Genomic DNA, 115,343 nt, shown 5'->3' with positions numbered 1-115,343 from the left:
CGGTATAACCATCCGCTTCAGGGGTTTTGATTTGCGCAACACGGTTGTCCGACACGTCCAGCACGGTGACGGGGATCGAATCGCCGTCATCCGTGAAGATACGCATCATGCCAACCTTGCGACCGAGGAGGCCAAGGCTCATTTTTTCTCCATTCCCACCTACGATTGGGCGGGGCTGATGTTTAACTACTAACAAACGCGTCAATTCTCAAAGGACGAATTGACACCGAAGCCCACAAGTATAGCCCGAAAAAAACCTTGACGCAACAGGTTTTTGTGGGGTATGTCGTGCACAAAGGCAGGAAACACTTGTATGATTTGTAAGTTGCTCTAAAGAATTGGGACACGCATGGGACGAGGCTGGGTGCGGGCGCTGGGCGCGCTCTTGTTGCTGGGTTGGCTGGGCATGGCGCCGGCCGCGAGCCCGCGCTGGGAGGCCCTGACCGGGCCGCGCTTCGCCCACCTCGGCCCCGAGCGCGGTTGGCCGAACCCGATCATCATGTGTCTGGCCCAGGATGGCGCCGGCTTCGTCTGGGCCGGCACCCAGGGCGGGCTGGCGCGCTGGGACGGCTACCGGGTGCGCAGTTACCTGCATGATCCGGCCGATCCGCACTCGCTGCCCGGCAATTTCATCCAGGTGCTGCACACCGATCCCCAGGGCCGGCTGTGGATCGGCACCACCTCGGGCGGGCTGGCCCGCTATCTGCCCGAGGAAGACCGCTTCCTGCGCTATCCGGCCGGCCCGGCCGGGCTCAGCCACACGGGGATCACGGCCCTGGCCAGCGACCACCAGGGCGGCCTGTGGGTCGGCAGCGCGGCCGGACTTGACTATTTAGCGGCGGACGGGCGCGTCACCCCCGTGCCCGATTTGCCGGCCGGCGGCGTGCGCGCGCTGGCGGTCGACGCCCAGGGCCGGCTGTGGATCGGCGGCGCTAGCGGTCTGCTGCTGCGCAACCCCGACGGCCAGCTGCGCGCCCTGCCCCTGGTCGACACGAACGGGCGCGCGCAGCCGCCCGACGCGGTGATGAGCCTGCTGATCGACAGCGCCGGCCGGGTCGGCTTCGGCACGCGCAAGAGCGGGCTCGGGGTGGTCAATCTGGAGCGCGGCACGGCCGAGCTGTTCACGCGCGGCGCCGGCGCCCAGCTGGCGCGCGCGATGGTGCTGTCGCTGAGCGAGGCCAGCCCGGGCCGCTGGTGGGCCGCCACCTATGGCGCCGGGGTGGCCGAGTTCGAGCCGGCCAGCGGCGCCCTGCGCCTGCTGCGCCACAATGCCCTGATCGGCCCCAGCCTCGGGCACGACCGCGCGGCCGCCGTGCTGCGCGACCGCAGCGGCCTGCTGTGGGTCGCCAATGAACGCGGGCTCGACCGCCACGATCCGGACACGCGCGCTCTGTATACCGTGTTCGGCGGGGTCGACGCGCCCGAGGCCAATGTCACCGCCACGCTCGAACACAGCGACGGCAGCCTGTGGGTGGCGCTGGCCGACAGCGGCATCGACGTGATCAGCGCGGACGGCCAGCGGCGCGCCATCCTGCGCACCGGCGACGGCCCCGGCCAATTGCCGCCGCGCGTGATCTTCGACCTGGCCGAAGGGCCCGACGGCGCCGTCTGGCTCGGCACCCAGCTCGGCCTGTACCGGGTCGGGCGCGATGGCCGCGGCCTGCGCGCGGTGCCGCTGCAGGCGGCCAATCCGATGCCGCGCATCAGCCGCCTGGTGGCCGACCGCCAGCAGCTGTGGATCGGCAGCTTCGATGGCGTGCTGGGCCTGGACTTCGCCAGCGGGCGCCTGCGCAGCTTCGGCCCCGGCCCGGCCGGCCTGACCGACGGCCGCGTCGAAGCCCTGCTGCTGGCGCCCGGCGGCACGCTGTGGGCCGGCACCCGCAACGGCCTGAACCGGATCGAGCTGGCCAGCGGCGCGGTGCGCCAGTATCCGTATCAGCCGGGCCAGAGCAAGGGCCTGGGCGGCGGCCTGGTGGCCAGCCTGGCGCGCGACCACCAGGGCCGCCTGTGGATCTCGACCTATGGGGCCGGCCTGGCCGTGCTCGATCCGCGCAGCGACACGATCCGCCGGCTCGGCCCGGCCGAGGGCCTGCCGGTCCCCGACATCAATGGCCTGACCGTCGACGCCAGCGGCCAGATCTGGGCCGCCCACAGCCAGGGCCTGAGCCGCATCGATCCGGACAAGCTCAGCGTACGCAATATCGGCCAGAAGGACGGCCTGACGCTGGAACGCTTCGACCGCGCCAATGTCAGCCGCGACGGCGAGCTGTGGTTCGGCGGCCAGGGCGGGTTGCTGGCCTTCCGGCCCGAGCAGCTGCGCCCGCGCCACTGGCAGCCGCCGCTGGTGCTGACCCAGGTGCGGCGCGCCGGCCAGCAGCTGGCGCCGGCCGGCCTGCTGGCGCGCGGTCTACTGAGCGTAGCGCCCGGTACGCGCGATCTGCAGATCGAATTTGCCGCGCTCGACTATGCGGCGCCCGAGGCCCTGCGCTATGCCTGGCGCCTGACCGGCTACCAGGACGCCTGGACCGAGGTCGATCCGAGCGAGCGCCATGCCGTCTTCACCAGCCTGCCGGCCGGCGACTACCAGCTGCAGATCCGCGCGCGCGGACGCGACGGCCAGTGGCTGGACCAGACCCTGAACCTGGCGCTGCGCGCCGAGCGCGCCTGGTACCAGCAATGGTGGGCCTATGCGCTGGCCCTGCTGCTGGCCGGCGCCCTGCTGGCCCTGGCCTGGCACGGGCGCATGCGCATCCATGCGCGCGAGCGGGCCCGCCTCGAGGCCCTGGTGCGCGAACGCACGCGCCACCTCGAGCGCCTGAATGCGATCGTCAAGTCGATCAATGAGCAGCCCGATTTCGACAGCCTGCTGCAGGCCATGCTGGAGCAGGCGCGCGGCCTGGCCGGGGTCGAGCGCACGCTGGTGCTGGTGCGCGATCCGGCCCAGGAGCAATACAGCCTGCACGCCGGCTGGTCGCGCCAGGGCCCGGCCCCGCACTGGCTACCGCTGTCGGCCGCCGAGACCGAGGCGCGGCTGGCCACCAGCGCCAGCGTGCTGGCGGCCGACACCCTGTTCCAGGAACACGGACGCTGGCAGCGCCTGACCCTGCGCATCCGCAGCGCCAACCGGGTGGCCGGCTATCTGGTGTTCGAGAACGACGGCCAGCAGGCCTTCGCGCGCGCCGACCTCGCCCTGATGAGCGACCTGAAGGAGCACTTCGTCTCGGCCTTCCAGAAGATGCAGGCGGCGCGCGAGCTCGAGCGCGCGCGCGTCCAGGCCGAGGCGGCCACGCGCGCCAAGAGCGCCTTCCTGGCCAATATCAGCCACGAGATCCGCACCCCGATGAATGCCATCATCGGCTTTGCCGGCCTCGGCATCCACCTGGCGCAGTCGCCCCAGACGCTCGACTATTTCAGCAAGATCGGCAATGCCGGACGCAGCCTGCTGGCGATCATCAATGACCTGCTCGACTTCTCCAAGATCGAGTCAGGCAAGCTGACCCTCGAGGCGCAGCCGTTCGCGCCGCGCGAGCTGGCCGCCCAGCTCGGCGACCTGTTCGGCGCGGCAGCCACCGACAAGGGCCTCGAGCTGATCCTGAACGTCGCCCCCGACGTGCCGCGCCGCGTGGTCGGCGATCCGCTGCGCCTGTCGCAGATTCTGATCAACCTGGTCGGCAATGCCATCAAATTCACGGCCAGCGGCTATGTGATGCTGAGCGTGCAATGCCAGAGCGCGGCCGAGAATCAGGTGCACCTGAGCTTCACGGTCGACGATTCCGGCATCGGCATCAGCCCCGAGCAACAGGCGCGCCTGTTCCAGGCCTTCTCCCAGGCCGACGATTCGACCACCCGCCTGTACGGCGGCACCGGGCTCGGGCTGGCGATTTCGCAGCAGCTGGTGCAGCGCATGGGCGGCCAGATCACGCTCGACAGCGCGCCCGGGCGCGGCAGCCGCTTCCACTTCACGCTGACCCTGCCGGTGGCCAATGGCGAAGGGATCGGGCGCGCGCCCGAGGCCCTGCTCGGCCGCCAGCTGCTGGTGGTCGACGACAGTCCGGAGGCGCGCCAGGTGCTGGGCCAGCAACTGAGCGGCTTCGGTTTCGCCGTGCGTCTGGCCGCGTCCGGCCAGGAGGCGCTGGACGCGCTGGCCGCCGCCCCGGCCGATCTGGTGCTGCTCGACTGGAAAATGCCGGGGCTCGACGGCGTGGCCACGGCCCAGGCCCTGCGCGCGCGCGGCAGCGCCGAGCCGCCGGTGATCATGGTCAGCGCCTATGCGCGCGAAGGCATCGTCCAGGCGGCGCTGGCGGCCGGTGTGCAGCGCTTCCTCGACAAGCCGGTCCATCCGGAGCTGCTGCTGTCGACCGTGGTGGCGGCGCTGCGCGGCGAGGCCGCCAGTCCGGTGCCGACCACGCCGGCCCCGGCCGCGCTGTCCTCGGTGCTGGCCGGGCGCCGCGTGCTGGTGGTCGACGACAACCGCATCAATCTCGAAGTGGCCTGCGCCGTGCTGCGCCAGGCCGGCGTGGCCTGCCTGACGGCCGACAGCGGCGCCGAAGCGCTCCAGCATCTGCAGAGCGAGAGCGTGGACGCGGTGCTGATGGACATCCAGATGGCCGGCATGGACGGCTACCAGACCACGGCCGCGATCCGCGCCAATCCGGCGCTGGCGCGCCTGCCGGTGATCGCCATGACGGCCCACGCGATCGCCGGCTACCGCGAACGCTGCCTGGCCCAGGGCATGAACGACTTCGTCACCAAGCCGCTCGAACCGGCGCTGCTGTTCCGCACCCTGGCCAGCTGTCTGGGCCTGCAGTGGGAGGACGCCCCGGCCGCGCCGGCGCCGGCCGCACCCGCGACCAGCCTGCCCGCGCTGCCCGGCATCGATGTGGCCGCCGCCCTGGCCGTGCTGGACGGCCGCGAAGCCCTGCTGCGCAAGCTGCTCGGCCTGTTCGCCACCCAGTTCGGACCGACCCCGGAGCGCATCCGCGCCGCCCTGCTCGACGATGATCTGGGACGCGCGCGCGACCTCACGCACACGCTCAAGGGTTCATCCGGGAATCTGGCGGCCCAGCGCGTGCACGCGGCCGCGATCGCGCTCGAGCACGCCCTGGCCGGCACGGCGCGCGCGCCGATGCTGGCCGCGCTTGGCGAACTCGAAGCGGCGCTCGACGAAGTGCTGGACGGGATCGCCGCGCTCAGCGCAGTTCCGGCATCGTGATGCTGGCGGCCGGCGCGCCGCAGCCAAGCGCGGCCAGCACGATCTGGCCGCGTCCGTCGAGCCCGAGCGCGTCTTCGATATTCGCTTCGTTGATGCCGGCCGTGATGAAGGCCGGCAGCCCGGCTTCGGCCGCCAGCAGGGCGAAGCTCTGGCCGAGGTGGCCAGCGTCGAGCTGCAGCACGCGGTAGGCCTTCGGGTGGTTGCGGTACTTCCAGAAGCTGCGCGCCACCCGCCCGACCAGGAACACCAGCAGCGGCGCCTGGGCAAACCAGTCCTGGCCAGCCACGGCCGTGAGGGCAAACGCGGCCGGATCGGCCGGCGCCCCCAGCGCGGCCAACGTATGGCGCACCGGATGGTAGTGGTAGAAGCCGGGCGCCAGACCATCCACGCGCAGGGCCAGCAGATAGGCTTCGATCGGATGCAGGCCGCCGCCCGAGGGGCTGGTCTTTTTCAGCACGGCGGCCGTGGCGCCGAGCGGGTGCACGCGCTGGGCGCCGAAACTGCGCTGCAGCAGGCGCGCCACGGTGGCCAGATCGAGCCGCGCCTGCGGATCGAAATTGCGCCCCGTGTAGCGCGCGCCGAGCACCCCGTCGAGCGGCCCGGGCAGCGGCGCCGGCAGCGCCAGCTGGGGCGCCTGCGGATACTCGCTGCAGGCCGGGGGCGGACTGCCGAAGCGTTCGACCAGATGGGCAAAGGTGGGAAAGCGCTTGCCGTTCTCGCCCTCGCGGTCGCGCCAGCGGCTGTCCTGATGCAGCAGGGCCGCCAGCGGCCGCCAATGGGCCGCGCGCACGGCCTCGTCGCGCGCGCGCCAGGCGGCGTGCGCGGGCGCGTCGCTGATCAGCAGGCCCTGCTCCAGCAGTGCGTCGAGACAGGCGGCGCCATGCTGGGCCGCCAGCGCCGCATGCTCCTGCCACAGGCTGGGCCCGAGCGTGCGCAGCACGGCGCACGCGGCCTCGTCCACCGGACAGGGCGCCTCCAGGTGGGGCGCGTGGGCCAGGGTCTGCACGCTGGCGGCCAGCGCGCTGCCGCCACGCAGAAGGCTGGCCAGGGCAAAGCGCAGGTCCTCGCGCGGTTCAAGAAACAGGATGGCGCAGCGGCGTAGCAACATGGCTTAAACAAGATTGCAAGAAATTGAACAATACCCTAGGATGGGCATTCCGTTTAACTTTTTAGAAAGTTTTCATCTTGGCTACTCCGCACAATCTGCCCGCAATCGAGACCCTGCTCGACAAGCTCGCCACCGACGACGCCTTCCGCGACCAGCTGAGCGCCGATCCGCTCGGCACCCTGGCCAGCATCGGCCTGACCCCGGACCCGTCCGAGGTGCCGGCCACGCCGACCCTGCCGCCCAAGCATGTGGTGGCGGCCAACCGCGCGACCCTGCACGCGGCGCTGACGGCTGGTAACGAAGACTTCATCTACTTCTTCCTCGACCAGCCGGTCTGATCACAGCTTAAGGCTGCACCAGCTTGCGCGCTGCCTCGCGGTAGCGCGCGGCTTTCGGATTGGCGGCATTCCATTGCGGCGCCTGAGTCTGGTTGGCCAGGGTCAGCATGCCCAGCGCCACCATGCGGCTGACCCGCGCCATGTTTTCGTAATCGATCTTCTGCCAGTCGTCGGCCGGACCGTGATAGTCCGGGAACTCATAGGCGACGCTCAGCGTGTGAGCCGGCACCCCGACATCGGCCAGGGCCTGATTGTCGGAAAACGCGAAATAGCGGTCGCTATTGACCGGATGCTTGAACACCTCGATCCCGGTGGCCTTGCCGGCTTCCTGCAGGATCGGGCCGAGGTCGGAGAAGTCAAAGCCGGTCATCGCCACCCGGTTCACCTGCGGACCTTCGCTGTCGTCCGTGCGGCCCAGCTGTTCGAGATTGATGTCGGCCACCGTGCGCGCCAGCGGCAGCACCGGATGGCGGCCATAGTACTGCGAGCCCTTGAGGCCCAGCTCCTCGCCGAACACGGCCATGAAGGCGATACTGCGGCGCGGCCGCTGCGGCAGGCTGGCCAGGGCGCCGGCCACTTCCATCATGGCGGCGGTGCCGCTGGCGTCGTCGTTGGCGCCGCGGTGCAGCTTGCCATTGACCAGGCCCAGATGGTCATAGTGGGCGGTCAGCATCACATAGGTGTCGCGCAGCTGCGGGTCGCTGCCGCGCAGCACCCCGATCACATTGCGCAGCTTGACGGGTTTCAGCTCGGGGCCGGGGATGCGCACACTCATGCGCACCGGGCCGCTGGCGGCGGCAATCGCGTCGATCACGGCGCGCGCATGCAGCACCACGGTCGGCACCGGACCGCCATTGGCGTGGCGCTCCTCGGGATCGACCAGCACCGCGGCCTGGCCGCCGTCGCCATTCGGATTCTTGCGGTCGAAGGCCAGGCGCAGCAGCGGACGGGCGGTGCGCATGGCCGTGCCGAGCGCGCGCCGGGCCGCCGTGCGGGCGGCGTCGGACAGGTCGGCCGGCAGGTCGACCACGACCACCTTGCCATCCAGGCTGCCGGGCGCGATCTGGGCGTCGGGCGTGCTGATGCGCACCACGTCGGCGCCGTCCGTACTGAATGCGGCCGCCCCTTCCAGGCTGACGGCCGCCGCCGGCACCTGCAGGGTCTGGCCGCCGACCGTGAAGCTGAGCGTGAAGTCCTTCATGTCGCGCTTGCCGTAACCCCAGGTCGCGGTCTGGAAGTAGCCGTCGTCGCCGACCGGCTCCAGGCCGAAGCGGCGGAACTGGGCGGCGATGTATTCGGCCGCCAGCTCCTGCCCGCGCGAGGGCGTGGCGCGCCCTTCGAGCAGATCGGAGGCGAGGAAGGACAGGTGGCCGCGCAGCGCGTCCGGGGTCAGGCGCTTGAGCATGGCGTCCTGTTCCGGGGTCGGGCCGGCCGCCTGGGCCAGGCTGGCCGCGGCGGCCAGCAGCAATGCATATACGATGCGCATGGGGTCTCCAGATGTGAATAAGCTGGCAAGCATCACATGCGCCGCCAGCCGCGTCAATGGCCATGAATTCATGTAAGATAGGTTTCACTTTTGACCAGAATCCGCCGCGGCCATGCTGACTATCTATCACGTCCCTGTCTGTCCGTTCTGCCAGCGCCTCGAGATTGTGCTGACCCTCAAGGGCCTGCACGACCAGGTCCATTTCGACATCGTCGACATCACCCAGCCGCGCCCCCTGTGGCTGCTCGAAAAGACGCATGGCACGACCGCCATGCCGGTGCTCGAAACCAGCGACGGCCGCATCATCAAGGAAAGCCTGGTCATCATGCAATACCTCGAGGACCTGCTGCCGGCGCGTCCGGTGCGGCGCGCCGATCCGTATGAGCGCGCGCTCGAGAACATGCTGGTGCGGATGGAAGGCGAATTCACCGAGGCCGGCTTCAAATACCTGCTCAACCAGGACCCGGCCCAGCGCCAGGCCTGCCACGACCGCATGCTCATGCAGTTCGCGCGCATCAACGAATTCCTGATGACCCATGCGCCCGAGCGCACTTTCCTGTTCGACGAATTCGGCTGGGCCGAGGCGGTGTTCACGCCGCTGCTGATGCGCTTCTGGTTCCTCGAGTACTACGAGGACTTCGTGCTGCCCGACGCGCCCGCCTACGCGCGCGTGGCCGCCTGGCGCGCCGCCTGCGTCAGCCATCCGGCCGTCCAGCAGGTCACGCGCGAACAGATCATCAAGTCCTACTACGACGCCTCCAAGGGCTATGGCAATGGCAAGATGGTGCCGGGGCGCAGCGTCTCGACCTTCACCTTCGCGCCCGACTGGCGCGCGCGCCCGATGCCGCCGCGCGACAAGTACGGCCACAACGCCAGCGACGCCGAACTCGGCCTGCTGTAAGCGCGCGCCCGGCTGCGACAAACTCAGGACAGACAGGCGCGCCGCGCCTGTCTACACTGGCGCTATTTCCTTGCGAGAGAGATGCCATGTTGATCCGTTCCCTGCTGCTGGCGGCCGGCGCCCTGTGCGCCACGGCCCAGGCCAGCGACCTGTCGCTCGGTGTCGATGTCCTGCACGGCCGCACCGATTCCCATTACAGCCTGCGCAGCCAGGTCCTGCCGGTCACCCTCAATGGCCAGGAGCGCGCCAGCGGCGAGGGGCTGGCGATCCAGGCCGGTCTGGCGCTGGCGCCGCACTGGCAGCTGGTCGGCGCGCTCGAAGATCTGGGGCGCGCGCGCAGCATCAAGCGCGCCTGCGGCATGATCGGCTGCCGCGATGTCGCGCTCGACAACCACGTGCGCGCGCTGCGTCTGGGCGTCGAAGCCAGCCTGCCGCTGAGCGGCAATCTGTCCGTGCATGGCCAGGCCGGCGCGGCCTGGATGCGCGTGCATCAGCAGCGCTGGGACAATAGCGGCATCGCCGTCGACCGCCCGCCCGAGATCGTACCCGTCACCCACAGCGGGGTCGGCGCCGCCTGGCAGCTGGGCCTGGGCTATGCGTTCAGCCCGCAGCTGAGCGCCCGGGTCGGCTATGGCGGCCTGAGCCGCGTGGGCGGGGTCGACTGGCAGGGCTGGCGCCTCGGCCTGCACGGCCGCTTCTGACTCAGGCGGCGTGCGCGCGCACGAAGGCCGCGAACTGGTCCGGCGGCAGCGGGCGCGCGTAAAAATACCCCTGCGCCTCGTCGCAGCCGAGTGCGCGCAGGCGCTCGGCGATGGCGCCGCTTTCCACCCCTTCGGCAATCGTGCGCAGCCCGAGGCTGCGCGCCATGTCGATCACGGCGCGCACGATCGCCACCGCATCAGCGCTGACGGCCAGATCGGCCACGAAGCTCTTGTCGATCTTCAGCCGGTCGACCGCGAAGCGGCGCAGATACTGCAGGCTCGAGTAGCCGGTGCCGAAGTCGTCCACGGCCAGGGTCAGGCCGAGCGCCTTCAGCTGGCGCACGGTGTCGAGCACATGGTCGGTGTCGCGGATCAGGATCGACTCGGTCAGCTCGAGTTCGAGCAGGGCCGGATCGAGGCCGCTGCGCGCCAGCGCGCCTTTGATCATCTCGACCAGGCCAGGCCGCGCAAACTGCACGGCCGACAAATTGACGGCAATGCGCAGCGCGCCCAGCCCGGCGCGCTGCCAGGCCATCGCCTGCTGGCACACCTGCTCGACCAGCCAGGCGCCAATCGGCACGATCAGGGCCGTATCCTCGGCCACCGGAATGAAGCGCAGCGGCGGCACCAGTTCGCCATTCGGCAGGCGCCAGCGGATCAGGGCTTCGGCCGCTTCCAGGCGTCCGCTGGCCAGATCGAACTGCGGCTGATAGTGGATCTCGAAGTCGCCGCGCGTGAGCGCATCGCGCAGGCCATTGCTGATGGCCAGCTGCTCGCTGGCCTCGCTGTTCATCTGCTCGTCGTAGAAGCGGTAGGTATTGCGCCCGGCCGCCTTGGCGCGGTACATGGCCATGTCGGCGCGCTTGAGCAGGGTGTCGAAATCGCGCCCGTCCTCGGGATACACAGCGATGCCCATCGAGGCCGACACCACGGCCCGTTCGCCGCCCAGATCATACGGTTCGGACAGCACCTCGAGCAGGCGCCCCAGCACCGGCATGGCCTGCTCGGGCGCGAGCAGATCGGGCAGGATCACAGCGAACTCGTCACCGCCCATGCGGCTCAGGGTGTCGACGCTGCGCACATGCTGCTGGAAGCGGCGCGCGGCCAGGCGCAGCAATTGGTCGCCGCGCTCGTGGCCGAGCGAATCATTGACCGTCTTGAAGTGGTCGAGGTCGACATAGGCCAGCACCACATGCCCGCGCGTGCGCGCCGCCCGCCCGATCGCCAGCTCGGCGCGGTCGCGCAGCAGCAGGCGGTTCGGCAGTTCGGTCAGCGCATCGTGATAGGCCAGGTAGGCGGCGCGGTTCTCGGCCTGCTTGCGCTCCGAGACTTCGACCTGCAGGCGCTGGTAGGGCGCGCGCACGGTGGTGACGAACACGGCGCGGTAGATGAAGAAGTAGGCGAGCGCCTTGTACAGGTGGCCCACCAGGCTGAACAGGTCGTTGACATGCGAGTACAGCATCAGGCTGAGCTCGGACAGGATGATCATCAGCGTGGCCGAGAACAGCAGGGCTGGCATGTCATGGCCGCTGTCGCCGCTGCGCGCCTGGCGCAGATAAGCCATGGCCGCGGCCGCCATCAGCATGACCGCCCCGCCCTCGAGCAGCAGCTTGATTGCGGTCTGGCCCTGGCCGTCGATGAACATCACCGGCCACCAGTGCGGCGCCAGCAGTACCGACAGGGTGCCGCCCACGACCAGCAGCAGGACCGCACCCAGCGCCAGATAGCGCCCGGCCCGGTGCGGATACGGCTGCCACGGGCGCAGCGCCACCAGCAGCAGGGTGGCGGCGGCGCTGTAGCGCGCCATCAGCCAGAAGTTGATCGCCTTGTTCGGCGAGGCCGGCGTCACCCAGTCGGGCATGCCGCGGTAGGACAGCATATGGCCGGTGTCGAACAGGCCGGCCGCCAGAAAGCCGCAGGCCAGCAGCAGCACATTACCGGCATGGGTCGCCCCGTACGAATGCCAGGACACGGCGAAGATCAGCAGAGCGATGATGACGGCGACCAGCTCGCACAGGGTGTGCACCGAGACCGGGAACAAGAAGGGGCTATCGTGCGGGGAGCCATCGTCTGGCATCAGCCAGACCACCAGAAACACCAGGGTGAGCAGGCCCAGCAGGCGCCAAGGAATTGCTGTGTCTCGCATCGCTCAGGTTATTGTTGTCAAATAATAACGGCGATTGTGGAATTGCAATTCGCGAAAGTCAATTGTCCCTTAGGCAAATAGGGAAATTCAGGCGAAAAAAAACCGGGCGCGGGCCCGGTTTTCTTGCCGAAGGCGGCGCAGGCCGCCCTTGTGTTTACTGCAGTTTGATTTCGACGTCGACGCCAGCCGGCAGATCCAGCTTCATCAGGGCGTCCACGGTCTTGTCGGTCGGATCGACGATGTCCATCAGACGCTGGTGGGTGCGGATCTCGAACTGGTCGCGCGAGGTCTTGTTGACGTGCGGGGAACGCAGCACGTCGAAACGCTGAATACGGGTCGGCAGGGGCACGGGGCCTTTGACCACAGCGCCGGTGCGCTTGGCGGTGTCGACGATTTCCAGAGCGGACTGGTCGATCAGTTTGTAGTCGAAAGCCTTCAGGCGAATGCGGATTTTTTGATTCGGGGTGGACATGGTCATTTCCTTTTCAAAGAACGATCCGCCGCTCGGAAAGAGACGGCGGCATGAAAGTGTGCAGCGCGGACGCCGGGCACACAAAGGACGATATTCTAGCACGCTTTTTTTCCAAAAAAAACCCTTTCCTTTGCTTGCATCCGCAGCTATATTGCCCTGCACTCAACTTTTAGGAGACACCATGACCCGTACCGCACTGATCGCCGCCCTCAGCCTGGCCGCGCTCACGGCCCACGCCGCCGAACTGAGCGTGAACATGAACATCGTCAACGAAGCCGGCGTCGTCAAAGCGGCCGGCACCGTGCTGGTCAGCGAGAACGCGCACGGCCTGGTGTTCACGCCCAATCTGAGCGGTCTGCCGGCCGGTCTGCATGGTTTCCACGTGCATGAAAACCCGAGCTGCGACGCCGCCGACAAGGACGGCAAGAAGACCGCCGCGCTCGGCGCCGGCGGCCACCTCGATCCGGCCGCCAGCAAGAAGCATGGCCTGCCCTGGGGCGACGGCCACCTGGGCGACCTGCCCGCCCTGTACGTCGACGCGAACGGCAATGCCAGCCAGCCGGTGCTGGCGCCGCGCCTGAAGCTGGCCGATCTCAAGGGCCGCAGCCTGATGATCCATGCGGGCGGCGACAACCATGCCGATCATCCGGCCATGCTCGGCGGCGGCGGCGCCCGCATCGTCTGCGGCGTGTTCTAACCCGCCCGCTCAGCGCAGGCGGGCGCTCAAGGTCGAGCGTCCGCCCGTGGCGGCAAACCAGGGCAGGCAGCGCCCGGCCGCGAAGCCGTCGGCGCAGTCCTGCACCTCACGCGCCTCGGCGCGCCGCGCCAGCCAGTCGTACAGGCTGAGCGCGCGCTGATCGAGCAGCTGCTCGGACACGATCAGGGTCGCCATCCGGAATGCCGTCTGCGCCTTGCCGACGGCCGGATCGCGCGCCCCGTAGCGCGCCACCAGATCATTGATGCGCACCGGCGTCACGGCCGCGTCGGGCAGGAAGTCGCCCGGCTGCAGCGCCTGGGTCGGATTCTTGAGCGCAAAGAATTCACCGACTTCGGCCGCGCTTAGCAGGCCCATCATGTACAACTCCATCGTATTGAAGCGCGTGCCCTGCAGCGGATCGGCCGTGCCGACCTGCCAGCCGCCGGCCGCGCGCGTGAACGCATACAGGTACTCGCCGCCCTGATTGCCCGGCGGCAGACTGAAGCCCATCACATTCGCCGCCAGCGAGCCGGCCGGATAGTGGGGGCGCGCCTGGGCCAGCTCCGGGCTGTCCATGTACTGGATCCACTGGTGGCCGGTCTCGTGCAGCACGGCTTTTCCGCCGCCGTCGAAACCGGCCGAGAGCGGAAAGCGCGACCAGCCCTGCAGGCGGCCGGCGCTGCCGAAGCTCGCGCTCTCGTCCATCATGCCGAAGCCGATGCCCTTGGTCGTATTCTTGATGATGCTGTGGCTGCGGTTGCCGCGCGGCCCGGCGATCAGCACCACGTTCAGGAAGTCATACTGGTCCGGATAGCTGGCATAGAAGCGCCGCGCCAGCGGCCGCACATCGCTGTCGCGCAGCGTGCCCGGGCTGACGGCCAGATTGACCACGTAGTCAGTCTCCTGCATGTCCTCGGCCAGCTTACGCACCGGCACCAGGCCGATCGCCGGCGACCAGATCTCGGCGAACACATTGAAGCGCAACGCCGAGCTGCCCAGGCGCAGCTGGCCGACCGGCGGATGCTGGACCCATTTGGCGCTGTACTGGCGCAGCACCACGGCCGGGCTCAGGCGCACACTCCAGATGCCGTCGCCAGCCACGGCATCGCCTTCGCGGCCATCGTCGCGCAGGGCGAAGTCGCCGGACAGGGTTTCGAGCACCACGTCACCGCTGACGCCGGCCAGCGCCGCTTCGAACAGCACCGGGCTGGCCTGGTCTTCGGGCACCACCGTCGGGCTCCAGCGCGACCAGCTGACGTCCGGCGTGCCCGGCGCCGGCGTGGGTGCCGGGCTCGGCGTGGGGCTCGGCACCGGCGTCGGCGCGGGCGTCGCGGCAGGGCCGCCGCCGCCGCTACAGGCGCACAGCAGCAGGGACAGGCAGGCAATCGGCAGATGGCGCATCGGAGGCTCTCGCGTCAGGAAAAACAGGCATGCTCGCCAATGCCGCCCAGAGCGTCATCTGAAATCTTTCTTAACGTACAAATTCCACCCCACCTTTCCCCCAAGATAAATCGGGGTCAGACCCCATTTATCTGGCGGGCAAGCCCGCGGGCGGCGGAACTTGATCGCTGGATAAATGGGGTCTGACCCCGATTTGTTTAGGGGGAAAGGAGGGGTGGCGCGGGGCAAAAAAAATGCCGGCCCGCAGGCCGGCATTTTTTGTACTGCAGATCCGCGCTTAGGCGATGATCTTGGCCACCACGCCGGCGCCGACGGTACGGCCGCCTTCGCGGATAGCGAAGCGCAGACCTTCTTCCATCGCGATCGGGGTGATCAGCTTCACGGTGATCGAGACGTTATCGCCCGGCATCACCATTTCTTTGTCGGCCGGCAGCTCGATCGAGCCGGTCACGTCCGTCGTACGGAAGTAGAACTGCGGACGGTAGTTGTTGAAGAACGGGGTGTGACGGCCACCTTCGTCTTTCGACAGCACGTAGATTTCGCCGGTGAAGTGCGAGAACGGCTTGATCGAACCCGGCTTGGCCAGCACCTGGCCACGCTCGACGTCTTCACGCTTGGTGCCGCGCAGCAGCAGGCCGACGTTGTCGCCAGCTTGACCCTGGTCCAGCAGCTTGCGGAACATTTCGACGCCGGTCACGGTCGTCTTCACGGTGTCCTTGATACCGACGATTTCGATCTCTTCGCCGACCTTGATGATGCCGCGCTCAACACGACCGGTCACCACGGTACCGCGGCCCGAGATCGAGAACACGTCTTCCACCGGCATCAGGAAGGCGCCGTCCACGGCACGTTCCGGCGTCGGGATGTAGCTGTCCAGGGCTTCGGCCAGCTTCAGGATGCAGTCTTCGCCCAGTTCGCCAGCGGCGCCGTCCAGCGCCATACGAGCCGAACCCTTGATGATGGGCAGATCGTCGCCCGGGAATTCGTACTTCGACAGCAGCTCGCGCACTTCCATTTCGACCAGCTCGAGCAGCTCGGCGTCGTCGACCAGGTCGCACTTGTTCAGGAACACGATGATGTAGGGCACGCCCACCTGACGGGCCAGCAGGATGTGCTCGCGGGTCTGCGGCATCGGGCCGTCAGCGGCCGACACCACCAGGATCGCGCCGTCCATCTGGGCAGCGCCGGTGATCATGTTCTTGATGTAGTCGGCGTGGCCCGGGCAGTCCACGTGGGCGTAGTGGCGGTTGGCCGTCTCGTACTCGACGTGGGCGGTGTTGATGGTAATACCGCGGGCTTTTTCTTCCGGTGCGGCGTCGATCTGGTCGTAGGCCTTGGCTTCACCGCCGAATTTCTTCGACAGCACGGTAGCGATGGCGGCGGTCAGGGTGGTTTTGCCGTGGTCGACGTGGCCGATGGTACCGACGTTCACGTGCGGTTTAGTCCGCTCGAATTTTTCTTTTGCCATTTTAAATCTTCCTTTATCAGTTCAAAAGGCGCCCGGCTTGTGGCCGGGCACCGGTGTTTGCATGAATTACTTGGCTTTGGCCGTCACGATGGCGTCAATCACGTGTTTCGGTGCTTCCGAATAGTGCTTGAATTCCATCGTGTAGGTGGCGCGGCCCTGGGTGGCCGAACGCAGCGTGGTCGAGTAGCCGAACATTTCCGACAGCGGCACTTCAGCGCGGATGATCTTGCCGCCGCCGCCCGGGATTTCGTCCATGCCCTGGACCATGCCGCGGCGGGACGACAGGTCGCCCATCACGTTACCGGCGTAGTCTTCCGGGGTTTCCACTTCCACCGCCATCATCGGCTCGAGGATGACCGGGTTGGCGCGTTTGCAGCCATCCTTGAATGCCATCGAGCCGGCCATGCGGAACGCGTTTTCGTTCGAGTCCACGTCGTGGTAGGAACCGAAGGTCAGGGTGACTTTCACGTCCACCACCGGGTAGCCCGCCAGCACGCCCGAGGACAGGGTATCGCGGATACCTTTTTCCACCGCCGGGATGTACTCGCGCGGCACCACGCCGCCCTTGATGGCGTCGACGAACTCGAAGCCTTTGCCCGGCTCCTGCGGTTCGATGGTGATCACGGCGTGACCGTACTGACCGCGGCCGCCCGACTGCTTGACGAACTTGCCTTCGACGTCGGTGACGGTCTTGCGGATCGTTTCACGGTAGGCCACCTGGGGCTTGCCGACGGTCGCTTCGACGCCGAATTCGCGCTTCATGCGGTCGACGATAATTTCCAGGTGCAGCTCGCCCATACCACCGATGATGGTCTGGCCCGACTCTTCGTCGGTCTTCACGCGGAACGACGGGTCTTCCTGTGCCAGACGGTTCAGGGCCAGGCCCATTTTTTCCTGGTCGCCCTTGGTCTTCGGCTCGACGGCCTGCTGAATCACGGGTTCCGGGAACTCCATCTTTTCCAGGATGATCGGCGAGGACGGATCGCACAGGGTTTCACCGGTGGTCGCTTCCTTCAGGCCGACGGCAGCGGCGATGTCGCCGGCGCGCACTTCCTTGATCTCTTCGCGCTGGTTGGCGTGCATCTGCAGAATACGGCCGACGCGCTCTTTCTTGTTCTTGATCGGGTTGAACACGGTGTCGCCCGAGTTAATCACGCCCGAGTAGACGCGGAAGAAGATCAGCTGGCCGACGAACGGGTCGGTCATGATCTTGAAGGCCAGCGCCGAGAACTTCTCGTCGTCCGAAGCTTTACGCTCGGCCGGCTGGTCGTCCTCGTCGGTGCCTTTCACCGGCGGAATGTCGATCGGCGACGGCAGGTATTCGATCACGGCGTCGAGCATGGCCTGCACGCCCTTGTTCTTGAATGCGGTACCGCACATCATCGGCACGATCTCCGAGGCGATGGTGCGCTCGCGCAGGGCCTTCTTCAGATCGGCTTCCGGCAGATCGCCTTCTTCCAGATACTTGTTCATCAGCTCTTCCGACGACTCGGCGGCGGCCTCGACCATCTTCTCGCGCCATTCTTTGGCGGACTCGAGCAGTTCAGCCGGGATATCCTTGTAGTCGAATTTCATGCCCTGCGAGGCGTCGTCCCAGTAGATGGCCTGCATCTTGACCAGGTCGACCACGCCGACGAAGTTGTCTTCGGCGCCGATCGGGATCTGGATGGGGATCGGGTTGGCCTTCAGGCGGGCACGCATCTGCTCATAGACCTTGAAGAAGTTGGCGCCGGTACGGTCCATCTTGTTCACGAAGGCCAGACGCGGCACCTTGTACTTGTTGGCCTGACGCCACACGGTTTCCGACTGCGGCTGCACGCCACCCACGGCGCAGTAGACCATGCAGGCGCCGTCGAGCACGCGCATCGAACGCTCCACCTCGATGGTGAAGTCGACGTGGCCCGGGGTGTCGATGATGTTCAGACGGTGGGCCGGGAAGTTGTTGGCCATGCCTTTCCAGAAGCAGGTGGTGGCAGCCGAGGTGATGGTGATACCACGCTCTTGTTCCTGCTCCATCCAGTCCATGGTGGCGGCGCCGTCGTGCACTTCACCGATTTTGTGGTTCACGCCGGTGTAGTACAGGATGCGCTCGGTGGTCGTCGTTTTACCGGCGTCAATGTGAGCGGAGATACCGATATTGCGGTAGCGCTCAATGGGGGTAGTGCGTGCCATGATTTTTCCTAAACTTTGAATGGTCAAAAACCGGACGCCATTCTAACGAAAGAATGTGTCCGGCTTCTTACGGTTGCCCGCGCAGGGCGGGCTGACCTGCGATTAGAAGCGGAAGTGCGAGAACGCGCGGTTCGCTTCAGCCATGCGGTGGACTTCGTCGCGCTTCTTCATGGCGCCGCCACGGCCTTCGGCCGCTTCCATCAGCTCGCCGCCGAGGCGCAGATCCATCGATTTTTCGCTGCGCTTGTTGGCAGCTTCGCGCAGCCAGCGCATCGACAGTGCGGTACGACGCACCGGACGCACTTCGACCGGCACCTGGTAATTGGCGCCGCCCACGCGACGCGATTTGACTTCGACCAGGGGTTTGCAGTTGTTCAGCGCAGCGGTGAACACTTCGATCGGGTCTTTGCCGGACTTGGCTTTGATGTGCTCGAAAGCACCGTAAATGATCTGTTCAGCGACCGATTTCTTACCGGACAGCATCAGAACGTTCACGAATTTGGCGACATCGGTGCTACCGAATTTCGGATCGGGCAGGATCTCGCGCTTGGGGACTTCACGACGACGTGGCATGTTAATTCCTTTCTTCAGTTGAGCGTGTCTTCATCGCGCTCGCGGACGGCCATCAGGACCGGCCACTTACTCAGTTATCACAACTGCTTCAACTCAGTGAGTAAAAATTACTTCTTGGCTTGCTTCGCACGCTTGGCGCCGTACTTCGAACGGGCCTGCTTACGGTCTTTCACGCCTTGGGTATCGAGGGCGCCGCGCACCATGTGGTAACGCACACCCGGCAAGTCTTTCACACGGCCGCCGCGGATCAGGACGACGCTGTGCTCTTGCAGGTTGTGGCCTTCACCGCCGATGTACGAAATGACTTCGAAACCGTTGGTCAGACGCACTTTGGCGACTTTACGAAGTGCCGAGTTCGGCTTCTTCGGGGTGGTGGTGTACACACGGGTACACACGCCACGCTTTTGCGGGCTGTTTTCCAGCGCCGGCGACTTGCTCTTCACAACCGCAGCAACGCGCGGCTTGCGAATCAGTTGATTGATGGTTGGCATCGTTATAAATCCAACAAGAGTTAATAACCCGATCCGTGGGAACCGGGGGCGGTAAACCAGTCTCAGGGCGTCGGTGCGCATGCACGGGACAATTCCGAGAACCGGCGAGTATAGCCCTGATTGGCGTCAAGGTCAATCGCTTTCGGCATGCCACGGAGCGGGGGCGCCGCTGGCTCAGCCCTGGCTGGGCGCGGCTTTCGGCATTTTCGGCGGCGGCGCCACATTGAAGTAGCTCAGGTATTCGTCGATGTGGCCGGCATAGAACTGCAGGCCGAGCTGGTCCGCCGTGGTGATCGGATTGCTCAGGTCATAGGTCGGCAGCGCCGTCCACACGGGCGGATAGGCGAAGCTGCCGTCGCTGTTCTGGGTCCATTGGTAATAGCCGGCCGCCACACTGAAGGCCGGATAGGCCAGGGCGTCGCTGATGCGGGTGTAGAAACCCGGCGTGGCCAGCACGATGGCGGCCGCGACCGCGTCATTGAAGGGGCTGCCGATCGGCGCCTCCATCACGCCGTAGATGGAATCGTAGGTTGTCGAGTCCAGGTTGGCGCTGATGGTGTTGCCCAGCAGATTCCAGGCGTACGGCACGATGTCAGCCTGGTTCCAATGGTCAACATTCCAGTTGGCATAGGCGGGAGTCTGGGTCCCGCCCGGCGTGGCCGGGAAGCGCTCGCGGAAGCTGGCAGCGAAGCCGAGGTTGCCCGGCGTGGCCCCGGCCGTCGGCAGCACCTTGATCTGGCTGGCCTGCCACGGGCTGCCGGCCGCGCTCAGGGCCGTCCAGATCTGCAGGGCCAGCGTCGGCGACAAAGCGCCGGCCAGGCTGTGCCCGGTGAAGATCAGGCTGGCCCCGCTCGGGTCGCGCGACTGCAGGTAAGCCAGCAGGCTCTGGCTGCCCGAACTCATCTGCATCAGATTGCTGATGCCCAGGGCCGTCGCGGCCGACACATGGGGCACCTCGGGCAGCGGCGGCAGGTGGGCGCTGCGCACGAAGGGCACCGGCACCGGGAACGGCGCCATGTACTCGGGCGCGACGTCGCCGTCCTCGTCGATCCAGTCATATACGGAATCGGGATTGGTGGCCGCGATCGCCACCACATAGGTGTTCAGCGAGGGGCTGTAGGCGACATACATGGCATTGGCGGCGTAGCCGCTGCTCTGATTGGCGGCGAGGCAGACTCTGGGACCCCAGCTGACATTGAAGTCATCGGCCACCAGCTGGCTGCGGGTGTTGGCAAAAAAACCCGGCCAGCTGCTGCCGTTCGGGGCGGTGCCGCCGCTCAGGGCGACGCTGAGCAGATCGGTGAGCGCCTGCGCGCTGCCGCTGGCGTCGGCGATGTCATTCGCCGCCCAGCTCATCAGAAAAGTCGATTGGAAAAGATCGTAAGCCATGGCCATGCTCCAGGTGAAAGGGGCATTCAGCCTAGCAATCTGTCCATACACTAATTGTCGTCAATCTTCCCGCTGGTCTCCCCGCCGTCGCCGTGCTTGGCTGTCGTCCCACAAACACAACTGCCGGCCAAAGGTCCCCGCGCCAAGCTGCCGATATACAATACGCGATTTTCCGTCCCGCCCGACCGCCATGCGTTTCCTGCTGCGCCCGGCCAACCTGGCCATTCTGCTGTCCTACCTGCTGCTGTCCCTGGTGCCCTTCGTGCCCATGGTGTTTCTGGGCAAACCGATGGACCGTCCAGCCCAGGTGCTGGGCATCGAACTGCTGGCCTGGATCGCGGTCTGGGCCGTGTTCAAGCGCCCGGCCTGGTTCCACTGGCTGCTGATCCCGGCCTTTATCGCGCTGCCGACCGAAATCTACCTGTTCGTCTTCTACGGCCAGGGCATCTCGACCCACCACCTGGGCATCATCGCCGAGACCAACCCGAAGGAGGCGATGGAGTTCCTCGGCAGTAAGGTGTGGCTGCTGATCGCCGTGATGATCGGCGTCGTCGCCTGGTGGTGGCTGACCTTGCGCCTAGCGCGCCGCACCCGCGAGCTCGACTGGAACGACGCCTCGCGCTGGGTCGCGCTGGGGCTGCTGGCGGCCGGCGCCGCCGTGCTCGCCTACAGCTGGGAGTTCGGGGCCGATCCGAAACCGCGCCCGAGCGCCAGCGTGAGCGCCAGTGCCAGCGCCAGCGAGGACGACGAGGACGCCAGCCTGCCCAAGGACGAGGCCGAAATCGAGGGTGCCCACAAGACCAGCCTGAGCTGGAAGCCCCTGCCCTACCGCTGGCGCCTGCCGTTCGACTTCGACGCCTATGCCCAGAGCTGGCCGTTCGGCCTGGTCGCGCGCGGGGTCGACTTCTACAATGAGCGCAAATACCTGGCCGAACTGGGCGCGCGCAGCGCCGCCTTCCGCTTCGGCGCCCACCCGGGCGCGGCCGGCGACGCGCCCCAGGTGGTGCTGCTGGTGATCGGCGAATCCTCGCGCTACGACCGCTGGAGCCTGAACGGCTACAGCCGCGACACCAATCCGCTGCTGCGCCAGGAGAGCAATCTGGTCAGCTTCCCCGACCTGATCACGCCGGTGTCGGCCACGCGCCTGTCGGTGCCGGTCATCATTTCGCGCAAGCCGGCCCACCAGAGCCTGAAGGACGGCTTCTCGGAAAAATCCGTGCTGACGGCCTACAAGGAAGCCGGCTTCAAGACCTTCTGGCTGTCCAACCAGATCTCCTTCGGCCAGTTCGACACCCCGGTGTCGGTGTTCGCGCGCGAAGCCGACGTGGTGCAGTTCCTGAATCTGGGCGGCTTCACCAATGCCAGCAATTTCGACAGCGTGCTGTTCGAGCCCCTGCGCATCGCCCTCAAGGACCCGGCGCCGAAAAAGCTGGTGGTGCTGCACACGCTCGGCAACCACTGGAACTACAGCCACCGCTATCCGAAGGAATTCGACAAGTGGCAGCCCTCGCTGTACGGGGTCGACAAGCCGGTCTACACGGACACCAAGATCAAGCCGCAGCTCAATAACAGCTACGACAATTCGATCCGCTACACCGACTGGTTCCTCAGCCAGGTGATCGGCCAGCTCAAGAGCGCGCCGGTCAGCAGCGTGCTGCTGTTCGTGGCCGACCACGGCCAGACCCTGTACGACAACAGCTGCAATCTGGCCTTCCACGGCCACAATACCCAGTACGAGTTCCACATCCCCGGCTTCGTCTGGTACTCGGACGCCTACCAGAGCCGCTACCCGGACAAGATCGAACAGCTGCAACGCCACCAGAAGGCGCGCCTGGCCACCGAGAACGTGTTCCACACCCTGCTCGACCTGGCCGACATCCGCTACCCGGGTGAACGGCTCGACTGGTCGATCGTCAGCCCCGCCTTCAAGCCGCACAAACGGGTAGTCGACAGCTACGGCTGGACGAATTACGATAACGCGGTATTCAAGGGCGACTGCCGGGAAGTGATCGACAAAGACAAGCCCGCCAAACAAGACTAAGGCCAGCGCCCCCGGCGCGCGCGGGCACGGGAGGGGTGGATGGCGACAAGCGCGCGCCTGACGGCGATCGACACGCTGCGCGGGCTGGTGATCGTATTGATGGTGCTCGACCATGTGCGCGACTACTTCACGCCCAGCGCGATCGACCCGACCGACCTGGCCCACACCAGCCCTGCCCTGTTCTGGACCCGCTGGATCACCCACCTGTGCGCACCCACCTTCGTGCTGCTGGCCGGCTGCGCCGCCTGGCTGCGCGGGCAGCGCTGCGGCAGCATCGAGCTGGCGCGCTATCTGGCCACGCGCGGCTTCCTGCTGCTGCTGCTGGAGGCCACCTGGATCAGCTTCTGCTGGCAGTTCGCCTACCAGGTGATCATCCTGCAGGTGCTGTTCGCGCTCGGCGCCGGCATGATCTTCCTGTCCGTGCTGCTGCAGCTGCCGCGCTGGCTGATCGGCGCCATCGGCGCCCTGCTGATCCTGCCCCACAATCTGTTCGACGCCTGGACCACGCCCGACCTGTTCTGGCGCGCCTGGCACCTGGGCGGCTACTACCCGCTCGGGGCCCACTTCGGCATCGTGTTCGTGTATCCGCTGATGCCCTGGCTGGGCCTGATCGCGCTCGGCTACACGCTCGGCCCGGTGTTCGCCTGGACGGCGGCGCGCCGCCAGCGCCTGCTGCTCGGGCTGGCGACCGGCCTGCTGGCCGTGTTCCTGGCGCTGCGCCTGACCCATGTCTATGGCGACCCGCAGCGCTACGCCCCCACCGGCCTGGGCCCGATGTACGACCTGATGGCCTTCGTGAATCTGCAGAAGTACCCGCCCTCGCTGCTCTACCTGTGCCTGACGCTGGCCATCGCGCTGGCCCTGCTGGCCTGGTTCGAACGGCTGCCGCCCCTGCCCGTGCTGACCCTGTTCGGCCGCCATCCGCTGCTGCTGTATGCCAGCCATATCGCCCTGGTGCACCTGCTGGCGAATGCCTACTTCGCGCTGCGCTACGGCGCCCAGCCGGTGTTCGATGCCGACAGCGGCCAGCTGCATCTGCCGCCGGGCTACACGGCGGCCCTGTGGCCGGCCTACCTGGCCTGGCCAGCCGTGCTGGCCCTGCTGTACGGCGCGCTGCGCCTGCTGCAGGCCTGGCGCGGGCGCCGTCCGGACGTCCGCTGAGCGGACACGGACGCTGTCCGCGCGGACAGGAGCGGACAGTCCCCAGTCTTGAAAAATCAAGCACTTAGCGCTGGCACGGCGTTTGCATAAACGTCCACGTTTTCTTTTCACGTGGACCACCATGATCCGTGACACCTCGCATCAAGACACCGTGCTGGCGGCCGATCCGCGCGCCGCACGCCGCAAGCGCCTGCTGCTGATCGGCGCCGCCCTGGCCGGGGCCGCCGGCCTGGCCTTCCTGCTCAGCGGCTGGCGCGCCGGCGAACTGTCGGTCGCCAGCAGCCGCCTGCGCATCGCCGAAGTCGGGCGCGGCACCCTGGTGCGCGACGCCCAGGTCAATGGCCGCATCGTGGCCGCCGTCAGCCCGACCCTGTATGCGACCGCCCCGTCCACCGTGACGCTGAAGGTGGCGGCCGGCGACACCGTCAAGAAGGGCGACCTGCTGGCCGTGCTCGACGCGCCCGACCTGAGCGAAGCGCTGAAACGCGAGCAGGCCACCACCAACCAGCTCGAAGCCGAAGTGGCGCGCCAGCAGATCCTGGCGCGCAAGCAGAAGCTGCTGGCCCAGAAGGAGGCCGACACCGCCGAAATCGAGCGCACCTCGGCCCAGCGCACGCTCGAGCGCTACGAGGCCGTGGCCAACGAGGGCATCATCGCCAAGATCGACTACCAGAAGGCCAAGGACGCGCTCAAGTCGGCCGAGATCCGCGCCGCCCACGCGCGCAATGCGGCCAGCCTGGAAAGCGACGACGTGGCGCTCGAACTGAAGACCAAGCAGGAGGCGCTGGCGCGCCAGCGCATCGCCCTGGCAAATGCCCAGCGGCGCGTCGACGAACTGTCGGTGCGCGCCCCGGTGGACGGCTTCATCGGCACGCTGTCGGTGCAGAACCGCTCGGTGGTGCCGGCCAATACGGCCCTGATGACGGTGGTCGATCTGTCGCGCCTCGAAGTCGAACTCGAAGTGCCCGAATCGTATGTGGCCGACATGGGCCTGGGCATGAACGTCGAAGTCGAAATCGGCGGCATCAAGGCCATGGCCAAGCTGTCCGCGCTGCCGCCCGAAGTGGTGAAGAACCAGGTGCTGGCACGCGCCCGCTTCAGCGGCGCGCAGCCGGCCGGCCTGCGCCAGAGCCAGCGCGTGTCGGCGCGCCTGCTGATTGAAGAAAAACCGAATGTGGTGATGGTCGCGCGCGGTCCCTTCGTGGAAGCCGACGGCGGGCGCTTCGCCTACATCGTGAAGGACGGGGTGGCGGTGAAGACCCCGGTCAAGCTGGGCGCCACCAGCATCACCGCAGTGGAAATCCTGTCCGGCGCCAAGCCGGGCGACAAGATCGTCATCGCCGGCACCGACGCCTTCGAGCGGGCCGAGCGCATCTCCCTCATCAAATGAAAGGAATCCCCATGCTGCGCATGACCAACCTGTCCAAAGTCTACCGCACCCACCTGATCGAAACCCACGCGCTGCGCGGCTTTCACATCACCGTGAACCCGGGCGAATTCGTGACCGTGACCGGGCCTTCGGGCTCGGGCAAGACCAGCTTCCTGAATATCGCCGGCCTGCTGGAAGACTTCAACGACGGCGAATACATTCTCGACGGCGTCAACGTCAAGGGTATGGACGACAATGCCCGCTCGCGCCTGCGCAACGAGAAGCTCGGCTTCATCTTCCAGGGCTTCAACCTGATCCCCGACCTAAACCTGTTCGACAACGTCGACGTGCCGCTGCGCTACCGCGGCTTCAATGCGGCCGAACGCAAGGAGCGCATCGAGCAGGCCCTGGCCAAGGTCGGCCTGGCCTCGCGCATGCGCCACTATCCGTCTGAACTGTCGGGCGGCCAGCAGCAGCGCGTGGCGATCGCGCGCGCCCTGGCCGGCAGCCCCAAGCTGCTGCTGGCCGACGAACCGACCGGGAATCTCGATTCGCAGATGGCGCGCGGCGTGATGGAACTGCTGGAGGAGATCAATGCCGAGGGCACCACCATCCTGATGGTGACGCACGACCCCGAGCTGGCCGCGCGCTCGCAGCGCAATGTCCACATCATCGACGGCCAGGTGTCCGACCTGGTGCGCAAGACGCCCACCCTGGTGGCCTGAGGAGAGCCCATGTTCCAGTATTACTTCCTGCTTGGCCTGCGCTCGCTGCGGCGCAATCCGGCCCTGACCGCGCTGATGGTGCTGACCCTGGCCGTCGGCGTGGCCGCCAGCGTGTCGACGCTGACCATCCTGCACATCATGAGCGGCAATCCGATTCCGCATAAAAGCGAGCGCCTGTTCTCGCCCTTGATCGACAACGGCCAGCCCGAAGGCTATGCGCCCGGCGATCCGCCCCAGGACGACCAGCTGTCGTTCCACGATGCGAGCAATCTGCTGGCCTCGAAAATGGGCGAGCGGCGCACGGCGATTTTCGGCGTCAGCAAGCCGATCGTCCCGCAGCGCACCGACCTGAACCCCTTCGGCGCCTCCGGCATCGCCGCCACCGCCGATTTCTTCAGCATGTTCGATGCGCCCTTCCAGTACGGCCAGGGCTGGGGCGAGGCCGAGGACAAGGCCGGCGCCGACGTCATCGTGCTCAATCGCGGCCTGTCCGAGAAGCTGTTCGGCAGCGCCAATCCGGTCGGCCAGAAGGTCAATCTGATGAACCAGGATTTCGTCGTGGTCGGCGTGCTCGATCACTTCCTGCCGGTGCCGCGCTACTACCGCATCATCGGCGGCCCCGGCGCCTTCGGCGGCGAGGACGAATTCGTGATTCCGTTCCAGAGCGCGATCCGGCACCAGGCCCGCCCCTCGGGCAGCCTGAGCTGCTCGGGGCGCGTGCAGCCCGGCTACCAGGGCCTGCTCGATTCCGAATGCACGTGGATCGCCTTCTGGTTCGAAATGAAGTCGGCCGGCGCCCGCGCCGAGCTGCAGAACTGGCTCGACGCCTATGCCGACAGCCAGCGCAAACTGGGCCGCATGAAGCGCGCCGCGCCCAACCAGCTGTTCGACGTGATGCAGTGGATGGAGCACCTGAAAGTGGCCGGCAATGACAGCCGCCTGGCGGCCCTGCTGGCCTTCGGCTTCCTGCTGCTCTGCCTGGTCAACGCGATCGGCCTGATGCTGGCCAAGTTCTCCGTGCGCGCGCCCGAAGTCGGGGTCCGGCGCGCCCTCGGCGCGGCGCGCGCCGACATCTTCCGCCAGTTCCTGGTCGAGACGGCCGTGGTCGGCCTGGCCGGCGGCCTGCTCGGCCTGGCCCTGGCTTTCGGCGCGCTGGCCCTGATCGGCCAGGCCTCGCGCGAGCTGGCCGTGGTGGCGCGCATGGACTGGCAGATGCTGATCCTGACCTTTGTGATGGCGATCGCGGCGGCCATGCTGGCCGGCCTGCTGCCGACCTGGCGCGCCTGCCAGGTCACGCCCGCCCTGCAACTCAAATCCCAGTGAGGTCCCGCATGGATATCAAACCGATTTTCTCCGCCCTGCTGCGCAACAAGACGGGCGCCATTCTGGTGGCCCTGCAGGTGGCCATCAGCCTGGCCATCCTGTCCAACGCCGTGCACATCATCAGTCTGCGCCAGGCGATGGCGGCGCGCCCGAGCGGCATCGCCAACGAAGGCCAGGTGTTTTCGATCTTCCAGCGCACCTTGCGCGAACAGGGCCACGAGGAGCAGCTGGCCAACCAGCAGCGCGCGGCCGAGGCCCTGCGCGGCGTGCCGGGCGTGCGCTCGGTGGCCAGCGTCAGCCAGATTCCGATGTCCTTCAGCGGCTCCAACACCGGCGTCGCCGTGGAGCGCACCCAGACCCGCGAGACGGCCACCGTGGCCTACTACTACACGGCCGAATCGCTGATCGACACCTGGGGTCTGAAGCTGGTGGGCGGGCGCGACTTCCAGCCGTCCGAAGTGCAGATCGTCGACCGCAGCAAATCGGTCGACTGGCCCGAGGTGGCGATCATCACGCGCGCCCTGGCCGAGAAGCTGTGGCCAGGCCAGGACGCGGTCGGGCGCACCTTCTTCAACGGCACCGGCGACGAGGCGCGCCCGATGCGCGTGGTCGGCGTGATCGAGCGGCTGCAGTCGTATGCGGCCGAAACCAGCGAGCGCGGCGAGTTCTCGATGATCCTGCCGCAGCGCGCCACCGGCGCCGGCAACTTCAGCCTGTACACAGTGCGCGCCGACCAGGGCGACCTGGCCGCCGTCATGAAGAACGCCGAAGAAGCCCTGCGCAAGGCCAGCCATGATCCGAGCATCGTGCGCGCGCGCGCCATCAGCCAGGAGCGCAAGGACCGCTACCGCAGCGACATGGCGATGGCCTGGATGCTGGTGACCGTCTCGGCCCTGCTGCTGCTGATCACAGCCAGCGGCATCGTCGGCATGGCCAGCCTTTGGGTGACCCAGCGGCGCAAGCAGATCGGGGTGCGGCGCGCGCTGGGTGCGCGCAAGATCGACATCCTGCGCTACTTCATCACCGAGAACTTCCTGATCACCAGCCTGGGTGTGGCAGCCGGCGTGGTCGGCGCCATCGGCCTCAATTCGCTGCTGGTGGCCCAGCTCGAAATGACGCCGCTGCCGCTTACCTATCTGCTGTTTGGCGCGCTGCTGTTCTGGGGCCTGGGCGTGCTGGCCGTGTACGGGCCGGCCTGGCGTGCGGCCTCGATCTCGCCGGCGCTGGCGACCCGCAGCACTTGATAGCATGATGGTATGCTTGCAGCCATGCCAAGCATTCTGATCATCGACGACAATGCCGCCGTGGCGATGGCGCTGGACGTCCTGTTTTCGCTGCACGATATCGCCACCATCCACGCGGCCTCGCCCGAAGCCGGGCTGGCCGTGCTGCAGCGCCAGAGCGTGGACCTGGTCATCCAGGACATGAACTTCACGGCCGACACCACCTCGGGGGCGGAGGGCACGGCCCTGTTCCGCGCGATCCGCGCCGCCCATCCCGATCTGCCGGTGATCCTGCTGACCGCCTGGACCCACCTGGATGCGGCGGTCGAGCTGATCAAGCTGGGCGCGGCCGATTATCTGTCCAAGCCCTGGGACGACCGGCGCCTGCTGGCCACCGTGCGCAATCTGATCGAACTCGGTCAGGCCAACCGCGCGCTGGCCGCACGCAGCGCGCGCGAGCAGCAGGTGCGCCACGCGCTCGAACGCGAGTTCGACCTGTGCGGCCTGGTGTGGGCCGATCCGGCCAGCGAGCGCGTGCTGAACCTGGCCTGCCAGGTGGCGCGCGCCGACGTGCCGGTGCTGATCACCGGCCCGAACGGCACCGGCAAGGAGCGCATCGCCGCCATCATCCAGGCCAACTCCAACGTGCGCAGCGGCCCCTTCGTGGTGCTCAATTGCGGCGCCCTGCCGTCCGAGCTGATCGAGGCCGAACTGTTCGGCGCCGACGCCGGCGCCTACACCGGCGCGGCCAAGGCGCGCGAAGGCAAATTCGAAGCGGCCGACGGCGGCACCCTGTTCCTCGACGAGATCGGCAACCTGCCGCTGGCCGGCCAGATGAAGCTGTTGCGCGTGCTCGAAACCGGCCGCTTCGAGCGGCTCGGCTCGAACCGCGAACGGCAGGTGCGGGTGCGCGTGATCAGCGCCACCAATGCCGACCTGCCGGCCATGATCCGGGCCGGCAGCTTCCGCGAAGACCTGTACTACCGCCTGAACGTCATTGAGCTCAAGCTGCCGCCGCTGGCCGCGCGCCCGCTCGACATTCTGCCGCTGGCGGGCAGCTTTCTGCCGCCCGGTAAGCAGCTGTCGGCCGCGGCGCGCCACACCCTGCTGGCGCACGGCTGGCCGGGCAATGTGCGCGAGCTGAAAAACGTGATGGCGCGCGCCTGCCTGCTGGCGCGCGGCGACACCATCGACGCGGCCGATCTGGGCCTGCAGCCGGTGGCAGCGCCGAGCGGCGAGCGCGAGCTCGATCGCGGCGCCATCGAAGGCGCGCTGGCGCGCGCGCACGGCGTGGTGGCCCAGGCCGCGGCCGAACTCGGGCTGTCGCGCCAGGCCCTGTACCGGCGCATGGAGCGCCTCGGCATCCGCTGATGGCGCGCCGCCTGTCGCTGATCACGCGCTGGTCGGCCCTGCTGGCCACCCTGCTCACACTCGGCATCGCGGCCGCGCTCGCGCTCGACCACCTGTGGCCGGGCCACACGGCGGCCGTGTTCGTGCTGTGTCTGACGGGCGTGCTGCCGCTGGCGATTCTCACGCTGCGCAGCCAGTTCCGGCCGATGCTGTCGCTGTTTCGCGCGCTCGAAGGCACGGTCACCAGCTACAAGGACGGCGATTTTTCCTTCAGCCTGCACTGGCGCCAGAACGACGAACTGCGCGATCTCGTCGCCGCCCACAACGCGCTCGGACGGGTGCTGCGCGAGCAGCGCCTCGAGCTGGTCCAGCGCGAGCTGCTGCTCGACACGATGGTCCAGCACACGCCGGTGGCGATGCTGCTGGTGGCGAGTCCGCCCACGCGCGACCAGGCACCGGTGATCGTCTACGCCAACCTGGCCGCGCGCGAGCTGCTGCACAAGGGGCGCAAGCTCGAGGGCCACACGCTGGCGGCGATCCTGGCCCAGGCCACGCCGGCCCTGTCGGAGGCCATGGCGCGCGGCAGCGACGGCCTGTTCACCGCGCCCGGCGAAGGCGAGGAGGAGGACGTCTACCACCTGGCGCGGCGCAGCTTCAGCCTGAACGGGCGCCCGCACGAACTGCTGCTGATCCGCCAGCTGACCCAGGAGCTGCGCCGCCAGGAGGTGCAGACCTGGAAGAAGGTGATCCGCGTGATCAGCCACGAGCTGAATAACTCGCTCGCGCCCTTGACCTCGCTGGCTCACTCGGGGGCCGAGCTGGTGCGGCGCGGCCAGACCGAGCGCCTGCCGCAGATCCTCGCCACCATCGAAGAGCGCACGCGCCACCTCGAGCAGTTCATCCTCGGCTATGCGCGCTTTGCCAAGCTGCCCACGCCGCGCCCGCAGCCGACCGCCTGGGGCCCCTTCCTCGACGGCCTGGCCGCGCAGATGCCGTTCCAGGTCGAGGGCGAGCTGCCGGCCGGCGCGGCCGAATTCGACGCCGCCCAGCTGGCCCAGGCCCTGCTCAATCTGCTGAAGAACGCGCACGAATCGGGCTCGCGTCCCGAGGCCGTCAGCCTGCAGGTGCGGCGCCTGCACGATATGTGGCGCATCGACGTCAACGACCGCGGCCCCGGCATGAACGAGGCCGTGCTGACCAATGCACTGGTGCCCTTCTACTCGACCAAGCGCAGCGGCACCGGCCTCGGTCTGGCGCTGGCGCGCGAGATCGCCGAGGCCCATGGCGGGCGCATCATGCTGGCCAACCGCAGCGGCGGCGGCCTGAGCGTGAGCCTGCTGATTCCCTGAGCTGCTATCATCGGCGCATGCACGCACGCCGTTTTGACCAGCCGGGCTACCCGCCCGCCACCACCACCGAAGACCATGGGGTGCTGTATCTGCACCTGGGCACCTCCTGGATCCAGGGCGCGATGCGCCTGGCGCGCCCGGACGCGATCGAACTGGCCTACGTCCAGATGATGATGATGTGGATGCTGTTCCAGCCGGCCCCGCGCCGGATCGCCCAGCTGGGCCTGGGCAGCGGCGCACTGGCCAAGTTCTGCTACCACCAGTTCCCCCAGGCCGAAGTGCACGTGGCCGAACTCAATCCGAATGTGATCGCGATCTGCGAGTCGCACTTCGGCCTGCCGCCCAACGACGCCCGCCTGCACGTGCGCGAACGCGATGCGCGCGCCTTCGTGGAGGACCCGGCCCAGCACGGCCGCTTCGACATCCTGCAGGTCGACCTGTACGACGAACACGCGCGCGCGCCAGTGTTCGGCGACCAGGCCTTCTACCAGGCCTGTGCCGACTGCCTGACGGCGGACGGCATCATGACCACCAATGTGTTCGGCGAGATCGACGCCTACCAGCCGAATCTGGAAGCCATGTCGGCCGTGTTCGACGCCGTCGTCTGGCTGCCCGAAGTCGATGACGCCAACATCATCGTGATCGCCTTCAAGCGCGCGCCCCAGGTCGATTTCTCCGAGCTGTACCGGCGCGCCGCGCAGATCCGCAAGCGCTACAACCTGAAGGCCGAGAGCTGGGTCGACGGTTTCAAATCCTGGATGGAAGACCACGGCTGAATGGTCCCCTGCGATCGGCGCGATTGGACCTGTCGGGCAAGCCACCCGCGGCGCTACCATGCGCCCCATGAACACTTCGACCCGTACCCAGATCCGGCGCAGCCCCAGTCTCGCCGACCACGAACGCGCCACCCTGCATGAGATTCTCGACGCGGCCTGGCTGTGCCAGGTGGCCTTCCATGACGGCGCCAGCACCCATTGCATTCCGACCGCCTGCTGGCGCAGCGGCGAGCACCTGTACATCCATGGCTCGAACGGCTCGCGCCTGATCCGTGTGCTGCTCGGCGGCGCCCAGGCCTGCGTCAACGTCACCCACCTCGATGGCCTGGTGCTGGCGCGCGCGGCCTTCAACCACACGATGAACTACCGCAGCGCCGTGATCTACGGCCAGTTCGAACGCCATGCTGACACGGTCGGCGCGCTCGATCTGCTGATGGAGAAGCTGGCGCCCGGCCGCGCCGCGCAGGTGCGGCCCGGGAACGCGCAGGAAGTGGCGGCCACCACGGTGCTGCGCATCGCCCTCGACGAGGCGGTGTGCAAGGTGCGCCGCGGCGGACCGAAAGACGATGCCGAGGACCTTGCCCTGCCCGTCTGGGCCGGCCATATCCCGCTGACCCTGACGCGCGGCGCGGCCATCGCCGACGCTTAACGTCCGCGTTCGCGCCACCACAGGCCGCACAGGGCCAGCGCGGCCAGCACGGCAAACGGCCAGGCCGGCAAGGGCCGCTGGCCGGCGCTGGCCGCCTGCGGCGTGCGCGCCTGATAGGCCTGCGTGGCGGTGCGCCGTTCGGCCGCCTGCCACTGCGGCCAGTCGTCCGCGCCGAACACATACACGCGCTGCTGCAGCGCGCCGCTGCGCAGCTCCAGCCAGCCGGCGCTGCGCGGCCAGACGGCGATGCAGCGCGCATCGGCCAGTTCCGGGCGCGCCTGCCAGCTCAGGGTCTGCTGCAGCTGCGGCAGCGTCACCTCGCCCTGCACGCCGATGGCGCAGATTTCGCTGCGCTGCCCGGCCAGCGGCATGCTGGCCGGCGTCAGCCACTGCACCGGCGTCATGCGCTGCACACGCGCTGCATCGAGCACGCCCTGCCACCAGCGTCCCAGCTGCTGCGGCTCGCTGATCGCATGGCGGTGCCAGTCAGCCACGCCGAGCCAGACGATGCGGCCCTGCTGCCAGTCGCGTGCGACGATGCCCGGTTCCACCGCCTGCCACGGGCCGCCCGGCTGCGGCGCCAGCGCGGCCGCGCTCAGACTCAGGGCGGCGCCGCTCAGCGCAGTCTCGCCGGCCGCGCGCAGGCCCAGTTGCAGGCTGGCGCTCCACACGGCGGCGTCGCTGGCGTTGGCGCCCAGGATAATCAGGCTGGCGCCTTGCGCCACCTGGGCCAGCGTGGCCTGGCGCGTGGCGGCCGGCGCGTGCTCGAACCAGGCAGCGTCGAGCAGCAGCAGGTCGCGCGTCTGGCCCGCTTCCTTCGGCGTCTCGCTGCGGCGCAGGTCCTTGCCAAGCGTGACCTCCCAGTCGATATTCGCGCCGCTGTCGGTCAGCAGGCGGTTCAGCGCATTGGCGTCAAACGACGGCGCATACAGGCGGCCGCGCGCCTGCAGCGGTACGGCCGGCAGCACGCGCACCGGCAGCGGCCCCTCGGCCACGGTCTTGCCGGCCGCGTCCAGCAGGCGCAGGCGCAGCACCAGGTCCTCGGCCACCGGCGCCAGCCAGTCGAGCGCCAGCGTCGCTTCTTTCGAACGTGTTTCGCTCAGCAGCTGGCCGTTTTCCGCCAGCAGCTGCAGGCGCGCTTCGCCCACAGCCGGGCTGCGCGTCAGCGCCACCCGCAGGCTGCGCCCGAGCGTGATCTGGCGCGGAAAATCGAGCTGCAGGCTGGGCGTGGCCGGGGCCTGCCAGTCGAGCGGACGGGCCGGCAGGTCGCGCCAGACGGCGCCAGGCAGGCCGTCGCCATCAACGCGCAGACGCGCGGCCGCGGCCACCTCGGCGGCGCTACTGGCGGCTGTCACACGCAAGGCGCCGGCCTCGCTGGCCGGTTGGCTCAGGCGCGCCAGCAGGGCCGCCAGCGCGGCCCCGGCCAGCAGCACCAGCACGGCCTCAAGCCAGGCGCGCCGGCGCAGATACAGGGCGGCGCTGGCCAGCGCGGCCAGCAACAGGGCGATACTCATCGGGTTTTCTCCGGCGGGCGCGCGGCCTCGAAGGCGCGCGCAAACGGCGACACGGCCTGGCTGCGCGGCTGCAGCAGCACCGGCGCCTGGCCGATACCGCCACGCAGCCAGGCGCGCAGACCGGCACGGCAGGGCTGGCAGCCATCGGCCACATCCTGCACGGCCTGCTGGGCCGCGAGGCGCGCCTCGTCCTGGTCCAGATGGGCGCGGATCCAGTCGAGCGCGGCGCGCTGCCACAGGGCCGGCAAGGCGCCGTCGGCGCTCAGGGCCTGAATCAGTTCGGTCACCTCGGGCGGGGCGATCTCGCCGGCCGTGCCCTGGGCGCGCTGATAGCTGCGGGCGCCGTTCATTTCACCCGTCATGCGCTTTTCCTCCTTGATGGCGGGCGGCGCGAAGGCGGTCTTGTGCAGGTAGATGCGGTCGGCCTGCTGCAGCTCCTTGATCGCTTCCAGCGCCTTGTACTCGGGCGCCAGCGCCGTCTTCGGGCTGATCGCGCGCAGTTCGCGCTCGGCGTCCCACATCGCCGCCAGCGCGCGCCGCAGCACCTTCTTGGTGTTCTCGTCGAACAGGGTGGCATTCTCGGCCTCGTCGTGCGCGTGGCCGAACTGGTGCAGCATATCGCCGCCCTTGCCGTGATCGTCATCGTCGCCGCCGCCGAACAGGCTCGATTCCTCGCCGAGGAACTGGCCATAGCGGCGCTTGAGCAGGGCCTGGTCGGCCGCGATCTGCTCGCTGCGCGCGCGGATCACCGGGTAGCCGAGCTTGGGGTTGGCCTTGATATCAGCCAGCAGCTGCTCGGTGTCGATGATGATCTGGCGCTGGCTGCGCAGGTTCTCCGGCTTGGCCAGGGCCGGCAGGGCCGAGGATTCGTTCTCGGCCGCCTGCGGACCGGGCAGGCGCAAAGTGTAGGTGGGCGACTGCACCAGATGCGGCTTGGCGGCGTTGTCGCTGGCGCGCACAAAGAAGTACAGTTCGTCGCCGGGCTCCATGCCCAGTTCGGCCAGCGCCCACTGCTTGTCCCAGGCGCGCTGGCGCGGATTGGGGCCGGCCGGAATCGGCACTTCCTTGTCGGAGAAGCGGATGTTCTCGCCGCTGCCGCGCGCCAGCGTCAGGTGCAGGGTGGCGCGCATGATCTGATAGTCGTCGCGGATGCTGAAGGCGATGCGCGCCGCCTTGGCGTCGCGCGCCAGCAGCTGCACCATCTCGCCCGGCGCGCTCACCACGATCTCGGGCGCCAGGTCGGGCTGCACCTTGATCGTGTAGCGCTGCCCCTGCCAGCGCCAGAACACCGATTCGGTCGCCGTCCATTCGGCGCAGCCGCCGGCCGGGTCGAGCTGCTGGCCGTCGGACAGGGCGATGGTGCCGGGCGCGGCGCCGTTCAGACACCAGCGCACCAGGCTCTGTTCGGGAATCTGCAGGTCGCGCGGCTTGCCGTCCGAGGCGGCCACGCCGGTGTAGGCCGGCGGGCGCACGCTCACGGCCAAGGTGCCGGCCGGGGCGCGCGCCGTGACGGCGCCGGGAGCGCTGGCCACGGCGGCGGCGCGCGGCTGCTGCGCCAGCCAGACGGTCGCGGCCAGCAGCGCGCTGGCCAGCAGCCAGCCGAAGCCCAGGCCGACATGGCGGCGCGCGATCGTGCGCGTGGCCGCGTGGTCCAGGGCCGCATCCAGACGCGCCAGCAGGCGCGCCTGCTGCAGACGGGCGATCGGCGTGGCGGCCTGCTGCAGCAGCGCGCTCGAATCCTCCATCTGGGCCAGCTCGGCGTCGAGCCAGCGCGGCCAGTCGCGCTGCAGGCGCTGGCGCTGGCGCCAGGCATCGGCTGCCGCCAACAGCAGCCACAGCGCAGCGCCGGCCCAGGCGCGCACGGCCAGCCAGGGCAGCAGGCCGCCCAGCCACAGGGGCAGGCGGCGCAGCAGGACGGCGGCGCGCAGGCGGCGCACGGGATCAGGAGCGGCGGACATGGCTGAGCAGACGTTCAAGCAGGAAGACAATCAACAGGACCCAGGCCAGGCTGTCGCGCAGTGCGCCATTGGGCAGGGCGGCGGCCGGACTGGCGCTGGCGGCCAGGTTCTGGCTGGCCACAGTAAAGGGCTGAGGCGCCGGATGCAGCTGCTGCCAGCTTTCGTACAGGCGGCGCGCGCTGGCCGCGTCCTGCGGCGGTCCGGGCAGCAGCCAGCTGCGCCCGTGCGCGTTGTCGCCGATGCGCAGCCCGCCCTGCTGCAGCGCGAGCGGACCGGCCAGACGCGCATCGGTCCACCACCACAGCGGCGCACGCAGGCCGGCCGGCGGCGCCTCGGGCTGGTCCCAGACGATCAATTCAGTGGCGGCGCCGGGCGCGCTATCGAACACGATGGCCAGGCCGTTCGCGCGCGCGGCCGCAAAGAAGGGCTGCCAGGCCTCGGGCCGGCTGCTCTGGACGGCCACGTGGACCGGCGCCGGGACGCCCGCGGCCACGCGGCTGCGCACGGCCAGCGCATGGCGCAGGGCCGGCTGGTGGGCCGGCATGGCGACGTCGCCGAGCAGCAGCAGGCGCGCCTCGGGCCGCCATTCGGCCTCGTGCGCGGCCAGCCAGTCCAGGGCCGTGCGCGGCACCGTCACGCGCGCCGCCTGCTGCAGACCGGCGGCGCGGGCTTCGGCCTCGACCCAGGCCGGGTCGCTGCCCTGCACCACCAGCACGCTGTCGCCGCGCCATGGCAGCACCGGATCGGCCAGCCAGGCCACCAGGGCCGCCAGCAGCAGGCAGCGCAGCAGCAGCAGCAGTTTGTCGACCCATTGCCAGACACGCCGCTGCTGCGGCTGGGCGGCCGGCAGGAAGCGTGCCGTCGCCAGGGGCTTGGCCTTGACGCGCTCGCGCCGGGCGCGGTGCAGCAGGATCGGTACGGCCAGGCTCAGCAGCCCGAGCCACCACAGCGGCAGACTGCTGATCATGCGCGCCCCGCCCGTTTCAGCCAGTCGCGCAGCACAGTCGCCGGCGCCTGTTCGATCGCGGCCGCGTGGGCCGCCACATCATGCTGGCGCCACAGCGCGCGCACGCTCTCCACGTGGGCCGTGCGCGCCTGCTGGTAGGCCGCGCGCACGCTGTCGTCGAAGCGGTGGATCTGGGCCCCGCCCTCGGGGTCGCGATAGGCCTGGCCGGCGCCGAAGTCGGCCTCGATCTCGGCCTGGGTGAACAGGCTCAGGGCGCGCACATCGTGCCGCATATGGCGCAGGCGCACCAGGGCCTGGGTCAGGGCCGATGGCTGTTCGAGAAAATCGCTGACAGCGAAAATCATGCTGGGCGCGCGCGCGAAGTGCAGGCTGGCGCGCAGCGTCGCTTCGTCCGGCAGCGCGCCTTCGGGGCGCACCCGCGACAGGGCGGCCAATACGCGCTGCATCTGGCGCGGGCCGCGCGCGGCCGGCACGAACTGCACCCGCCCGGCGCCGCACACCACCAGCCCGAAGGCGTCGCCCTGGCGCTGGGCGATGGCCGCCACGCAGGCCAGCACGGTGCGCGCGAACCACAGCTTGTCGACCTGCTTGCTGTGGTGGCTGGCCTCGGCCATCGAGGCGCTGGCGTCGAGCCACAGCCAGACCGCCACATGGCTGTCGCGCTCGGCCTCGCGCACGTAGTAGCGGTCGGCGCGCGCCAGCAGCTTCCAGTCGACCCGGCGCCATTCGTCGCCGGGCGCATAGGCGCGGTACTCCGAAAATTCGACGCCGGCGCCGCGCTCGCGCCCGGCGTGAATGCCGTGCCCGAGCCCGGCCAGCACGTGGCGGATCACCAGGTCGAGATCGGACGTCTGCGCCAGCTGCGCGGGGGACACCAGCATGCTCAGTCGATCGTGATGGCGGCGCGCAGGGCGTCGAGAATATCGGCGATGGCCACGCCATCGGCTTCGGCTTCGAAATTGCGCAGCACGCGGTGGGCCAGCACCGGCAGCAGCATGGCGCCGATGTCCTCGCGCGTGACGGCCAGGCGGCCGTGCATCAGGGCGCGCGCCTTGGAGGCCAGCACCAGGGCCTGGCCGGCGCGCGGGCCGGCGCCCCAGCCGATGTGGCGCTTGACGGCTTCGACCTGGGTCTCGGACGGACGGGTGGCACGCACCAGGCGCGTCGCATAGCGCAGCAGGTGCTCGCCGATTTCGATGTCGCGCACCAGCTGCTGCAGGCGCAGCAGGGTGGCCACGTCCATCGCCGGCTCGGCGTCCTGCAGGCCGCCGTGGGTGGTCAGGCCGACCATCTGCAGCTCTTCGTCCTCGCTCGGATAAACGACGTCGATGCGCAGCAGGAAGCGGTCGAGCTGGGCCTCGGGCAGCGGATAGGTGCCGGCCTGCTCGATCGGGTTCTGGGTGGCCAGCACGAAGAAGGGACGCGGCAGCTTGTGGGTCTGGCCGGCGAAGGTGACGGCGCGCTCCTGCATCGCTTCGAGCAGGGCCGACTGGGTTTTCGGCGGGGCCCGGTTGATCTCGTCGGCCAGCAGCACCTGGGTGAACACCGGCCCTTTCTGGAAGCGGAATTCGCGCTTGTGGGTGGCCAGGTCTTCCTCGAGGATTTCGGTGCCGACGATATCCGAGGGCATCAGGTCGGGGGTGAACTGCACGCGCCGGAATTCCATGTCGGTGGCCTGGGCCAGCGACTTGACCAGCAGGGTCTTGCCCAGGCCCGGCACGCCCTCGACCAGGGCGTGGCCGCCGGCCAGCAGACAGATGATCAGGGACTCGACCACATCGCGCTGGCCGATGATGACCTTGGCCATATTGGCGCGCAGCGCGCCCACTTTGGCGGTCAGCGCCGCGATCTCGCTTTCGTTCCAGTCCACTTGCTCAGGCTCCCAATGCGTATTGAATGATATTGACCGCAAAGCGCGTGTTGTCGATCGCCAGCCAGCGCTTGTTGCGGAAGTCGTAGTCCCACTCGCAGCCGTAGTCCTTGTTGGAATACAGCAGGCGGATGCGGCCGCCGAATTCGACCGCCTTCAGATAGTCGTGCACCAGATCGTCGCCCCAGCCATTGAGTTCCACGCTGGTGTTGGGCGGCCCCTCGAAATGGAAGAAGCTCGAATACAGCGGGTGCGTATTCGGAATCTTATGCAGGGCCTTGGGGCCGAACATGCGCGCCACCTCGGCCTCGAAGGACTTGGCAAACAGGCCGTCGATATCGTGGTTGCAGTCGTCCACGAAGACGAAGCCGCCGCCGCGCACATAGCGCTCGAAATTGCGCCGCTCGGCCGGCGAGAACTGCACCAGCTTATGCCCCGCCATGTAGCAGAACGGGGCCTGCAGGATCTTCGGATCGGACAAGGGCAGCACCCGCTCGACCGGGTCCACGCGCAGGGTCGTGTACTCGACGAGCGAGTTGAGCACATTGCTCGGCATGCGGATGTCTACATCGAAGTCGCCCGAATCGTAGAGCAGACGCGTGAAGTAGAAATCATAGGTGGCCATTACACCGCATCGGACAGCGAGGAGAAATTGAAGTCGCGGATGCGCATCGGCGGCACCACGAAGCGCAGGCTCGACTCGTCGCCGCCCAGCACCACCGGGCGCCCCAGCTCCTCGATGTTGTTCAGCATCGTGACCGGGCTCTCGTTGAAGCGGAAGTTCTTCACCGGGTGCTTGATCTTGCCGTTCTCGATGTAGAAGGTGCCGTCGCGCGTCAGCCCGGTCAGCAGCACCGACTGGGCGTCGACCAGGCGGATATACCAGGTGCGCGTGACCAGCACGCCCTTCTTGGTGCCGGCGATCAGCTCCTCGAGCGACTTGTTACCGCCGGCCATGATGATATTCCCGGGCGCGCCCTTGGCCACCTTGCCCTGCTTCTGGGCCCAGTAGCGCGGGTAGTTGAGGTTGGCGACGACGCCGTTCTTGATGATGTCCTGCTTTTCGCGCGCCAGCAGCGAGCCGCGGTCCCAGGGCGACACCGGCACGTCCTTGTTCCACGGGTCGGCCCAGATATTGACCTGCTCGTCGAACAGCTTTTCGCCCAGGCGCGTGCCGCCGCCCTTCTTCGACAGGAAGCTGCGGCCTTCGTCGGCCTGGCGCGCATTGAAGCCATTGAACATGAAGTTCATCAGGCCGACCGAGGCGGCCGGCTCGAGGATGACCGTGTAGCGGCCCGGCTCGATGGCCTTGGCCTCGACCGAACGCAGGGCCTTTTCGATCGCCACCTGCGAGGCTTCGTGCGGGTCGAACAGCTTGATGTCATTCGCCGAACGGCCGACCCAGCCGGAACCGCGCCCGTCTTCCGTGCGGGTGGTCACGGTGAAGTCGAAATTCGTGTACTCGGTGTGGCCGAACAGGCCCTTCGAGGTGGCCACGGCTTCGAACGCGGTGTTATCGATGAAGAAGCCGGCCGCCGTCAGCCCGGCCTTCTTGCAGGCGTTGATGCTGGCCGCGGCCACGCTGGCGCGGTACTCGGGATCGATGGCCGCGGTCGAGGCGAGGAAGGTCGGGGCCGGCTTGAAGTCCTGCGGGCCCAGCACCGGCATGTGCTCGGGATTTTCGGGCGCCAGCCGCGCCACGTCCTCGGCGCGCCGCACCACCGTCTCGAGCGCCTTGTCGTCGAATTCATTGATCGAAGCGGTGCCGGTGCGCTTGCCGAACGAGACCTGCACGGTCAGCTGCATGTTTTCGTTGAGGCCGGCGGTCGAGACCGAATTGCGCGCATAGCGGATATTCCCCGTGCGCGAGCCCGACAGCGAGACCGTGCACTCGTCCGCCTTGGAGAAGGCCAGCACGCGATCGAGGATTTTCTTGGATTCTTCCTGGTTCAGCAGTTTCATCTTGGTTTCTCCTAGCCGATCTTGCGGCCGGTGTTGATCACGTTGACGCCATTGAAGCGCGTGGTGGCGGAGCCGTGCGAGACGGCGCTGACCTGCGAGGGCTGGCCCTTGCCGTCGAAGAAGGAGCCGCTCATGCGCCAGTCGCGCTCGTCGCAGATGGCGCTGCAGGCATTCCAGAACTCCTGGGTGTTCGACTGGTAGGCTACATCCTCGAGCATGCCGGCGATCTTGCCGTCCTTGATCTCGAAGAACAGCTGGCCGCCGAACTGGAAGTTGTAGCGCTGCTGGTCGATCGAGTAGGAACCGCGCCCGATGATGTAGATGCCCTTCTTCACGCCGGCCACCATCTGGTCGGGCGTGAGCCGCTCCTTGCCGGCCGCCAGCGAGACGTTCGGCATGCGCTGGAACTGCACGCTGCTCCACGAATCGGCATACGAGCAGCCGTGCGATTCCTTTTCGCCGATGATGTGGGCCTGGTCGCGCGTAGCCTGGTAGTTGACCAGGATGCCGTCCTTGATGATGTCCCAGCGCTTGGCCGGCACCCCTTCGTCGTCGTAGCCGACGGCCCCGAGTGAGCCCTTGATCTGCTTCTCGGCGAAGAAGTTGACGCGCTCGGCGCCGAAGCGGAAATTCTTGCTCTGCCACTTGTCGAGCGTGCAGAACGAGGTGCCGGCGTAATTGGCTTCGTAGCCGAGCACGCGATCGAGTTCGGTCGGGTGGCCGACCGATTCGTGGATCGTCAGGAACAGGTGCTCAGGCGCCAGCACCAGGTCGTACTTGCCCGGATCGACAGACTTGGCGGCCAGCTTCTCGCGCGCCTGGCGGCCCGCATTGCGGGCGTCCTCGATGATGTCGTAGGACTCGGTGTAGAGCGTGGTGACGCCGCCGGCCGCCTGGATCTTGTGCTCGGGCCGGGCGTCGAAGAATTCATAGCCGACCCCGCGCGGCGAGGCGAGGCCGTCGCGCGTGCGGAACTTGCCGCTGGCCTTGTCGACGGCGGTGGCCGTGAACGGCGCCCACAGGCGGTGGAAGTCCTGGTCGATGTAGGAACCGTCGGTCGAGGCGAAGTATTTTTGCTGGTTCACCTGGAACAGCTGGGAGGCCATGAAATTGGCGCCCGCCTTCATGCCGGCCGCGTTCGCAGCCAGCAGCATCTCGGCCTTCTCCTTGATCGGCACGGCGCGCCAGTCCTTGGTGTAGGGCGTGGCCCAGCGCACTTCGCCGACGCCCTTGACGGGCGCCAGCTGCACCGGCTCGCCGCCGAGCTTGGCATTGGCCTTGGCGATCGCCACCGCCTGGCGCGCCGCGTTGGCCACGCCGTCGGGCGACATGTCATTGGTCGAGGCGAAGCCGTAGGCGCCATTGGCCACCACGCGCACGCCCACGCCCGAGGACTCGGTGTTGACGATGTTCTCGACGTTCAGGTCACGGGTGATGACGAACTGGTTCAGGTAGCGGCCGATGCGCACGTCGCAATAGGCAGCGCCGGCAGCGGTGGCGGCATTCATGGCGATATCGGCCAGCGCCTTCTTGGCGCGTGTGTCGGCCGGTTTCAGCAGGTCCTCGGCGGCGATCGCCTGGCCGAAGACAGGGACCAGCAGCGAACCGGCCATGCCGGTGCTGATGCGTAGAAATTGGCGGCGTTCCATGTGTTCTCCAAAAAGCGGCGCGGGTCGCCCGACCCGTGCCACGGGGTGTGACTGGCGGCGGGGCCGGCGCCAACGCCGGGCGCGGGCCCCGGCGCCTCAGACGGCGGCGGACAGCGAGGTGAAATTGAAGTCGCGCACCTTCATCGGCGGAATCAGCATCGTGAACGGCACTTCATCGCCGCCGATCACCACCGGCTTGCCGATTTCTTCGATGTTGTTCAGCATCGTCACCGGGCTCTCGTTGAAGCGGAAGTTCTTGATCGGGTACTTGATCTTGCCGTCTTCGATGTAGAAGGTGCCGTCGCGCGTCAGGCCGGTCAGCAGCACCGACTGCGGATCGACCAGGCGGATATACCAGGTGCGCGTGACCAGGATGCCCTTCTTGGTGTTGGCGATCAGCTCGGCCGTGCTCTTGTTGGTGCCGGCCATGATGATATTGCCGGGTGCGCCGCGCGCCACCTTGCCCATCTTCTGGGCCCAGTAGCGCGAGTACTGGAGCGCGGCCACCTTGCCATCCTTGATGATGTCTTCGCGCTGGCGCGCCAGCAGCGAGTTGTTATCCCAGGGCATCACGGCGACGTCCTTGTCCCAGGGGTCGGCCCACAGATTGACCTGCTGGTCGAACAGCTTCTCGCCGAGGCGGTTGCCGCCGCCCTTCTTGGCCAGGAAGCTGCGCCCCTCGTCGGCCGAACGCGCGTCCCAGTTGCCCAGCATGAAGCCGATCAGCTCCGAGGTGGCGGCCGGTTCCAGAATCACCGTGTAGCGGCCCGGTTCGAGCGCCTTGGCGTCGACCGAACGCAGGGCTTTCTCGATCGCGATGTCGGTCGCTTCGCGCGCATTGAACTGGCCAGCGTCGGTGGCCGAGCGCTTGACCCAGCCCGAGCCGCGCCCGTCGTCGGTACGCACCGTCAGCGTGAAATCGAGGCCGGTAGCGGCCTGATGGCCGAACACGCCTTTCGAATTGGCGACCGTCTCGAAATTGGCCGAGTCGGTGAAGAAGCCGGCTGCGGTCAGCTTGTTCTTCTTGCAGGCCTCGATCGAGTAGGCGGCCACCTCGGCGCGGTAGTCGGGGTCGATGGCGGCCGTCTTGGCGGCGAAGGTGGCCGAGGCCTTGTAGTCCTGCTTGTCGACGGCGGCCATGAACTCGGGATTTTCGGGCGCCAGGCGGGCCAGTTCTTCGGCGCGGCGCACGACTTTCTCGAGCGACTTGTCGTCGAATTCATTGATGGTGGCGATGCCCGACTTCTTGCCGAAGGCGACAGACACGGCCAGCTGCACGTCTTCCACCAGGCCGGCCGTCGAAATGCTGTTGCGCGCATAGCGCACATTGCCGGTGCGGCGGCCATTGATCTGCACCGTGCATTCGTCCGCCTTGGAATAGGACAGGACTTTGTCGGTGATGCGTTTTGCTTCTTCAGCGCTCAGAATTTTCATGGTGGTATGCCTCAGCCGATCTTACGGGCGGTGTTGATCACATTGATGCCATTGAAGCGGGCGGTCGAGGAACCGTGCGAGACGATCGAGACCTGGCCCGGCTGGCCCTTGCCGTCGAAGAAGGAGCCGCCCATGCGCCAGTCGCGTTCGTCGCAGATGGCGCTGCAGGCATTCCAGAATTCCTGGGTGTTCGACTGGTAGGCCACGTCTTCGAGCATGCCGGCGATCTTGCCGTCCTTGATTTCGTAGAACAGCTGGCCGCCGAACTGGAAGTTGTAGCGCTGCTGGTCGATCGAGAAGGAGCCGTCGCCGACGATGTAGATGCCCTTCTTGACGTCCTTGATCATTTCTTCCGGGGTCAGCTTCTTCTGGCCCGCTTCGAGCGAGACGTTCGGCATGCGCTGGAACTGCACGCTGCTCCAGGAATCGGCATAGCAGCAGCCATGCGATTCTTTTTCGCCGATGATGTGGGCCTGGTCGCGGATCGCCTGGTAGTTGACCAGGATGCCCTTGCGGATGATGTCCCACTTCTTGGTCTTCACGCCTTCGTCGTCATAGCCGACATTGCCGAGCGAGCCCGGGGTGGTCTTGTCGGCCACGATGTTGACCAGGTCGGAGCCGTACTTGAAGGTCTTGCTCTGCCACTTGTCGAGGGTGGCGAAGGAAGTGCCGGCGTAGTTGGCTTCGTAGCCGAGCACGCGGTCCAGTTCGGTCGGGTGGCCGACCGATTCGTGGATCGTCAGCCACAGGTGCTCCGGGGTCAGCACGAGGTCGTACTTGCCCGGCTCGACCGACTTGGCGCTGAGCTTGGCCTTGGCCTGCTGGCCGGCCGCGCGCGCGTCCTCGAGCAGGTCATAGGACTTGGTGTACAGGGTGGCGACGCCGCCGGCCGCCTTGATCTTGTGCTCCGGGCGGGCGTCGAGGTATTCGTAGCCCATGCCGACCGGGGTCGACAGGCCGTTACGCGAGCGGAACTTGCCGCTGGCCTTGTCGACGGCCGTGGCGAAGAACGGGCACCACAGGCGCTGCACGTCCTGGTCGATATAGGAGCCGTCGGTCGAGGCGAAATATTTCTGCTGGTGGACCTGGAACAGCACCGACTGCATGAAGTTGGCGCCCGCTTCCATGCCGGCCTTGTTGGCGGCGATCAGCATGTCGGCCTTTTCCTTGATCGCCACATTGCGCCAGTCCTTCTGGACCGGGGTGGCCCAGTAGACTTCGCCGACGCCCTTGACCGGGGCCAGCTGGATCGGCTCGGACTGCATTTTGGCATTGGCCTTGGCGATCGCGACGGCCTGGCGCGCCGCATTGGCCACGCTGTCCGGGCTCATGTCGCTGGTGGCGGCAAAGCCATAGGCGCCGTTGGCGATCACGCGGATGCCGACGCCGGCCGATTCCGTGTTGACGACATTTTCCACATTCAGGTCACGCGTGGTGACGAACTGGTTCAGGTAGCGGCCGATGCGCACGTCGCAATAGGAAGCGCCGGCGCCGGTGGCGGCGCTGAGGGCGGTGTCGGCCAGGGTCTTCTTGAACTTGTTCGCGAGCGGGGCCTTGAGCTCTTCGGCGGCGACGGCGCGGCCCATCACCGGCACCAGCATGGTGCCCAGGGCGAGGCCGCTCAGATTCAGAAAGGTACGACGTTCCATGGAGGTCTCCGGAGAATGAATGCGGAAAAATTTCGCTGCAAAAACATAGCAGCAAAATGGCAAAAACTCTACGCAAAAACAGCGCCGTCCTGGAAGTCGTTGTTTTCCTGAATACGCATGTGTCCGCTCCAGGCCAGCAGCGGACACTTTATATGCATAAACCGGACACTCCGTCTTTACTGAACGGTGTCAGGTCCGGCAATCGGACATCGGGGAACTTTTCGCGTGGCGAAAAGTTCCCCGATGTCCGATTGCCGGACCTGACACCGTTCCTTATTGGACCTGACACCGTTCCTTATTGGTAGGCTTTCCAGAGGGATTCGGTGAAGGCGGCGGGCTTCATGAAGCCGTTGCCCCATTTGGCGTCGTAGTCGGCGGTCGGCTTGGCGGCCAGGACGGCGGCCAGCGGCTGGCCGCGCAGGGCTTTCACGCGGCCGAGGATGGTGGCCAGCATGTCGCGGTAGGCCGCCAGGTCGGCCTTGCTGGCCAGCGGGCCGTGGCCGGGGATGATGCGGGTCTGCTCGTCGCACTGGGCCAGCACGGCATCGACCGCGGCCAGCACGCCGTCCGGCCGGCCGCCGACACTGGTGTCGATGAAGGGATACAGGCCGTTGAAGAACAGGTCGCCCATGTGCACCACATTCGCGCGCTTGAACCAGACCACGCTGTCGCCGTCGGTATGGGCCGGGGCCACGTGGCGCACGGCCAGGGTGTCGCCATTGAGGTGGAAATCGAGGTCCTGGCTGAAGCTCAGCACCGGCGCGGCGGCCGCCGTGTCGGGCTTGGCCAGCAGGCGCTGGCGCACGTTCTCGTGGGCCACGATGGTGGCGCCGTCGCGCGCGAAATCGCTATTCCCGCCCGTGTGGTCGCCGTGCACGTGGGTGTTGAGGATGAAACGGATCGGCTTGTCGGACAGGGCGGCCACGGCGGCCTTGATCTTGGCCGACAGCGGCGCATACTGGTCGTCGATCAGGAACACGCCGTCGGGCCCGGCAAACACGCCGATATTGCCGCCGGCGCCGACCAGCATCCAGCTGTTGGCGGTGATCGGCACGGTCTTGATCTGGACCTTGGAAAAATCGGTCTGGGCCAGGGCCGGCAGGCAGGCCAGCGCCAGCACGGCGCTGAGAATGGGACGCGACATACTCTCCTCCTTGGATTAGCGGCAACGCGTCCCATGATGCCAAAAATTATCAGAATCCGCTGAGCACAATTTTGCCGATCGTGCGGCGCCCGGCCAGGGCCGCATGGGCCGCGCTCAGATTGGCCGCATTGATCGGCCCGCCCACCTCGGCGGCGGTCCCGCGCAGCACGCCCTGGTCGATCAGCTCGGACACAGTATTCAGCAGCGCATGCTGGGCCTGCATGTCGGCGGTCTGGAAATTCGGCCGCGTGAACATCAGCTCCATGTGCAGGCTGGCGGCCTTGCCGAACAGCAGATCGACGTCGAGCGGACGCTCGGCGCGCGTGATGCTGGCGATGCGGCCCTGCGGCGCGATCATCGTGGTCAGGGCTTCCCAGTGCTCGGCGATGTCGGCCGTGCACAGGATGAAGTCGACGCCGTCGATGCCGAGCGCGGCCAGCTGGCCGGCCATGTCGCGCGCATGGTTGATCACCTGGCGTGCGCCGAGACCGCGCACCCAGGCCGCCGATTCGGGGCGCGAGGCGGTGGCGATCACCTCGAGTCCGGCCACGTGCGCGCCGAGCTGGATCGCGATCGAGCCGACCCCGCCGGCGCCGCCGACGACCAGCAGGCGGCGGCCGCGGTCGCCCCCGTGGCGGTCGATGCCGAGGCGGTCGAACAGGGCCTCCCAGGCCGTGATGCTGGTCAGCGGCAGCGCCGCCGCCAGGGCGAAATCGAGGCTGGCCGGCTTGCGCCCGACGATGCGCTCATCGACCACATGCAGCTCGCTATTGGCGCCGGCGCGGCCGATCGCTCCGGCATAGAACACCGGGTCGCCGACCTTGAACAGGGTGACCTCGGCGCCGACCGCCTTGACCACGCCGGCCGCATCCCAGCCGAGCACACGCGCCTGCGGGCTCGGTTGGCGCGCCACCTTGTAGTCCACGGGATTAACGCCCACCGCATGGACCTGGACCAGCAGGTCGCGCGGGCCGGGTACGGGCTCGGGCAGGTCCACATCGCGCAGGGCGCTCTCGATCAGGGCAACAGCTTTCATCAGCACACTCCAGAACAGGGGAAGGAAGACGCCATTCTGCACCCGGCAGATTTGTTTGATAATTGGGATAATGATTGAATCACTATTCTGCGGAGCCGAATAATGCAGCTCGATCTCACCGATGTCGCCCTGTTCGTGCGCGTCTGCGCCACCCGCAAGCTGGGCCAGGCGGGGCGCGAATTCGGCCTGTCGCCGGCCGCCACCAGCGCCCGCATCGCCCAGCTCGAGCAGCACCTGGGCGCGCGCCTGCTGCACCGGACCACGCGCAGCGTGACCCTGACCCAGGATGGCGAAGCCTTCCTCGACAAGGCCACCCAGCTGCTCGATGCAGCCGCCCAGGCCGAAGCGGCGGTCGGGCGCGGCGCCGAGGCGCCCCAGGGCCTGCTGCGCGTGGCCGCCTCGGTCTCGTTCGGGCGCCAGCACATCGTGCCGGCGCTGGCCGATTTCCTCGCCCAGTACCCGGGGATCCGGCTCGACCTGCGCCTGTCCGACACGATCATCGACATGGCCGCCAACGGCATCGATGTGGCGGTGCGCATCGGCCCGCTACGCGATTCGGCCATGGTGGCGCGGGTGCTGGCCAAGAACCGCCTGCTGCTGGTGGCGGCGCCGGCCTATCTGGCGGCGCACGGCACCCCGGCCACGCCGCACGATCTGCTCGGCCACCAGTGTCTGGTGCTCGACAGCGCCCACCCGTGGCCGATGCGTCTGCGCGATGGCAGCGTGGTCAAGCTCGATGTGGGCGGGCGCTTTCGCAGCGATAATGGCGAGGCCCTGCGCGACGCCGCCGTGGCCGGCCTGGGCATCGCCCTGCAGTCGAGTTGGGCGGTCTACCAGCAGGTGCGCGGGGGCAGCCTGGTGCAGGTGCTGGCCGACTGGGAGGTGGCCTACGATTCCTACATCTCGGCGGTCTACCTGCACCGCAGCTTCCTGCCGCCCAAGACGCGCGCCTTCATCGACTATTTCGCCGCCCGCTTCGGCGAGCATCCCTACTGGGAGCAGGACGGCGCGCCGACCGTCCCTAGTCCTTCTTCTTCACCGGGCGCAGGTCGAGGTCGTGGAAGTCGTAACTGAAGTCAGTCTCGCTGCTGACGGCCTTCATGCGGATCCGTTCGACCGCGCCATCCGGATCGAGCGCGAAGCTGACGTAGGCGTCGGCATTGAAGTTACGCTCCTTCCAGCGCACGATGAAGCTGTCGTACTGGTAGTGTTCGAGCCGGCCCACCAGGTCCGGTGTGCGCGTGAAGCGCATCACCAGGCTGCCGCCTTCTTCGGCGATCACCACCTTGCCGTACCACGCATCCTCATAGGTGCCGGCGTAGGCCGCCAGCGCCAGCGAGGGACGTGACTGCGCGCCCTTGGCCTGCGCCGCCGCTGCCGCCAGCCGCTTTTCCTCCTTGGCGTGCTGCTCGGCCTCCTGCTGCGCCATCACGCCGATCCAGTCGTTCTGGGTGCCGCCCAGGTAGTGATCGAGCAGGCGGTATTGCAACGCATTGAGCACGCTGGCGTTTTCGGCATTGGTCAGAATCGCGAAGCCGAGCTTCGCCTCGGGCACCAGCACCACGCGCGTGTAGAAGCCCTGCAGCGCACCGCCGTGGTAGGCCAGCTTGCGGCCCTTGTAGTCGCGCAGCTGGAAGCCCAGCCCGTAACCGAGGAAGTTGGCGCGCGTGGCCGCCAGCGCCGCCGGCGGTTCGCTCGGGCGGATCGGCGTCACCAGCGTGAACAGCTCGCGCGCCTGGCGTGCGCTGTACAGGCGCGCCCCGCCCTCGCGCTGCCCTTCGTTGAGCAGCAGCTGCAGCCAGCGCGCCAGATCGCGCGCGCTGCTGTTGATGCCGACCGCGCCGACCGCATTCGGCACCGGCATCGGCTTGACCGGCACGTTCACGCCGTCGATCTTGCTGTGCGGGGCCGCCACATTGGCGCGCCCGGCCTGTTCGTCCAGGCTGACCGTGGTGCCATCCATGCCAAGCGGCTGCAGGATGCGCGCGCGCACGCTCTCGCCCCAGCTCTGGCCGGTCTTGCGGGCGATGATTTTGCCGGCCACGATGTACAGCAGATTGTCGTAGGCGTACTGGCTGCGGAAACTGGTGGCCGGGCGCACCTGGCGCAGGCGGGCGATGATCTCGTCGGTGCTGAAGGTGGTGGTCGGCCACCACATCAGATCACCGGCGCCCAGCCCCAGGCCGCTGCGGTGCACGAGCAGATCGCGGATCGTCATCTCGCGCGTCACATACGGGTCCCACATCTGGAAGTCGGGCAGGTGCTGGCTGACCGGATCGTCCCAGGCCAGCTTGCCCTCGTCGACCAGCATGGCCAGGGTCACGGCCGTAAACGCCTTGGAGTTGGAGGCGATTTCGAACTGGGTGTCGCCGTCGACCGGCTCGGGCGCGCCGCGCCGGCGCTGGCCAAAGCCGCTGGCACTCACCACCTGGCCGTCCTTGACGATGGCGATGGCGATGCCGGGGATATCGAAGCGCTGGCGCGCACGCTCGACGTCGGCCGCCAGATCGAAAGCGGGCGCGCTGGCCAGGGCGCTGGGCGGTTTGTCCTGGGCCGCGCCGCTGAGGGCGGCGCCGGCCAGGCACAGGGCGATGATCAGGGTCTTCATGGCTATTGGCCTTTCATGATTTTATCGGCGCTGGTCTGCGTCACCGGATGGTAGTGCGGGCGCGCCTCGGCATACACGGCGCGCGCCCAGGCGCGGTCGTCGGCGTCGCGCTGCAGGGCGCTGTACAGGGGCAGCACGAACTTCTGGCGCCCCACCGTCAACAGGAACGCGCGCAGCGGCGCGCGCACCTCGCGCACCCCGGCCTTGACGGCCGCGCGCAGGAAGCGGAAGGCGATCTCCTTGTTGCCGCTCTCGGCCAGGTGATAGCGCGCGTCGAGCGCACGCAGGGCGTCGGCGCTGGCCTGGCCGTCGACGTCATTCAGGAACTTCATCCATTCGAGCGCGCTCCAGCCGTCCGCCTGCAGGGCTGCGCCGCCCAGCCAGGCCTGGCGCTGCGCGTCGAGCGCATCGAGCCGAGCCGAATGGGCGCGCTGGGCCGTGGCCGGGATGCCGGGACCGTAGACCCAGGCCTCGATCTCGGCCTCGCTCAGGGCCTGCGGCAGGCGCGCGCGCAGAAAGCTGAGGAAGTCCTCGGTGCGCGCGCTCTGGAAGGCGCGGCTGTCGAACCACTCGCGCAGGAAGGCGTCGAAGCGCGCGCGCCCGACGCGCTGCTCGATGGTGCGCAGGAACCAGGCGCCCTTCGGATAGGCGAGCTCCTCGTCGGTGTAGGTGGCGGGGTCGGTGTCGGGATCGTGCGTGACCAGGGCCTGCTTGGCCGGCGCCAGCGCCGCCAGCGAGGCCAGCGCCTCTTCCTGCTCGAGCTGCAGGGTCATGGTGGCGAAGGCCTCGCCGTACAGGGCTTCCACCACGCGCACGGTCACGTACTCGGTCACACCTTCGTTCAGCCACCAGTGCTTCCAGCTGGCGTTGGTCACCAGATTGCCGCTCCAGCTGTGCGCCAGTTCGTGCGCAATCAGGTCGTTCAGACTGCGGTCGCCGGCGATCATGGTCGGCGTCACGAAGGTCAGGCGCGGGTTCTCCATCCCGCCGATCGGGAACGAGGGCGGCAGCACCAGCATGTCGTAACGCCCCCAGCGATAGGGGCCGTACAGGGCTTCGGCCGCGGCCACCATCTTTTCGGTGTCGGCCAGTTCGTAGGCGGCCGCCGCGATCCGCTGCGGCTCCGCATACACGGCCGTGCGCGGCCCCAGCTCGCGCACCTCGAGTTCGCCGATGGCCAGGGCCACCAGATAGGCCGGCACCGGCTGCGGCATGCGGAAGTCCCATTCGCCGTCGGTGCGCGCCTGCGGATCGTTCTCGGCGCTCATCACCACGCGCAGCCCGCGCGGCGCGCTGATATGGGCGCGGTAGGGGAAGCGCACGCTCGGCGTGTCCTGCACTGGCAGCCAGGAGCGCGCATTGATCGGCTCATTCTGGCTGAACAGGAAGGGCTGCTTGCCCGACAGGGTCTGCACCGGCTGCAGCCACTGCAGCGCGGCCGCCTGCGGCGAGGTGCGGTAGTGGATGCGCACGCGCGGCGCCTGCTCGCGCAGCCGGATCTGCAGCGGCGCACCCTTCTCGCCGGCGCTCGGGCCGAGCCGGAACGGCACGCGCCGCCAGCGCCCGTCGCGCCCCAGCGCCTCCACCTTGGCGATGCGCAGGGCGCGCGTGTCCAGATCGAGCTGGCGCGCGCCCGGATCGCGCCAGCGCAGCCCCAGTTCGGCCGTCCCGCTCAACACGCGCTGGCCGAAGTCGGCGCGCAGGCGCAGGTCCAGCTCCGTGGTCTGCACCTGCTCGGGGTGGGCATAGCTGAGCGGGTCGGCCGCCCGCGCAGGCAGGGCCAGCACGGCGGCCAGCAGGATGAGGGCATCAATACGCATCGGGGGCTCCGGACATCAAGGCGCCAGCAGCATAGCACCGCGCCGCCCAAAACGCGTAGAATTCAGAACATGCGACTGCGACTGGCCGGCGCCCTCTGCGCCCTGTGTGCCGCGCTGGCGGCCCATGCCGCGCCGGCGCTGGTCTTCCTCGCCCCGAATAATCATGAAATGCCGCTCGCCCAGTTCGAACGCGGCGAACTCCAGGCCGGCATCCTCAAGGACCTTGGCCAGGCCCTGGCCCAGCGCGTCGGGCGCGAGGCCCGCTTCCTCAGCATCCCGTCCAAACGCGTCGGCCTGGCGCTGGCGTCCGGCCAGGCCGATCTGGTCTGCTATGTGCGTCCATTCTGGATCAGCGGCGACTTTCACTGGTCGCGCCCCTTCCTGCCGAACCAAGGCCTGATCATCGCCCGCGCCGACGCGCCGCCGCTGCGCCAGATCGGCCAGCTGGCCGATGAACGGGTCGGCACCGTGATCGGCTATGTCTATCCGCAGCTCGAACTGGCGCTGGGCAGCCGCTTCGTGCGCGACGACGCGCCGAACATGAGCAGCTCCTTCGCCAAGCTGGCCGCCGGGCGCGTGCGCTACGCCGTGATCGAACAGATGGCGATCGACTGGCAGCGCCGCCAGCACCCCGGCCTGGCCCTCAAGACCGCCCTCGCCTTACCAGGCTTTCAGGCCCAGTGCGCGCTGGCGCGCAGCAGCAGCCTGACGCCGCACGCGCTCGACGCGGCCATCGCCGCGCTGGTGGCCAACGGCAGCATCGACGCCATCCTCGCACGCTACAAATAAAACAGGCGGGCGCGCGGCCAGCCTGATGCACCCGCCCGGCCTTACTGGGCCAGCACGCTGACGTCGTCGATCAGGAAGGAGGTCGCCACGCTCGATCCTTCCACCCCTTCAAAGTACAGGCGCAGGCTCTGGCCCTTGTAGGCGCTCAGGTCGAAGCTCTTCTGCACGTAGCTGCTGCCCTTGTTCAGGTTGGAATAGGTGCCCAGGGTCGCCAGCACGCTATTGCTGCTGTTGCGCAGCTGGACCTTGAGCGTGTCGTAGGCCGTCGTCGTCGTGGTCTCGGCCGAATCGACGCGCAGCCAGAAGCTCAGCGTGAGCTTGCTGGCCGTGGCCGGCAGGGTCAGGCTCTGGTACAGGGTGTCGGTGTGCGCGCTGCCATAGCCGTTCAGCCAGGCCTTCCAGCTGCCGCCATGGCCGGCATAGGTGGCGTCATTGGTGATCACACCGCTGCTGGCGGTCCAGCCACTGGTGCCGGACTCGAAGCCGCCATTGCTGACCAGTTGGCTGCTATTGCTGACACTGAAGCTGAGCGCCGTCGAACTGGCGCTGTTGTTGGCCGCGTCGTAGGCCTTGGCCACCAGCGTGTGGCTGCCATTGGCCAGCTGGGTCGAGTCGAGCGCCAGCGTCCACGGGCTGGCCGTGTCGGTGCCTTTCAGGACGCCGTCCACATAGAATTCGACTTTGCTGACGCCCACGTTGTCGCTGGCCGTCGCCGTCAACGTGATGCTGCCGCTGCTGCCGCTGACGCTCGCGCTGACCGTCGGCGGGGTCGTATCGGCCGCCACATTGTTCACGCTGAAGGCGACGCCGGCCGAACTGCCGACGTTATTCGCCGCGTCATAGGCCTTGGCCACCAGCGTGTGGCTGCCATTGGCCAGGGTGGTCGAATCCAGGCTCGCGCTGTAAGGCGCCAGATTGGTGCTGGCCTTGAGCGCACTATCGACATAGAACTCGACCAGGGTCACGCCCACATTGTCGCTCGCCGTCGCCGCCAGATTGATCGTGCCGCTGCTGCCGCTTTCGCTCGCGGCCACAGTCGGCGCCGTGGTGTCGGCGCTGGCCGTGCCCTGGCTGACCCAGATCGGCGCCGACCACAGGATATTGCCATCGTCCTGGGTGATCTTGGCGTAGTAGTAGTGCTCGCCCACGGTCGGCGTGATGCTGGCCGTGGCGCTCGCCATCAGCTGACTGGGCGTGCCATTGCGGCCCGGGACGCCCTCGTAGATCACGACGCTGGCCACGCTGCGCCCGCTGCTGTTCGCATAGTTGACGCTCAGGTTCAGCACCCCGCTATTGCTGAAGCGCTCGCCCATCAGATGGCCGTTCGCCGTCAGCACGATCTGGCTGTTCTTGTCCATCGTCGCAAATACGCGCCGCGCCTGGATCGCCGCGATCATCGCCGCCGGGCTCAGCGCCGTCCCGCTGGGGATCAAGACGCCGGTGCGGTTGGTGTAGGACGCGCCCCAGTTGGCGCAGTGGTTGTCCTGGTTGGTCGAGAAGGCCACGTGATAGCCCGCCTCGAGCGCCTTGGTGCACGCGCCCTCGTAGGTCGAGCGGCTGGTTTCGGTCTCGCTCGTATTGGTCGAGAAAGCCGAGGTATTGAGCACCTCGCACAGGGCCATGGCCGCGTCGCCATCGGCCGTGTAGCCGAACGGGACGCCGTTGACGAGGAACTGGCCGCTGCTGGACGGGTGGTTGAACTGTCCCACCCAGCCGTTCTGGCGCATCAGCGTGTACAGCGAGGCGTAGTCGTTCTTGGCCACGAACAGATCGGCCAGCAGCTGGTTGCTGCTGTTGTACTCCCAGCCGACCAGCTTGTCCGCATTGAAGATGTTCAGGTGGCCGCCATTGGTGATCACGCCCCACTCCATGCCATAGATGGCGAGGAAGCCGGGATTGGCCGCATTGAAGCTGGCCGCCGCCGTCAGGCCGCTCGCATACAGGCTGGTGGCCGTGGCCGGGCTGGCCGAGGTATTGGTCGCATCCGACCCGTCATACATGTGGTTGTGCTCGGACGCCATCAGGAAGTCCAGGCCCTTGCCCTTGGCATAGCCGTAGGCGTCGGCCGGCCCGTAGGCGCCGCTCTGCGGATTCTGCGCGCCGGTGCAGCTGGCCAGCACGCCGCCGCCGTCGCTGTGATTGGTCTGGCTGTGCAGATTGCCGAAGTAGACCGTGTAGGGCAGCGCTGCGGGCGCCGGCGCCGCACCCTGGCGCAGCCGCCCGCCTGCAGCCGGCGTGGCGCGCGCAGCGGTCGGCAGGCCCGCGAAGGCAGGCAGCGTTGGCGCCGCCACCTGGCCCACGCCGATCTCCCAGCTCTGCTCGACCTGTTCGGCCGCCAGCTCCGCGCTCTCGTCGCCCGCGCCGGCCAGCGCGGTGGCGCGCAGGCGCACCGTGTACAGGCCATCGGCCAGCGGCCCATTGGCCGTGCCGTCCCAGTCCACCACCACCTGGACTGGCGCGCGCAGCAGGCGCGTGCTGCCCGACCAGTTGCGCAGCACCTGGCCGCGCGCGTCGAGCAGATCGAGCTGCCAGCGCACGGTCTGCGCCTGCTCCGCATGCGGATACTCGAACGCCAGCGTGAAGCTGCGCGCTTCGCCGCGCGCACCGGCCGCGCTGAACGGCGCGTGCAGGGTCGCTTCGAATTCCTTGTGGTCGGCCTCACTGGCCCAGATGGCATGGCTGAAGCCCAGGGCCAGCAGCATGGCCAGGGCGTGTTTTCCCGTTTTCATAGTGATCTCTTGGATGGCACTGCGTCGATCCGAGCGGGTGTCGCAGCGGCCGCCCGGGGCCTGTCCCCGGCAGGGAACTGGGCGCAATATGCATGAGTGAAAAACGCCGGACAAATTCGATTTCGCTATGAAAATCGAAAGATTGTCGACTAAGTGGCCGACGCGGCGCGGTGTTCAATTTGAGTCGCGCGCCCGCCATAGCGCATGTTAAAAATGCGACAGGCACCTGTCTCAAAATAGACAGCGCCGGCCTGAAAATTTTTCAGTTCACGGCTGTTGTATTTGGGTCACCCAGACGGGCGCGCTCCACAGCATGCGCCCGTCGTCCTGGGTCACCCGCACGTAGTAGAAGTGCTCGCCGGGCGCCGGCGTCCAGGGCGATGCGTCGGCCAGCGGCCGCTCGCGCGTGCTGCCGGCCACGCCCGGCACACCCTCGACCAGGGTCAGCCCCGCGACAGTGCGCGCGCCGCTGTGCGCATACGCCACGCGCAGCGCCAGCGGTCCGGCATTGATGAAGTGCGCGCCCATCGTGTGCCCGTTCGCGTTGAGCAGCACACGCGCCTCGCGGTCCATGGTGGCGAACACGCGGCGCGCGCGCAGGGCCTCCAGCAGGCTGGCGCGCGTCAGCGTCGTCCCCGCTGCCAGCACGATGCCCGTGCGGTTACGGTCACTCATGCCCCAGTTCGCGCAGTGATTATCCTGATCGCTGCTGAAGGCCAGGTGGTAGCCCGCTTCGAGCAGGGCCTGGCAGGCCGCTTCGTAATTGCCGCGCCGCGTTTCGCCCTCGTCCTCGCGGTTCGAAAAGGCCATGCTGTTGACCACCTCGCACAGCACCATCACGGCGTCGCCATCGGTCGAATAGGCCAGGTCCACGCCATCGATCACGAACTGGCCGTGGCGCGCCGGATGATTGAACTGACCGATCCAGCCGGACGCGCGCATCTGCCGATACAGGGCCGCGTAGTCGCTGCGCGGCGTCTCCACCTCGCCGATCAGGCGGCCGTCACCAGTGTGCTCCCAGCCCAGCAGACGGTCCACATTGAACAGATTCAGATGGCCGCCGCCGTCGATCACGCCCCACTCCAGGCCATACAGGGCGACAAAGCCCGGATGCGCGGCCGAGAACGCGTCCGCCGTGCGCAGTCCGGCCTGAAAGCGCGCAATCGCCGCCGCCGGGTCCGCGTCCGGATTGCTGCCTGTGCTGCCATCGAACAGATGGTTGTGCTCCGAGACCATCAGCGCATCGAGCCCATGCGCCTGGGCATAGGCAAATGCGTCGTCCGGTCCGAAGGCACCGCCCTGCGGCGGCTGGGCGTGATCGCAGTCAGGCAGCGCGCCGCCGCCATCGCTGTCGCGCGACTGGCTGTGCAGGTTGGCATAGAAGGCCGACCACGGCGCCCAGTCCACGTCGGCAGCGGCGGCCAGGGCCAGCGGCGGCGCCGGCAGCGGGCCCACGTGCAGCGGCCAGGTCTGCTCCTCCATCTGACCGCCAAAGCGCGCGCGCAGCCGCGCCCGGTACGCGCCCGCCCGCAGCGGCGCGTGCGCGCCCAGCCACAGCGGCAGCGACAGCGCCCGGCCATCCCACTGGCGAGCCGCGCGCCAGTGCCAGCGCACGCGCCCGCGCGCATCGAGCAGATCGACGCGCCACTGCAAACGGGCCTGACCGCGCCAGCCGGGGCGCACAAAATCGAGCTGCAGCCGGCGCGCCCCGTTCGCCACAAACGGCACGAACAGCCTCGCCTCGAATTCGTGATGCTCATCGGCCCGGAGCGGCCCGGCCAGGGCAAGCAGCAACAGCCAGCAGATGTAGCGTCCCATGATCCCCTCCGCGCACGCCAGATGAGCCGATTGTGCGCGCCCGTCCCCGCATCCCTTATCATTAAATCAATGCTGCACCGACAAATTGGGGTCAGACCCCAATTAAGCGGTTCGAAAGATTTCCTACTGACAGGAGCTGCTTATGAGCATGCTGATCCGCCCGCTCGATGCCGACGACCACGCGGCCTGGTTGGATCTGTGGGAAGGCTATAACGCCTTCTACGGCCGCAGCGGGGCAAGCGCCCTGCCCGCGCCGATCACGGCGGCGCTGTGGGCGCGCCTGTTCGATCCGGCCGAGCCCATGCACGCGCTGGTGGCCGCGCGCGACGGGCGGCTGCTCGGCCTCGCGCACTACCTGTTCCACCGGTCGACCACGCGCCTGCAGCCGGTTTGCTATCTGCAGGATCTGTTCACGGCGCCGGCCGCGCGCGGCCAGGGCTGCGGGCGCGCGCTGATCGACGCCGTGCGCGAGGCTGCGCGCGCGGCTGGCAGCAGCCGCCTCTACTGGCAGACCCAGGCCACCAATGCGCCCGCCCGCGCGCTCTACGACCAGGTGGCCGAGCACAAGGGCTTCATCGTGTACGCGCAGGAACTCTAGCCGGCAAAAACTGCCCCCCGGAAAAATGGGGTCTGACCCCGATTTATCTGCGCGGAAAAATGGGGTCTGACCCCGATTTGTTTGGTGGGCAAAAAAAGGGCGGACGGCCTGCGCTTGGCGCGGGCGCGTCCGCCTCAAACGGAAATCAGGCGGCGGCCAGGACGGCGTCGGCCGGGCCGGCTACGTACCACACTTGCGGGTGGCCCAGGCGCTGCAGACAGGCGGCGGCGCGCGCACCGCGCACGCCACTGCGGCAGAAGAACACCAGCGGGGCTGCGCTGTCCTGCAGCCACTGCGGGGCATGCGCGGTCAGCTCGGTCAGCGGCACGCTGCGCACGGCGGCCGGCGCGGCCGCACTGGCGGCCTGCTCGAACACTTCGCGCACATCGATCAGCTGGGCCTGCGGATGGGCAGCCAGGAAGGCGGCCAGCTCGGCGGGGCTGAGCGCTTGCGCATCGTTGCTGGCGGCGGCCGGCGCGCGCACCAGACTTGGCTCGGCAGCCAGCAGTGGCGCCAGCGCGCCGCCGCGCGCGTATTCGGCGGCCGGGCTGCTGCACAGTTCGTGGGCGGGGTCCTCGGCGCGGCACAAGACGGTGTCGCGGTGGACCAGGCGCGCCAGCCGCGCGACCGCGCTGGCGCAGCAGGCCTCGGCGTTCAGCTGGCCGGGCAGCGCGGCCGCACCGGTGAAGGCGTGGCTGACGTGGGCGGCCTGCAGATCGGGGCTGCCGAGCAGGTAGCTGTCGCCGCCCGCGCTGCTCAGACGCGCCAGCTGGCGTGCGCCCAGCTGCAGCGCGGCGGCGCGGCTGCCGTCGCCGAGCGTGACGCTGGCGGCGTCCTGCGGCCAGCCGGGCGCGATGCCGAAGGCGGCGGCCAGGGCGGCGCTGCCGCTGGCGGCGATGGCGCCGGTGTCGAGCACCGCGCGCAGCTGGCAGCCGTGCGCGCGGATCAGGTTTTCCATCCGCGCCGCCAGCGCGGCCTGGGTGTCGATCGCTACGGCGCTGCCACTAGCGGCGTCGAGCAGCAGCCAGCTGACTTGCTGGTCCTGACGCAGCTGCAGCACGCCGTCGCAGCTGCGCACGGGCGCGGCGCCGGGCACCAGGCCGCTGGCGCGCAGGGCGGCGCCGCAGCGGGCGATGCGCGCCACCGCTTCGTCGATGAAGGCTGCATCGGCCAGCGGGCCGAACGACATGCGCACGGCGGCGCTGGCGCACCAGTCGGGGCGGTCCATCGCGGCCAGCACATAGCTGGGCGCGGCCTTGGCCGAGGAACAGGCGGAGCCGGAGCTGACGCGCACACCGGCGGCGTCGAACATATTCAGCAGCTCCTGGCTGCTGACCCCGGGCACGGAGAAATTCAAGGTGGTCGGCAGCGAACCGGCAAACGGCATATTGAAGACGATGCCGGGGAAGGCGGCGCGCAGGGCCTCGGCCAGGCGCGCGCGCATCGCTTCCATCTGGGCGTGGCTGCGGAAGGTGTCGCCCGCTTCGAGCGCGGCCAGCACGGCGCCGAGGGCGGCGATGCCGGGCATGTTCTCGGTCCCGGCGCGCATCGCGCCTTCCTGGCCGCCGCCGGCCGTCAGCGGTGTGAACGGGGCGCCGGCGCGCACATACAGCATGCCGATACCCTTCGGCGCATACAGCTTGTGGCCGGAGAACGGGGCGTAGTCGATGCGGCGGCTGGCCAGGCGCAGATCGAGCTTGCCCAGGGCCTGCACGCTGTCGACCATCCAGTAGGCGCTGCTGCCGCTGCTTTGTAGGACGGCCTCGATCCCATCGAGATCGGACACGACCCCGGTCTCGTTGTTTGCGGCCATGGTGCACACGAGGGCGGCGTCGGGCGCCAGCGCGCGCAGGATTTCGAGCCGGTGGCGGCCCTGGGCATCGACCGGCAGCGCCACCAGTTCGAGGTCGAGGCCGAGCAGGCGGTTCCAGTGCGCCAGCGTCTCGGGCACGGCCTTGTGTTCGGTGGCGCCGTACACCAGCAGCTTGCCGCTCGCCTCGCCGCGCGCGCGCCGTTCGCGCACCGCCACCAGGGCCGACAGCACGGCCGCGCCGATCGATTCGGTGGCGCCGCTGGTGAACACCACCTGGCCTTCGCCGGCGCCGAGCACGCGCTGCGCGCAGGCGCGCGTGGCGTCGAGCAGGGCGCGCGCCTGCAGGCCGGTGGCGTGGGTCGAGCTGGGATTGCCATAGCAGTCGAGCATGGCCTGGCGGGCGGCCTCGCAGGCGGCCGGCAGAACGGACGAGGTGGCGTTGGCGTCGAGGTAGAGATCGGTGTACATGGTCGTGCCTGAATACGGGATACGCTCCATTCTAAAAATTCGACCGTGAAAAAACATACCAAAATGACCCCTTATCGGGGTATATTGAGCATATTTATGCTACTCCCAGCCGATTTGTATAATGCATGATCTCGACAAATTCGACCTCGCCATCCTCGACGCGCTCCAGCAGGACGGCACCCTGTCGGTCGCGGCCCTGGCCGAGCGCGTCGGCCTGAGCTCCACGCCCTGCTGGAAGCGCCTGCGCCGGCTGGAGGACGAGGGCTTCATCGAACAGCGGGTGGCGATCGTCAACCGCGCCAAGGTGGGCCTGCCGGTGACGGTGTTCTGCAGCGTACGCACGCGCGAGCACGACGAAAAATGGCTGGCCCGCTTCGCCGCCGTGGTGCTGTCCCTGCCCGAGGTGCAGGAGGTGCACCGCATGGCCGGCGACGTCGACTACCTGCTCAAGGTGGTCACCACCAGCATCGACGGCTACGACCAGTTCTACAAAAAGCTGATCAAGGTCTCGCAATTGAGCGGCGTGTCCTCGGCCTTCTCGATGGAGGTCATCAAGAGCAGCACGGCCCTGCCGCTTGGCCTGATATCCCACGGCCTAAGCGCCTGAGTTGGGAATAACATTCGTCGCAAATCGTGCGATCATCCTGCTTTTCGCCCTGCCCTTCTGGAGAATGTTCATGCGTTTGACCCGTCATCTGCTTCCCCTCGCCCTGGCCCTGTGCGGCGCCAGCGCCGCCGCGGCCGACCTGGTCGTGAAGATCGGCCATAGCGGCCCCCTGTCCGGCGCCAATGCCTTCGCCGGCAAGGACGATGAAAACGGCACCCGCCTCGCGATCGAAGAACTGAACGCGAAGAAGCTGACGGTGGCCGGCAAGACGCTCAAGTTCGAACTGCTGTCCGAAGACGACCAGGGCGACCCCAAGGCCGGTGTGGTGGTGGCGCAGAAGTTCGTCGACGCCGGCGTCAAATACGTGATCGGGCCCTACAACTCGGGCGTGGCGATTCCGGCCGCGCGCATCTACAACGATGCCGGCATCGTCATGTCGACCATCGGCACCAATCCCAAGATCACGCAGAGCGGCTACAAGCTGGTCTTCCGCATCAGCGCCTCGGACACCCAGGTCGGCGCCTCGATGGCCACCTACGCGGCCAAGACCCTGAAGCTGAAAAACGTCGGCGTGATCGACGACCGCACCGCCTTTGGCCAGGGCGTGGCCGACCAGTTCATCAAGGAAGCCAAGGCCCAGGGCCTGAACGTCGCCGGGCGCGAGTTCACCAACGATAAGGCGACCGATTTCAGCACCATCCTCACCGCCCTCAAGGCGAAGAAGGTGGAAGCCGTGTTCTACGGCGGCTATGCGCCGCAGGGCGCACCGATGGCGCGCCAGATGAAGGCGCTCGGCCTGAACGCCAAGCTGCTCGGCCCGGACACCCTGTGCACGGCCGAAATGGGCAAGCTCGGTGGCGATGCGGTTGGCGAGAACGTGCTGTGCGCCCAGGGCGGCACGGTGCTCGACAAGCTGGCCGGCGGCGCCGCCTTCAAGACCAAGTACAAGGCGCGCTTCAAGAAGGATCCGGACGTCTACGCCGCGCCCTGCTACGACCAGGTGATGTTCATCGCCGAAGCCATGAAGCAGGTGAACTCGGTCGAACCGGCCGTGGTCGGCGCCGCCATGCACAGCATGAGCTACAAGGGCGTCAGCGGCGCCATCGGCTTCGACGAGGCCGGGAATATGAAAACCTCGGCCGTCACCGTCTACACCTTCAAGAACGGCGAACCGGTGCCGCTGGCCCAGTAAGTCAGGCCAGGCGCCCGTCCCAGCAATCGCGGATGCTGCGCGCCAGGTAGTCGATGCCCGATAGCTGCGCAAACGCGGCCAGGCTGCGCTGGGTCCCCAGACCATACGGGGTGCCCACCTCCTGGCCCGTCAGCAGGCGCTTCAGGCGCAGCTTGGCGCGTTCGGTCAGATAGGCGCTGCTGAAGGCGCGCCGGGCGTCGACCGCGCCATGCCAGTGGTGCTCGGCATGCGCCACATTCGCCTGCTTGTACAGGTGGTAGAGCGGGATGTGGAGCGGGTGGTAGATGTCCCAGCCGCGCGTGAAGGCGCGCACGCTCAGGCTCTGCTCCTCGCCGTGAAAATACAGGTAGGGGTCGTAGGGCACCTCTTCCACGAAACGGCCGGCGCAGAACACGAAGCCGCCGGCGATATGGCAGCCGCGCACCGGTCCGTCGGTGAACAGGTGGCGCCCCTGAAAGCGCAGCACCAGATCGTCGGCGCTGAGCGTGGTGTCGGGATGGGGGCGCAGCACCAGCACCGTGCGGTCTTCCTGCGGCGCGTGCACCGGCTGGCCGTCGACCAGATCGAAGCGATACGGATAGGTGCTGATGATCGGCTTGGCGCAGCGGCTGCGCAGGGCCGCGTGCTGCGCCAGCAGCTGTTCGTCCCAGCGCGGCTCGAACAGGGTGTGCGAATCGACCTGCAGCAGGAAGTCTTCGCCGTCGTACAGCGAAAAACCGAGCGCGCGCGCCCAGCACACGCCGAGCGTGTCCTGCGGATCGAGATGGACATAGCGCACCAGCGCGCCAAACGGCAGGGCCGCGATCTGCGCGCGCTGGTCCGCGGCATGCTGGTCCACCACGCCGAAACGCAGACGTTCGGGATAGGCGGCCTTGGCGACCGCGTCGTTCAGGGTGAACATCAGCATCGGGTCCTGGTAGGACGCCAGACTGACAAAAATACGGGGGTTCACGAGCACCTCTTACGCCGCCAGCGCGGCCACAGGGTGTATGCTAACGCCCTTTCCAGACTCGTGAAGTACCAACATGTATCAAGGTCCTCTGCTTGGCGCACTGATCTGCGCCGCCCTCCTCGCCGGCACCGCGCCGGCCGCCCACGCCGCCGATCCGAACCCGCCTGCCGCCAGCGCGCCGGCCGCGCGCAAGCAGCTCGATCTGCTGGCCGACCAGTACTATGAAGCCAGCGCGCGCTTCGATCCGGTCGCCGCCACCGAGAACGGCGACAACCGCTTCGATGACCAGATCGGGATGGCGATCGCCCCGCGCGAACGGGCCCGCTACGCGGCCCAGATCGACGGCTTCCTCAAGCGCCTGCAGACCATCGCGCGCGACCAGCTGAACGAGAAGGACCGCATCAACTACGACATCCTGGCCTATGAGCTGGGCATGCTGCAGCGCGGCCTGCGCTTCCCCGAGCACCTGCTGCCCGTGACCCAGATGGACAGCCTGCCCGTGGTGCTGGCCAATTACGCCGGTGGCCAGGGCGCGCAGCCGCTCACCAGCGTCAAGCAGTACCGCGCCTACCTGCACCGGCTGCAGCAGCTGCCGGCCTGGATCGATCAGGCCATCGCGAATATGCGCGAAGGCATGCGCACGGGCGTGGTGCTGCCGCGCGCGCTGGTGGTGTCGGCCCTGCCGCAGCTGCAGAAGCTGACCAGCCCGACGCCGGAAGCGAATATCTTCTACACCCCGATCAAGAACCTGCCGGCCAGCTTCAGTGCGGCCGACAAGGCAGCCCTGACGCGCGCCTACCGCGACACCATCGGCAGCCGTCTGCAGCCGGCCCTGCTGCGCCTGGCCAGCTTCATGCAGGAGCAGTACCTGCCGGCCGCGCGCACCAGCACCGGCCTGGCCGCCCTGCCCAATGGCGCCGCCTGGTACGCCGAGCGTGTGGCCAGCCAGACCACCACCGCGCTGACGCCCGAGCAGATCCACGCCAAGGGCCTGGCCGAGGTGGCGCGCATCCAGGGCGAATTCGCCGCGCTCGGTCCCAAGCTGGGCTACGACGGCCCGGCCGCCGGCCTGCCCGGCTGGGTCGACCAGCAGGCGCGCTTCCGCCCCTACCGCAAGGAGCAGGACATCCTCGACTTCTACGCGCGCCTGAACGAGGTGCTCAAACAGAAGCTGCCTTCCCTGTTCACGCTGATGCCGAAGGCGCCGCTCGATGTGCGCCTGGAGCCCGAGCTGTCGCGCGATACGGCCTCGGACCACTACTCGGCGCCGGCCGCCGACGGCTCGCGTCCGGGCGTGTTCTGGACCGTGGTGACCGACCCGAAAGACTACTTCGGCCCCGGCATGGTCACGCTGTTCCTGCATGAGGGGCAGCCGGGCCACCACTTCCACATCGCCATCAATCAGGAGCTGAACCTGCCGAAGTTCCGCAAATTCGGCGGGAACAATGCCTTCACCGAAGGCTGGGCCCTGTATGCCGAGACCCTGGGCAAGGAGATGGGCCTGTTCGAGAAGCCGGAGGACTACTTCGGCCACCTCAACGACGAGATGCTGCGCGCCGTGCGTCTGGTGGTGGACACCGGCATGCACGCCAAGGGCTGGACGCGCGAGCAGGCCATCCAGTACATGCGCGATACCCTCGGCTACAGCGAGGCGCTGGCGCGCGGCCAGATCGAACGCTACATGGCCTGGCCGGGCCAGGCGCTCGGCTACAAGATCGGCGCGCTGAAGATCGCCGAACTGCGCGCGCGCGCCCAGCAGGCGCTGGGCCCGGCCTTCAGCCTGCCCAAGTTCCACGAGGTGGTGCTGCGCGACGGGACCCTGCCGCTGGCCCTGCTGGAGCAGAAGGTCGACCGCTGGATCGCCGCCCAGCCGCGCTGAGCGGCGCGCGCCTCAGAGGTCGAACAGCGCGATCACCGGGTAGCGGCGCCACTCCGGTTCGCGGTAGCGCGCGCAGTGCGCGAAGATGAAGTCGAGCACAGCGCGCTGGTCCGACAGCTTGTCCGGATTGGCCGCCTTCCAGTCGGCGAAGCGGGCCGCCAGTTCGGGCTCCTGCGCCAGCAGTTCAGCCGCATGGTCTTCGAACACGTAGTCGGAGTAGGCTTCCTTCTTTTCCAGCACGCTGTTGAAAAAGCCCCAGCGGAAGAAGCTGTCGTGCGCCTGCGGCTCCAGGGTTTCGACCGCATAGCGGGCGGCGCCGCGATCGAGCCAGACGATGACGTCGCCGGCCTGGGCCTCGACCTGCACGGGTTGGCGTTCGAGCGTCAGCGCCTCGTGGTACATATGGCCTTCGTAGGGGCCGGGACGCGGCGTGGCGCTGGCCACATGCCAGGCCTGGCCGCTGAAACTGCGCGGCGCGTTCAGACGCTCGCACACCACCCCATTCCACTCCAGCCGCTCGATCACATCGCGCCAGGCCTGCGGCAGCAGGTAGGCGCGCGGGGTGTCGACGCTGATGTCGGCCACGAAACGGTTGAAGTAAGGGATGTCCTTTTCCCACGGCGCGCTGCGGTCGTAGGACAGGCGCGTGTAATTCCCCAGCTTGCTGGGGCTATAGCGCGCCGCATAGCCCTTGAAGCGGAACTGCGACGCGCGCTGCGTATCGAGCGCCCAATGCAGCGGCCAGTGGCGGCGCGCTTGCGCCTCGGCGCGGGCGGCGGCGCGCAGCGCCTGAATCTGTGCGCCATGCGCGAGCGTGAAGTCGAGCGTCGTCTCGACCAGGGCGCGCATGGCGGCGTAGCGGTCGGCGAAGGGCTTGAGCATATGCGTCTCGGGCATGAAGCCGATGGTCTGGTGCAGGGCCGCGTAGCCGGTCGAGAAGCGCGGCGTCTCGAGGAATTCGGCGATGCCGTGGTCGGGCGCGTCCTGCACCGGATTCACGTAGGGGCACATCGGCCAGCCGCGCTGCGCCATCGCCTCGAACATGGCCGGCAGCATGGTCGCGCGCAGGAACTCACCGAGACCGCCACCGAGCTTGTCGCACTGGGTGTGAATCAGGGTCATCGTGTAGCTGTAGTCGGCCCCGTTCGAGGTGTGGGTGTCGACCATCACGTCCGGACTCCAGGCCGCGAAGAAGCGGTTGAACACCTGGGCATTGCGCGAGTCGCACTTGATGAAGTCGCGGTTCAGGTCCAGGTGCAGGGCGCAGCCGCGGAAGCCGAACGCCTCGGGCCCGTCCTGGTTCACGCGCGACGTATTGGCGCGGTTCAGGCTCCCGTCCACGTTGTACACGGGGATGAACAGGAACACCGTGTTACCCAGGCGCGCCAGGCGTTCCGGCTGGGTGCAGAAGTCGCGCACCAGGGCCATGCAGGCGTCGATGCCTTCCGGTTCGCCCGGGTGGATGCCGTTATTGTTGAAGAAGACCGGACGTCCCTGCGCCTGCAGGCGCGCGCGCTCGAACACGCCGTCGGCCGTGATGACGCCGGCGTGGATCGGGCGGCCGTTGTCGGAATGGCCGATCACCTCCAGCTGCAGGATCCCGGGGAAGCGGCGCGCCATGTCTTCGTACCAGGCGATGCAGTCCTGCCAGGTCGTGGTCTGGTTCTGATTACCGAGTTCGTAAGGCGTGGGGAACAGATTCTGCATCGTGGAGTCAGGTTTAAAACGAAAGCGTAACGATACTCGATTTGCGTGCCGAATGCTCACGCGAGCGGCAGGCTGATGGTCAGGGTGGTGCCGGCCTGCGGCGCCGTCTCGATGCGGAAGCTGCCGCCGCGCGCGGCCACCCGTTCGCGCATGCCGATCAGGCCAATGCCCTCGGAGCGCGTGGCCGCGTCGAAGCCATCGCCGTTGTCGCTCACTTCCAGATCGAGCACCCCGCCTTCGGGGTCGTGGGTCAGGGCCACCAGCACCTTGTTCGCATGCGCGTGCTTGAGCACATTCGACAGCGCCTCCTGCACGATGCGGTAGGCGCTGATCGCCAGTTCGTGATCGAGGCCGGCGAAGTCGCCATGGGCCTGGAAATGGAAGCTGCAGCCGGGCGCGCTGGCCTGGTACTGGCGCAGCATCTCCTCGATCGCGCCCTGCAGGCCAAGCATCTCCAGCACCTCCGGACGCAGGCGGCGCACCAGCCGCCGCCCGCTGGCGTACAGGTCGAGCGTCAGGCGCGCGATCGCTTCGGCCTTGGCGCGGATCTCGGCCTGCAGGGCCGGCGTCGGCGCTTCGGCCGCCAGCTGGGCGATGGCCTGGGCCTCGAGGCGGGCGGCGATCAGGGCGGCGTTCAGTTCATCGTGGATCTCCACCGCGATCGACTGGCGCTCCTCTTCCACCACGCTGTGCATGCGCTGCAGCAGCTTGCGCTTGTCGGCATTAGCCTGCAGCGCTTCGTCGCGCGAGACCGACAGCTCGCGCGTGCGCTCGGCCACCTGGTTTTCCAGGTCCTGCTTGGAGCGCGCCAGCGCCACGCTCATCTCGCCGATCGAAGCCTGCAGCTCGCCCAGTTCGCCGCCCTGATCGACCGGCAGGCGCACCAGGTATTCGCCGCTGCGGATCTGGCGCAGCGCCAGGATCGCGCGCCGCAGCGGCGCGATCAGGCGGCGCGCCAGCGTCCACGCCAGCAGCGAGGCCACGCCCAGGGCCAGCGCTGCCATCGCCAGTTCCACCATGAAGCGCGCGCGCTGCTTGGCGGCCATCGCGCCCGGCGACATCGTCACCCGCACGAAGCCGACCGTCTCGCTGGTCAGCGCCGGCGGGCGCCCGATCCCGGCCGCCGTCACATGCGGCGTGCCATTGTCGGAGAACAGATTGATCCACACGACCTGCTTGCGCACGGGCGCCTCGAAATAGCGCGTCTCGCCACTGCGCACATCCTCGGCCACCGACTGGATCAGGGCCTTCTGGCGGGTGTCCAGCACGTCGATGCGCTGGATGTCGGCGTCGTTCTGCACCAGGCCTTGCAAGGTCTGGCGCAGATCGCTCAGATTCCCGGAGATGAGGTTGTACTCGCTGGCGTGGGCCATGGCCTGGGCCAGGGCGCGCCCTTTCTCGGCCAGTTCGTCTTCGGCCGCGTTGCGCTGCGCGTACCAGGCATAGGCCAGCAGCGAGGCAAACAGATAGGCCACCGGTAGCATCGCCAGCACGGCCATGCGCGCGCCCAGGCTGGCGCCGTGGCGGATCATGCCGGCCTCCGGGCGAACTCGCGCAGGGCCGGATCGAGGCGGATGCCGAGCGCGCGCGCCACGTCCTCATTGAGCACGGTGCGGAAGTAGCGCGGGAACTGGGGCGGCGGCAGCCGCCCGCTGGCGGCGAAAGCGGCCACCGCCTGCGCCAGCTGGGTATTGGTATCGGCCACGCTGGAGACGGTGCTGGCGAGCGCGCCGACGCTGACCATATCGGCCGAAAAGCCAATCACCGCCTGGTTGCGCCGGTAGGTCGACAGCAGCACGGTGCGGATGCTGTCCGGGTTGAACACGCGCCGGTCCGGCACAGCCAGCAGGGCCTGGGCGCGCCCGCTGCGCTCGATGATGGCATTCAGTTCGCCGTCCGCCTCGAGGGCGAGGATCTGCAGCGCCACGCCGGACGACGCCGCCTCCAGCAGCGCCGGGCGCAAAAAGGCCGTATCCGGCCCGAGGATGCAGGCCACACTGGCCGGCGCGGGCAGCAGACGGCGCGCCAGCGCCAGCTGGTCGGCCGGCGCGGGATCGGCATACACGGCCGACCAGCGCGCCGCGCGCGCCGGGCTCAGCGCAGCCACCACGCTGCGCCACACCTGGGCGCTGGTATAGGCGCTCAGCACCGCGCCGTCCCAGCGGCTGTCGGCCAGCTGGTGCAGGGCGGCCGGGCCGATCGCGATGCGCAGACCGGCCACCGGGCCGAGGCGCTGCAGGCGCGCCGCCAGGTCGCTCTGAATCTGGCTGCTGGTGATGCCCTCGTCGCCGGTGACGATCAGGCCCGTGCCCTCGGCCCGCGCCGGCCGGGCCAGCGCCGCCAGTGCGGCCTGCAGCAGGCGCCGGCGCGCCGGTTTCACGGCTCGATCAGGCCGTGTTTGACGGCCAGCCGGGTGAGGTCGGCCTGGCGGTGCAGGCCGAGTTTTTCCTTGATCGACTGACTGGTGTTACTGATGGTTTTGGTGGACAGGTCGAGCTTCTCGGCGATTTCGGCATTCGTCAGGCCCTCGGCCATCAGGCGGAAAATCGCCAGCGCGCGCTCGTCCAGCAGGGACTGGGGCGAATCGTCGCCGCGCACGGACAGGTTGGCCAGGCGCTCGGCGATCTGGGGCATGAAGTACAGCTTGCCTTCCTGGGCGCTGCGCACGGCCGCGGCCAGCTCGGCCGGGTCGCAGTCCTTGGTCACGAAGGCCTTGGCGCCGAGCCGGTAGGTCTCCTTGATCAGGCTGTCCTGATCGAACTGGCTGAGGAAGACGATGCGCGTCTGCGGCCAGCGCGCCAGCAGGGCCTTGGCGGCGTCCAGGCCGGTGAGCTCGGTGCCGAAGCGGATGTCGAGCACCACCACATCGGGCTGGAATTGCTCGGCCATGGTAATCGCCTCTTCCGGCGTGCGCGCCTGCCCCACGACCTCGATGCCGAGCGCCTTGAGCGACATGGCGAAGCCCGTCATCACGATCGGGTGGTCATCGGCAAGCAACACACGGGTCATTTCTGGCTCCTGGCAAGAATATTTGCGCCCCCAAGGTAATGGAGATGCCTGAGGGCGATTATGCCATTTTCCATGGCCAAGCCAAAATTCGCTTCACTTTTTCTTTTTCTTGGTATAGTTTACTTCCATGACGTAGCAATTTCAATTGCCAAACACAGGAGGAACCATGTACGCAGACCCAGCAGATTATGCGCCGCGCCGGAAAACCAGCAGCCTCGCCTTCGTGCTCTTGCTGCACGTCTTCCTTGGCATCACCCTGTACAAGGGCATGCAGTACGTCAAAAAATTCACACCGCCGCGCGAGCAGGAAGTGATCATCCTGAACGAGCCGCTGAAGCCGCAGGAACCGCCGCCCCCGCCGCCGCAACAGCCGCCCCAGGCCGAGGCCCCGCCGCTGCCGAACGTGCCGATGCCCGAAGTGCCCGTGCAGCCGCTGCCGGACACGACCATCAGCGCCAAGCCGGTGGACGCGATGCCGGCCACGCCGCCCAGCGTGCCTGGCCCGCCGAGCAACACGGCCCCGCCCGCGACGGCCCCGGGCCCGCGCACGGCCGTGCTGGCCGAAGGCTGCGGCACGCCCGAGTATCCGAAGTCGGCCCTGCGCAATGGCGAAACCGGCACCGTCGAGCTGAATCTGCTGATCGGTCCGGACGGCAAGGTGCGTGACGCCAAACTGCTGAAGACGAGCGGCTCGCGCACGCTCGACCGCGCCGCCATCGAGGCCCTGAGCCTGTGCCGCTTCAAAGCCGCCATGGACAATGGCCAGGCCGTCGCCGCCTGGGGCCGGATCGCCTACGCCTGGCATCTGAACGACTGAGGGCGGCCCCATAATTCCTGCACAATTGGCGCCGATACTGGCAGCACTGTCCCCCTCAAGGAGTCTGCAATGAAACGTATCGTCGTGATGCTGCCCATGCTGCTGGGCCTGGCAAATCCGCACACTGCCCTGGCCCAGCAGGGCGCCGGTCCGAAAGGCGGTCCCGGTCCCATGCATGAGCGCAATGGTCCGCCGCAGGAAGCCCTCGACGCCTGCAAGGGCAAGAAGGATGGCGACAAGGCCACGGCCAAGACGCCGCGCGGCGAGATGGCCGGCACCTGCCGCCTGGTGCTGATCCCCGATCATCCGCCCCAGCAACGCTGATCCCGTACAATGCTGGTCATCATGGCCAGCATTTCCATTCTCTTCGTCTGCATGGGCAATATCTGCCGCTCGCCGACGGCCGAGGGCGTGTTCCGCGCCCAGGCCGAGGCGGCCGGTCTGGGCGCCCAGCTGCACATCGATTCGGCCGCCACCCACGCCTACCACACGGGCGAGCCGCCGGACGCACGCAGCATCGCCCATGCGGCCCGGCGCGGTGTCGATCTGTCGCTGCTGCGCGCGCGCCCGGTCCAGCCGAGCGACTTCAGCCGCTTTGATCTGGTGCTGGCCATGGACCACGGTAATCTGGACCGCCTGCTGGCCCAGTGTCCGGACGTCCACCGCCACAAGCTTGGCCTGTTCATGGACTATGCCGAGCAGCACACGAGCGCCATCGTGCCCGACCCCTACTACGGCGGCCCGGAGGATTTCGAAACCGTGCTCGACTATGTGGAAGCGGCCAGCAGCGGTCTGCTGGCCCAGCTGCGCAAGCGCCTAGGCTGAGGCGCGCGCCGGCGTCAGCGGCTGCGCCAGCAGCCAGCCGAGCACCAGGCCGGTGGCAAAGCCGAAGCCGTGCGCGGCGCCATTCACGAACGGCAGGGCCATGCTGATCAGCAGGTTAATGCCGAGCACGCCGAGCATGCCGCGCCGCCCTTCCTGCCGGAAGCGTTCGCTCAGGCCATAGCGCGGCGTCAGCATCGCCACCGCTGACACCCCGAGAATGCCGAAGATCGCGCCCGACGCGCCCACGCACAGGGCCTGCGGGTGGAACCACAGGCTGGCCAGGCCGCCGGCGAGGCCCGCGGCCGCATACACGAGGGCAAAGCGGGCCGACCCGAGCAGGCGTTCGGTCAGCGGGCCGATCGCGTTCAGGCTGCTGACATTCATCACCAGGTGCAGCAGGCCCGCGTGCAGAAACGTGGCCGAGATCAGGCGCCACCACTGGCCCTGGGCCACCAGATCGCCCTGCTGCGCGCCGAGCGTCAACAAGGCCGTGTTGTCCGGCTCCAGCGCGCCGCTGACGACCACGCTCAGCGCATACACGGCCAGCAGCGCGCCCATCAAGCCACGGCTGACGCGCGCCACCGGCGCCCGCGCCGCCAGGGCCGCGGCCAGCGACTGCTGCTCATCGAAGGCGGCCTCGGCGGCCGCATCCCAGCGCGTCGGCAACAGCGCGCACAGGGACTGGGCGGCCAAGGCATCGGCGGCCTGAAAGCCCAGGGTCTGGTCCGGGCTGCCTTCGAGCTCGAAACAGACGGCCGCGCCAGACACGCGCAGATTTTTCACGCGCGCCAGGGCGATGCGCTGGGTCTCGGCCTCGCCTGCGCGGAACATACGATGGCGGCGGCCCTGCAGCAACAGGCTGCCGTCCTCGACGCTGACACTGCCGGCCCCGTACCAGCGGAAGGGATTCGGAGGATTGTCGGGCTCGGTGGAGGGAGAGGCGAGGAAGAAGGTAACGGGAAAGGTGTGCATGCGCGCAGCTTACCACGCGCCGCTAGCGCAGCCACAAGGCCCCGGCCATCGCGACCTGCACCGCCATCAGGCTCAGCATCCAGGCGGTCATGCGCGCGTTCAGGCGCGCCTCGAGTGCGGCCAGTTTGGCGTCGAAACGCGCATCGAGCGCCGCCAGTTTGGCATCAAAGCGTGACTCCAGCGCCGCCAGCGCCGCGTCGGTCCGGTCGCCGATCTGCCCCGCGAGCGTGCTCAGGCGTGGCGTCAGCATCTCGGCCAGATCTTCGCGCCGCAGATAATTGGATTTGATAACAGCAACATCGCGCGCGATGGTGACGACCGACTTTTCGAGCTGGTCGACGCGGCATTCGAGATCCATGGTGTCGTCCTCCGTCCCCATTCGACGCCGCCGGCGCCGCCCGGGTTCCGCGCCGGACAAAAAAAAACGGCAGCCGAAGCTGCCGTTTTTGCCGAATGCGCAGAGATTACGCTTCGTCGCCCGTGTGCGGGGCTTCTTCCGTCTGGAACACATCGCTGCCGATGGCGGCACGCTCGGCTTCGAGCAGGGCCTTGCGCTCTTCGGCTTCCCAGCTCTCCTTCTCCTTGCGGGCGCGGTGGAAGGCCAGACCGGTACCACCCGGGATCAGGCGGCCGACGATCACGTTTTCCTTCAGACCACGCAGACCGTCGCGCTTGCCCATGATGGCGGCTTCGGTCAGCACGCGCGTCGTTTCCTGGAACGAAGCGGCCGAGATGAAGGAGTCGGTCGACAGCGAGGCCTTGGTGATACCGAGCAGTACGTTCTCGTACAGCGCCGGCTGACCGCCGCGTGCCAGCACGCGATCGTTCTCTTCCAGCAGCTCCGAGCGTTCCACCTGCTCGCCGACGATGTAGTCGGTGTCGCCGGCGGCGGTGATCTGCACGCGGCGCAGCATCTGGCGCACGATCACTTCGATGTGCTTGTCGTTGATCTTCACGCCCTGCAGACGGTACACGTCCTGGACTTCGTCGACGATGTAGCGGGCCAGCGCTTCGATACCCAGGAGACGCAGGATGTCTTGCGGATCGGCCGGGCCGTCCACGATCATCTCGCCCTTGTTCACCACCTGGCCGTCGTGCACCAGCACTTGCTTGTCCTTGGTAATCAGGAACTCGTGCTTGTTGCCGTCCATGTCGGTGATTTCCAGACGCTGCTTGCCCTTGGTTTCCTTACCGAAGGCCACGGTACCCGTGACTTCGGCCAGCATACCGGCATCCTTCGGCGAACGGGCTTCGAACAGCTCGGCCACGCGCGGCAGACCACCGGTAATGTCGCGGGTCTTCTGCGATTCGGTCGGGATACGCGCCAGCACTTCACCGACGGACACTTGCTGACCATCTTTCACCATGATCAGTGCGCCCACCTGGAAGCCGATCGTCACGCTGTGTTCGGTACCGGCGATCTTCACTTCTTCGCCAGCCTCGTTCAGCAGCTTGACCTGCGGACGCTGGGCCTTGCCCGAACCGCGGCGCTTGGCGTCGATCGCGACCAGGGTCGACAGACCGGTCACTTCGTCCACCTGACGGGCCACGGTCACGCCTTCTTCGACGTTCTCGAACTTGATGGTACCGGCGTACTCGGTGATGATCGGACGGGTCAGCGGGTCCCAGGTCGCCAGCGCGGTACCGGCCTTGACTGCCATGCCGTCCTTGACGTTCAGGGTCGCGCCGTACGGCACCTTGTGACGCTCGCGCTCGCGGCCGTGGTCGTCGGTGATCAGCACTTCGCCCGAACGCGAAATCACGATCTGGGCGCCTTTGCCGTTGGTCACGTAACGCATGGTGGCCGTGAAGCGGATGGTACCGTTAGACTTGGCTTCCACCGAGGAGGCCACGGCGGCGCGCGATGCGGCACCACCGATGTGGAAGGTACGCATGGTCAGCTGGGTACCCGGCTCACCGATCGACTGGGCCGCCACGACACCGACGGCTTCACCGCTGTTGACCAGCAGGCCACGGCCGAGATCGCGGCCATAGCACTTGGCGCACAGGCCATAGCGGGTTTCGCAGTTGAGCGGGGTGCGGACTTTGACTTCGTCGATGCCCAGGCGTTCGATTTCCTCGACCGCGTCTTCGTCCAGCAGGGTGCCGGCTTCGAACAGGGTTTCCTGGCTTTCCGGGTTGACGATGTCCTGACCGGCCACGCGCCCGAGAATCCGGTCGCGCAGGGCTTCGATCACTTCACCGCCTTCGACCATGGCCTTCATCAGGGTGCCGTTCTGGGTGCCGCAATCGTCTTCGGTGACCACCAGATCCTGGGTCACGTCCACCAGACGGCGGGTCAGATAGCCCGAGTTCGCGGTCTTCAGCGCCGTATCGGCCAGACCCTTACGGGCGCCGTGCGTCGAGATGAAGTACTGCAACACGTTCAGGCCTTCGCGGAAGTTCGCGGTAATCGGCGTTTCGATGATCGAGCCGTCCGGCTTAGCCATCAGGCCGCGCATACCGGCCAGCTGGCGGATCTGGGCGGCGCTACCGCGGGCGCCCGAGTCGGCCATCATGTAAATCGCATTGAACGATTCCTGCATGGTCTGGCTGCCGTCGCGCTTGGTGACCGGCTCGACTTTGAGCTGGTCCATCATGGCCTTGCCCACTTCGTCCGAGGTCTTGCCCCAGATGTCGACCACCTTGTTGTAGCGTTCGCCGGCGGTCACCAGACCCGAGGCGTACTGCTGCTCGATCTGTTTGACTTCCGATTCGGCCGTCGAGATCAGCTTCTGCTTCACGTCCGGCACCAGCATGTCGTTCACGCAGATCGAAATGCCGGCGCGGGTCGCCAGGCGGAAGCCCGACTGCATCAGCTTGTCGGCGAACACGACGGTTGCGCGCAGGCCGCACTTGCGGAAGGAGGTGTTGATCAGCTTCGAGATTTCTTTCTTCTTCAGCGGCTTGTTCAGCACGCTGAAGGGCAGGCCCTTGGGCAGAATCTCGGACAGGATCGCGCGGCCGACCGTCGTTTCATAACGGGTCAGCGTGGGCGTGAATTCGCCCTCGGCGTTCTTCACGTGCTCGACGATACGCACCGTGATGCGGGTCGCCAGCTCGACTTCCTTGTTGTCGTAGGCGCGGATGACTTCCGACACGTCCGGGAACAGCATGCCCTCGCCCTTGCCATTGATGGCTTCGCGGGTCGCGTAGTACAGACCCAGCACGATATCCTGGGACGGCACGATCGAGGGTTCGCCGTTGGACGGGAACAGGATGTTGTTCGAGGCCAGCATCAGCGTGCGCGCTTCCATCTGGGCTTCGATCGACAGCGGCACGTGCACGGCCATCTGGTCACCGTCGAAGTCGGCGTTGAAGGCCGCGCAGACGAGCGGGTGCAGCTGGATCGCCTTGCCTTCGATCAGCACCGGCTCAAAGGCCTGGATGCCGAGACGGTGCAGGGTCGGTGCACGGTTGAGCATGACCGGATGTTCGCGGATGACTTCCTCGAGGATGTCCCAGACCACCGGTTCCTGCTGTTCGACGAGCTTCTTGGCGGCCTTGATCGTGGTCGCCAGACCCATCAGTTCGAGCTTGTTGAAGATGAAGGGCTTGAACAGTTCGAGCGCCATCAGCTTCGGCAGACCGCACTGGTGCAGTTTCAGCTGCGGACCGACCACGATGACCGAACGGCCCGAGTAGTCGACGCGCTTACCCAGCAGGTTCTGACGGAAGCGGCCGCCCTTACCTTTGATCATCTCGGCCAGGGACTTCAGCGGACGCTTGTTGGCGCCGGTCATGGCCTTGCCGCGGCGGCCGTTGTCGAGCAGCGAGTCGACGGCTTCCTGCAGCATGCGCTTCTCATTGCGCGTGATGATTTCCGGCGCGCGCAGTTCCATCAGGCGCTTCAGACGGTTGTTACGGTTGATGACGCGGCGATACAGGTCGTTCAGGTCGGAGGTGGCGAAACGGCCACCGTCGAGCGGCACCAGCGGACGCAGTTCGGGCGGCAGCACCGGCAGCACTTCCATGATCATCCACTCGGGCTTGATGCCCGAACGCTGGAAGGCCTCGAGCACTTTGAGGCGCTTGGCGTACTTCTTGATCTTGGCTTCCGACTTCGATTCCTTGAGCTCCACGCGCAGGGCTTCGGCATCGCGGTGGATGTCGATCGAGCGCAGCAGTTCACGGATGCCCTCGGCACCCATGTAGGCCGTGAAGTCGTCGCCGTACTCTTCGTACTTGGCCGCGTAGTCGTCTTCCGACATGATCTGGCACTTCTTCAGCGGGGTCATGCCGGGATCGGTCACGACATAGGCTTCGAAGTAGAGCACGCGTTCGATGTCGCGCAGGGTCATGTCGAGCACCATGCCCAGACGCGAGGGCAGGGACTTGAGGAACCAGATGTGGGCGACCGGCGAGGCCAGTTCGATGTGGCCCATGCGCTCACGGCGCACCTTGGCCAGCGTGACTTCGACGCCGCACTTCTCGCAGATCACGCCGCGGTGCTTGAGGCGCTTGTACTTGCCGCACAGGCACTCGTAGTCCTTGATCGGGCCAAAGATCTTGGCGCAGAACAGACCGTCGCGCTCGGGCTTGAAGGTACGGTAGTTGATGGTCTCCGGCTTCTTGACTTCGCCGTAGGACCACGAACGGATTTTTTCGGGCGAAGCGAGGCCGATTTTGATCGCGTCAAAGGACTCGTTCTGCTGTACTTGCTTGAAAAGATCGAGCAATGCTTTCATGGTGTTCGTTCTCCAGGCGAATTAGTTGCGTTCCAGGTCGATGTCGATACCGAGCGAGCGGATCTCTTTGACCAGCACGTTGAACGATTCCGGCATGCCGGCGTCGATCACGTGGTCGCCCTTGACCAGGTTTTCGTACACTTTGGTACGGCCGTTGACGTCGTCCGACTTCACGGTCAGCATTTCTTGCAGCACATACGAGGCGCCGTAAGCTTCCAGCGCCCACACCTCCATCTCACCGAAGCGCTGGCCGCCGAACTGGGCTTTACCGCCCAGCGGCTGCTGCGTCACCAGCGAGTACGGGCCGGTCGAACGGGCGTGCATCTTGTCGTCGACCAGGTGGTGCAGTTTCAGCACGTGCATGTAGCCGACCGTGACCTTGCGTTCGAAGGCTTCGCCGGTGCGGCCGTCGTACATCGTGACCTGGTTCTTGGACGGGGTCATGCCCAGCTTGGTGGCGATCTCGTCCGGATAGGCCAGGTCCAGCATGCGGTAGATTTCCGACTCGTGGGCGCCGTCGAACACCGGGGTGGCGAACGGCACGCCGTTCTTCAGGTTCTGGGCCAGGCTCAGGATTTCGTCGTCGCTGAAGCTGTCGATGTCTTCTTTCTTGCCGGTTTCGTTGTAGATCTTGTTCAGGAACTCACGCAGTTCGGCGATCTTGGCTTGACGCTTGAGCATCTCGCCAATGCGCAGGCCGAGGCCCTTGGCGGCCCAGCCCAGGTGGGTTTCGAGAATCTGACCAACGTTCATACGCGAAGGCACACCGAGCGGGTTGAGCACGATGTCGGCCGGGGTGCCGTCTGCCATGTAGGGCATGTCTTCGACCGGCACGATACGCGAGACCACACCCTTGTTACCGTGGCGGCCTGCCATCTTGTCGCCCGACTGCAGGCGGCGTTTGACGGCCAGGTAAACTTTGACCATCTTCTGCACGCCAGGTTGCAGTTCATCGCCCTGGGTGAGCTTCTTGCGCTTCTCTTCGAAGGCCAGGTCGAACTGGTGGCGCTTCTCGGCGATCGATTCCTTGATCGCTTCCAGGGCCTTGGCCACGTCCTCGTCGGCCGGGCGGATGTCGAACCAGTGGTAGCGGTCCAGATCGGCCAGGTAGTCCTTGGTGATCTTGGCGCCCTTGGCCAGCTTCTTCGGACCGCCGTTCACGACTTTACCGATCAGCATCTTCTCGAGACGCATGAAGGCGTCGCCTTCGACGATGCGCAGCTGGTCGTTGAGGTCGAGGCGATAGCGCTTGAGTTCATCGTCGATGATCTGCTGGGCGCGCTTGTCGCGCTGGATGCCTTCACGGGTGAACACCTGGACGTCGATCACGGTGCCGACCATGCCCGAGGGCACGCGCAGCGAGGTGTCTTTCACGTCCGAAGCTTTTTCGCCGAAGATGGCGCGCAGCAGCTTCTCTTCCGGGGTCAGCTGGGTTTCGCCCTTGGGCGTCACTTTACCGACCAGCACGTCACCGGCCTGGACTTCGGCGCCGATGTAGACGATGCCCGATTCGTCGAGACGGGCCAGCTGGTTCTCGGCCAGGTTCGAGATATCGCGCGTGATTTCTTCCGGGCCCAGCTTGGTGTCGCGCGCGACCACCGACAGTTCCTCGATGTGGATCGAGGTGTAGCGGTCGTCTTTCACGACGTTTTCGCTGATCAGGATCGAGTCCTCGAAGTTCAGGCCGTTCCACGGCATGAAGGCCACCAGCATGTTCTGACCGAGGGCCAGTTCGCCCAGGTCGGTCGAGGCGCCGTCCGCGATCACGTCGTGCTTGGCGACGCGGTCGCCGACCTTGACGATCGGACGCTGGTTGATATTGGTGTTCTGGTTGGAACGCGTGTACTTGATCAGGTTGTAGATGTCGACACCGACTTCGCCGGCTTGCGCCTCGTCGTCGTTGACACGGATCACCACACGGCCGGCGTCGACGTAATCGACCACGCCGCCACGCAGGGCCTGCACGGTGGTGCCCGAGTCGACCGCCACGGTGCGCTCGATGCCGGTCCCGACGAAGGCTTTTTCCGGACGCAGGCAGGGCACGGCCTGGCGCTGCATGTTGGCGCCCATCAGTGCACGGTTCGCGTCATCGTGCTCGAGGAAGGGAATCAGCGAGGCAGCGACCGACACGATCTGGCCCGGGGCCACGTCCATGTACTGGACGCGCTCGGGCGAGACGAGGATGGTTTCGCCGGCTTCACGGGCCGACACCAGCTCGTCGCACAGCTTGCCTTCCTGGTCGATCGTGGCATTCGCCTGGGCGATGATGTAGCGGCCCTCTTCGATCGCCGACAGGTAGTCGATCTTGTCGGTCACGACCGAGCCTTCGACCTTGCGGTAGGGGGTTTCGAGGAAGCCGTACTCGTTCAGGCGCGCATACAGTGCCAGCGAGTTGATCAGACCAATGTTCGGACCTTCCGGCGTTTCGATCGGGCACACGCGGCCGTAGTGGGTCGGGTGCACGTCGCGCACCTCGAAGCCGGCGCGTTCGCGCGTCAGACCGCCCGGGCCCAGGGCCGAGACGCGGCGCTTGTGGGTGATTTCCGACAGCGGGTTGGTCTGGTCCATGAACTGCGACAGCTGGGACGAGCCGAAGAATTCGCGGATCGCGGCCGAGATCGGCTTGGAGTTGATCAGGTCGTGCGGCATCAGGTTGTCCGCTTCGGCCTGGCCGAGGCGTTCCTTGACGGCGCGCTCGACGCGCACCAGGCCGGCGCGGAACTGGTTCTCGGCCAGTTCGCCCACGCAGCGCACGCGGCGGTTGCCCAGGTGGTCGATGTCGTCGACTTCGCCGCGGCCATTGCGCAGCTCGACCAGGATCTTGATCACGGCCAGGATGTCGTCGTTCGACAGGGTCATCGGACCCTGCAGTTCGTCACGGCCGACGCGGCGGTTGAACTTCATGCGGCCGACGGCCGACAGGTCGTAGCGCTCGGCGCTGTAGAACAGGCCGTTGAACAGGGCCTCGACCGATTCTTCGGTCGGCGGCTCGCCCGGGCGCATCATGCGGTAGATGGCCACGCGCGCGGCCATCTGGTCGGCCGTGTCGTCCATGCGCAGGGTCTGCGAGATATACGGGCCCTGGTCGAGGTCGTTCGTGTACAGGGTCTGGATATCGCTGATATTGGCTTCGCGCAGGCGCGACAGCACATCATCATTGAGCTCGTCGTTGGCATTGGCGATCACTTCGCCGGTGTCGGGGTCGACGATGTTCTTGGCCAGCACGCGGCCCAGCAGATAGTCTTCCGGCACCGAAATGTGCTGGATGCCGGCCGCTTCGATGTCGCGCACATGCTTGGCATTGATGCGCTTGTCCTTGACGACGATGGTCTTGCCCGACTTCGGATCGACGATGTCGAAACGCGCGACTTCACCGCGCAGACGCTCGGCCACGAATTCCATCTCGGCGCCTTCGCCGCGCAGCTTGAAGTTGTCGAACACGAAGAAGTTGGCCAGGATCTGTTCCGGCGTCATGCCAATGGCCTTGAGCAGGATCGTCACCGGCATCTTGCGGCGGCGGTCGACGCGGAAGAACAGGATGTCCTTCGGGTCGAATTCGAAGTCCAGCCACGAGCCGCGGTAGGGAATGATGCGGGCCGAGAACAGCAGCTTGCCCGAGGAGTGGGTCTTGCCGCGGTCGTGCTCGAAGAACACGCCCGGCGAACGGTGCAGCTGGGACACGATCACGCGCTCGGTGCCGTTGATCACGAAGGAACCGGTGCTCGTCATCAGGGGCAGTTCGCCCATGTAGACTTCCTGCTCCTTCATCTCTTTCACCACGGGCTTGGTCGGCGAATCCTTGTCCAGGATCACCAGGCGCACCTTGGCGCGCAGCGGCGATGCGAAAGTCAGGCCACGTTGTTGGCATTCCTTGACGTCAAACGCCGGATCGCCAAGCACATAGGACAGGAACTCGAGGCGGGCGAAACCGTTGTGGGACACGATCGGGAAGATCGAGCTGAAGGCCGATTGCAGGCCCTCGTTCTTGCGCACCGAAGGCTGGGCATCGGCTTGCAGGAAATTCTCGTAGGATTCGAGCTGGGTGGCCAGCAGGAAAGGAACGTTGTGAACGTTGGCGCGCTTCGCGAAGGACTTACGAATACGCTTCTTCTCAGTAAATGAGTAGTGCATGGACACTCCGTGAGTGACAGGTGAATTAGAGACTTCAGGTCTGGGTCCGGGGGGCCCACAGCTCAAGTCTCTGCAGAGACGACAAAAGAGCCAAAGCGCCAGCCCCGCCTCTCGACGGGGGCTTGTCGCTTTGACTCATCGGCGAAGCAAAGGTCTCGCCGGGTACAACGAATTACTTCAGCTCGGCCTTGGCGCCAGCTTCTTCCAGCTTCTTCTTGGCAGCTTCAGCGTCAGCTTTCGGCATGGCTTCTTTCACGGTCTTCGGTGCGCCGTCGACCAGGTCTTTGGCTTCCTTCAGGCCCAGACCGGTGATTTCACGCACGGCCTTGATGACGCCGACCTTGTTGGCGCCGACATCAGCCAGCACCAGGTTGAAGTCGGTCTTCTCTTCAGCAGCAGCAGCAGCAGCGCCGCCGGCAGCAGCCGGGGCAGCCATGGCGGCAGCCGACACACCGAATTTCTCTTCGAATGCCTTGACCAGGTCATTCAGTTCCATCACCGACATTGCACCGACGGCTTCCAGGATATCTTCTTTGCTAATTGCCATTTTAAAACTCCAAAATTTTTTGAAAGGGTTGGTTCTAGACTCAGAAAGCGAGAGCGTCGGCGCTTAGGCGGCCGGGGCTTCTTCTTTCTTGGCTGCCAGAGCAGCCAGTGCACGTGCAAAGCCGGAGACCGGAGCTTGCATCACGCCCATCAACTGGGCGATCAGCACTTCGCGGCTCGGGATGCTTGCCAGCGCCTGCACACCTGCTTGATCCAGGTGTTTGCCGGCGTAGTTACCTGCCTTCACGACCATCTTGTCGTTAGCCTTGGCAAAGTCAGCGATGACTTTGGCGGCGGCCACGGCGTCGTCCGAGATCGAATAGATCAGCGGACCGGTCATGGAATCGGCGAGGTTGGCAAACTGGGTGCCCTCCACGGCACGGCGGGCCAGCGTGTTCTTCAGAACACGCAGGTACACGCCTTGCGCGCGAGCGTTTGCACGGAGTTGAGTCAGGCGACCAACCTGGATGCCACGATACTCGGCCACGACGATCGTTTGCGCAGTTGCTACTTTTGCGGAAACTTCGGCGACGACGGCCTTCTTGTCATTCAGATTAAGACCCACGGTCAATCTCCTAAAATGATGCTGGGCTTGCGCTTCGCATCGGTTCGAACACGGCGTCCGATGTTCAGAAGTCCAGGGACCACAAAACTTGTCGGGACCACCATCTGCGCTGGGTGGCGATTTAACCTCGGGATCAACAACTTCCTTCGGCCCAGCGGTCTTTGAAGGCAGGGCTGTGTGGCGCAACACGTCGCACAGCCAACCCAAAGAGGCGCCCGGTGGCTCAGCACCGGGACTTGATTCTTTACAGCTTAGGCAGCAGCGGCCAGACCAGCGTGGTCGACGCGCACACCGGCGCCCATGGTCGACGAGATCGACACGCGGCGCAGGTAGACACCTTTCGACGAAGCCGGCTTGGCTTTGTTCAGGGCTTCGATCAGGGCCACCAGGTTGGTTTTCAGCTGGTCGTCCGAGAAGGATTTACGGCCGATGGTGGCGTGGATGATACCGGCCTTGTCGGTACGGTACTGGACCTGACCGGCCTTGGCGTTCTTCACGGCGCCAGCCACGTCCGGGGTCACGGTGCCGACTTTCGGGTTCGGCATCAGGCCGCGCGGGCCCAGGATCTGACCGAGGGTACCGACGATACGCATGGTGTCGGGCGAAGCGATGACCACGTCGAAGGGCATATCGCCTTTCTTGACCATCTCAGCCAGATCTTCCATGCCGACGATGTCGGCGCCGGCGGCTTTGGCCTGCTCGGCTTTGTCGCCCGTGGCGAACACGGCCACGCGGACGCTCTTACCGGTACCGGCCGGCAGCACCACCGAACCACGCACGACCTGGTCCGATTTCTTCGGATCCACGCCCAGTTGCACGGCGACGTCGATCGACTCGTTGAACTTGGCAGTGGCGAATTCCTTGACCACGGTCACGGCTTCTTCGAAGCTGTGCAGCTTGTTGCGGTCAACCTTGGCCTTCTGGGCCTTCATACGCTTGGACAGTTGTGCCATCTTAGATGCCCTCCACCGTGATGCCCATCGAACGTGCCGAGCCAGCGATCGTGCGCACAGCGGCTTCCAGATCGGCGGCGGTCAGGTCCGGGGTCTTGAGTTTTGCGATTTCTTCAGCCTGTGCGCGGGTCAGCTTGCCGACCTTGTCGGTATGCGGCTTGGCCGAACCTTTTTGCACGCCCGAGTGCTTCTTGATCAGGTAGGTGGCCGGCGGGGTCTTCATCACGAAGGTGAAGGACTTGTCGGCGAAGGCGGTGATGATCACGGGGATCGGCATGCCCGGTTCCATGCCTTGAGTCTGGGCATTGAAGGCCTTGCAGAATTCCATGATGTTCAGACCGCGCTGACCGAGGGCCGGACCGATCGGGGGGGAGGGGTTGGCTTTACCAGCCGGAACTTGCAGCTTGATATAGCCGACGATTTTCTTTGCCATGATGGCTCCTATGTTGGATTGAGTAGTAGCGCCGGCGTATCAGACCGGCTCCTCTTGATTCCGGATTCGCCCAGGGGGCGGCGCTCCGGTACGGCGCCTTAGACTTTCTCGACCTGGCCGAACTCGAGTTCGACCGGGGTGGCGCGGCCAAAGATGGTGACCGAGACGCGCACCTTCGATTTCTCGTAGTTGACTTCTTCGACGCTGCCGTTGAAGTCGGTGAAGGGGCCGTCCTTGATGCGCACCTGCTCGCCCACTTCGTACAGCACCTTGGGACGCGGCTTCTCGACACCCTCTTGCATCTGCTGCATGATCTTGTCGATTTCGCGCGCCGGGATCGGCGTCGGCTTGTTCGATTTGCCGCCGATGAAACCGGTGACCTTGGAAGTGTTCTTCACCAGGTGCCAGGTCTCGTCGGTCATTTCCATCTCGACCAGCACATAGCCGGGGAAGAAGCGGCGCTCGGTGACCGACTTCTGGCCATTGCGCACTTCCACCACTTCCTCGGTCGGCACCAGGATGCGGCCGAACTGGTCCTGCATGCCGGCGCGCTCGATGCGCTCGGTCAGCGCGCGCTGCACGCTTTTCTCCATGCCCGAGTAGGCGTGCACCACATACCAGCGCTTGTTGCCGGTGGGCGCGCTCAAGGTCTGGGAAGGGTCCAGCGCCGGCGTTTGTGCCGCCGCGTTTTCTTGCGTGTTGTCGCCCATTATTTACCCAGCTTCAAAATCCAGTCGTACAGGAGGACTTCCAGAATCTTGTCGGTGCCCCACAGGAACAGGGCCATGGTCAGGACGAAACCAAACACGATCAGGGTGATCTGGGTGGCTTCTTTACGGGTGGGCCAGACGACTTTACGCGTCTCGCGCACCGATTCCTTCGCAAAATTCAGGAAATCGCGGCCAGCTTGCGAGGTGTAGGCAATGAGAACGGAGACGAGCAAACCCCCGACGAGCGCTGCCGCTCGGATCAGGGGTTTCTGGCCGGCCAGGTAAAAGAACCCGACCACACCTGCCATCGCCGCGACCACCGCCAGCACCACCTTGAGCTTGTCACCCGAGGTGCTGACCGTTTGCACGGTTTGATTAGACATACTTATTTACTTTCGGTGCCCTGCACCTATTCGGTGGCAGGGGCGGAGGGCATCGAACCCCCAACCTTCGGTTTTGGAGACCGACGCTCTGCCAATTGAGCTACGCCCCTACAAAACTTGTCGTGGAATCAGACATTATACCACCCGGCCCACGGAACCGGGTGGCCTGAGACGGACCAGCGCTTAGGCGATGATCTTGGCCACCACGCCGGCGCCGACGGTACGGCCGCCTTCGCGGATTGCGAAGCGCAGACCTTCTTCCATCGCGATCGGGGTGATCAGCTTCACGGTGATCGAGACGTTATCGCCCGGCATCACCATTTCTTTGTCGGCCGGCAGCTCGATCGAGCCGGTCACGTCCGTCGTACGGAAGTAGAACTGCGGACGGTAGTTGTTGAAGAACGGGGTGTGACGGCCACCTTCGTCTTTCGACAGCACGTAGATTTCGCCGGTGAAGTGCGAGAACGGCTTGATCGAACCCGGCTTGGCCAGCACCTGGCCACGCTCGACGTCTTCACGCTTGGTGCCGCGCAGCAGCAGGCCGACGTTGTCGCCAGCTTGACCCTGGTCCAGCAGCTTGCGGAACATTTCGACGCCGGTCACGGTCGTCTTCACGGTGTCCTTGATACCGACGATTTCGATCTCTTCGCCGACCTTGATGATGCCGCGCTCAACACGACCGGTCACCACGGTACCGCGGCCCGAGATCGAGAACACGTCTTCCACCGGCATCAGGAAGGCGCCGTCCACGGCACGTTCCGGCGTCGGGATGTAGCTGTCCAGGGCTTCGGCCAGTTTCAGGATGCAGTCTTCGCCCAGTTCGCCAGCGGCGCCGTCCAGCGCCATACGGGCCGAACCCTTGATGATGGGCAGATCGTCGCCCGGGAATTCGTACTTCGACAGCAGCTCGCGCACTTCCATTTCGACCAGCTCGAGCAGCTCGGCGTCGTCGACCAGGTCGCACTTGTTCAGGAACACGATGATGTAGGGCACGCCCACCTGACGGGCCAGCAGGATGTGCTCGCGGGTCTGCGGCATCGGGCCGTCAGCGGCCGACACCACCAGGATCGCGCCGTCCATCTGGGCAGCGCCGGTGATCATGTTCTTGATGTAGTCGGCGTGGCCCGGGCAGTCCACGTGGGCGTAGTGGCGGTTGGCCGTTTCGTACTCGACGTGGGCGGTGTTGATGGTAATACCGCGGGCTTTTTCTTCCGGTGCGGCGTCGATCTGGTCGTAGGCCTTGGCTTCACCACCGAATTTCTTCGACAGCACGGTAGCGATGGCGGCGGTCAGGGTCGTTTTGCCGTGGTCCACGTGACCAATGGTGCCGACGTTGACGTGCGGCTTGGTCCGCTCGAATTTCTCTTTTGCCATTTCAGACTCCTAACAAATTTGATGTTGACCAGGCCTACGCCTGAAAGATTACGAGGTACTACAGAATTCTGGTGCCCTTGACGTGGATTGAACACGTGGCCTCTCCCTTACCAAGGGAGTGCTCTACCACTGAGCTACAAGGGCTTATTGTGCTGCCATTCGCGCGTTGCGCGGGGTATTGGAGCGGGTGAAGGGAATCGAACCCTCGTCTTAAGCTTGGAAGGCTTCAGCTCTACCATTGAGCTACACCCGCGAGGGCTTCCACAACCGCTTGATTCAATACTCCTGCAACAACTTGGTGGAGGGGACTGGATTCGAACCAGTGTACTCAATGAGAACAGATTTACAGTCTGTCGCCTTTAACCACTCGGCCACCCCTCCGCGAGGAACCGCAGAGTATGAAGCATGTTCTGAGGTCTGTCAATAGTTTTGCGGCGTGTGTGCCACAGTGCTGTCTGCCAGCCTCGCTTCGGGCCGAGATTGTACCCGCTCGCTTCGTGAATGCGCAAGGGCCGATTCTTGCGAGCTAGAATCGCAATATTGCAAACCTGAGGGAGCGTTGCGTGGATCAAACGCGCTGGAGCGTTCGGCAGCTGCTGGCGGCCAATCTGGCCCTGGCCCTGGCCTATGTGCTGAGCGGACGGCTCGGCCTGCTGCTGGCCCTGCCGCCGGGCTTCGCCAGCCCCCTGTTTCCGCCGGCCGGGATTGCCCTGGCCAGCGTCTACAGCGGCGGCTGGCGCATGCTGCCCGGAGTGTTCGCCGGCGCGCTCGCCCTGAACTTCGTGGTGCCCTACCCGGGCGGCGATCCGAGCGAGCTGATCACCATCGTCGCCGGCCTCAGCACCACCATCGGCGCCGTGCTCCAGGCCGCGCTCGGGCGCGTGCTGCTGCGCCGCGCGCGGCCCGAATTCGGCGCCGCCCGCGACGTCCTGTGGCTGCTCGCGGTGGCGCCCCTGATGTGCTGCGTGGCGCCGACCGTCTCGCTGTTCACCCTGCTGCTGCTGGGCGCACTGGGGGCGGCCCAGCTGCCGGCCGCCTGGCTCACCTGGTGGGTCGGCGACACCATCGGCGTGCTGCTGGCCGCGCCGCTGGCCTGGATCCTGTTCGGCCGCCCGCGCCTGCTGTGGCACCGGCGCCGCTGGATTCTCGGCCTGCCGCTGCTGCTGGCGATCGGCGCCTTCGTCACCATCTACGAGCAGGCCGTGCGCTGGGAGCGCGAACAGCAGCTGCAGACCTACCGCCTCAAGGCCCAGCAGGTCGGCGATCTGCTGCAGGCTCAGCTGAGCGAACTCGAGCATTTCCTGGCCACCCTGGCGATCGCCGTCCAGGGCGACAAGCAGCCCCATTCGGCGGCCGACTTCAGCGCCCTGGCGCGCAGCTACCTGCACGACCGCCCGGCCCTGTCGGGCATGGCCTGGGTGCCGCGCGTGCGCGCCAGCGAACGCGCGCGCTTCGAGCAGGCGCTGGGCGCACCCGTGCATGATTTCGCCGGGCGCCCGCTGGCGGCCGGCACGGCCGACCTGTACCCGGTGCGCTTCATCGCGCCGCTGAAAAGCAGCCTCGCGCCCGGCACCGATCTGCAGACCGACCCGGGGCGCGCCAGTGCGCTCGCGCGCGCCCTGCAGTCACGCGTGCCGGTGGCCTCGCCGCCGGTGCGTCTGCTCACGCCCAACAAGAACGGCGTGATCCTGATGCAGGGTGTCAGCCCGGACGGGCCCGACCAGCTCAGCGGCGTGCTCTGCCTGTCGATCCAGCCCGAGGTGGCGCTGCGCGCCGTGCTGGCCGGCGCCAACTTCCCGCACATGCAGGCGCGCCTCGACGATGCCGACGCCGCCGCCACGCTGATGGCCGACGCCAGTCTCGGCGCCCAGCCGGCGCCGGGCGAAATGGCGCGCAGCCTGCAGTTCGGCGGGCGCAGCTACCGCCTGCGCATCGCCCCCAGCAGCGCCTACCTGGCCCAGCACCGCGGCTGGCAGAGCTGGTCGGTGCTGACCGGCGGCCTGCTGCTGACCGGTCTGCTCGGGGCCCTGCTGCTGCTCGTCAGCGCCGAGCGCGTGCGCATCCAGGCCCTGGTCGAGGACCGCACGGCCAAGCTGCGCGAACGCGAGGCGCGCCTGCAGGCGATTCTCGACAGTGCGGCCGACGCCATCCTCACGGTCGACCGCGGCGGGCGCGTGATCTCGGCCAACCACGCGGCCTGCCGCCTGTTCGCCTATCCGCCCGAAATTCTGGCCGGTCTGCCGCTCGGCCAGCTGCTGGTGCTGCCCAAGGACGCGAGCGGCATGGCGCCGCTGCTGAGCGCCCTGGCCCGGCGCGGCAGCGATGGGCATGAGCTCAACGGCCGCACGCGCAGCGGCGCCAGCCTGCCGCTGGCGATCACGGTGTCGGCCGTGGCCCTGAGCGAGGAGACGCTGTTCGTGGTGATCGCGCGCGACCTGACCGAGCAGCAGCGCGCCCAGGAGCGCATCTACCGCCTGGCCCACCACGACGCCCTGACCGGTCTGGAAAACCGCTTCGCCCTGAATCTGCGCCTGGAGCAGATGCTGCAGGCGGCGCGCCGCACGGGCGAGGCGGTGGCGGTGCTGTTCATCGACCTCGACCACTTCAAGAAGATCAATGACTCGCAAGGCCACGAGACCGGCGACCTGCTGCTGGTCAGCGTGGCCCAGCGCCTGCGCGAGCTGCTGCGCGAGATGGACACCATCGCCCGCCTCGGCGGCGACGAATTCATCGTCGTCATGGGCGGCGACCCGAGTCCGGACGCGGTGCGCGCGGTGGCCGTGCGCATCGTCGAATCGCTGTCGGCGCCGTTCGACCTGCACGGCAAGACGGCCCACAGCGGCGCCTCGGTCGGGGTGGCCATGTACCCGGCCGACGGCGCCGATCCGGGCACCCTGCTGCGCCACGCCGACATGGCCATGTACGCGGCCAAGGGCCAGGGGCGCGGCAACTTCCAGTTCTTCTCGGCCGCGATGAATGCGGCCACCCACGAGAAGCTGATGATGGAAGGCCAGCTGTGGCAGGCGCTCGAACGCCAGGAGTTCGAGCTCTACCTGCAGCCCCAGGTGGAACTCGGCAGCGGGCGCGTGATCGGCGCTGAGGCCCTGCTGCGCTGGCGCCATCCGGAACTGGGCATGGTCACGCCCGACCGCTTCATTCCGATCGCCGAAGAGTCGGGCCAGATCCTGCCGATCGGCGAATGGGTGCTGGGGCGCGCGCTGGCCCTGCTGGCGTCCTGGCAGCAGGGTCCGCTGGCGCAGCTGCGCCTGGCCGTCAACCTGTCGGCCCGCCAGTGCCATGGCGCCGGTCTGCTGCCCCTGCTCGACGGCCTGCTGCGCCAGCATGCGGTGGCGCCGCAGCGGCTCGAACTGGAGATCACCGAATCGGCCGCGATGCAGGACCCGGAGCGCACGCGCCAGCTGCTGCGCGCCCTGCGCGAGCGCGGCATCAAGGTCGCCATCGACGATTTCGGCACCGGCTATTCCTCGCTGTCCTACCTGAAGCTGTTCGCGATCGACCGCATCAAGATCGACCGCGGTTTTGTGAAGGACATCGAGAGCGATCCGAACGACGCCGTGATCGTCGGCGCCACCATCGCCCTCGCCCACTCGCTCGGGCTGGAAGTGATCGCCGAAGGGGTCGAGACAAGCGCCCAGCGCGACTTCCTCGCCGCCAAGCAGTGTGAGCTGAGTCAGGGTTATCTGTTCGCGCGCCCGCTGCCGCTGGCCGAGTTCGAGGCCTTCGTCGGCGCCGCCGCGCTCACGGCGTGAGCGCCACCAGCACCTGGGACTTGAGCGCCTTGATCAGCGCCGTTTCATCGGGCGGCACGCCCTCGGGCGCGGGACGGGTGCGGTCGGCGTAGAACAGCCCGACCTGGACCCGGTTGACCACCAGCGGCAGCACGATGAAGCTGCGCGCGTCCGGCAGCAGGCTGCGGTGCCAGTCGGGGATCAGCTCGCGGATCTTGGGCGCGCTGGCGTCGGCGATCATCAGGTCGGCGTCGTTTTCCATCGCCAGATGGAACAGGTCGCGCGCGGGCGCCATCGGAAAGCAGAAGCCGGCCTGGCGGCGCGCGTGGTCCTCGCCGAACGCGATGCGCGCGCGGTACTGGCCGCTGCGCGGGTCCTTCAGGCAGGCGGTGGCGAAGCGAAAGCCGAGCGAGCGGTACAGGGTTTCGAGCACGGCCTGAATCAGTTCGTTGACGCGGTGCGCACCCGAGGCGCGCATCTGGGTCACGTCCTGCACGCCGGCCAGCAACAGGTCGCGCGCATTGAGCGGCTTGCCGCTCGCATGGGTGCCGCTCGGCTCGGGCTCCTCGGCGTCGAGGGTGGCCAGCAGCAGCACATTCGGCAGGCCCTCGTGGGCCGCCTCCTCGGGCGGCGCCGATTGCAGATTCATGCTCTGCAGCAGGCCCGTCATCTCTTCCTGCACGGCTGCGAACACATCGCTGAGCGCGGCCGCGTCGAGATTGAGGGCGCTGCCGTAGCGCTGTTCGAGCGCCTTCAGCTCGGCCGCCTGCAGGCGCCGTCCGCGCGCCAGCAGGCGCGCCGCCTCGGCCGAAAAGCTGGCCACCTGCTTCATCCAGTCGCCCTTGCTGGCGGCCGCCTTCAGGCTGCCGGCCGGCAGCGGCGCGGTGGCGCTGATGATGGCCGCCGGGATCTTCCATTCGAGCAGCACGGCCTCGGTCAGGGACTCGAAGCTGCAGCCGAGGATCATCTGCGAGGCCTGGCCCAGGCTGTGTTTGCCCGTCTGCTGCAGGGCCTGGACTTCGCGGTAGCGGTCCAGTTCGTGCGAGGCCACCAGCAGCGCCCCCAGATTCTTGAACAGCGCGCCGATCGCGGCTTCCTCGGCGCCCTGGTAGAACGAGCGGCGCGCCAGCTCGCGCCCGACCAGGCTGGCGCACAGGGCCGCTTCGAGCTCGCTGCGCACGGCCGCCGCATGCTTGCTGCCGAGCGCGTCGACGAGCAGCATGGCCAAGGCCGTGGTCTTCACATTGTCGAAGCCGAGCAGGGAAATGGCGCGCGAAATGGTGGTGACGGCCGTGCCCGAGGCGGTGCGGTAGGTGGCCGTATTGGACAGGCGCAGGATGCGCTGGGTCAGGGCCGGGTCGGACAGCACATAGTAGGCCAGCTCATTGGTGCCTTCGTCCTCGCTCGAGGCCATCTGGACCACGCGCGCCACGGCCGCGCCGAGGGCGAACATTTCGGCATCGCCGCAGACTTTCTGCAGCAGCGCCGCGCGGACCGGACGTCCTTCGCTGGCCACGGCCATGTTCCTACCCCTTTGCCGGTTCAGGCGCGCTTACGGGCGCCGACCTTGATGTCGTATTTCTTGAGAATCTGCTGGTGCAGCGTGGCCAGGGCGGGCAGCTTGGCATTGGTCGGATCGAGCCGGCGCACGGTGTCGATCAGGCTCAGCGCGTACTGGCCGAGACGCTCCTCCCAGCCCACATTCTCCAGACATTTGAGCACGGCCAGCGCCGCGTTGAACACCACCTGGGGATTGTCGGGCAGCTTGTTGACGGCCTCGACCATGAGGGCCACGGCGCCGCGGTAGTCGCCCTCGCGCGCCTTGGCCGCGCCCGAGGCCACCAGGTCGATCACCTGCTGGCGCGATTCCTTGGCCAGCGACAGCGCCAGGTCGGCGTGGCCGAGTTTTTCGAACACGGCCATCGCCTTGGCCATCGCCGTGTTATTCGAGGCATTGCGCATCACGTCGCGCATGACTTCGGTGGCGCCGTCGGCGTGGTTGTTGGCCAGGCAGTTGCGCGCCAGTTCCATCTTCAGATCGTTCGACAGGCCGACCGCATCCTTGCAGCCGTTCAGGGCCGCCGCCAGCGCCTCGTTGAGGCGCTGCTCATTGCCCGTGTACTCGTGCACCATGGCCGAGGAAATGGCCGAACAGACGGCCGTATTGCGCTGCCCGCCCATCGATTTGTCGAGATCGCGGATGACGGCCGCGGCCTGCACCGGGTCGCCCTTCTTGACCAGGGTCTGGACCAGTTTCACATGGTCCTCGGGATCGCGGAATTCCGAGTACTTGGCCTTGCTGACGACCTGCTTGAGGGTCTTTTCGGCCAGGTCGACGTCGCCCGTTTCGAGCGCCACCTCGCCCAGCTTGCGCAGGCGCCGCACGGCGTGCGGCGAGACCGACACGGCCGAGGACAGGATCTCCTGCGACTTGTTCATATTGCCCTGCGCCTCGTAGGTCTTGGCCAGCCAGTCGTAGGCGTCGACGAATTTCTGGTTCGACTCGACCAGCTGCTCGAGGATGCTCTGGGCCTCGGGATAGCGCTCGCGCATGTACAGGGTCTTGGCCAGGCCGAGGCGGGCCCAGGCGATGGCCTTGGCTTCGAACAGCTGCTGGTAGATCGGCTCGGCCTGCTCCGGCTCGCCCAGCACCATGTGCAGTTCGGCGCGCAGGCGCATGAAGTCGATCGCATAGCGCGGATGCACCTTGACCCCTTCGACGCAGGCGGCAATCGCCTCGCGCTGGGCGCCCATTTCCATCATCTGGTAGACGGGCAGGAAGACGTTGCGTTTCTCCAGGGCGCGCGCGATGCGCTCGAGCAGGCGGTCGGCCGTGAAGGGCTTGAGGATGTAGTCGGTCGGCGCCAGTTCGGCGGCCGACACCACCTTGCCGTAATTGCCCTCGGCCGTGACCATGAAGAACATCGTCGACAGCGGGATCAGGCGGTGGTGGCGCATGTCCTCGAGCAGCTGCTGGCCGTCCTGGCCGCCTTCGAGGTCGTATTCGCAGAAGATCATGTCGTAGACCTTGAGGCCTACGTTTTTCACGGCAATGTTGGAACTGTTGGCGTGATCGATCTTCTGCAAACCACACAGGTTCAGCATGTTATGAATACTGGCCCGCATGCCGGCATGGGGCTCAATAATCAACGCAGTCAATCCGTCCAGTTCTGTCATGGCAGCCTATTTCTATCGGGCATCGTCCATATATTACGACCAATGTCACAAATAGTTAAGTCCAGTTCCCCACAGGAAACATTTTACCGGACTCAGTCGTCGTCTTCGGCGCCGACCGGCGGCGGGTCATTCTCGATGATGTCGACCAGCGCGCGCACCACCTCGGGATCGAACTGGCTGCCGCTGCGCTCGCGGATATAGCTGACCACATCCGGGTAGGGCCAGGGCTCCTTGTAGGGGCGCCGGTGCAGCAGCGCGTCGAACACGTCGACCACGGCGACGATGCGCGCGGCCAGCGGAATCGCGCGCCCGCGCAGGCCGTTCGGGTAGCCGTTGCCGTCGTAGTGCTCATGGTGGCCGCCGGCGATCTGGGCGCCATAGGTCAGGTAGCTGACCCCGTCGACCATGCGCGCGGCGCGCTCCAGGATGGCGCGGCCGATTTCGGCGTGGGTCTGCATCACGGCGCGCTCTTCGGGCGTGTGGATGCCGGGCTTGAGCAGCACCGTGTCGGGCGTCGACACCTTGCCGACATCGTGCAGGATCGAGGCCAGGCCGATCATGTCGAGCAGCTGCGGCGTCAGCTCCGGGTCGTCGCAGCCGTGGCGCTGCAAGGTGGCGGCGATCTTGTGCGACAGCGCCTGCACGCGCCGCACATGGCCGCCGGTGCCGCGGTCGCGGAATTCGGCCAGGTCGGCCAGGGCCACCACGGTCGCTTCCTGGGCCTTGCGCAGCTGGCCGAACATGTACAGGTTGTCGAAGGCGGCCGCGATGCGCTGGCAGAACACTTCGAGCAGGTCGCGCTGGATCGGCGCCAGCGGCCACGGCGGCGTGACGGAAATGGCCAGCTGGCGGTCCTCCAGCGTGTGGATGAACAGCACATTGGCCGGATGCTCGAACTGCGACTTCTTTTCGGCGAAGGCCTTGTGGATGGTCGGCAGCAGCGGATGGTCGGCCGGCAGCTGCTCCTGGTCGGCCAGGTTGGCGTAGCCGCCCGTGGCGGCCACCACGGCCGGGATATTCCCGCCCGAGTGCATCACGCACAGCACGCCGTCGGCGCCGACATCGAGGATGGCCGACACCTGGTTCAGCACGCCCGAGGCGAACTCGCGCAGCGAATGGATCTGGTACAGATTGGTGGCGCCGGCCAGGATCTTGCCCAGGCCGATGCGCGAGCGCTCGAGCATGATCAGCGACTCGTAGGCGCGCAGGGCCGAGATCACGGTGGTGAACAGCTTCTGCGTGGTCAGCTCGGTCTTGGCCTTGTAGTCGTTGATGTCGTATTCGACAATCACGCGCTGCTCGGGCGCCTGGCCCGGCTGGCCGGTGCGCAGCACCACGCGCACCAGCTGGTTGTCGAGCTCCTCGCGGATCTTGCGCGCCAGGATCAGGCCGGCGTCGTCGGTTTCCATCACCACGTCGAGCAGGACCAGGGCGATGTCCGACTGCTCCTGCAGGATCTGGTAGGCCTCCTGCCCGCTGTAGGCCGAGAACAGCTCGAGCTCGCGCCCCTTGAAGCTGACATTGCGCAGGGCCAGGCGGGTGACCGCGTGCACGTCGACGTCGTCGTCGACGATCAGCACGCGCCACAGCCGCTGGTCGATCGGGGTCTGGGTGGACGCCCCGCCGACGTCCTCGTCTTCGTCGAGCAGCCAGCTGTCGTCGGCATTCGGTTCGGTCATACGGGCTCCAGAGTGGGCGTTGCGCTTGCGGCGAACTTCGGGCCGAATCCGGTGGCGCCAATTGTCAAGCGCACACCAAAGTATTTTTCAATCAGATTATAAGCATTGCTTGGTCCAAGTCTATCCCCGCGTGCGGAAAAACCGACAGCGGCGGCGCCAAGCTTGTCGAGATGTTCAGAGCGCAGCGGCGGCTCGTATTTCGGCACCGACTCTGCTATCGTGGAAGCGCGCCGCGCCAGCGCGGTCTCCCTCTTCGCAAAGGACAGCCACCATGCAAGCCTCCGCCACCGCCGCCACCAGCGCGGGTAAAGACATCGCCGGCCACGAATTCCTGGCTTTCAAACTCGGGACCGAGGAATACGGCATCGACATCCTCAAGGTGCAGGAAATCCGCGGCTACGAAACGCCGACCCGGATCGCCAACGCGCCCGAGTACATCAAGGGCGTGATCAATCTGCGCGGGATCATCATCCCGGTGATCGACATGCGCATCAAGTTCAATCTGGGCAGCCCGACCTATGACCAGTTCACCGTCGTGATCATCCTGAATATCGGCGGACGCGTGATCGGCATGGTGGTCGATTCGGTGTCCGACGTGACCACGCTGGCGCCCGAGCAGGTCAAGCCGGCCCCCGACATGGGCAATTCCTTCGACGCGCGCTACATGATCGGCCTCGGTACGATCGAGGAGCGCATGCTGATCCTGGTCGACATCGACAAGCTGATGTCGTCCACCGAAATGGGCCTGGTCGACAGCCTGACTGCCTGAGGACGCCGCATGAATCTCGATAATCTGCGTATCAAGAGCCGCCTGCTGTTTGGCTTCGGCCTGCTGGTGGCGATTCTGGCGGTGGCGATCGGGCTGGCCATCGTCCGCTTCACCACCGTCAGCGCGGCTAACCGCGACATGATCGCGCGCGACTTTCCGAGCGCCGTGGCGGCGAATGTCATCGACACCGCCGCGCGCGAGGACGCGCGCCGCACGCTGGCCCTGTTCATCCTGAACGACAAGGCCGCGCGCGCCAAGAGCTACGAGCAGATCGACAAGGACAAGAAGCTGATCGACGCCGCCCTGGCGGAGCTGGGCAAGCTGGCCCAGGCGCCCGAGGAAAAGGCCATCCTGGCCAAGATCGACGCCCAGCGCAAGCTGTATCAAGCCGGTTTCATCAAGGCCGCCGAACTGGTCGAAGCCGATGACCGCGAGGGCGCCACCAAGGTCATGGTGGAGACCACCTTCCCCGCGCTCGAAGGCCTGCTGGAAGCGACCAAGAGCATGGTCGACCAGCAGCGCAAGGACATCGAGGAAGGCGGCGCCCTGACCCAGAAGGACATCGACACTTCGCGCCTGATCATGATCGCGCTCGGCGTGGTGGCGGTGTTGGCCTCGGCCTATCTGGCCCTGCGCATCACGGCCTCGATCACCGGCCCGCTCGACGAAGCCGTCAGCGTCGCACAGTCAGTCGCCAGCGGCGATCTGACCACCAGCATCGAAGTGCGCAGCGAGGACGAAATGGGCCAGCTGCTGCGCGCCCTGCACGACATGAACGAGGCCCTGGCCAAGACCGTGGGCGGGGTGCGCGTGGCGACCGACACCATCGCCACCGCCTCGCGCGAGATCGCCTCGGGCAACCAGGACCTGTCGGCGCGCACCGAGTCGCAGGCCTCCTCGCTCGAACAGACGGCCAGCTCGATGGAGGAGCTGACCCAGACCGTCAAGCAGAACGCCGACAATGCGCGCCAGGCCAACCAGCTGGTGATTTCGGCCTCCTCGGTGGCCAGCCGCGGCGGCCAGGTGGTGTCGGAAGTGGTGACGACCATGGCCGCCATCAAGGACAGCTCGCGCCGCATCAATGACATCATCAGCGTCATCGACGGCATCGCCTTCCAGACCAATATCCTGGCCCTCAACGCCGCCGTGGAAGCGGCGCGCGCGGGCGAACAGGGGCGCGGTTTTGCCGTGGTGGCGGGCGAGGTGCGCAATCTGGCGCAGCGCTCGGCCGCTGCCGCCAAGGAGATCGCCAGCCTGATTCAGGACTCGGTCGACAAGGTCGACAACGGCGGCAAGCTGGTCGACGAGGCCGGCCAGACCATGGAGCTGATCGTCACCTCGGTCAAGCAGGTGGCCGACATCATGAGCGAGATCACCGCCGCCAGCGAGGAGCAGAGCCTCGGCATCGAGCAGGTGAACGAGGCGATCAACCAGATGGACGAGATGACGGTGCAGAACGCGGCCCTGGTCGAAGAATCGGCCGCCGCCGCCCAGAGCATGCAGGACGAAGCCAGCCAGCTGGCCCAGGCCGTGGCCGTGTTCAAGCTGCGCCACCAGCCGCAGGCCGCGGCCCTGCCCAAACCGCGTGCGGCTGCGCAGGCGGCCAAGCCGCCCGCGCCGGCGCCACGTCCGGCCCTGAAGGCGGAGACGCCCAAACCCAAGGCCAAAGCGGCTGCGGCGGAAAGCGACTGGGAAGAGTTCTGAACAGGGGCGGCGCGCGCGCTTAGCCGGCCGCCGCCTGGGTGATCGGCGAAGGCTTGCGCGGGCACTGGCTGGCGTCGGCCCCGCCGGCCACGTTCTGGTAGCGCAGCTCGTACTTGCCGGCGGCCAGATGGTCGACCTCGAAGCGCTCGTTGGGCAGCACGTAGATGTGGCGCACATTGGCGCGGTGCTCGAGATCGTAGACCTTGACGAAGACCGGCGAGCTGTTCGCCGAATTATCGACGATCAGCTGCACCTCATCGCCCTTGTTCGCCACCGGATAGCCGGCCACGTAGCCGGAACCGGTCGGCCACGGTTCGCCATTGGGCGCCACCAGCAGATGCTGGTCGGCGTCGCAGTCGGGCGCGCGCGCCGGAATGGCCAGCTGCGACACGGCCAGCACTTTGAATTCTGGCACCCGGTTGCCGCTCTTGTCGGTCACGAAGGGGCGCGCGGCCCAGCGGTCCGGAGCCTCGGCCTTGGCGACCGGGCGTAGCGGCTCGCTGCGCGGATCGGCATGGGCCAGCACGCTCGGCGCGGCCGAACGCGACTGCGACACGGCCAGCACCCCGGCCACGCAGCCGAGCGCGAAGCAGGCCGCCAGCGCGCCCGTCCACTTGGCCCCGCGCAGCCACTTGGCGCGCCGCAGGCTGCCCGCAGCCTCGCCCTTGCCCTTGGGGTGGGCCGGCTCGTCGCCATGGGTCGATTCCAGCCATTCGACTTCCCACTCCTCGGCCGCGATCCATTCGTCGTGCTCCTTGCGGCGCTGCGGGTCGGACAGGGTGCCATAGGCCGTGTTGATGATGGCCATGATGCGGGCGGCCTTTTCGTCGCCCGGGTTTTTGTCGGGGTGGTACTTCTGGCTCAAGGCTTTGTAGGCCGCACGAATGACCTCCATCGGCGCCCCGCGGGACACCTTGAGATTGTCGTAATGCGTGTGGATTTTTGCCATTTGAGCAATAGCGAACGTCGAGGATCAGGCAATCATAACAAACTCAGAGCCGGAACGACCGGTCTGCACGCGCAATGGCGGGCGGCAAGCTTACGCCCCGCCCCACCACCAGCACCTTGAACAGCTCCCCCATTTCGGCCGGCGAGATCAATTTCTGAAGGGCATTTGCCTGCGGCATGTAGGCGCGCACATCGTTCGGATCGGTGCGCAGTAGCAGGTCGCCGATGCCGGCCGCCAGCAGGAAGCCGGCCTGGTCGGCATAGGCCAGCACGTCCAGGCCCGCGTCCTGGGCCGCCAGGGCCATGGCCGTGAAGTCGACGTGGGCCGTGATGTCCTGCAGGCCGGGCAGGTAGAAGGGATCCGGATGGGCGTGGTGGCGGTAGTGGCACATCAGGGTGCCGCCGTGGCGCTGCGGGTGGTAGTACTCGTGGGCCGGAAAGCCATAGTCGAACAGCAGGGCCGCGCCCTTGCCGCTGCCGAACAGCGGCGCCAGGGCCGCCATGAAAGCGGCGCCGACGGGGTGGATCTCGGTCGTGTAGCCGGGCTCGAACTGCGCGGCCGGCCCGGCCTGGGCCAGGGTGCGCGCGGCCAGCGCGGGTGTCAGCGCGCGCTCCTGCCAGCCAAAGCGCGGCAGGCCGTCGGCGTCGGCCGCATAGCCGACCGCCAGCTCGCGCCAGCCGTCTGGCGTGGCGCGCACGATCTGGACCGGCATCGCATCGAGCACCTCATTGGCCAGCACCACGCCGGAGAAATCGGCCGGTAGGGCGTCGGCCCAGCGCACCATCGGGAACTCGGCCAGCAGGGCCTGCTGGCGCGCGCGCAGCTCGCCCGACAGGTCAATGATGGTATAGCTGTCGACATGGGCGCCGAGGCGCGCCAGCTCGCTCAGCACATCGCGCGCCAGCTTGCCGCTGCCGGCCCCGAATTCGAGCACATGCGGGCCCGATTGGGCCATAATATCGGCGGCCACCTGGGCCAGCGCCGCCCCGAACAAGGGGCTCAATTCCGGCGCCGTAGTAAAATCACCGGCTTGGCCAAGCTTGGCCGACCCGCCGCTGTAGTAGCCGAGGCGGGGACAATACAGGGCCTGCTCCATGAAGCGGGCGAAGGAAATCAGGCCGCCGGCGGCATCGATCTCGGCGGCGATGGCGCGCTGCAGGGCCTGCGAGGCCGCCAGCGCGTCAGGATCAGGGATGGGGAGAGACATCCCGGCATTGTACAAGGACCCTATGAGCACCGCAGAACTGAGCGCGGCCGACAGCAAGCAGGCCGAGAAGATCGCCTACGAGAACAACAAGCTGCACAAGCGCCTGTGCCGTCAGGTCGGCCAGGCCATCGGCGACTTCAATATGATCGAGGACGGCGACAAGGTCATGGTCTGCCTGTCCGGCGGCAAGGACAGCTATGCGCTGCTCGACATCCTGCTGACCCTGCGCGAGCGCGCCCCGATCCATTTCGACATCGTGGCCGTCAATCTCGACCAGAAGCAGCCGAATTTCCCGGCCGAGGTGCTGCCCGCCTATCTCGACAGCATCGGCGTGCCCTACCACATCGAGAATCAGGACACCTACTCGATCGTCAAGCGTCTCATCCCCGAGGGCAAGACCACCTGCTCGCTGTGCTCGCGCCTGCGCCGCGGGATTCTCTACCGCGTGGCCGATGAACTGGGCGCGACCAAGATCGCGCTCGGCCACCACCGCGACGACATCCTCGAAACCTTCTTCCTGAACATGTTCTTCGGCGGCAAACTCAAGGGCATGCCGCCCAAGCTGCAGTCCGACGACGGCAAGCACATCGTGATCCGGCCGCTGGCCTATGTGAAGGAGGCCGACACCGAGCGCTATGCGGCCGTCAAGCAGTTCCCGATCATTCCGTGCGACCTGTGCGGCTCGCAGGAGAACCTGCAGCGCAAGCAGATCAAGGCCATGCTGCGCGAGTGGGAGAAGCAGCATCCGGGGCGGGTCGAGAACATCTTCTCGGCCCTGAGCACGGTGGCCCCTTCGCACCTGATGGACAGCCAGCTGTTCAACTTCAGCGGCCTGCAGATCGACGGCATCGCCAATCCGCAGGGCGACATCGCCTTCGACGAGGAGCCGTGCAGCACGCCGGCCCCGAACGTCATCCGCATCGCCGACTAAAACTGCCTTATCGCAAATCGGGGTCTGACCCCGATTTGTTTAGGGGGCAAGATCGGTGCGCAGCACCGGGTACAGGCGGTAGCGCTCGTCCCAGCTGCTGTGGCGGCGCGCGAAGAATTCGAGCCGGCGCGCCGGGCTGGCCGCAAACGCGGCATCGCTCTCGAGCAGCTGCTTGAACTGGGCCGCCAGGGCCGCGTCGCGCGCCAGCATCTCGCGCGCCACCTCTTCGGCCACATACTCTTCCATGTATTCCTTGCGCTCGTAGGCCGTATTGAAAAAGCCCCAGCTGTTGAGCGAGTCCGGGCCCTGCGGCTCGAACAGGTGCATCACCAGGCGTGCCTTGGGCTGGGCCACCGGCACGAACAGCGCGCCCTTGCCGATGTCGCGCGCCTCGGGCTTCCAGGCCCCGTGCACTTTCAGGTTCTGATGGCCTTCGAACGAGGCGCCGCCGAATTTGGCCTCGTCGGCGCGGAAGGTCTGCACGCTGAACTGCGCCAGGTCCTTGCCGATCGTGCGGAAGCTGATCGCATGCTGGGCCAGCTTTTTCGCCACCAGCTCGCTCCAGGCGGCCGGCACGATGTAGCCGGCGCCGGGCGCGCTGGCCACCAGCAGCGGCTGCACGTCGTCGCGCACCGGCACGCGCCAGATCTGCGGCTGGCTCTCGTCGTAGCGCGTCATCAGCGCGCCCGAGACCTCGGACGGCGTGCGCGTGTAGGCATAGCCGCGGAAGTCGATCATGCGCGCCTTGTCGCTGGCCTTGTAGGTCAGGGCCGTGCTCTGGACCTGGCGGTTGTCGGCCTCCTGGGCGATCTGCTGCCAGCGCGCGCCGTCCTGCTTCATCTGCTCGAGCACCGAGATGATGCTGTTGTGGGTGATGCGCACGCGCGTCGGATAGTCCTTCCACGAGTGGGTTTCGACCAGCATGGCCATGCGGTTACGCAGCTGGAAGTAGCCGGTCGAGAAGCGCGGATCGGAGACGCTGTCCTCGAAGCCGGAGGCCGGATTGTCCGTCTCGACGAAGGACATGTAGAAGGGCTGGGCCAGCGAGCCTTTCTTGTTGATGTCCTCGATGGTCTTGTCGCGCACGGCCGCACCGAGGCGGCGCAGATCGCTGTCGCCCGAGTACACGGGCTCCACCTGGATCGAGACGTCGTGCTCGAACTTGGCGCCGTCGGTCACGTGCAGGTCGACGTAAAGCACCGGGTCCCAGGCGTTGACCAGCGCCAGCATGGCGCGCATTTCGGGCGTATCCGCCTTCATGTAGTCGCGATTGAGATTGTAGTTCTGGGCGGTGGCGCGCCAGCCCATTTCGACCGGGCCGCGCTGGTTCGGGCGGTTCCATTTGCCGAAGCGTTCGTGCCCGTCGACGTTGAAGACGGGGACGAAGATCAGCACCTGTTTGTCGAGCGCGCCCTTGGCCTGCTTGCCTTCGAGGACTTCGCGCAGCGCCAGGAAGCCGGCGTCCTTGCCGTCGATTTCGCCGGCGTGGATCCCGCCCTGCATCAGCACCACCGGGATATTGCGGCGCCGCGCCTCGCTCGCGATCATGGCCCCGGTGCGGGTCACGATCAGGGCCATCATCGGGCGCCCTTCCGGCGAGCGGCCGAATTCGGTGCAGCGCACTTCGCGCGGATAGGCCTTCTGGAAGGCGGCGCACAGGGCCTCGACTTCCTCGTAGCGGCCGGTGCGGGTGAAACCGGATTTTTCGGATTCGGTGCGCAGGTCGGCAACGGCCGACCAGGCATGCGCGGAGACGGCCAGCAAGGCCAGGGTGAGTGCGCGGCGGATCATGGGCGGTGGACTCCTCGTGGATACAGCGGTCGATTATAGCCACGTTTATTTGGCGCCGTACATGCTATGCTCGGCGCCGCAGTTCAACCCTGATGAGGAGAAGCGCATGAGCATGGAATTGACCATCCTGGCCTGGACCGTGGTGCTGGCCTTTGCCCAACTGGCTTTGGTGGCGGCCTTCCGCAACCGCGAGGTCGGCCTGCAGTACAACATGAGCGCGCGCGACGCCGCGCCGCCGCCGATGGGGAAGATTACGGCGCGCCTGCAGCGTGCCTTCGCCAATCTGATGGAGACGCTGCCGCTGTTTGCCATCGCCGTGCTGGTCGCGCATGGGGCCGGGCGCGAAAACGCCAGCACCCTGCTCGGCGCCCAGCTGTATCTGGGCGCGCGCGTCCTCTACGTGCCGCTGTATGCGCTGGGCGTGCCGCTGCTGCGCTCCCTGGTGTGGGGCGTGGCCGTGGCCGGCATCGTGCTGGTGCTTAAACCTCTGCTGATGTAAGGCGCGGGCCGCGCGGCCCGCGCCCGCATCCTCAGGCCGCCGCGCTGGCGGCCGCCGGCTGGTGGAAGGCTGCCAGCAGCTTGGCTTCCTTGGCCTTGGCGGCCTGCAGATGGCGTTCCTTCACATGGCCATAGCCGCGGATCTCCTCGGGGATGGCGGCGATCGCCACGGCCTGGGCCAGGTTCTCGGCCGTCAGCTTGTCGAGCAGACCGGCGATGGTGTCGCGGTACTGCGCGATCAGGGCGCGCTCGGTGCGGCGCTCCTCGGTGTAGCCGAAGATGTCGAGCGCCGTGCCGCGCAGGCCCTTGCAGCGCGCCAGCAGGCGGAAGGCGGCCAGCATCCACGGGCCGTACTGCTTCTTCACCAGCCGGCCCTGTGAATCCTTCTTGGCGAACAGCGGCGGCGCCAGATGGAACTTGAGCTGGTAGTCGCCTTCGAACATGGCGGCCACCTTCTGCTGCAGGGCGCCGTCGCTGTGCAAGCGCGCCACTTCGTATTCGTCCTTGTAGGCCATCAGCTTGTAGAAGTAGCGGGCCACGGTTTCGCTCAGGCGCGTGCCCTTGCCCAGCGCGGCTTCGGCGGCGCGCACGCGCTCGACGAAATCGCTGTACTGGCGCGCGTAGGCGGCGTCCTGATAGGCCGTCAGCAGGGTCACGCGGCGCGCCACGATCTCGTCCAGGGTCTCGCTGCGCTTGAACTGGATGACCTGGGCCGGCGTGACCAGGCGCGTGACAGCGGCCAGGTCGTGGGCGGCGGCGCGGCCCCAGTTGAAGGCGGCCTTGTTGAAATTGACCGATACGCCATTGAGCTCGATCGCCTGCAGGATGGCCGCTTCGCCGAGCGGCACTTTGCCCTTCTGCCAGGCGTAGCCGAGCATGAACATATTGGTCGCGATCGCGTCGCCCATCAGGGTGGTGGCGATGGTGCCGGCATCGACGAAGTCCACATTGCCCTGGCCGCAGGCCTTGACAATCTCGCCCTGCGAGGAGGCCTGCGGGAACTGCCAGTCGGGGTTCTTGATGAAGGCGGCGGTGGTGGCGCCGGTGCTGTTGATGGCGGCCCAGGTGCGCCCCTCGCCCATGCGCGACAGGGCGTCGCGGCTGGCGGTGACGATCTGGTCGCAGCCGATCACCAGATCAGCGTTGCCGGTGCCGACGCGGGTCGAGTGCAGGTCGTCCTGGCGATCGGCCAGGCGCACGTGCGACATCACCGGGCCGCCCTTCTGGGCCAGGCCGCTCATGTCGAGCACGATCGCGCCCTTGCCTTCGACGTGGGCGGCCACGGCCAGGATCTGGCCGACCGTGACCACGCCGGTGCCGCCGATGCCCGTCACCAGAATGCCATACGGCTCGCGCGTGCTGGGCAGGGCCGGTGCGGGCGGGGTCGGCAGGGCGGCATCGCTGCCGGCCTTCTTCGGCTTTTTCAGCGCGCCGCCTTCGACCGTCACGAAGGACGGGCAGAAGCCGTTCACGCACGAATAGTCCTTGTTGCAGGAGCTCTGGTTGATCTGGCGCTTGCGCCCCAGTTCCGTCTCGAGCGGCTCGACCGACAGGCAGTTCGACTGCACCGAGCAGTCGCCGCAGCCTTCGCACACGGCTTCGTTGATGACGACGCGCTTGGCCGGGTCCGGATACTCGTTACGCTTGCGCCGGCGCCGCTTCTCAGAGGCGCAGGTCTGGTCGTAGATCATGGCCGACACGCCCTTCACCTCGCGCAGCTCGCGCTGCACGTCCATCAGCTCGGCGCGGTGGCGCACGGTCACGCCCTCGGCCCAGGCATAGTCGTCCGGGTATTTGTCGGGATCGTCGGTGACGACGATGATCGGCTTCACGCCTTCGGCCGCGATCTGGCGCGAGATCATGGCCGGATCGAGCGGGCCGTCGACGTTCTGGCCGCCGGTCATGGCGACGGCGTCGTTATACAGAATCTTGTAGGTGATGTTGACCTTGGCCGCCACGGCCGCGCGGATCGCCAGAATCCCGGAGTGGAAATAGGTGCCGTCGCCGAGATTGGTGAAGACGTGCTGCTCATTCGTGAAGTCGGCCTGGCCGACCCAGGTCACGCCTTCCGCGCCCATGTGGGTGAAGGTGGCCGTCTCGCGGTCCATCCACTGCACCATGTAGTGGCAGCCGATACCGGCCAGCGCGCGCGAGCCTTCCGGCACCCGGGTCGAGGTATTGTGCGGGCAGCCGGAGCAGAAGTAAGGCGTGCGGTCCTTCTGCGGGTCGGGCTTGACGTTGATATTCTGGAGCACCTGCTCCTTGGCTTCGAGGAAGGCGATGCGCTCGGCCACGCGCTGCGCCACCGGATGGCCGGCGCAGTAGTGGGCGATGCGGCTGGCGATGGCGCGCGCGATCTGGGCCGGCGACAGCTCATAGGTGGCCGGCAGCAGCCAGTCGCCGTGGCCGGTGCGCGGATTGTTCGACCATTCGCCGGTGTCGTCGAATTTGCCGACCACGCGCGGACGCTCGCTGTCCGGCAGGTTGTACAGCTCTTCCTTGAGCGCGTATTCGAGGATCTGGCGCTTTTCTTCGACCACCAGGATTTCCTCGAGCCCGCGCGCGAAGGCGTGCACGCCCGAGGCTTCGAGCGGCCAGGTCATGCCGATCTTGTAGAGACGCAGACCGATGTCGCGCGCGGCCTGTTCGTCGATGCCGAGGTCGGCCAGGGCCTGGCGCGTGTCCAGATAGGCCTTGCCGGCCGTGATGATGCCGATCTTCGGCTGCGGGCTGTCCCAGATGATCTGGTTGAGCTTGTTGGCGCGCACATAGGCCAAGGCCGCGTACCACTTGAAGCTGTTCATCCGCACTTCCTGGTCGAGCACGGCGTCGGGCCAGCGGATATTCAGGCCGCCCGGCGGCAGTTCGAAGTCGCTCGGGATGATGGTCTGCACGCGCTCGGGATCGAGTTCGACGACGGCGCCCGATTCGATGATGTCGGTCACGCATTTCATCGCCACCCACAGCCCGGTGTAGCGGCTCATGGCCCAGGCGTGCAGGCCGTAGTCGAGGTATTCCTGCACCGAGGACGGGAACAGGACCGGAATCCCGCAGGCGTTCAGAATGTGATCGGACTGGTGGGCGATCGACGAGGACTTGGCCGCGTGATCGTCGCCGGCCAGCACGATCACCCCGCCATGCTGGGCGGTGCCGGCGCTGTTGGCGTGCTTGAACACGTCGCCGCAGCGGTCGACGCCCGGGCCCTTGCCGTACCACATGGAGAACACCCCGTCGTACTTGGCGCCGGGGAAGAGGCCGAGCTGCTGCGTGCCCCACACGGCCGTGGCCGCCAGATCCTCGTTCATGCCCGGATGGAATTTGACGTGGTGGGCGTCGAGGAATTTCTTGGCCTTCATGGCCGTCATGTCGACGCTGGTCACGGGCGAGCCGCGGTAGCCGGTGATGTAGCCGGCCGTGTTGAGGCCGGCCTTGAGGTCGCGCTCGCGCTGCAGCATCGGCAGGCGGATCAGGGCCTGGGTGCCGGTCATGAAGGCGCGGCCGCGTTCCAGCGTCCATTTATCGTCGAGCGTGATCGCGTGGGCGCGCTCCAGGGGTGCATTCATTCGGTGTCTCCGTAGTGGTGCCGAGCGGCGCGCGCCGGGATCTGTTGTTGTAGCACGCGCAAACGGGCAGGCCTTGTGGGCCCGCCCGTCGGGGGGTTATCTGTATTGTGTGCCTGCGCCGGGCCGGGGTCAAATGGCCCCCGCCACGGCGCGCGCCTCAGGCGGCGGCCGGGTCTTTCAGCACGCCGCGCCGGATCTGATCGAGCTCGATCGACTCGAACAGGGCGCGGAAGTTGCCTTCGCCAAAGCCCTGGTCACCCTTGCGCTGGATGATTTCGAAGAAGATCGGACCGATCACATTCTGGGTGAAGATCTGCAGCAGCAGCTCGCGCTTGTCGGCGCCATCGGTGTGGCCGTCGATCAGGATGCGCATGCGGCGCAGCGCCTCCAGGTCTTCGCCGTGGTTCGGCAGGCGGCGCTCGACCAGATCGTAATAGGTCTCGATGGTGTCCTGGAACACGATGCCATTGGCGCGCAGGCCGTCGACGGTGCGGTAGACATCATCGGTGCCCAGGGCGATGTGCTGGATGCCCTCGCCATGGTATTCGTCGAGGTATTCGGCAATCTGCGACTTGTCGTCCGAGGACTCGTTGATCGGAATCCGGATCTTGCCGCAGGGCGAAGTCATGGCCTTGGACTTCAGGCCGGTCAGCTTGCCTTCGATGTCGAAGTAGCGGATCTCGCGGAAGTTGAACAGGTTCTCGTAGAACGACGCCCACTCCTTCATGCGGCCGCGGTGGACATTGTGGGTCAGGTGGTCGATATAGGTCAGGCCGTTGCCGACCGGATTGGCGACGGCGCCCGGGATGGCCACGAAGTCGACGTCGTAGATGCTGATGTCGCCGATCCCGCCCGCCTGGCCGTTCTTGCCGCGCCAGCGGTCGACCAGATACAGCAGCGAGTCGCCCACGCCCTTGATGGCGGGGATGTTCAGTTCCATCGGGCCGGTCTTGTTGTCGAAGCCCCAGGCGCCCAGTTCGAGCGCGCGCTTGTAGGCGGCGGCCGCATCATTGACGCGGATGGCGATCGCGCACACCGAGGGGCCATGCAGACGGGCGAAACGCTGGGCAAACGAATCCTGCTCGGCGTTGATGATGAAGTTGATGTCGCCCTGGCGGTACAGGGTCACGTCCTTGTGACGGTGCTTGGCAATCGCCGTGAAGCCCATCTGTTCGAACAGCTTGCCGAGGGCGGCCGGGTCCGGCGCAGCGTACTCGACGAATTCGAAACCATCGGTCCCCATCGGGTTGTCCCACGGTGTGAATTGCATGTTTTGTCTCCTCCTTGAGGCGCTCAGTATAGTCAATCAGCCTCGCCATTAAATTGCCATTTCCACCCCTGTTTCGATATTTTGCGCAATAATATTGCGTAATTTCGATGGCAAAGGATAGGTATGGCCAAAATTTCGCTCGATAAGACGGACCGCAGGATCCTCGCCATCCTCCAGCAGGACGGCCGCCTGTCCAACCAGGACATCGCCGACAAGGTCAGTCTCTCGCCCTCGCCCTGCCTGCGCCGCATCAAGCGCCTCGAGGAGGCCGGCGTCATCAAGCAGTATGTGGCCCTGCTCGACCCGGCCCAGATCGGCCTCGGTCTGCTGGCCTATGTGAATGTGCGCCTCGAGAAGCACCACGACCCGAGCGGGCGCGGCAATGCCAGCTCGCCGCACACCGCCTTCGCCGAGGCCGTGGCCGACTGGCCCGAGGTGGTGGCCTGCTATGCGATGACGGGCGAAATGGACTATCTGCTGCGGGTGCACGTGGAGGACATGGACCATTTCTCGCGCTTCATGATGAAAACCCTGCTGACTCACCCGGCCGTGGCCGACGTCAAGTCCAGCTTTGCGCTCACGCGCATCAAGGACACCACGGCCCTGCCCCTGGTGTAGCGCTCCAGGCCGCGTTTTCGGCGTTTTGTCGCATTCTGCGCCCGTCCGGCGGCGCCCGGGCGCAGAATGCTTTTTCCGCAAGATTGCGGCCTTTTGGAGATCGAGAGATGAGAACAACAACGTGGAAACCGCGCCTGCTGCTGGGCGCCATGACGCTCGCCCTGGCTTCCTGGTCGGCGGCGGCCGCCGAACCGGCCTGGGTTACGAAAAGCAATGCCAACGCCAAGGTCCTGCTGAACCTGATGGCCAAGTATTCGCCCGAGAGCGCCAGCAGCCTCGGCGTGGACGGCTATGACGAGCAGATCACCGACCTGTCGCGCGACCTGTACGAGGCCAGCGTGCGCGACACCGAGGCCGTGATCGCCGACCTGCAGGGGCGCCTGAAGCAGGAAACCGATGCGAAGATCCGCCAGGACCTGGAAATCCTGATCGCCGCCGCGCGCGACCAGCTCACCAGCAATGCCCTGCAGCGCAAGTACTTCCTGCCCTACCAGGACCTGAGCGCCATGCTGTTCGGCGTGGTGCGCGGCATGCTCGACCCGCGCGTGCCCAAGGAACGCCGCCAGACCCTGCTGCTGCGCCTGCAGAAATACGCGGGCCAGGCGCCCGGCTACCGCCCGATCACCGTGCTGGCCGAGGAGCGCATGCAGGAACGCCTGCGCGCCGATCCGAAACTGCTCGGCCCCTACAAGGGCGAGGTCGAACAGGCGCTGAACAGCGCCCCGGCCCTGATCAAGGGCATGCACGAGCTGCTGGCCAAGAGCGACTTGCAAGGCTGGCAGACGCCCTTCCATGCGCTCGAACAGCAGCTGAGCGCCTACAACGAGAATGTGCGCCAGAAGGTGCTGCCGCTGGCGCGCGCCGACCACCGCCTGCCGCCCGACGTGTATGCCGATAATCTGCACCAGTTCGGGGTCGACATCAGCCCGCAGGAGATGATCGCCAAGGCCCTGACCTCGTTCGCCGAAATCCGCAACCAGATGCAGATCACGGCCGGCCTGATCGCGCGCGAGCGCAAGCTGTCGGACGCCGACTACCGCGCCGTGATGCGCACCCTCAAGCGCCAGCAGATTCCGGCCGACCAGGTGATGCCGCTGTACGCCGAGCGCCTGAAACAGATCGAGGGCCTGGTGCGCGAGCAGCGCATCGTCAGCCTGCCCGAGCGCAAAGCCGTGATCCGTCTGGCCACGCCGGCCGAAGACGCGGCCCTGCCGGCCCCGCATATGAATCCGCCGCGCCTGGTCGGCAATACCGGCGAATACGGCGAATTCGTGCTCACGCGCGGGATGGCGCCCGACGCCAGCGGCAAGACCCTGAACTTCGACGACTTCACCCACGAAGCCGGCACCTGGACCCTGACCGCGCACGAGGCGCGCCCCGGCCACGAGCTGCAGTTCGCCAAGATGGTGGAAGCCGGCGTGTCGACCGCGCGTGCGGTGTTCGCCTTCAACAGCGTGAATGTCGAAGGCTGGGCCCTGTATGCGGAAGCCGAAATGCAGCCCTTCGAGCCGCTCGACGGCCAGCTGTTCGCCCTGCAGGCGCGCCTGCAGCGGGCCGCGCGCGCCTTCCTCGACCCGATGGTCAATCTGGGCGAGATCACGCCCGAAGGCGTGAAGTCCTTCCTGATGGACGAAGTCGGCCTGTCCGAGGGCATGGCCACCCAGGAGATGCAGCGCTACACCTTCCGCGCGCCCGGCCAGGCGACCTCCTACTTCTATGGCTATCAGCGCCTGATGGAGACGCGCCAGGCGGCCGAAGTGGCGCTGCGCAAGCAGTTCGACCGCAAGGCCTTCAATGACTTTGTGCTGGCCCAGGGCCTGGTGCCGCCGGCCCTGCTGCGCAAGGCCGTGATGGAGGAGTTCGTGCCAGCCCAGCGCAAGCGCTGACACGCGAAGGCGGGCCGGACGGCCCGCCTTATTTTTTGGACGAGAACAGCTTGAAGGCGGCGCGCGCGTTCGATTTGAGCGCGTAGTCGATGGCGGCGAACTGCTCCTGCACGGCCTCCTGCAGCACCGAGCTGGGATCGGCCGGCGGCAGATGCAGGTAGGCGTCGGCCTCGCCGTATTCGCGCACGATTTCCATGCCGGCCTTGCGCGCCAGGTGCATCATGGTGGCGTTCGAGGACAGGCAGTGCATGTAGAGCGTGTCGATGTCCAGATTGCGGCAGCGGATCGCGGCGCGCTCGAACAGCTTGGAACCGATGCCCAGGCCGCGCGCCGACTTCGATACCGAGACGCCGAATTCGGCCACCTGGTCCTTGATGGTGGTCTGGCGCGCGGGCGGCACGTCGCGCGCATTCATGAAGGCCAGATGGCAGACGCCGACCAGGCGGAACCAGCGGTTGTAGACGCCGTAGACGGTGTCGCGCGTGAAGTCGATGCGGCCGACATAGGCCTCGATCTGGCTGTCGGGCAGGTTGGAGCCGAAGCGCAGCGTGCGGTCGTGGGTGTCGAGCGCCAGCAGGTGCTTGAGCACACGGCGGCGGTCACGCTCGTCGAGCTGCTTGACCAGCACGGTGCGCGAACCGCGCCGCGGCGGCTTGCCGCCCTCGGCCGGGGATTTGCGTTTGCCGAAAAAGCGGGCGATCGGATTATGGAACTTGCTTTCGCTAGTCATGGGAACGCTCATCTCGCAGCGCACAATGAAACCATATGCTAGCCCAGATTCGCCTTATCCGGCGCAATTTATTCGCGCGCCGGTGTGAGCGTTTGCCCGGACGCGCCGATCGCCTGCTTCACCGCGCGGACGCGGGCGCTGCGCACGGCCTCGGGGATGCGCGCCTTGTCGCTGCAGGCGGCGGCGATCTCGCCGGCCGCCACGGCGCGCGCCGCGGCCAGGGCATGCAGCAGATAGGCGCTCTGCGGATAGGGGCGCGCGCGCAGCTCGGCGCTGCCGCGCCCGCGCGCATCGCATTCGGCCGCCTGCAGCAGCTGGGCGAAGCGCTCCGGCTTGCGGTAGGCGTCGCAGCGCTCGAACAGGCTGACGATGGTGCTGGCGCGCAGTTCGAGGGCGCGGTGCAGATTGCCGTGCTCGCGCGCGCACAGCACGGCCAGGTCGCGGCACTCGCCCGGCACGCGCAGGCGCTGGCACAGGGCCTCGACCAGGGCCACGCCGCTGCCTTCGTGGCCATGGTGGCTGGGCCAGTGCTGGCTGGGCGTGCGGCCCTTGCCCAGGTCGTGCATGAGGGCGGCGAAGCGCACCGCCAGCGGCAGGCCGGCGGCGGCGGCCTGCTCCAGCACCAGCATCACGTGCACGCCGGTGTCGACTTCGGGATGGTGCTGGGGCGGCTGCGGCACGCCCCACAGGGCATCGAGTTCAGGCAGGATGCGCGCCAGCGCACCGCAGGCGCGCAGCACCTCGAACATGCGCGCCGGGTGGGCCTCCATCAGGCCGCGCGCCAGCTCCTGCCAGACGCGTTCGGCCACCAGCGCATCGACCTCGCCGGCGGCCACCATGCGCCGCATCAGCGCGAGCGTCTCGGGCGCCACAGAGAAATCGGCAAAGCGGGCGGCGAAGCGCGCCACCCGCAGGATGCGCACCGGGTCTTCTTCGAACGCCGCCGACACGTGGCGGAACAGGCGCGCCTGCAGGTCGGCCTGGCCGCCATACGGGTCGGTCAGGCGTCCGTCCTCGTCCTCCGCGATGGCATTGATGGTCAGGTCGCGCCGCAGCAGGTCCTGTTCGAGCGTGACGTCGGGCGCGGCATGGAAAGTGAAGCCGTGGTAGCCGGGCGCGGTCTTGCGCTCGGTGCGCGCCAGCGCGTACTCCTCCTTGGTGTCGGGATGGAGGAAGACCGGGAAGTCCTTGCCCACCGGGCGGAAGCCGGCCGCACGCATCTGTTCAGGCGTGGCGCCGACGACCACATGGTCGCGGTCCTGGACCGGCAGGCCGAGCAGCTTGTCGCGCACCGCGCCGCCGACCACATAGATCTTCATGGCAGACCCAGGTCCTTGTCGTGCAGTTCGGCCGACTCGGTCTCGGCTTCAGCTTCGGCGATCCAGCGCGCGATGGCCGGATGGGCGATCACGCGCTCGCAATAGGCCTGCAGGGCCGGCGCCAGCGCCACCGCATAGGTGCGAAAGCGCAGCACCACCGGCGCGTAGAAGGCGTCGGCGATGGAGAAATCACCGAACAGGAATTCATTGCGGCCAAAGCGCGACAGGCATTCCTCCCAGATCTCGCAGATGCGGCCGATGTCGGCCTGGGCGCCCGGGGTGCGCCCGCGCCCGGGGAATACGCCCTTCAGGTAGAAGGGCATGTGCTGGCGCAGATCGGCAAAGCCGGAATGCATTTCGGCGCAGACGGCGCGCGCGGTGGCACGCGCCACCACGTCCTGCGGCCACAGGTGCTTGTCAGGGAATTGTTCGGCCACGTATTCGCAGATGGCCAGACTGTCCCACACGGTCAGCTCGCCGGCCACCAGCACCGGCACGCGCCCGGCGGCCGAATATTCGGCGATGCGGGTGGCGGTGTCGGGTTTATCGAGCAGCACGCGCACCTCGGTGAACGGGATGCCGAAGGCGACCAGCGCGGCCCAGGGGCGCAGCGACCACGAGGAGTAGGTCTTGTTGCCGATGACGAGGGTCAGGCCGGCGGCGCGCGCCTGGGCCAGGGTTTCGGTCAGCTTCGGATCGAGTTCAGTGGTCTGCATGATGGAGGGCGGCTCAGGGCAGCTCGGGCGCCGCGTTCGGACTGGTGGATTTGGGACCGACCGTGCCCAGGCGCGCCTTCAGCGACTGCGGACGGCCTTCGAACAGGGCGGCGTAATTGGTGGCATTGGTCAGCACGTTCTTGACGTAGCTGCGTGTCTCGGGGAAGGGAATGTTCTCGACCCAGACCGCGCCTTCCAGCGGCCCGGTGAGCGCGGCGCGCCAGCTGCGCAGGCGGCCCGGCCCGGCGTTGTAGGCGGCCGTGGCCAGGGTCTGCGAACCGTCCATGCTGGCCAGGATCATCGACAGGTAGTTCGAGCCGAGCGTGATATTGGTGCGCAGATCGTGCAGCTGGTCGTGGCCGTACTCGGTCAGGCCGATCTTGCGCGCCACGTATTTGGCGGTGGACGGCATCACCTGCATCAGACCGGCCGCGCCGACGCTCGAGCGGGCGTCCATGATGAAGCGCGACTCCTGGCGGATCAGGCCATACACCCAGGCGCGGTCCAGGCCCAGGCCCTGCGCGGTCGGATGCAGGATGTCGTTGTGCGGGGTCGGGAAGCGCTGCGTGTAATCGAACTCGCTGCGGGTGCGCTCCGAGGTGTGCACCATGCGGTCCAGCACGTCGTTCTGGCGCGCGAATTCGGCCGCGGCCAAAAGCTCGCGCTCGCCCATCTTGCGCAGCTCCCAGTTCCACTCGCGCGTGCCCTCGAACCGCAGGCGCAGGCTGAAGAACTTGAGCGCGCGCTGCAGGCCCGGATTGGCCGCCATCGGCGCGATTTCGGCCGGCGTGAGCGGCGCCGCGGACGGCGGAATGCTGATCTTCTGGCCCAGCTCCTCGAGGGCCAGCTGGCCATAGAAGCTGTTCTGATCGGCGATGCGGCGGAACAGGGCATTGGCCTGCTCGCTGCTGCCCTCGCGCGCCAGCGCGCGCCCCAGCCAGTAGACCCAGACCGGCTCCTCGCGCACGCGCGCCGGCATCGCATTGATCTGCGCCTTCAGACCGGCCCAGTCGCCCTGGCGCAGCGCGATGCGCGCCTTCCACTGCATGGCGTCATACGACAGCGGCGCGCCTTCGGCTTTTTTCCAGTACTCGGGCGCTTCCGGCAGCACCATCAGCGAGGCGTATTGGGCCAGATAGGCCCAGCCCAGGGCCAGCTCCTCGGCGCTGAGTTTTTTGGCCGCCTTGTTCAGGGCCGCCACCGCCAGCTTGTGGCTGGTGCGGGCCAGGCGGCTGACGGCGATCAGATAGATTTCGTGCTCGGCGCGCGTGCTGCCGACGCCGCGCGCGATGGCCAGGGCCGGCAGATCGACCGCCTGGGCCGCGCGCGACTCCGAGGCCCCGAGCAGGCCGGCCGCCCGGCGCGCCGGGCCAGTGGCATTGAACTCGCCGGCCAGACGCAATTGCACGAACAGGTCGCGCGTATCGAACTGGCCGCTTTGACGGAGCGCCGCGATCAGGGCCGAGCAGGCCTCGCCATACACGGTGGGGTTGACCAGCAGGGCGCGCGCGTCGTCGGCCACCTTCTGGCCCTTGTTCAGGCGCGACAGCAGGCCATAGCATTTGACCTGGGTATCGTCATTGACCACATACAGCGGCAGCTGCTGGTCGAAATTGGCCCAGTCGCGCTTGCGGCCCAGCTCCAGCAGCCAGTCATTGCGCAGGCGGTCGGCGATGGCGCTGCCCTCGTATTTTTTGAGGAAGGCACGCACTTCGTCGGCGCTGGCCTCCTTCAGGCGCGGTTTCAGTTGATAATAGTCGACGTAGGACGGAATCACGTAATGCGGCAGGCGCGAAGCCAGCGCATTGGCCTTGGCGGCATCGTCCTGGCGCGCGGCTTCGCGCAGCAGCAAGAAGGTGTCGTCATCGGAAGGATCGGGCGACTGCGCCCAAGCCAGCGGCGCGCACAGGCTGGCCACGGCGAGCCAGGCGCCGGCGATCCACATCAGGGAGAACTTCGGGTGTACAGCTTTCACTTCCATCTTCGCTTCGACTATGACCGGCGGACCTAGCATATCACGCGCCCCCGAGGGGCTCAATGGTGACAAGGCGGCATTACGCGCCCGGCTGCTGGCCGCGCGCCGAGCCGTCGCGGCGGCGCACAAGGCGGAATGGGACCAGCGCATCGGCGCGCAGCTGCAGCAGTGGTGCGCCGCGCGCGGCCTGCGCGAACTGGCCGTCTTCTGGCCGCTGCGCGGCGAGCCCGATCTGAGCGCGGCCTACACCGCCCTGGCCGAAGCCGGCCTGCGCCTGCTGCTGCCGGTGGTGATCGCGCGCGACAGCGCCCTCGCCTTCTCCGACTGGACGCCGGGCGAAGCGATGCTGCGCGACCCGATGGGGGTGGCAGTGCCGGCCGTGCTGCGCCTGCGCGCGCGTCCGGCCGCGATCGTCGTGCCCTGCCTCGGCTTCAATGCGGCCGGCTACCGGGTCGGCTACGGCGGCGGCTATTACGACCGCACGCTGGCCGCCGCGCCGCGCCCGGCCAGCGTCGGCGTGGCCTACCGCTGCCAGCAGGTCGACTTCAGGCCCGATCCGCACGACATCGCGCTCGACCAGATCCTCACCGAATAAATTGCCCCATAAACAAATGGGGTCTGACCCCGATTTACCCGCCGGGCAAGTGGTTTTGCCGGACGGAGAAATCGGGGTCAGATACCGTCTTGAAGTGCAAGCCCTTTTGATTGAAAGCCGGGATCAA

The 115,343-nt window shown here is 67.1% G+C and carries 89 protein-coding genes and 4 tRNA genes (1 of these 93 running past the window's edge); 32 read left to right on the top strand and 61 right to left on the bottom strand.

The genetic code is table 11. The features are described 5' to 3' along the window. Positions 1–142 carry the 5' end (the start) of a 50S ribosomal protein L3 gene (gene rplC / locus LZ005_RS10985; protein WP_237808092.1) on the bottom strand. 512 nt of this gene lie to the left of the window's left edge, so the window shows 142 of its 654 coding nt (coding positions 1–142); it begins with the start codon at positions 140–142; its stop codon lies off the left edge, out of view. A gap of 207 nt (positions 143–349) precedes the next feature. On the opposite strand from rplC, the gene LZ005_RS10980 reads away from it, so the two are divergent. Continuing rightward, positions 350–5,212, top strand: coding sequence for a hybrid sensor histidine kinase/response regulator (locus LZ005_RS10980; protein ID WP_237808091.1), 4,863 nt, complete (start codon positions 350–352; stop codon positions 5,210–5,212). Here LZ005_RS10980 and LZ005_RS10975 read toward each other — a convergent pair. Then, complete coding sequence (locus tag LZ005_RS10975; RefSeq protein WP_237808090.1) at positions 5,190–6,320, bottom strand: putative peptide maturation dehydrogenase; 1,131 nt, start codon at positions 6,318–6,320, stop codon at positions 5,190–5,192. The two genes, LZ005_RS10980 and LZ005_RS10975, sit on opposite strands and share 23 nt — an antisense overlap. Positions 6,321–6,397: 77 nt before the next feature. Here LZ005_RS10975 and LZ005_RS10970 point away from each other — a divergent pair, with 77 nt between their 5' ends. Next, a complete protein-coding gene (locus LZ005_RS10970) occupies positions 6,398–6,658 on the top strand; it encodes an NHLP-related RiPP peptide (protein ID WP_237808089.1) in 261 nt (86 codons plus the stop codon). A gap of 7 nt (positions 6,659–6,665) precedes the next feature. Here LZ005_RS10970 and LZ005_RS10965 read toward each other — a convergent pair whose 3' ends face one another. Continuing rightward, positions 6,666–8,144, bottom strand: a complete 1,479-nt coding sequence (locus LZ005_RS10965) for a M28 family metallopeptidase (protein ID WP_237808088.1) — start codon at positions 8,142–8,144, stop codon at positions 6,666–6,668. A 112-nt stretch (positions 8,145–8,256) separates the two neighbouring features. On the opposite strand from LZ005_RS10965, the gene LZ005_RS10960 reads away from it, so the two are divergent. Together LZ005_RS10960 and LZ005_RS10955 are read left to right on the top strand one after the other, a co-directional pair. Next, positions 8,257–9,045, top strand: coding sequence for a glutathione S-transferase family protein (locus LZ005_RS10960; RefSeq protein ID WP_237808087.1), 789 nt, complete (start codon positions 8,257–8,259; stop codon positions 9,043–9,045). An 86-nt stretch (positions 9,046–9,131) separates the two neighbouring features. Next, complete coding sequence (locus LZ005_RS10955; protein WP_237808086.1) at positions 9,132–9,746, top strand: outer membrane protein; 615 nt, start codon at positions 9,132–9,134, stop codon at positions 9,744–9,746. Position 9,747: 1 nt separating this feature from the next. Here LZ005_RS10955 and LZ005_RS10950 read toward each other — a convergent pair whose 3' ends face one another. After that, positions 9,748–11,892 carry a bifunctional diguanylate cyclase/phosphodiesterase gene (locus LZ005_RS10950; RefSeq protein WP_237808085.1) on the bottom strand — a complete coding sequence of 715 codons (2,145 nt, stop codon included), beginning with the start codon at positions 11,890–11,892 and terminating at the stop codon, positions 9,748–9,750. A 154-nt stretch (positions 11,893–12,046) separates the two neighbouring features. Beyond that, entirely contained in the window at positions 12,047–12,364 is a 318-nt protein-coding gene (gene rpsJ, locus LZ005_RS10945; protein WP_130186563.1) for a 30S ribosomal protein S10, read from the bottom strand. A gap of 181 nt (positions 12,365–12,545) precedes the next feature. Between rpsJ and sodC the strand changes: the two genes are divergently transcribed. Next, complete coding sequence (gene sodC / locus LZ005_RS10940; protein ID WP_237808084.1) at positions 12,546–13,061, top strand: superoxide dismutase [Cu-Zn] SodC; 516 nt, start codon at positions 12,546–12,548, stop codon at positions 13,059–13,061. A gap of 9 nt (positions 13,062–13,070) precedes the next feature. Here sodC and LZ005_RS10935 read toward each other — a convergent pair whose 3' ends face one another. The 6 genes from LZ005_RS10935 to LZ005_RS10910 all read right to left on the bottom strand — a co-directional run bounded on the left by LZ005_RS10935 (position 13,071) and on the right by LZ005_RS10910 (position 20,555). After that, entirely contained in the window at positions 13,071–14,462 is a 1,392-nt protein-coding gene (locus LZ005_RS10935; RefSeq protein ID WP_237808319.1) for a choice-of-anchor X domain-containing protein, read from the bottom strand. 277 nt (positions 14,463–14,739) lie between these two features. Continuing rightward, entirely contained in the window at positions 14,740–15,930 is a 1,191-nt protein-coding gene (tuf, locus tag LZ005_RS10930; RefSeq protein ID WP_237807968.1) for an elongation factor Tu, read from the bottom strand. Positions 15,931–15,996: 66 nt separating this feature from the next. Then, positions 15,997–18,102 (bottom strand): elongation factor G, encoded by a 2,106-nt coding sequence (gene fusA, locus LZ005_RS10925; RefSeq protein WP_237808083.1) that lies wholly within the window; start codon positions 18,100–18,102, stop codon positions 15,997–15,999. Between the two features lie 102 nt (positions 18,103–18,204). Next, positions 18,205–18,675 (bottom strand): 30S ribosomal protein S7, encoded by a 471-nt coding sequence (rpsG, locus tag LZ005_RS10920; RefSeq protein ID WP_237808082.1) that lies wholly within the window; start codon positions 18,673–18,675, stop codon positions 18,205–18,207. A 107-nt stretch (positions 18,676–18,782) separates the two neighbouring features. After that, positions 18,783–19,166 carry a 30S ribosomal protein S12 gene (gene rpsL / locus LZ005_RS10915; protein ID WP_237808081.1) on the bottom strand — a complete coding sequence of 128 codons (384 nt, stop codon included), beginning with the start codon at positions 19,164–19,166 and terminating at the stop codon, positions 18,783–18,785. 174 nt (positions 19,167–19,340) lie between these two features. Beyond that, a complete protein-coding gene (locus LZ005_RS10910; protein WP_237808080.1) occupies positions 19,341–20,555 on the bottom strand; it encodes a hypothetical protein in 1,215 nt (404 codons plus the stop codon). 190 nt (positions 20,556–20,745) lie between these two features. Here LZ005_RS10910 and LZ005_RS10905 point away from each other — a divergent pair, with 190 nt between their 5' ends. The 10 genes from LZ005_RS10905 (at position 20,746) to LZ005_RS10860 (ending at position 32,521) form a co-directional block, all read left to right on the top strand. Beyond that, positions 20,746–22,596, top strand: a complete 1,851-nt coding sequence (locus tag LZ005_RS10905; protein WP_237808079.1) for a phosphoethanolamine transferase — start codon at positions 20,746–20,748, stop codon at positions 22,594–22,596. Between the two features lie 39 nt (positions 22,597–22,635). Beyond that, positions 22,636–23,757 (top strand): DUF1624 domain-containing protein, encoded by a 1,122-nt coding sequence (locus LZ005_RS10900; RefSeq protein ID WP_237808078.1) that lies wholly within the window; start codon positions 22,636–22,638, stop codon positions 23,755–23,757. 121 nt (positions 23,758–23,878) lie between these two features. Further along, positions 23,879–25,147: an efflux RND transporter periplasmic adaptor subunit gene (locus tag LZ005_RS10895; protein WP_237808077.1), complete on the top strand. Its 1,269-nt coding sequence runs from the start codon at positions 23,879–23,881 to the stop codon at positions 25,145–25,147. 11 nt (positions 25,148–25,158) lie between these two features. Continuing rightward, positions 25,159–25,851 (top strand): ABC transporter ATP-binding protein, encoded by a 693-nt coding sequence (locus tag LZ005_RS10890; protein WP_237808076.1) that lies wholly within the window; start codon positions 25,159–25,161, stop codon positions 25,849–25,851. A gap of 9 nt (positions 25,852–25,860) precedes the next feature. Then, on the top strand, positions 25,861–27,174 hold the full coding sequence (locus tag LZ005_RS10885) for an ABC transporter permease (protein ID WP_237808075.1): 1,314 nt from the start codon (positions 25,861–25,863) through the stop codon (positions 27,172–27,174). A gap of 8 nt (positions 27,175–27,182) precedes the next feature. Continuing rightward, positions 27,183–28,418: an ABC transporter permease gene (locus LZ005_RS10880; protein WP_237808074.1), complete on the top strand. Its 1,236-nt coding sequence runs from the start codon at positions 27,183–27,185 to the stop codon at positions 28,416–28,418. 24 nt (positions 28,419–28,442) lie between these two features. After that, positions 28,443–29,768, top strand: coding sequence for a sigma-54 dependent transcriptional regulator (locus tag LZ005_RS10875; RefSeq protein WP_237808073.1), 1,326 nt, complete (start codon positions 28,443–28,445; stop codon positions 29,766–29,768). Continuing rightward, a complete protein-coding gene (locus LZ005_RS10870) occupies positions 29,768–31,096 on the top strand; it encodes a PAS domain-containing sensor histidine kinase (RefSeq protein ID WP_237808072.1) in 1,329 nt (442 codons plus the stop codon). Before LZ005_RS10875 ends, LZ005_RS10870 begins: the two co-directional genes overlap by 1 nt. Positions 31,097–31,113: 17 nt before the next feature. Beyond that, positions 31,114–31,872, top strand: a complete 759-nt coding sequence (locus LZ005_RS10865; protein WP_237808071.1) for a fused MFS/spermidine synthase — start codon at positions 31,114–31,116, stop codon at positions 31,870–31,872. Between the two features lie 67 nt (positions 31,873–31,939). Beyond that, positions 31,940–32,521 (top strand): pyridoxamine 5'-phosphate oxidase family protein, encoded by a 582-nt coding sequence (locus LZ005_RS10860; protein WP_373889323.1) that lies wholly within the window; start codon positions 31,940–31,942, stop codon positions 32,519–32,521. Here the strand turns inward: LZ005_RS10860 and LZ005_RS10855 are convergent. The 12 genes from LZ005_RS10855 to LZ005_RS10800 all read right to left on the bottom strand — a co-directional run bounded on the left by LZ005_RS10855 (position 32,518) and on the right by LZ005_RS10800 (position 47,704). After that, a complete protein-coding gene (locus LZ005_RS10855; RefSeq protein ID WP_237808069.1) occupies positions 32,518–34,035 on the bottom strand; it encodes a hypothetical protein in 1,518 nt (505 codons plus the stop codon). The two genes, LZ005_RS10860 and LZ005_RS10855, sit on opposite strands and share 4 nt — an antisense overlap. Beyond that, positions 34,032–35,993, bottom strand: coding sequence for a hypothetical protein (locus tag LZ005_RS10850; RefSeq protein ID WP_237808068.1), 1,962 nt, complete (start codon positions 35,991–35,993; stop codon positions 34,032–34,034). Before LZ005_RS10850 ends, LZ005_RS10855 begins: the two co-directional genes overlap by 4 nt. Next, complete coding sequence (locus tag LZ005_RS10845; RefSeq protein WP_237808067.1) at positions 35,977–36,960, bottom strand: BatA domain-containing protein; 984 nt, start codon at positions 36,958–36,960, stop codon at positions 35,977–35,979. Before LZ005_RS10845 ends, LZ005_RS10850 begins: the two co-directional genes overlap by 17 nt. Continuing rightward, positions 36,957–37,841 (bottom strand): DUF58 domain-containing protein, encoded by an 885-nt coding sequence (locus LZ005_RS10840; protein ID WP_237808066.1) that lies wholly within the window; start codon positions 37,839–37,841, stop codon positions 36,957–36,959. The genes LZ005_RS10845 and LZ005_RS10840 overlap by 4 nt, the downstream gene beginning before the upstream one ends. A 2-nt stretch (positions 37,842–37,843) precedes the next feature. Then, entirely contained in the window at positions 37,844–38,830 is a 987-nt protein-coding gene (locus LZ005_RS10835) for an AAA family ATPase (RefSeq protein WP_373889322.1), read from the bottom strand. Between the two features lie 4 nt (positions 38,831–38,834). Further along, positions 38,835–39,455, bottom strand: coding sequence for a DUF4159 domain-containing protein (locus LZ005_RS10830; RefSeq protein WP_237808065.1), 621 nt, complete (start codon positions 39,453–39,455; stop codon positions 38,835–38,837). Further along, entirely contained in the window at positions 39,455–40,792 is a 1,338-nt protein-coding gene (locus LZ005_RS10825; RefSeq protein ID WP_237808064.1) for a TldD/PmbA family protein, read from the bottom strand. The genes LZ005_RS10830 and LZ005_RS10825 overlap by 1 nt, the downstream gene beginning before the upstream one ends. An 11-nt stretch (positions 40,793–40,803) precedes the next feature. Continuing rightward, on the bottom strand, positions 40,804–42,441 hold the full coding sequence (locus LZ005_RS10820; protein ID WP_237808063.1) for a TldD/PmbA family protein: 1,638 nt from the start codon (positions 42,439–42,441) through the stop codon (positions 40,804–40,806). 96 nt (positions 42,442–42,537) lie between these two features. Continuing rightward, positions 42,538–43,875, bottom strand: a complete 1,338-nt coding sequence (locus LZ005_RS10815; protein ID WP_237808062.1) for a TldD/PmbA family protein — start codon at positions 43,873–43,875, stop codon at positions 42,538–42,540. Between the two features lie 11 nt (positions 43,876–43,886). Further along, the gene (locus tag LZ005_RS10810; RefSeq protein ID WP_237808061.1) at positions 43,887–45,524 is read right to left on the bottom strand and encodes a TldD/PmbA family protein; all 1,638 of its coding nucleotides are present in this window, start codon (positions 45,522–45,524) and stop codon (positions 43,887–43,889) included. 295 nt (positions 45,525–45,819) lie between these two features. Continuing rightward, positions 45,820–46,668, bottom strand: a complete 849-nt coding sequence (locus LZ005_RS10805) for an MBL fold metallo-hydrolase (protein WP_237808060.1) — start codon at positions 46,666–46,668, stop codon at positions 45,820–45,822. Between the two features lie 49 nt (positions 46,669–46,717). Continuing rightward, on the bottom strand, positions 46,718–47,704 hold the full coding sequence (locus LZ005_RS10800; protein ID WP_237808059.1) for a zinc-binding alcohol dehydrogenase family protein: 987 nt from the start codon (positions 47,702–47,704) through the stop codon (positions 46,718–46,720). A 102-nt stretch (positions 47,705–47,806) separates the two neighbouring features. Between LZ005_RS10800 and LZ005_RS10795 the strand changes: the two genes are divergently transcribed. Beyond that, entirely contained in the window at positions 47,807–48,778 is a 972-nt protein-coding gene (locus LZ005_RS10795) for a LysR family transcriptional regulator (protein WP_237808058.1), read from the top strand. Here LZ005_RS10795 and LZ005_RS10790 read toward each other — a convergent pair. Continuing rightward, the gene (locus LZ005_RS10790) at positions 48,726–50,312 is read right to left on the bottom strand and encodes a serine hydrolase (RefSeq protein ID WP_237808057.1); all 1,587 of its coding nucleotides are present in this window, start codon (positions 50,310–50,312) and stop codon (positions 48,726–48,728) included. The two genes, LZ005_RS10795 and LZ005_RS10790, sit on opposite strands and share 53 nt — an antisense overlap. A gap of 2 nt (positions 50,313–50,314) precedes the next feature. After that, entirely contained in the window at positions 50,315–52,132 is a 1,818-nt protein-coding gene (locus LZ005_RS10785; protein WP_237808056.1) for a M1 family metallopeptidase, read from the bottom strand. 69 nt (positions 52,133–52,201) lie between these two features. On the opposite strand from LZ005_RS10785, the gene LZ005_RS10780 reads away from it, so the two are divergent. Beyond that, positions 52,202–52,921, top strand: coding sequence for an ABC transporter substrate-binding protein (locus tag LZ005_RS10780; RefSeq protein WP_237808055.1), 720 nt, complete (start codon positions 52,202–52,204; stop codon positions 52,919–52,921). A gap of 41 nt (positions 52,922–52,962) precedes the next feature. Here LZ005_RS10780 and LZ005_RS10775 read toward each other — a convergent pair whose 3' ends face one another. Next, on the bottom strand, positions 52,963–55,650 hold the full coding sequence (locus LZ005_RS10775) for an Ig-like domain-containing protein (RefSeq protein ID WP_237808054.1): 2,688 nt from the start codon (positions 55,648–55,650) through the stop codon (positions 52,963–52,965). A gap of 267 nt (positions 55,651–55,917) precedes the next feature. Further along, a complete protein-coding gene (locus LZ005_RS10770; RefSeq protein WP_237808053.1) occupies positions 55,918–57,468 on the bottom strand; it encodes a CehA/McbA family metallohydrolase in 1,551 nt (516 codons plus the stop codon). Between the two features lie 142 nt (positions 57,469–57,610). On the opposite strand from LZ005_RS10770, the gene LZ005_RS10765 reads away from it, so the two are divergent. Then, positions 57,611–58,066, top strand: coding sequence for an N-acetyltransferase family protein (locus LZ005_RS10765; RefSeq protein ID WP_373889321.1), 456 nt, complete (start codon positions 57,611–57,613; stop codon positions 58,064–58,066). A gap of 145 nt (positions 58,067–58,211) precedes the next feature. On the opposite strand, the gene LZ005_RS10760 is transcribed toward LZ005_RS10765, so the two are convergent. Continuing rightward, entirely contained in the window at positions 58,212–60,347 is a 2,136-nt protein-coding gene (locus tag LZ005_RS10760) for an aminotransferase class V-fold PLP-dependent enzyme (protein ID WP_237808052.1), read from the bottom strand. 121 nt (positions 60,348–60,468) lie between these two features. On the opposite strand from LZ005_RS10760, the gene LZ005_RS10755 reads away from it, so the two are divergent. Further along, positions 60,469–60,954 carry an Lrp/AsnC family transcriptional regulator gene (locus LZ005_RS10755; protein ID WP_237808051.1) on the top strand — a complete coding sequence of 162 codons (486 nt, stop codon included), beginning with the start codon at positions 60,469–60,471 and terminating at the stop codon, positions 60,952–60,954. Between the two features lie 70 nt (positions 60,955–61,024). Next, complete coding sequence (locus LZ005_RS10750) at positions 61,025–62,146, top strand: branched-chain amino acid ABC transporter substrate-binding protein (protein ID WP_237808050.1); 1,122 nt, start codon at positions 61,025–61,027, stop codon at positions 62,144–62,146. A gap of 1 nt (position 62,147) precedes the next feature. Here the strand turns inward: LZ005_RS10750 and LZ005_RS10745 are convergent, their stop codons facing one another. Next, entirely contained in the window at positions 62,148–63,098 is a 951-nt protein-coding gene (locus tag LZ005_RS10745) for a UDP-N-acetylglucosamine-transferase (RefSeq protein WP_237808049.1), read from the bottom strand. Between the two features lie 73 nt (positions 63,099–63,171). Here LZ005_RS10745 and LZ005_RS10740 point away from each other — a divergent pair, with 73 nt between their 5' ends. Then, the gene (locus LZ005_RS10740; protein WP_237808048.1) at positions 63,172–64,977 is read left to right on the top strand and encodes a DUF885 family protein; all 1,806 of its coding nucleotides are present in this window, start codon (positions 63,172–63,174) and stop codon (positions 64,975–64,977) included. 12 nt (positions 64,978–64,989) lie between these two features. On the opposite strand, the gene LZ005_RS10735 is transcribed toward LZ005_RS10740, so the two are convergent. Genes LZ005_RS10735 through LZ005_RS10720 form a run of 4 tightly spaced genes read right to left on the bottom strand, consistent with a single transcriptional unit; the run spans position 64,990 to position 69,693 of the window. Then, positions 64,990–66,684 carry a M14 family zinc carboxypeptidase gene (locus LZ005_RS10735; protein WP_237808047.1) on the bottom strand — a complete coding sequence of 565 codons (1,695 nt, stop codon included), beginning with the start codon at positions 66,682–66,684 and terminating at the stop codon, positions 64,990–64,992. Between the two features lie 56 nt (positions 66,685–66,740). Further along, entirely contained in the window at positions 66,741–68,216 is a 1,476-nt protein-coding gene (locus LZ005_RS10730) for an ATP-binding protein (protein ID WP_237808046.1), read from the bottom strand. Continuing rightward, complete coding sequence (locus tag LZ005_RS10725; protein ID WP_237808045.1) at positions 68,213–69,064, bottom strand: hypothetical protein; 852 nt, start codon at positions 69,062–69,064, stop codon at positions 68,213–68,215. Before LZ005_RS10725 ends, LZ005_RS10730 begins: the two co-directional genes overlap by 4 nt. Continuing rightward, positions 69,061–69,693 carry a response regulator transcription factor gene (locus LZ005_RS10720; protein ID WP_237808044.1) on the bottom strand — a complete coding sequence of 211 codons (633 nt, stop codon included), beginning with the start codon at positions 69,691–69,693 and terminating at the stop codon, positions 69,061–69,063. Before LZ005_RS10720 ends, LZ005_RS10725 begins: the two co-directional genes overlap by 4 nt. Positions 69,694–69,859: 166 nt before the next feature. Here LZ005_RS10720 and LZ005_RS10715 point away from each other — a divergent pair, with 166 nt between their 5' ends. The 3 genes from LZ005_RS10715 to LZ005_RS10705 all read left to right on the top strand — a co-directional run bounded on the left by LZ005_RS10715 (position 69,860) and on the right by LZ005_RS10705 (position 71,335). Next, positions 69,860–70,510, top strand: a complete 651-nt coding sequence (locus LZ005_RS10715) for an energy transducer TonB (protein WP_237808043.1) — start codon at positions 69,860–69,862, stop codon at positions 70,508–70,510. A gap of 69 nt (positions 70,511–70,579) precedes the next feature. Further along, entirely contained in the window at positions 70,580–70,834 is a 255-nt protein-coding gene (locus LZ005_RS10710; protein ID WP_237808041.1) for a hypothetical protein, read from the top strand. Positions 70,835–70,855: 21 nt separating this feature from the next. Further along, positions 70,856–71,335, top strand: coding sequence for a low molecular weight protein-tyrosine-phosphatase (locus LZ005_RS10705; protein ID WP_237808039.1), 480 nt, complete (start codon positions 70,856–70,858; stop codon positions 71,333–71,335). Here LZ005_RS10705 and LZ005_RS10700 read toward each other — a convergent pair. The 15 genes from LZ005_RS10700 to LZ005_RS10630 all read right to left on the bottom strand — a co-directional run bounded on the left by LZ005_RS10700 (position 71,327) and on the right by LZ005_RS10630 (position 86,471). Beyond that, positions 71,327–72,307, bottom strand: coding sequence for a rhomboid family intramembrane serine protease (locus LZ005_RS10700; RefSeq protein ID WP_237808030.1), 981 nt, complete (start codon positions 72,305–72,307; stop codon positions 71,327–71,329). The genes LZ005_RS10705 and LZ005_RS10700 overlap by 9 nt on opposite strands. A gap of 22 nt (positions 72,308–72,329) precedes the next feature. Further along, positions 72,330–72,665 (bottom strand): hypothetical protein, encoded by a 336-nt coding sequence (locus LZ005_RS10695; RefSeq protein WP_237808017.1) that lies wholly within the window; start codon positions 72,663–72,665, stop codon positions 72,330–72,332. Positions 72,666–72,771: 106 nt separating this feature from the next. After that, positions 72,772–76,995, bottom strand: a complete 4,224-nt coding sequence (rpoC, locus tag LZ005_RS10690; protein WP_237808015.1) for a DNA-directed RNA polymerase subunit beta' — start codon at positions 76,993–76,995, stop codon at positions 72,772–72,774. A 21-nt stretch (positions 76,996–77,016) separates the two neighbouring features. Further along, the gene (gene rpoB / locus LZ005_RS10685) at positions 77,017–81,126 is read right to left on the bottom strand and encodes a DNA-directed RNA polymerase subunit beta (protein WP_237808008.1); all 4,110 of its coding nucleotides are present in this window, start codon (positions 81,124–81,126) and stop codon (positions 77,017–77,019) included. Positions 81,127–81,298: 172 nt separating this feature from the next. Beyond that, positions 81,299–81,673, bottom strand: coding sequence for a 50S ribosomal protein L7/L12 (gene rplL / locus LZ005_RS10680; protein WP_237808001.1), 375 nt, complete (start codon positions 81,671–81,673; stop codon positions 81,299–81,301). A 63-nt stretch (positions 81,674–81,736) separates the two neighbouring features. Further along, positions 81,737–82,237 (bottom strand): 50S ribosomal protein L10, encoded by a 501-nt coding sequence (gene rplJ / locus LZ005_RS10675; RefSeq protein WP_237807998.1) that lies wholly within the window; start codon positions 82,235–82,237, stop codon positions 81,737–81,739. 251 nt (positions 82,238–82,488) lie between these two features. Beyond that, entirely contained in the window at positions 82,489–83,190 is a 702-nt protein-coding gene (rplA, locus tag LZ005_RS10670; protein WP_237807991.1) for a 50S ribosomal protein L1, read from the bottom strand. Position 83,191: 1 nt separating this feature from the next. Then, positions 83,192–83,623, bottom strand: a complete 432-nt coding sequence (gene rplK, locus LZ005_RS10665; protein WP_237807988.1) for a 50S ribosomal protein L11 — start codon at positions 83,621–83,623, stop codon at positions 83,192–83,194. A 98-nt stretch (positions 83,624–83,721) separates the two neighbouring features. Then, the gene (gene nusG, locus LZ005_RS10660; RefSeq protein WP_237807979.1) at positions 83,722–84,333 is read right to left on the bottom strand and encodes a transcription termination/antitermination protein NusG; all 612 of its coding nucleotides are present in this window, start codon (positions 84,331–84,333) and stop codon (positions 83,722–83,724) included. Beyond that, complete coding sequence (gene secE, locus LZ005_RS10655) at positions 84,333–84,716, bottom strand: preprotein translocase subunit SecE (protein WP_237807970.1); 384 nt, start codon at positions 84,714–84,716, stop codon at positions 84,333–84,335. Before secE ends, nusG begins: the two co-directional genes overlap by 1 nt. Positions 84,717–84,750: 34 nt before the next feature. Next, positions 84,751–84,826, bottom strand: a tRNA-Trp gene (locus tag LZ005_RS10650). Between the two features lie 73 nt (positions 84,827–84,899). Beyond that, complete coding sequence (gene tuf / locus LZ005_RS10645; protein ID WP_237807968.1) at positions 84,900–86,090, bottom strand: elongation factor Tu; 1,191 nt, start codon at positions 86,088–86,090, stop codon at positions 84,900–84,902. Positions 86,091–86,159: 69 nt separating this feature from the next. Continuing rightward, positions 86,160–86,234: transfer RNA gene (locus tag LZ005_RS10640), tRNA-Thr, on the bottom strand. A 35-nt stretch (positions 86,235–86,269) separates the two neighbouring features. After that, positions 86,270–86,343: transfer RNA gene (locus LZ005_RS10635), tRNA-Gly, on the bottom strand. A gap of 43 nt (positions 86,344–86,386) precedes the next feature. After that, positions 86,387–86,471 (bottom strand) — tRNA-Tyr (locus tag LZ005_RS10630). Positions 86,472–86,653: 182 nt separating this feature from the next. Between LZ005_RS10630 and LZ005_RS10625 the strand changes: the two genes are divergently transcribed. Next, positions 86,654–89,860 carry an EAL domain-containing protein gene (locus LZ005_RS10625; RefSeq protein ID WP_237807961.1) on the top strand — a complete coding sequence of 1,069 codons (3,207 nt, stop codon included), beginning with the start codon at positions 86,654–86,656 and terminating at the stop codon, positions 89,858–89,860. On the opposite strand, the gene LZ005_RS10620 is transcribed toward LZ005_RS10625, so the two are convergent. From LZ005_RS10620 to LZ005_RS10605, 4 genes are all read right to left on the bottom strand, one after another. After that, the gene (locus LZ005_RS10620) at positions 89,850–91,361 is read right to left on the bottom strand and encodes an HDOD domain-containing protein (RefSeq protein ID WP_237807948.1); all 1,512 of its coding nucleotides are present in this window, start codon (positions 91,359–91,361) and stop codon (positions 89,850–89,852) included. The genes LZ005_RS10625 and LZ005_RS10620 overlap by 11 nt on opposite strands. A gap of 20 nt (positions 91,362–91,381) precedes the next feature. Then, a complete protein-coding gene (locus LZ005_RS10615; RefSeq protein ID WP_237807939.1) occupies positions 91,382–93,016 on the bottom strand; it encodes a tetratricopeptide repeat-containing response regulator in 1,635 nt (544 codons plus the stop codon). Positions 93,017–93,108: 92 nt separating this feature from the next. Beyond that, the gene (locus LZ005_RS10610) at positions 93,109–94,695 is read right to left on the bottom strand and encodes a DUF3369 domain-containing protein (protein ID WP_237807937.1); all 1,587 of its coding nucleotides are present in this window, start codon (positions 94,693–94,695) and stop codon (positions 93,109–93,111) included. Then, entirely contained in the window at positions 94,692–94,901 is a 210-nt protein-coding gene (locus tag LZ005_RS10605) for a hypothetical protein (RefSeq protein WP_237807935.1), read from the bottom strand. Before LZ005_RS10605 ends, LZ005_RS10610 begins: the two co-directional genes overlap by 4 nt. 65 nt (positions 94,902–94,966) lie before the next feature. Between LZ005_RS10605 and LZ005_RS10600 the strand changes: the two genes are divergently transcribed. Then, positions 94,967–95,464, top strand: coding sequence for a chemotaxis protein CheW (locus tag LZ005_RS10600; RefSeq protein WP_237807933.1), 498 nt, complete (start codon positions 94,967–94,969; stop codon positions 95,462–95,464). 9 nt (positions 95,465–95,473) lie between these two features. Then, a complete protein-coding gene (locus LZ005_RS10595) occupies positions 95,474–97,168 on the top strand; it encodes a methyl-accepting chemotaxis protein (RefSeq protein ID WP_237807930.1) in 1,695 nt (564 codons plus the stop codon). A gap of 19 nt (positions 97,169–97,187) precedes the next feature. On the opposite strand, the gene LZ005_RS10590 is transcribed toward LZ005_RS10595, so the two are convergent. Beyond that, the gene (locus tag LZ005_RS10590) at positions 97,188–98,117 is read right to left on the bottom strand and encodes a J domain-containing protein (RefSeq protein WP_269106655.1); all 930 of its coding nucleotides are present in this window, start codon (positions 98,115–98,117) and stop codon (positions 97,188–97,190) included. 43 nt (positions 98,118–98,160) lie between these two features. Then, positions 98,161–99,324, bottom strand: coding sequence for a class I SAM-dependent methyltransferase (locus LZ005_RS10585; RefSeq protein ID WP_237807926.1), 1,164 nt, complete (start codon positions 99,322–99,324; stop codon positions 98,161–98,163). 22 nt (positions 99,325–99,346) lie between these two features. On the opposite strand from LZ005_RS10585, the gene ttcA reads away from it, so the two are divergent. Then, positions 99,347–100,255: a tRNA 2-thiocytidine(32) synthetase TtcA gene (ttcA, locus tag LZ005_RS10580; protein ID WP_237807917.1), complete on the top strand. Its 909-nt coding sequence runs from the start codon at positions 99,347–99,349 to the stop codon at positions 100,253–100,255. 39 nt (positions 100,256–100,294) lie between these two features. Here the strand turns inward: ttcA and LZ005_RS10575 are convergent, their stop codons facing one another. Continuing rightward, complete coding sequence (locus tag LZ005_RS10575) at positions 100,295–102,046, bottom strand: M14 family metallopeptidase (protein WP_237807915.1); 1,752 nt, start codon at positions 102,044–102,046, stop codon at positions 100,295–100,297. A 106-nt stretch (positions 102,047–102,152) separates the two neighbouring features. On the opposite strand from LZ005_RS10575, the gene LZ005_RS10570 reads away from it, so the two are divergent. Continuing rightward, a complete protein-coding gene (locus LZ005_RS10570) occupies positions 102,153–102,545 on the top strand; it encodes an MAPEG family protein (protein ID WP_237807913.1) in 393 nt (130 codons plus the stop codon). A gap of 31 nt (positions 102,546–102,576) precedes the next feature. Here LZ005_RS10570 and LZ005_RS10565 read toward each other — a convergent pair whose 3' ends face one another. Continuing rightward, on the bottom strand, positions 102,577–106,107 hold the full coding sequence (locus LZ005_RS10565; RefSeq protein WP_237807901.1) for an indolepyruvate ferredoxin oxidoreductase family protein: 3,531 nt from the start codon (positions 106,105–106,107) through the stop codon (positions 102,577–102,579). Between the two features lie 157 nt (positions 106,108–106,264). After that, positions 106,265–107,377 carry a 4-hydroxyphenylpyruvate dioxygenase gene (gene hppD / locus LZ005_RS10560; RefSeq protein ID WP_237807894.1) on the bottom strand — a complete coding sequence of 371 codons (1,113 nt, stop codon included), beginning with the start codon at positions 107,375–107,377 and terminating at the stop codon, positions 106,265–106,267. A 123-nt stretch (positions 107,378–107,500) separates the two neighbouring features. Between hppD and LZ005_RS10555 the strand changes: the two genes are divergently transcribed. After that, positions 107,501–107,995: an Lrp/AsnC family transcriptional regulator gene (locus LZ005_RS10555; RefSeq protein WP_237807892.1), complete on the top strand. Its 495-nt coding sequence runs from the start codon at positions 107,501–107,503 to the stop codon at positions 107,993–107,995. 107 nt (positions 107,996–108,102) lie between these two features. Next, positions 108,103–109,881: a DUF885 domain-containing protein gene (locus LZ005_RS10550; protein ID WP_237807884.1), complete on the top strand. Its 1,779-nt coding sequence runs from the start codon at positions 108,103–108,105 to the stop codon at positions 109,879–109,881. A gap of 28 nt (positions 109,882–109,909) precedes the next feature. Here LZ005_RS10550 and LZ005_RS10545 read toward each other — a convergent pair whose 3' ends face one another. The 4 genes from LZ005_RS10545 to LZ005_RS10530 form a co-directional block, all read right to left on the bottom strand. Then, positions 109,910–110,611: a GNAT family N-acetyltransferase gene (locus tag LZ005_RS10545; protein ID WP_237807882.1), complete on the bottom strand. Its 702-nt coding sequence runs from the start codon at positions 110,609–110,611 to the stop codon at positions 109,910–109,912. 68 nt (positions 110,612–110,679) lie between these two features. Next, complete coding sequence (locus LZ005_RS10540; protein WP_237807880.1) at positions 110,680–111,930, bottom strand: multifunctional CCA addition/repair protein; 1,251 nt, start codon at positions 111,928–111,930, stop codon at positions 110,680–110,682. Beyond that, entirely contained in the window at positions 111,927–112,646 is a 720-nt protein-coding gene (locus LZ005_RS10535) for a glutathione S-transferase family protein (protein ID WP_237807877.1), read from the bottom strand. Before LZ005_RS10535 ends, LZ005_RS10540 begins: the two co-directional genes overlap by 4 nt. A 13-nt stretch (positions 112,647–112,659) precedes the next feature. After that, complete coding sequence (locus LZ005_RS10530) at positions 112,660–114,627, bottom strand: transglycosylase SLT domain-containing protein (protein WP_373889320.1); 1,968 nt, start codon at positions 114,625–114,627, stop codon at positions 112,660–112,662. 13 nt (positions 114,628–114,640) lie between these two features. Between LZ005_RS10530 and LZ005_RS10525 the strand changes: the two genes are divergently transcribed. Beyond that, on the top strand, positions 114,641–115,216 hold the full coding sequence (locus LZ005_RS10525; RefSeq protein ID WP_237807869.1) for a 5-formyltetrahydrofolate cyclo-ligase: 576 nt from the start codon (positions 114,641–114,643) through the stop codon (positions 115,214–115,216). Positions 115,217–115,343 lie beyond the last annotated feature (127 nt).

Source organism: Massilia sp. TS11 (assembly GCF_022012445.1).
Lineage (GTDB): Bacteria > Pseudomonadota > Gammaproteobacteria > Burkholderiales > Burkholderiaceae_D > Telluria.
Note: the sequence above shows the minus strand (reverse complement) of the source record. Positions and strands in the feature narration are given on the sequence as shown.

Coding starts and splice junctions, on each gene's coding strand:
- LZ005_RS10950 (WP_237808085.1), bottom strand. CDS start 11,892: ATGCGAGACACAGCAATTCCTTGGCGCCTGCTGGGCCTGCTCACCCTG.
- rpsJ (WP_130186563.1), bottom strand. CDS start 12,364: ATGTCCACCCCGAATCAAAAAATCCGCATTCGCCTGAAGGCTTTCGAC.
- LZ005_RS10885 (WP_237808075.1), top strand. CDS start 25,861: ATGTTCCAGTATTACTTCCTGCTTGGCCTGCGCTCGCTGCGGCGCAAT.
- rpsG (WP_237808082.1), bottom strand. CDS start 18,675: ATGCCACGTCGTCGTGAAGTCCCCAAGCGCGAGATCCTGCCCGATCCG.
- LZ005_RS10795 (WP_237808058.1), top strand. CDS start 47,807: ATGCAGCTCGATCTCACCGATGTCGCCCTGTTCGTGCGCGTCTGCGCC.
- rpoC (WP_237808015.1), bottom strand. CDS start 76,995: ATGAAAGCATTGCTCGATCTTTTCAAGCAAGTACAGCAGAACGAGTCC.
- LZ005_RS10955 (WP_237808086.1), top strand. CDS start 9,132: ATGTTGATCCGTTCCCTGCTGCTGGCGGCCGGCGCCCTGTGCGCCACG.
- LZ005_RS10965 (WP_237808088.1), bottom strand. CDS start 8,144: ATGCGCATCGTATATGCATTGCTGCTGGCCGCCGCGGCCAGCCTGGCC.
- rplL (WP_237808001.1), bottom strand. CDS start 81,673: ATGGCAATTAGCAAAGAAGATATCCTGGAAGCCGTCGGTGCAATGTCG.
- rplK (WP_237807988.1), bottom strand. CDS start 83,623: ATGGCAAAGAAAATCGTCGGCTATATCAAGCTGCAAGTTCCGGCTGGT.
- LZ005_RS10715 (WP_237808043.1), top strand. CDS start 69,860: ATGTACGCAGACCCAGCAGATTATGCGCCGCGCCGGAAAACCAGCAGC.
- LZ005_RS10820 (WP_237808063.1), bottom strand. CDS start 42,441: ATGGAACGCCGCCAATTTCTACGCATCAGCACCGGCATGGCCGGTTCG.
- LZ005_RS10755 (WP_237808051.1), top strand. CDS start 60,469: ATGCATGATCTCGACAAATTCGACCTCGCCATCCTCGACGCGCTCCAG.
- sodC (WP_237808084.1), top strand. CDS start 12,546: ATGACCCGTACCGCACTGATCGCCGCCCTCAGCCTGGCCGCGCTCACG.
- LZ005_RS10595 (WP_237807930.1), top strand. CDS start 95,474: ATGAATCTCGATAATCTGCGTATCAAGAGCCGCCTGCTGTTTGGCTTC.
- LZ005_RS10850 (WP_237808068.1), bottom strand. CDS start 35,993: ATGTCCGCCGCTCCTGATCCCGTGCGCCGCCTGCGCGCCGCCGTCCTG.
- LZ005_RS10615 (WP_237807939.1), bottom strand. CDS start 93,016: ATGACAGAACTGGACGGATTGACTGCGTTGATTATTGAGCCCCATGCC.
- hppD (WP_237807894.1), bottom strand. CDS start 107,377: ATGCAATTCACACCGTGGGACAACCCGATGGGGACCGATGGTTTCGAA.
- LZ005_RS10585 (WP_237807926.1), bottom strand. CDS start 99,324: ATGTCTCTCCCCATCCCTGATCCTGACGCGCTGGCGGCCTCGCAGGCC.
- LZ005_RS10980 (WP_237808091.1), top strand. CDS start 350: ATGGGACGAGGCTGGGTGCGGGCGCTGGGCGCGCTCTTGTTGCTGGGT.
- LZ005_RS10600 (WP_237807933.1), top strand. CDS start 94,967: ATGCAAGCCTCCGCCACCGCCGCCACCAGCGCGGGTAAAGACATCGCC.
- ttcA (WP_237807917.1), top strand. CDS start 99,347: ATGAGCACCGCAGAACTGAGCGCGGCCGACAGCAAGCAGGCCGAGAAG.
- LZ005_RS10575 (WP_237807915.1), bottom strand. CDS start 102,046: ATGATCCGCCGCGCACTCACCCTGGCCTTGCTGGCCGTCTCCGCGCAT.
- LZ005_RS10960 (WP_237808087.1), top strand. CDS start 8,257: ATGCTGACTATCTATCACGTCCCTGTCTGTCCGTTCTGCCAGCGCCTC.
- LZ005_RS10730 (WP_237808046.1), bottom strand. CDS start 68,216: ATGATCCGCCACGGCGCCAGCCTGGGCGCGCGCATGGCCGTGCTGGCG.
- LZ005_RS10710 (WP_237808041.1), top strand. CDS start 70,580: ATGAAACGTATCGTCGTGATGCTGCCCATGCTGCTGGGCCTGGCAAAT.
- LZ005_RS10845 (WP_237808067.1), bottom strand. CDS start 36,960: ATGATCAGCAGTCTGCCGCTGTGGTGGCTCGGGCTGCTGAGCCTGGCC.
- LZ005_RS10910 (WP_237808080.1), bottom strand. CDS start 20,555: ATGGCTTACGATCTTTTCCAATCGACTTTTCTGATGAGCTGGGCGGCG.
- LZ005_RS10870 (WP_237808072.1), top strand. CDS start 29,768: ATGGCGCGCCGCCTGTCGCTGATCACGCGCTGGTCGGCCCTGCTGGCC.
- rplA (WP_237807991.1), bottom strand. CDS start 83,190: ATGGCACAACTGTCCAAGCGTATGAAGGCCCAGAAGGCCAAGGTTGAC.
- LZ005_RS10530 (WP_373889320.1), bottom strand. CDS start 114,627: ATGGAAGTGAAAGCTGTACACCCGAAGTTCTCCCTGATGTGGATCGCC.
- LZ005_RS10790 (WP_237808057.1), bottom strand. CDS start 50,312: ATGAAGACCCTGATCATCGCCCTGTGCCTGGCCGGCGCCGCCCTCAGC.
- LZ005_RS10895 (WP_237808077.1), top strand. CDS start 23,879: ATGATCCGTGACACCTCGCATCAAGACACCGTGCTGGCGGCCGATCCG.
- fusA (WP_237808083.1), bottom strand. CDS start 18,102: ATGGCACGCACTACCCCCATTGAGCGCTACCGCAATATCGGTATCTCC.
- LZ005_RS10620 (WP_237807948.1), bottom strand. CDS start 91,361: ATGGCCGTGGCCAGCGAAGGACGTCCGGTCCGCGCGGCGCTGCTGCAG.
- LZ005_RS10865 (WP_237808071.1), top strand. CDS start 31,114: ATGCACGCACGCCGTTTTGACCAGCCGGGCTACCCGCCCGCCACCACC.
- LZ005_RS10780 (WP_237808055.1), top strand. CDS start 52,202: ATGCGACTGCGACTGGCCGGCGCCCTCTGCGCCCTGTGTGCCGCGCTG.
- LZ005_RS10830 (WP_237808065.1), bottom strand. CDS start 39,455: ATGGCCACCTATGATTTCTACTTCACGCGTCTGCTCTACGATTCGGGC.
- tuf (WP_237807968.1), bottom strand. CDS start 15,930: ATGGCAAAAGAAAAATTCGAGCGGACTAAACCGCACGTGAACGTCGGT.
- tuf (WP_237807968.1), bottom strand. CDS start 86,090: ATGGCAAAAGAGAAATTCGAGCGGACCAAGCCGCACGTCAACGTCGGC.
- LZ005_RS10570 (WP_237807913.1), top strand. CDS start 102,153: ATGAGCATGGAATTGACCATCCTGGCCTGGACCGTGGTGCTGGCCTTT.
- LZ005_RS10880 (WP_237808074.1), top strand. CDS start 27,183: ATGGATATCAAACCGATTTTCTCCGCCCTGCTGCGCAACAAGACGGGC.
- secE (WP_237807970.1), bottom strand. CDS start 84,716: ATGTCTAATCAAACCGTGCAAACGGTCAGCACCTCGGGTGACAAGCTC.
- LZ005_RS10900 (WP_237808078.1), top strand. CDS start 22,636: ATGGCGACAAGCGCGCGCCTGACGGCGATCGACACGCTGCGCGGGCTG.
- LZ005_RS10735 (WP_237808047.1), bottom strand. CDS start 66,684: ATGCAGAATCTGTTCCCCACGCCTTACGAACTCGGTAATCAGAACCAG.
- LZ005_RS10815 (WP_237808062.1), bottom strand. CDS start 43,875: ATGAAAATTCTGAGCGCTGAAGAAGCAAAACGCATCACCGACAAAGTC.
- LZ005_RS10810 (WP_237808061.1), bottom strand. CDS start 45,524: ATGGAACGTCGTACCTTTCTGAATCTGAGCGGCCTCGCCCTGGGCACC.
- LZ005_RS10800 (WP_237808059.1), bottom strand. CDS start 47,704: ATGAAAGCTGTTGCCCTGATCGAGAGCGCCCTGCGCGATGTGGACCTG.
- LZ005_RS10890 (WP_237808076.1), top strand. CDS start 25,159: ATGCTGCGCATGACCAACCTGTCCAAAGTCTACCGCACCCACCTGATC.
- LZ005_RS10750 (WP_237808050.1), top strand. CDS start 61,025: ATGCGTTTGACCCGTCATCTGCTTCCCCTCGCCCTGGCCCTGTGCGGC.
- rpoB (WP_237808008.1), bottom strand. CDS start 81,126: ATGCACTACTCATTTACTGAGAAGAAGCGTATTCGTAAGTCCTTCGCG.
- LZ005_RS10935 (WP_237808319.1), bottom strand. CDS start 14,462: ATGCGCCATCTGCCGATTGCCTGCCTGTCCCTGCTGCTGTGCGCCTGT.
- LZ005_RS10785 (WP_237808056.1), bottom strand. CDS start 52,132: ATGCGTATTGATGCCCTCATCCTGCTGGCCGCCGTGCTGGCCCTGCCT.
- LZ005_RS10975 (WP_237808090.1), bottom strand. CDS start 6,320: ATGTTGCTACGCCGCTGCGCCATCCTGTTTCTTGAACCGCGCGAGGAC.
- LZ005_RS10760 (WP_237808052.1), bottom strand. CDS start 60,347: ATGTACACCGATCTCTACCTCGACGCCAACGCCACCTCGTCCGTTCTG.
- LZ005_RS10875 (WP_237808073.1), top strand. CDS start 28,443: ATGCCAAGCATTCTGATCATCGACGACAATGCCGCCGTGGCGATGGCG.
- LZ005_RS10740 (WP_237808048.1), top strand. CDS start 63,172: ATGTATCAAGGTCCTCTGCTTGGCGCACTGATCTGCGCCGCCCTCCTC.
- LZ005_RS10590 (WP_269106655.1), bottom strand. CDS start 98,117: ATGGCAAAAATCCACACGCATTACGACAATCTCAAGGTGTCCCGCGGG.
- LZ005_RS10840 (WP_237808066.1), bottom strand. CDS start 37,841: ATGCTGGTGTCCCCCGCGCAGCTGGCGCAGACGTCCGATCTCGACCTG.
- LZ005_RS10545 (WP_237807882.1), bottom strand. CDS start 110,611: ATGACTAGCGAAAGCAAGTTCCATAATCCGATCGCCCGCTTTTTCGGC.
- LZ005_RS10695 (WP_237808017.1), bottom strand. CDS start 72,665: ATGGATCTCGAATGCCGCGTCGACCAGCTCGAAAAGTCGGTCGTCACC.
- LZ005_RS10765 (WP_373889321.1), top strand. CDS start 57,611: ATGAGCATGCTGATCCGCCCGCTCGATGCCGACGACCACGCGGCCTGG.
- LZ005_RS10860 (WP_373889323.1), top strand. CDS start 31,940: ATGAACACTTCGACCCGTACCCAGATCCGGCGCAGCCCCAGTCTCGCC.
- rpsL (WP_237808081.1), bottom strand. CDS start 19,166: ATGCCAACCATCAATCAACTGATTCGCAAGCCGCGCGTTGCTGCGGTT.
- LZ005_RS10825 (WP_237808064.1), bottom strand. CDS start 40,792: ATGAAACTGCTGAACCAGGAAGAATCCAAGAAAATCCTCGATCGCGTG.
- LZ005_RS10855 (WP_237808069.1), bottom strand. CDS start 34,035: ATGAGTATCGCCCTGTTGCTGGCCGCGCTGGCCAGCGCCGCCCTGTAT.
- LZ005_RS10720 (WP_237808044.1), bottom strand. CDS start 69,693: ATGACCCGTGTGTTGCTTGCCGATGACCACCCGATCGTGATGACGGGC.
- LZ005_RS10610 (WP_237807937.1), bottom strand. CDS start 94,695: ATGACCGAACCGAATGCCGACGACAGCTGGCTGCTCGACGAAGACGAG.
- LZ005_RS10555 (WP_237807892.1), top strand. CDS start 107,501: ATGGCCAAAATTTCGCTCGATAAGACGGACCGCAGGATCCTCGCCATC.
- nusG (WP_237807979.1), bottom strand. CDS start 84,333: ATGGGCGACAACACGCAAGAAAACGCGGCGGCACAAACGCCGGCGCTG.
- LZ005_RS10770 (WP_237808053.1), bottom strand. CDS start 57,468: ATGGGACGCTACATCTGCTGGCTGTTGCTGCTTGCCCTGGCCGGGCCG.
- LZ005_RS10540 (WP_237807880.1), bottom strand. CDS start 111,930: ATGAAGATCTATGTGGTCGGCGGCGCGGTGCGCGACAAGCTGCTCGGC.
- LZ005_RS10700 (WP_237808030.1), bottom strand. CDS start 72,307: ATGCACACCTTTCCCGTTACCTTCTTCCTCGCCTCTCCCTCCACCGAG.
- LZ005_RS10535 (WP_237807877.1), bottom strand. CDS start 112,646: ATGCAGACCACTGAACTCGATCCGAAGCTGACCGAAACCCTGGCCCAG.
- LZ005_RS10905 (WP_237808079.1), top strand. CDS start 20,746: ATGCGTTTCCTGCTGCGCCCGGCCAACCTGGCCATTCTGCTGTCCTAC.
- LZ005_RS10550 (WP_237807884.1), top strand. CDS start 108,103: ATGAGAACAACAACGTGGAAACCGCGCCTGCTGCTGGGCGCCATGACG.
- LZ005_RS10775 (WP_237808054.1), bottom strand. CDS start 55,650: ATGAAAACGGGAAAACACGCCCTGGCCATGCTGCTGGCCCTGGGCTTC.
- LZ005_RS10525 (WP_237807869.1), top strand. CDS start 114,641: ATGACCGGCGGACCTAGCATATCACGCGCCCCCGAGGGGCTCAATGGT.
- LZ005_RS10805 (WP_237808060.1), bottom strand. CDS start 46,668: ATGTCGCGTCCCATTCTCAGCGCCGTGCTGGCGCTGGCCTGCCTGCCG.
- LZ005_RS10705 (WP_237808039.1), top strand. CDS start 70,856: ATGGCCAGCATTTCCATTCTCTTCGTCTGCATGGGCAATATCTGCCGC.
- LZ005_RS10565 (WP_237807901.1), bottom strand. CDS start 106,107: ATGAATGCACCCCTGGAGCGCGCCCACGCGATCACGCTCGACGATAAA.